This is a genomic window from Rosenbergiella nectarea (assembly GCF_900111105.1).
GTDB lineage: Bacteria > Pseudomonadota > Gammaproteobacteria > Enterobacterales > Enterobacteriaceae > Rosenbergiella > Rosenbergiella nectarea.
The window spans coordinates 92,228-207,570 of sequence record NZ_FOGC01000005.1; the positions used below are offsets into that span (position 1 = coordinate 92,228).

115 protein-coding genes, 2 tRNA genes and 2 pseudogenes (2 of these 119 running past the window's edge) are annotated in these 115,343 nt (G+C 47.6%); 72 read left to right on the plus strand and 47 right to left on the minus strand.

The window, feature by feature from the left end:
• Positions 1–198, minus strand: a pseudogene (locus BMX14_RS07640) (MBL fold metallo-hydrolase) (it extends 635 nt beyond the left edge of the window).
• A gap of 560 nt (positions 199–758) precedes the next feature.
• Here BMX14_RS07640 and phoH point away from each other — a divergent pair.
• The 4 genes and pseudogenes from phoH to BMX14_RS07655 all read left to right on the plus strand — a co-directional run bounded on the left by phoH (position 759) and on the right by BMX14_RS07655 (position 3,146).
• Complete coding sequence (gene phoH / locus BMX14_RS07645) at positions 759–1,547, plus strand: phosphate starvation-inducible protein PhoH (protein WP_092675051.1); 789 nt, start codon at positions 759–761, stop codon at positions 1,545–1,547.
• 60 nt (positions 1,548–1,607) lie between these two features.
• The gene (locus BMX14_RS07650; protein ID WP_092675054.1) at positions 1,608–1,937 is read left to right on the plus strand and encodes a hypothetical protein; all 330 of its coding nucleotides are present in this window, start codon (positions 1,608–1,610) and stop codon (positions 1,935–1,937) included.
• Positions 1,938–1,952: 15 nt separating this feature from the next.
• Positions 1,953–2,087: a hypothetical protein gene (locus tag BMX14_RS17025; RefSeq protein WP_268993443.1), complete on the plus strand. Its 135-nt coding sequence runs from the start codon at positions 1,953–1,955 to the stop codon at positions 2,085–2,087.
• 73 nt (positions 2,088–2,160) lie between these two features.
• Positions 2,161–3,146, plus strand: a pseudogene (locus BMX14_RS07655) (NAD(P)H-dependent flavin oxidoreductase).
• A 5-nt stretch (positions 3,147–3,151) separates the two neighbouring features.
• On the opposite strand, the gene umuC reads toward BMX14_RS07655, so the two are convergent.
• The 4 genes from umuC to msrA all read right to left on the minus strand — a co-directional run bounded on the left by umuC (position 3,152) and on the right by msrA (position 5,832).
• On the minus strand, positions 3,152–4,414 hold the full coding sequence (umuC, locus tag BMX14_RS07660; RefSeq protein ID WP_092675057.1) for a translesion error-prone DNA polymerase V subunit UmuC: 1,263 nt from the start codon (positions 4,412–4,414) through the stop codon (positions 3,152–3,154).
• Positions 4,414–4,836 (minus strand): translesion error-prone DNA polymerase V autoproteolytic subunit, encoded by a 423-nt coding sequence (gene umuD / locus BMX14_RS07665; RefSeq protein WP_092675060.1) that lies wholly within the window; start codon positions 4,834–4,836, stop codon positions 4,414–4,416. The genes umuC and umuD overlap by 1 nt, the downstream gene beginning before the upstream one ends.
• Positions 4,837–5,072: 236 nt before the next feature.
• Positions 5,073–5,160, minus strand: a tRNA-Ser gene (locus tag BMX14_RS07670).
• A gap of 138 nt (positions 5,161–5,298) precedes the next feature.
• Complete coding sequence (gene msrA / locus BMX14_RS07675; RefSeq protein ID WP_092675063.1) at positions 5,299–5,832, minus strand: peptide-methionine (S)-S-oxide reductase MsrA; 534 nt, start codon at positions 5,830–5,832, stop codon at positions 5,299–5,301.
• A 279-nt stretch (positions 5,833–6,111) separates the two neighbouring features.
• On the opposite strand from msrA, the gene otsB reads away from it, so the two are divergent.
• From otsB to BMX14_RS16570, 19 genes are all read left to right on the plus strand, one after another.
• Positions 6,112–6,876 carry a trehalose-phosphatase gene (gene otsB / locus BMX14_RS07680; protein ID WP_092675066.1) on the plus strand — a complete coding sequence of 255 codons (765 nt, stop codon included), beginning with the start codon at positions 6,112–6,114 and terminating at the stop codon, positions 6,874–6,876.
• A 1-nt stretch (position 6,877) separates the two neighbouring features.
• Positions 6,878–8,257, plus strand: coding sequence for an alpha,alpha-trehalose-phosphate synthase (gene otsA, locus BMX14_RS07685; RefSeq protein ID WP_092675069.1), 1,380 nt, complete (start codon positions 6,878–6,880; stop codon positions 8,255–8,257).
• A gap of 578 nt (positions 8,258–8,835) precedes the next feature.
• The gene (gene flhD, locus BMX14_RS07690; RefSeq protein ID WP_092675072.1) at positions 8,836–9,174 is read left to right on the plus strand and encodes a flagellar transcriptional regulator FlhD; all 339 of its coding nucleotides are present in this window, start codon (positions 8,836–8,838) and stop codon (positions 9,172–9,174) included.
• Between the two features lie 10 nt (positions 9,175–9,184).
• Positions 9,185–9,769 carry a flagellar transcriptional regulator FlhC gene (flhC, locus tag BMX14_RS07695; protein WP_092675075.1) on the plus strand — a complete coding sequence of 195 codons (585 nt, stop codon included), beginning with the start codon at positions 9,185–9,187 and terminating at the stop codon, positions 9,767–9,769.
• A gap of 86 nt (positions 9,770–9,855) precedes the next feature.
• On the plus strand, positions 9,856–10,743 hold the full coding sequence (gene motA / locus BMX14_RS07700) for a flagellar motor stator protein MotA (RefSeq protein ID WP_092675078.1): 888 nt from the start codon (positions 9,856–9,858) through the stop codon (positions 10,741–10,743).
• Positions 10,740–11,684: a flagellar motor protein MotB gene (motB, locus tag BMX14_RS07705; RefSeq protein WP_092675082.1), complete on the plus strand. Its 945-nt coding sequence runs from the start codon at positions 10,740–10,742 to the stop codon at positions 11,682–11,684. Before motA ends, motB begins: the two co-directional genes overlap by 4 nt.
• 3 nt (positions 11,685–11,687) lie before the next feature.
• Positions 11,688–13,646, plus strand: coding sequence for a chemotaxis protein CheA (gene cheA, locus BMX14_RS07710; protein ID WP_092675086.1), 1,959 nt, complete (start codon positions 11,688–11,690; stop codon positions 13,644–13,646).
• Between the two features lie 15 nt (positions 13,647–13,661).
• Positions 13,662–14,141: a chemotaxis protein CheW gene (gene cheW, locus BMX14_RS07715; protein WP_092675089.1), complete on the plus strand. Its 480-nt coding sequence runs from the start codon at positions 13,662–13,664 to the stop codon at positions 14,139–14,141.
• Positions 14,142–14,219: 78 nt separating this feature from the next.
• Complete coding sequence (locus BMX14_RS17105; protein WP_092675092.1) at positions 14,220–15,887, plus strand: methyl-accepting chemotaxis protein; 1,668 nt, start codon at positions 14,220–14,222, stop codon at positions 15,885–15,887.
• Between the two features lie 68 nt (positions 15,888–15,955).
• Positions 15,956–16,822, plus strand: coding sequence for a protein-glutamate O-methyltransferase CheR (cheR, locus tag BMX14_RS07725; protein ID WP_092675096.1), 867 nt, complete (start codon positions 15,956–15,958; stop codon positions 16,820–16,822).
• Complete coding sequence (locus BMX14_RS07730) at positions 16,819–17,868, plus strand: protein-glutamate methylesterase/protein-glutamine glutaminase (protein WP_092675098.1); 1,050 nt, start codon at positions 16,819–16,821, stop codon at positions 17,866–17,868. The genes cheR and BMX14_RS07730 overlap by 4 nt, the downstream gene beginning before the upstream one ends.
• Before the next feature lie 47 nt (positions 17,869–17,915).
• The gene (gene cheY / locus BMX14_RS07735; protein WP_092675101.1) at positions 17,916–18,305 is read left to right on the plus strand and encodes a chemotaxis response regulator CheY; all 390 of its coding nucleotides are present in this window, start codon (positions 17,916–17,918) and stop codon (positions 18,303–18,305) included.
• A 9-nt stretch (positions 18,306–18,314) separates the two neighbouring features.
• Complete coding sequence (cheZ, locus tag BMX14_RS07740) at positions 18,315–18,956, plus strand: protein phosphatase CheZ (RefSeq protein ID WP_092675105.1); 642 nt, start codon at positions 18,315–18,317, stop codon at positions 18,954–18,956.
• Positions 18,957–19,100: 144 nt separating this feature from the next.
• Positions 19,101–20,252: a flagellar biosynthesis protein FlhB gene (gene flhB / locus BMX14_RS07745; RefSeq protein ID WP_092675108.1), complete on the plus strand. Its 1,152-nt coding sequence runs from the start codon at positions 19,101–19,103 to the stop codon at positions 20,250–20,252.
• Positions 20,245–22,320: a flagellar biosynthesis protein FlhA gene (flhA, locus tag BMX14_RS07750; RefSeq protein WP_230527382.1), complete on the plus strand. Its 2,076-nt coding sequence runs from the start codon at positions 20,245–20,247 to the stop codon at positions 22,318–22,320. The genes flhB and flhA overlap by 8 nt, the downstream gene beginning before the upstream one ends.
• Before the next feature lies 1 nt (position 22,321).
• Positions 22,322–22,735, plus strand: coding sequence for a flagellar protein FlhE (locus BMX14_RS07755; protein WP_092675111.1), 414 nt, complete (start codon positions 22,322–22,324; stop codon positions 22,733–22,735).
• Between the two features lie 532 nt (positions 22,736–23,267).
• A complete protein-coding gene (locus BMX14_RS07760) occupies positions 23,268–24,257 on the plus strand; it encodes a glycosyltransferase (RefSeq protein ID WP_092675114.1) in 990 nt (329 codons plus the stop codon).
• A 1-nt stretch (position 24,258) separates the two neighbouring features.
• Complete coding sequence (locus tag BMX14_RS07765; protein ID WP_092675117.1) at positions 24,259–25,527, plus strand: O-antigen ligase family protein; 1,269 nt, start codon at positions 24,259–24,261, stop codon at positions 25,525–25,527.
• A gap of 26 nt (positions 25,528–25,553) precedes the next feature.
• The gene (locus BMX14_RS16570) at positions 25,554–25,694 is read left to right on the plus strand and encodes a hypothetical protein (RefSeq protein WP_177173113.1); all 141 of its coding nucleotides are present in this window, start codon (positions 25,554–25,556) and stop codon (positions 25,692–25,694) included.
• A 389-nt stretch (positions 25,695–26,083) separates the two neighbouring features.
• Here BMX14_RS16570 and argS read toward each other — a convergent pair whose 3' ends face one another.
• A complete protein-coding gene (gene argS / locus BMX14_RS07770) occupies positions 26,084–27,814 on the minus strand; it encodes an arginine--tRNA ligase (protein WP_092675401.1) in 1,731 nt (576 codons plus the stop codon).
• 228 nt (positions 27,815–28,042) lie between these two features.
• On the opposite strand from argS, the gene BMX14_RS07775 reads away from it, so the two are divergent.
• Positions 28,043–28,597, plus strand: coding sequence for a VOC family protein (locus tag BMX14_RS07775; protein ID WP_092675120.1), 555 nt, complete (start codon positions 28,043–28,045; stop codon positions 28,595–28,597).
• An 8-nt stretch (positions 28,598–28,605) separates the two neighbouring features.
• Here BMX14_RS07775 and BMX14_RS07780 read toward each other — a convergent pair whose 3' ends face one another.
• Complete coding sequence (locus BMX14_RS07780) at positions 28,606–29,742, minus strand: MalY/PatB family protein (RefSeq protein WP_177173114.1); 1,137 nt, start codon at positions 29,740–29,742, stop codon at positions 28,606–28,608.
• 77 nt (positions 29,743–29,819) lie between these two features.
• Between BMX14_RS07780 and cutC the strand changes: the two genes are divergently transcribed.
• The gene (gene cutC / locus BMX14_RS07785; protein ID WP_092675126.1) at positions 29,820–30,632 is read left to right on the plus strand and encodes a copper homeostasis protein CutC; all 813 of its coding nucleotides are present in this window, start codon (positions 29,820–29,822) and stop codon (positions 30,630–30,632) included.
• On the opposite strand, the gene cmoB is transcribed toward cutC, so the two are convergent.
• A complete protein-coding gene (gene cmoB, locus BMX14_RS07790; protein ID WP_092675127.1) occupies positions 30,600–31,580 on the minus strand; it encodes a tRNA 5-methoxyuridine(34)/uridine 5-oxyacetic acid(34) synthase CmoB in 981 nt (326 codons plus the stop codon). The two genes, cutC and cmoB, sit on opposite strands and share 33 nt — an antisense overlap.
• Complete coding sequence (gene cmoA / locus BMX14_RS07795) at positions 31,577–32,305, minus strand: carboxy-S-adenosyl-L-methionine synthase CmoA (protein WP_092675130.1); 729 nt, start codon at positions 32,303–32,305, stop codon at positions 31,577–31,579. The genes cmoB and cmoA overlap by 4 nt, the downstream gene beginning before the upstream one ends.
• A gap of 245 nt (positions 32,306–32,550) precedes the next feature.
• On the opposite strand from cmoA, the gene aspS reads away from it, so the two are divergent.
• The 7 genes from aspS to BMX14_RS07830 all read left to right on the plus strand — a co-directional run bounded on the left by aspS (position 32,551) and on the right by BMX14_RS07830 (position 38,663).
• Positions 32,551–34,329 carry an aspartate--tRNA ligase gene (gene aspS, locus BMX14_RS07800; RefSeq protein WP_092675133.1) on the plus strand — a complete coding sequence of 593 codons (1,779 nt, stop codon included), beginning with the start codon at positions 32,551–32,553 and terminating at the stop codon, positions 34,327–34,329.
• Positions 34,329–34,766, plus strand: a complete 438-nt coding sequence (gene nudB, locus BMX14_RS07805) for a dihydroneopterin triphosphate diphosphatase (protein ID WP_092675136.1) — start codon at positions 34,329–34,331, stop codon at positions 34,764–34,766. The genes aspS and nudB overlap by 1 nt, the downstream gene beginning before the upstream one ends.
• A 66-nt stretch (positions 34,767–34,832) precedes the next feature.
• Positions 34,833–35,576, plus strand: coding sequence for a YebC/PmpR family DNA-binding transcriptional regulator (locus BMX14_RS07810; RefSeq protein WP_092675139.1), 744 nt, complete (start codon positions 34,833–34,835; stop codon positions 35,574–35,576).
• 29 nt (positions 35,577–35,605) lie between these two features.
• Complete coding sequence (gene ruvC / locus BMX14_RS07815) at positions 35,606–36,127, plus strand: crossover junction endodeoxyribonuclease RuvC (protein WP_092675142.1); 522 nt, start codon at positions 35,606–35,608, stop codon at positions 36,125–36,127.
• Between the two features lie 92 nt (positions 36,128–36,219).
• Positions 36,220–36,837 (plus strand): Holliday junction branch migration protein RuvA, encoded by a 618-nt coding sequence (gene ruvA / locus BMX14_RS07820; RefSeq protein ID WP_092675145.1) that lies wholly within the window; start codon positions 36,220–36,222, stop codon positions 36,835–36,837.
• A gap of 8 nt (positions 36,838–36,845) precedes the next feature.
• A complete protein-coding gene (gene ruvB, locus BMX14_RS07825; protein WP_092675148.1) occupies positions 36,846–37,859 on the plus strand; it encodes a Holliday junction branch migration DNA helicase RuvB in 1,014 nt (337 codons plus the stop codon).
• Positions 37,860–37,988: 129 nt separating this feature from the next.
• A complete protein-coding gene (locus BMX14_RS07830; RefSeq protein WP_092675151.1) occupies positions 37,989–38,663 on the plus strand; it encodes a hypothetical protein in 675 nt (224 codons plus the stop codon).
• A gap of 50 nt (positions 38,664–38,713) precedes the next feature.
• On the opposite strand, the gene znuB is transcribed toward BMX14_RS07830, so the two are convergent.
• Positions 38,714–39,499 carry a zinc ABC transporter permease subunit ZnuB gene (znuB, locus tag BMX14_RS07835; RefSeq protein ID WP_092675154.1) on the minus strand — a complete coding sequence of 262 codons (786 nt, stop codon included), beginning with the start codon at positions 39,497–39,499 and terminating at the stop codon, positions 38,714–38,716.
• Complete coding sequence (gene znuC / locus BMX14_RS07840) at positions 39,496–40,254, minus strand: zinc ABC transporter ATP-binding protein ZnuC (protein ID WP_092675156.1); 759 nt, start codon at positions 40,252–40,254, stop codon at positions 39,496–39,498. Before znuC ends, znuB begins: the two co-directional genes overlap by 4 nt.
• 81 nt (positions 40,255–40,335) lie before the next feature.
• Here znuC and znuA point away from each other — a divergent pair, with 81 nt between their 5' ends.
• From znuA to lpxM, 3 genes are all read left to right on the plus strand, one after another.
• The gene (gene znuA, locus BMX14_RS07845; protein WP_092675159.1) at positions 40,336–41,307 is read left to right on the plus strand and encodes a zinc ABC transporter substrate-binding protein ZnuA; all 972 of its coding nucleotides are present in this window, start codon (positions 40,336–40,338) and stop codon (positions 41,305–41,307) included.
• A gap of 15 nt (positions 41,308–41,322) precedes the next feature.
• On the plus strand, positions 41,323–42,645 hold the full coding sequence (gene mepM, locus BMX14_RS07850) for a murein DD-endopeptidase MepM (protein WP_092675162.1): 1,323 nt from the start codon (positions 41,323–41,325) through the stop codon (positions 42,643–42,645).
• A gap of 148 nt (positions 42,646–42,793) precedes the next feature.
• Positions 42,794–43,768 (plus strand): lauroyl-Kdo(2)-lipid IV(A) myristoyltransferase, encoded by a 975-nt coding sequence (lpxM, locus tag BMX14_RS07855; RefSeq protein ID WP_092675165.1) that lies wholly within the window; start codon positions 42,794–42,796, stop codon positions 43,766–43,768.
• Positions 43,769–43,797: 29 nt separating this feature from the next.
• Here lpxM and pyk read toward each other — a convergent pair whose 3' ends face one another.
• Positions 43,798–45,240 carry a pyruvate kinase gene (pyk, locus tag BMX14_RS07860; protein ID WP_092675168.1) on the minus strand — a complete coding sequence of 481 codons (1,443 nt, stop codon included), beginning with the start codon at positions 45,238–45,240 and terminating at the stop codon, positions 43,798–43,800.
• A gap of 281 nt (positions 45,241–45,521) precedes the next feature.
• Between pyk and zwf the strand changes: the two genes are divergently transcribed.
• On the plus strand, positions 45,522–47,009 hold the full coding sequence (gene zwf, locus BMX14_RS07865; RefSeq protein ID WP_092675171.1) for a glucose-6-phosphate dehydrogenase: 1,488 nt from the start codon (positions 45,522–45,524) through the stop codon (positions 47,007–47,009).
• A 31-nt stretch (positions 47,010–47,040) separates the two neighbouring features.
• Here the strand turns inward: zwf and purT are convergent, their stop codons facing one another.
• Complete coding sequence (purT, locus tag BMX14_RS07870; RefSeq protein WP_092675174.1) at positions 47,041–48,225, minus strand: formate-dependent phosphoribosylglycinamide formyltransferase; 1,185 nt, start codon at positions 48,223–48,225, stop codon at positions 47,041–47,043.
• 154 nt (positions 48,226–48,379) lie between these two features.
• Here purT and BMX14_RS07875 point away from each other — a divergent pair, with 154 nt between their 5' ends.
• Entirely contained in the window at positions 48,380–50,434 is a 2,055-nt protein-coding gene (locus tag BMX14_RS07875) for a S9 family peptidase (RefSeq protein WP_177173117.1), read from the plus strand.
• Here the strand turns inward: BMX14_RS07875 and BMX14_RS07880 are convergent.
• Complete coding sequence (locus BMX14_RS07880) at positions 50,424–50,657, minus strand: DNA polymerase III subunit theta (protein ID WP_092675180.1); 234 nt, start codon at positions 50,655–50,657, stop codon at positions 50,424–50,426. The genes BMX14_RS07875 and BMX14_RS07880 overlap by 11 nt on opposite strands.
• A 132-nt stretch (positions 50,658–50,789) precedes the next feature.
• Here BMX14_RS07880 and BMX14_RS07885 point away from each other — a divergent pair, with 132 nt between their 5' ends.
• Together BMX14_RS07885 and BMX14_RS07890 are read left to right on the plus strand one after the other, a co-directional pair.
• A complete protein-coding gene (locus tag BMX14_RS07885; RefSeq protein ID WP_092675183.1) occupies positions 50,790–51,131 on the plus strand; it encodes a DUF2511 domain-containing protein in 342 nt (113 codons plus the stop codon).
• Positions 51,132–51,331: 200 nt separating this feature from the next.
• Positions 51,332–51,877, plus strand: a complete 546-nt coding sequence (locus BMX14_RS07890) for a DUF1440 domain-containing protein (RefSeq protein WP_092675187.1) — start codon at positions 51,332–51,334, stop codon at positions 51,875–51,877.
• Positions 51,878–51,924: 47 nt separating this feature from the next.
• On the opposite strand, the gene BMX14_RS07895 is transcribed toward BMX14_RS07890, so the two are convergent.
• The 4 genes from BMX14_RS07895 to yebS all read right to left on the minus strand — a co-directional run bounded on the left by BMX14_RS07895 (position 51,925) and on the right by yebS (position 57,961).
• A complete protein-coding gene (locus tag BMX14_RS07895; protein WP_092675189.1) occupies positions 51,925–52,398 on the minus strand; it encodes a hypothetical protein in 474 nt (157 codons plus the stop codon).
• A 219-nt stretch (positions 52,399–52,617) separates the two neighbouring features.
• Positions 52,618–54,042, minus strand: coding sequence for a 16S rRNA (cytosine(1407)-C(5))-methyltransferase RsmF (rsmF, locus tag BMX14_RS07900; RefSeq protein ID WP_408011866.1), 1,425 nt, complete (start codon positions 54,040–54,042; stop codon positions 52,618–52,620).
• A 72-nt stretch (positions 54,043–54,114) separates the two neighbouring features.
• Complete coding sequence (locus BMX14_RS07905) at positions 54,115–56,748, minus strand: PqiB family protein (RefSeq protein WP_092675195.1); 2,634 nt, start codon at positions 56,746–56,748, stop codon at positions 54,115–54,117.
• A complete protein-coding gene (yebS, locus tag BMX14_RS07910; RefSeq protein ID WP_092675198.1) occupies positions 56,717–57,961 on the minus strand; it encodes a membrane integrity lipid transport subunit YebS in 1,245 nt (414 codons plus the stop codon). The genes BMX14_RS07905 and yebS overlap by 32 nt, the downstream gene beginning before the upstream one ends.
• A gap of 201 nt (positions 57,962–58,162) precedes the next feature.
• Here yebS and BMX14_RS07915 point away from each other — a divergent pair, with 201 nt between their 5' ends.
• The 4 genes from BMX14_RS07915 (at position 58,163) to htpX (ending at position 62,589) form a co-directional block, all read left to right on the plus strand.
• Complete coding sequence (locus BMX14_RS07915) at positions 58,163–58,678, plus strand: GAF domain-containing protein (RefSeq protein WP_092675201.1); 516 nt, start codon at positions 58,163–58,165, stop codon at positions 58,676–58,678.
• 79 nt (positions 58,679–58,757) lie between these two features.
• Entirely contained in the window at positions 58,758–59,429 is a 672-nt protein-coding gene (gene proQ, locus BMX14_RS07920; RefSeq protein ID WP_092675204.1) for an RNA chaperone ProQ, read from the plus strand.
• Between the two features lie 19 nt (positions 59,430–59,448).
• A complete protein-coding gene (prc, locus tag BMX14_RS07925; protein WP_092675206.1) occupies positions 59,449–61,494 on the plus strand; it encodes a carboxy terminal-processing peptidase in 2,046 nt (681 codons plus the stop codon).
• A 216-nt stretch (positions 61,495–61,710) separates the two neighbouring features.
• The gene (gene htpX / locus BMX14_RS07930; RefSeq protein ID WP_092675209.1) at positions 61,711–62,589 is read left to right on the plus strand and encodes a protease HtpX; all 879 of its coding nucleotides are present in this window, start codon (positions 61,711–61,713) and stop codon (positions 62,587–62,589) included.
• A gap of 7 nt (positions 62,590–62,596) precedes the next feature.
• On the opposite strand, the gene BMX14_RS17155 is transcribed toward htpX, so the two are convergent.
• On the minus strand, positions 62,597–62,821 hold the full coding sequence (locus BMX14_RS17155; RefSeq protein WP_092675212.1) for a YobH family protein: 225 nt from the start codon (positions 62,819–62,821) through the stop codon (positions 62,597–62,599).
• A 173-nt stretch (positions 62,822–62,994) separates the two neighbouring features.
• On the opposite strand from BMX14_RS17155, the gene BMX14_RS07940 reads away from it, so the two are divergent.
• The 4 genes from BMX14_RS07940 (at position 62,995) to BMX14_RS07955 (ending at position 66,542) form a co-directional block, all read left to right on the plus strand.
• The gene (locus tag BMX14_RS07940) at positions 62,995–63,285 is read left to right on the plus strand and encodes a YebO family protein (protein WP_092675214.1); all 291 of its coding nucleotides are present in this window, start codon (positions 62,995–62,997) and stop codon (positions 63,283–63,285) included.
• A gap of 335 nt (positions 63,286–63,620) precedes the next feature.
• Positions 63,621–63,830, plus strand: coding sequence for a transcription antiterminator/RNA stability regulator CspE (gene cspE / locus BMX14_RS07945; protein WP_001062678.1), 210 nt, complete (start codon positions 63,621–63,623; stop codon positions 63,828–63,830).
• A 107-nt stretch (positions 63,831–63,937) separates the two neighbouring features.
• A complete protein-coding gene (gene rlmA, locus BMX14_RS07950; protein ID WP_092675405.1) occupies positions 63,938–64,747 on the plus strand; it encodes a 23S rRNA (guanine(745)-N(1))-methyltransferase in 810 nt (269 codons plus the stop codon).
• A 226-nt stretch (positions 64,748–64,973) separates the two neighbouring features.
• Positions 64,974–66,542 carry a TerC family protein gene (locus BMX14_RS07955; RefSeq protein WP_092675216.1) on the plus strand — a complete coding sequence of 523 codons (1,569 nt, stop codon included), beginning with the start codon at positions 64,974–64,976 and terminating at the stop codon, positions 66,540–66,542.
• A gap of 42 nt (positions 66,543–66,584) precedes the next feature.
• Here the strand turns inward: BMX14_RS07955 and BMX14_RS07960 are convergent, their stop codons facing one another.
• The 3 genes from BMX14_RS07960 to pabB all read right to left on the minus strand — a co-directional run bounded on the left by BMX14_RS07960 (position 66,585) and on the right by pabB (position 70,030).
• Positions 66,585–67,949, minus strand: a complete 1,365-nt coding sequence (locus tag BMX14_RS07960; protein ID WP_092675219.1) for an L-serine ammonia-lyase — start codon at positions 67,947–67,949, stop codon at positions 66,585–66,587.
• 160 nt (positions 67,950–68,109) lie between these two features.
• On the minus strand, positions 68,110–68,664 hold the full coding sequence (locus BMX14_RS07965; RefSeq protein WP_230527384.1) for a CoA pyrophosphatase: 555 nt from the start codon (positions 68,662–68,664) through the stop codon (positions 68,110–68,112).
• Positions 68,657–70,030, minus strand: a complete 1,374-nt coding sequence (pabB, locus tag BMX14_RS07970) for an aminodeoxychorismate synthase component 1 (RefSeq protein WP_092675225.1) — start codon at positions 70,028–70,030, stop codon at positions 68,657–68,659. The genes BMX14_RS07965 and pabB overlap by 8 nt, the downstream gene beginning before the upstream one ends.
• A 17-nt stretch (positions 70,031–70,047) precedes the next feature.
• On the opposite strand from pabB, the gene BMX14_RS07975 reads away from it, so the two are divergent.
• Positions 70,048–70,230, plus strand: coding sequence for a YoaH family protein (locus tag BMX14_RS07975; protein WP_048913128.1), 183 nt, complete (start codon positions 70,048–70,050; stop codon positions 70,228–70,230).
• Between the two features lie 8 nt (positions 70,231–70,238).
• Here the strand turns inward: BMX14_RS07975 and BMX14_RS07980 are convergent, their stop codons facing one another.
• Entirely contained in the window at positions 70,239–70,583 is a 345-nt protein-coding gene (locus BMX14_RS07980) for a RidA family protein (protein WP_092675228.1), read from the minus strand.
• Positions 70,584–70,680: 97 nt separating this feature from the next.
• On the opposite strand from BMX14_RS07980, the gene BMX14_RS07985 reads away from it, so the two are divergent.
• The 5 genes from BMX14_RS07985 (at position 70,681) to rnd (ending at position 76,993) form a co-directional block, all read left to right on the plus strand.
• On the plus strand, positions 70,681–72,582 hold the full coding sequence (locus BMX14_RS07985; protein ID WP_092675231.1) for an ATP-dependent DNA helicase: 1,902 nt from the start codon (positions 70,681–70,683) through the stop codon (positions 72,580–72,582).
• Between the two features lie 59 nt (positions 72,583–72,641).
• Complete coding sequence (gene tsaB, locus BMX14_RS07990) at positions 72,642–73,370, plus strand: tRNA (adenosine(37)-N6)-threonylcarbamoyltransferase complex dimerization subunit type 1 TsaB (RefSeq protein WP_230527398.1); 729 nt, start codon at positions 72,642–72,644, stop codon at positions 73,368–73,370.
• A 63-nt stretch (positions 73,371–73,433) separates the two neighbouring features.
• Positions 73,434–74,018, plus strand: a complete 585-nt coding sequence (locus BMX14_RS07995) for a Slp family lipoprotein (protein ID WP_092675233.1) — start codon at positions 73,434–73,436, stop codon at positions 74,016–74,018.
• A gap of 144 nt (positions 74,019–74,162) precedes the next feature.
• The gene (locus tag BMX14_RS08000; protein WP_092675411.1) at positions 74,163–75,833 is read left to right on the plus strand and encodes an AMP-binding protein; all 1,671 of its coding nucleotides are present in this window, start codon (positions 74,163–74,165) and stop codon (positions 75,831–75,833) included.
• Positions 75,834–75,868: 35 nt separating this feature from the next.
• A complete protein-coding gene (gene rnd / locus BMX14_RS08005; protein ID WP_092675237.1) occupies positions 75,869–76,993 on the plus strand; it encodes a ribonuclease D in 1,125 nt (374 codons plus the stop codon).
• A gap of 38 nt (positions 76,994–77,031) precedes the next feature.
• Here rnd and minE read toward each other — a convergent pair whose 3' ends face one another.
• Genes minE through minC form a run of 3 tightly spaced genes read right to left on the minus strand, consistent with a single transcriptional unit; the run spans position 77,032 to position 78,861 of the window.
• A complete protein-coding gene (gene minE / locus BMX14_RS08010) occupies positions 77,032–77,301 on the minus strand; it encodes a cell division topological specificity factor MinE (RefSeq protein WP_062812076.1) in 270 nt (89 codons plus the stop codon).
• Between the two features lie 3 nt (positions 77,302–77,304).
• A complete protein-coding gene (gene minD, locus BMX14_RS08015) occupies positions 77,305–78,117 on the minus strand; it encodes a septum site-determining protein MinD (RefSeq protein WP_092675240.1) in 813 nt (270 codons plus the stop codon).
• A gap of 33 nt (positions 78,118–78,150) precedes the next feature.
• A complete protein-coding gene (gene minC, locus BMX14_RS08020) occupies positions 78,151–78,861 on the minus strand; it encodes a septum site-determining protein MinC (protein WP_092675243.1) in 711 nt (236 codons plus the stop codon).
• Positions 78,862–79,016: 155 nt separating this feature from the next.
• On the opposite strand from minC, the gene BMX14_RS08025 reads away from it, so the two are divergent.
• A complete protein-coding gene (locus tag BMX14_RS08025; RefSeq protein WP_092675245.1) occupies positions 79,017–79,295 on the plus strand; it encodes a YcgL domain-containing protein in 279 nt (92 codons plus the stop codon).
• 84 nt (positions 79,296–79,379) lie between these two features.
• The gene (locus BMX14_RS08030; RefSeq protein ID WP_092675248.1) at positions 79,380–79,817 is read left to right on the plus strand and encodes a YcgN family cysteine cluster protein; all 438 of its coding nucleotides are present in this window, start codon (positions 79,380–79,382) and stop codon (positions 79,815–79,817) included.
• A 39-nt stretch (positions 79,818–79,856) separates the two neighbouring features.
• Here BMX14_RS08030 and dsbB read toward each other — a convergent pair whose 3' ends face one another.
• Entirely contained in the window at positions 79,857–80,378 is a 522-nt protein-coding gene (dsbB, locus tag BMX14_RS08035) for a disulfide bond formation protein DsbB (protein WP_092675252.1), read from the minus strand.
• 457 nt (positions 80,379–80,835) lie between these two features.
• On the opposite strand from dsbB, the gene BMX14_RS08040 reads away from it, so the two are divergent.
• A complete protein-coding gene (locus tag BMX14_RS08040) occupies positions 80,836–82,131 on the plus strand; it encodes a D-amino acid dehydrogenase (RefSeq protein ID WP_092675255.1) in 1,296 nt (431 codons plus the stop codon).
• A gap of 19 nt (positions 82,132–82,150) precedes the next feature.
• A complete protein-coding gene (alr, locus tag BMX14_RS08045) occupies positions 82,151–83,227 on the plus strand; it encodes an alanine racemase (RefSeq protein WP_092675259.1) in 1,077 nt (358 codons plus the stop codon).
• A 1-nt stretch (position 83,228) separates the two neighbouring features.
• On the opposite strand, the gene BMX14_RS08050 is transcribed toward alr, so the two are convergent.
• Together BMX14_RS08050 and BMX14_RS08055 are read right to left on the minus strand one after the other, a co-directional pair.
• Complete coding sequence (locus BMX14_RS08050) at positions 83,229–84,431, minus strand: Bcr/CflA family efflux MFS transporter (protein WP_092675263.1); 1,203 nt, start codon at positions 84,429–84,431, stop codon at positions 83,229–83,231.
• Entirely contained in the window at positions 84,428–86,158 is a 1,731-nt protein-coding gene (locus tag BMX14_RS08055; RefSeq protein WP_092675266.1) for a potassium/proton antiporter, read from the minus strand. The genes BMX14_RS08050 and BMX14_RS08055 overlap by 4 nt, the downstream gene beginning before the upstream one ends.
• A 249-nt stretch (positions 86,159–86,407) precedes the next feature.
• Here BMX14_RS08055 and BMX14_RS08060 point away from each other — a divergent pair, with 249 nt between their 5' ends.
• Positions 86,408–87,160 carry a MipA/OmpV family protein gene (locus BMX14_RS08060; RefSeq protein WP_092675269.1) on the plus strand — a complete coding sequence of 251 codons (753 nt, stop codon included), beginning with the start codon at positions 86,408–86,410 and terminating at the stop codon, positions 87,158–87,160.
• Between the two features lie 38 nt (positions 87,161–87,198).
• On the opposite strand, the gene BMX14_RS08065 is transcribed toward BMX14_RS08060, so the two are convergent.
• A complete protein-coding gene (locus tag BMX14_RS08065) occupies positions 87,199–88,074 on the minus strand; it encodes a D-hexose-6-phosphate mutarotase (RefSeq protein WP_092675273.1) in 876 nt (291 codons plus the stop codon).
• 56 nt (positions 88,075–88,130) lie between these two features.
• Positions 88,131–89,129: a glyceraldehyde-3-phosphate dehydrogenase gene (gene gapA, locus BMX14_RS08070; protein ID WP_092675277.1), complete on the minus strand. Its 999-nt coding sequence runs from the start codon at positions 89,127–89,129 to the stop codon at positions 88,131–88,133.
• A 221-nt stretch (positions 89,130–89,350) separates the two neighbouring features.
• Here gapA and msrB point away from each other — a divergent pair, with 221 nt between their 5' ends.
• Complete coding sequence (msrB, locus tag BMX14_RS08075; protein WP_092675281.1) at positions 89,351–89,752, plus strand: peptide-methionine (R)-S-oxide reductase MsrB; 402 nt, start codon at positions 89,351–89,353, stop codon at positions 89,750–89,752.
• 7 nt (positions 89,753–89,759) lie between these two features.
• The gene (locus BMX14_RS08080) at positions 89,760–90,041 is read left to right on the plus strand and encodes a YeaC family protein (RefSeq protein ID WP_092675286.1); all 282 of its coding nucleotides are present in this window, start codon (positions 89,760–89,762) and stop codon (positions 90,039–90,041) included.
• Positions 90,042–90,074: 33 nt separating this feature from the next.
• Here the strand turns inward: BMX14_RS08080 and ansA are convergent, their stop codons facing one another.
• Both ansA and sppA read right to left on the minus strand, forming a co-directional pair.
• Positions 90,075–91,085 carry an asparaginase gene (ansA, locus tag BMX14_RS08085; RefSeq protein ID WP_092675289.1) on the minus strand — a complete coding sequence of 337 codons (1,011 nt, stop codon included), beginning with the start codon at positions 91,083–91,085 and terminating at the stop codon, positions 90,075–90,077.
• A 97-nt stretch (positions 91,086–91,182) separates the two neighbouring features.
• Positions 91,183–93,057 carry a signal peptide peptidase SppA gene (gene sppA, locus BMX14_RS08090; RefSeq protein WP_092675292.1) on the minus strand — a complete coding sequence of 625 codons (1,875 nt, stop codon included), beginning with the start codon at positions 93,055–93,057 and terminating at the stop codon, positions 91,183–91,185.
• 169 nt (positions 93,058–93,226) lie between these two features.
• Between sppA and BMX14_RS08095 the strand changes: the two genes are divergently transcribed.
• Complete coding sequence (locus BMX14_RS08095; RefSeq protein ID WP_092675294.1) at positions 93,227–93,778, plus strand: NAD(P)H nitroreductase; 552 nt, start codon at positions 93,227–93,229, stop codon at positions 93,776–93,778.
• 92 nt (positions 93,779–93,870) lie between these two features.
• Entirely contained in the window at positions 93,871–95,781 is a 1,911-nt protein-coding gene (locus BMX14_RS08100; RefSeq protein WP_092675298.1) for a DNA topoisomerase III, read from the plus strand.
• Here the strand turns inward: BMX14_RS08100 and xthA are convergent.
• The 4 genes from xthA to BMX14_RS08120 all read right to left on the minus strand — a co-directional run bounded on the left by xthA (position 95,778) and on the right by BMX14_RS08120 (position 98,259).
• Entirely contained in the window at positions 95,778–96,587 is an 810-nt protein-coding gene (gene xthA, locus BMX14_RS08105) for an exodeoxyribonuclease III (protein ID WP_092675300.1), read from the minus strand. The two genes, BMX14_RS08100 and xthA, sit on opposite strands and share 4 nt — an antisense overlap.
• Before the next feature lie 87 nt (positions 96,588–96,674).
• Positions 96,675–96,759, minus strand: a tRNA-Tyr gene (locus tag BMX14_RS08110).
• A gap of 141 nt (positions 96,760–96,900) precedes the next feature.
• The gene (gene purU, locus BMX14_RS08115; protein ID WP_092675305.1) at positions 96,901–97,749 is read right to left on the minus strand and encodes a formyltetrahydrofolate deformylase; all 849 of its coding nucleotides are present in this window, start codon (positions 97,747–97,749) and stop codon (positions 96,901–96,903) included.
• A 48-nt stretch (positions 97,750–97,797) separates the two neighbouring features.
• On the minus strand, positions 97,798–98,259 hold the full coding sequence (locus BMX14_RS08120; protein WP_230527386.1) for a YchJ family metal-binding protein: 462 nt from the start codon (positions 98,257–98,259) through the stop codon (positions 97,798–97,800).
• A gap of 168 nt (positions 98,260–98,427) precedes the next feature.
• Between BMX14_RS08120 and BMX14_RS08125 the strand changes: the two genes are divergently transcribed.
• The gene (locus tag BMX14_RS08125; protein ID WP_092675309.1) at positions 98,428–99,441 is read left to right on the plus strand and encodes a response regulator; all 1,014 of its coding nucleotides are present in this window, start codon (positions 98,428–98,430) and stop codon (positions 99,439–99,441) included.
• A gap of 132 nt (positions 99,442–99,573) precedes the next feature.
• The gene (gene galU, locus BMX14_RS08130) at positions 99,574–100,473 is read left to right on the plus strand and encodes a UTP--glucose-1-phosphate uridylyltransferase GalU (RefSeq protein ID WP_092675312.1); all 900 of its coding nucleotides are present in this window, start codon (positions 99,574–99,576) and stop codon (positions 100,471–100,473) included.
• 51 nt (positions 100,474–100,524) lie between these two features.
• On the opposite strand, the gene BMX14_RS08135 is transcribed toward galU, so the two are convergent.
• Positions 100,525–100,932: an H-NS family histone-like protein gene (locus BMX14_RS08135; protein WP_092675315.1), complete on the minus strand. Its 408-nt coding sequence runs from the start codon at positions 100,930–100,932 to the stop codon at positions 100,525–100,527.
• 173 nt (positions 100,933–101,105) lie between these two features.
• Here BMX14_RS08135 and BMX14_RS08140 point away from each other — a divergent pair, with 173 nt between their 5' ends.
• From BMX14_RS08140 to oppF, 6 genes are all read left to right on the plus strand, one after another.
• Entirely contained in the window at positions 101,106–101,735 is a 630-nt protein-coding gene (locus BMX14_RS08140) for a thymidine kinase (RefSeq protein WP_092675416.1), read from the plus strand.
• A gap of 531 nt (positions 101,736–102,266) precedes the next feature.
• On the plus strand, positions 102,267–103,895 hold the full coding sequence (gene oppA / locus BMX14_RS08145; RefSeq protein WP_092675318.1) for an oligopeptide ABC transporter substrate-binding protein OppA: 1,629 nt from the start codon (positions 102,267–102,269) through the stop codon (positions 103,893–103,895).
• 67 nt (positions 103,896–103,962) lie between these two features.
• Entirely contained in the window at positions 103,963–104,883 is a 921-nt protein-coding gene (oppB, locus tag BMX14_RS08150) for an oligopeptide ABC transporter permease OppB (RefSeq protein ID WP_092675320.1), read from the plus strand.
• A gap of 13 nt (positions 104,884–104,896) precedes the next feature.
• Positions 104,897–105,805 carry an oligopeptide ABC transporter permease OppC gene (gene oppC, locus BMX14_RS08155; protein ID WP_092675323.1) on the plus strand — a complete coding sequence of 303 codons (909 nt, stop codon included), beginning with the start codon at positions 104,897–104,899 and terminating at the stop codon, positions 105,803–105,805.
• A gap of 8 nt (positions 105,806–105,813) precedes the next feature.
• Positions 105,814–106,800, plus strand: a complete 987-nt coding sequence (oppD, locus tag BMX14_RS08160) for an ABC transporter ATP-binding protein (RefSeq protein WP_092675325.1) — start codon at positions 105,814–105,816, stop codon at positions 106,798–106,800.
• The gene (gene oppF, locus BMX14_RS08165) at positions 106,797–107,804 is read left to right on the plus strand and encodes a murein tripeptide/oligopeptide ABC transporter ATP binding protein OppF (RefSeq protein WP_092675328.1); all 1,008 of its coding nucleotides are present in this window, start codon (positions 106,797–106,799) and stop codon (positions 107,802–107,804) included. The genes oppD and oppF overlap by 4 nt, the downstream gene beginning before the upstream one ends.
• Positions 107,805–107,845: 41 nt before the next feature.
• On the opposite strand, the gene BMX14_RS08170 is transcribed toward oppF, so the two are convergent.
• From BMX14_RS08170 to BMX14_RS08180, 3 genes are all read right to left on the minus strand, one after another.
• Positions 107,846–108,169: an HI1450 family dsDNA-mimic protein gene (locus BMX14_RS08170; protein ID WP_092675330.1), complete on the minus strand. Its 324-nt coding sequence runs from the start codon at positions 108,167–108,169 to the stop codon at positions 107,846–107,848.
• Between the two features lie 44 nt (positions 108,170–108,213).
• Complete coding sequence (gene cls, locus BMX14_RS08175; RefSeq protein ID WP_092675333.1) at positions 108,214–109,680, minus strand: cardiolipin synthase; 1,467 nt, start codon at positions 109,678–109,680, stop codon at positions 108,214–108,216.
• A gap of 233 nt (positions 109,681–109,913) precedes the next feature.
• Positions 109,914–110,210: a YciI family protein gene (locus tag BMX14_RS08180; protein WP_092675337.1), complete on the minus strand. Its 297-nt coding sequence runs from the start codon at positions 110,208–110,210 to the stop codon at positions 109,914–109,916.
• A gap of 168 nt (positions 110,211–110,378) precedes the next feature.
• Between BMX14_RS08180 and BMX14_RS08185 the strand changes: the two genes are divergently transcribed.
• Positions 110,379–111,155, plus strand: coding sequence for an energy transducer TonB (locus tag BMX14_RS08185; protein ID WP_092675340.1), 777 nt, complete (start codon positions 110,379–110,381; stop codon positions 111,153–111,155).
• A gap of 45 nt (positions 111,156–111,200) precedes the next feature.
• Here BMX14_RS08185 and yciA read toward each other — a convergent pair whose 3' ends face one another.
• From yciA to BMX14_RS08200, 3 genes are read right to left on the minus strand one after another with little or no spacing between them, the layout of a single operon-like run.
• A complete protein-coding gene (yciA, locus tag BMX14_RS08190; RefSeq protein ID WP_092675342.1) occupies positions 111,201–111,617 on the minus strand; it encodes an acyl-CoA thioester hydrolase YciA in 417 nt (138 codons plus the stop codon).
• 37 nt (positions 111,618–111,654) lie between these two features.
• Complete coding sequence (locus tag BMX14_RS08195) at positions 111,655–112,191, minus strand: septation protein A (protein WP_092675345.1); 537 nt, start codon at positions 112,189–112,191, stop codon at positions 111,655–111,657.
• Between the two features lie 41 nt (positions 112,192–112,232).
• On the minus strand, positions 112,233–112,967 hold the full coding sequence (locus BMX14_RS08200) for a YciC family protein (protein ID WP_092675348.1): 735 nt from the start codon (positions 112,965–112,967) through the stop codon (positions 112,233–112,235).
• A 307-nt stretch (positions 112,968–113,274) separates the two neighbouring features.
• Between BMX14_RS08200 and ompW the strand changes: the two genes are divergently transcribed.
• Entirely contained in the window at positions 113,275–113,907 is a 633-nt protein-coding gene (gene ompW / locus BMX14_RS08205) for an outer membrane protein OmpW (protein WP_092675350.1), read from the plus strand.
• 42 nt (positions 113,908–113,949) lie between these two features.
• Here ompW and BMX14_RS08210 read toward each other — a convergent pair whose 3' ends face one another.
• The 3 genes from BMX14_RS08210 to trpB all read right to left on the minus strand — a co-directional run.
• Positions 113,950–114,264, minus strand: a complete 315-nt coding sequence (locus BMX14_RS08210; RefSeq protein ID WP_092675353.1) for a BON domain-containing protein — start codon at positions 114,262–114,264, stop codon at positions 113,950–113,952.
• A 109-nt stretch (positions 114,265–114,373) separates the two neighbouring features.
• The gene (gene trpA / locus BMX14_RS08215) at positions 114,374–115,192 is read right to left on the minus strand and encodes a tryptophan synthase subunit alpha (RefSeq protein WP_092675356.1); all 819 of its coding nucleotides are present in this window, start codon (positions 115,190–115,192) and stop codon (positions 114,374–114,376) included.
• Positions 115,192–115,343: the final stretch of a tryptophan synthase subunit beta gene (gene trpB, locus BMX14_RS08220; RefSeq protein ID WP_092675359.1), read on the minus strand. 1,039 nt of this gene lie beyond the right edge of the window; 152 of the gene's 1,191 nt are visible here — the last part of the coding sequence; its start codon lies off the right edge, out of view — the gene reads right to left on this strand; it ends in the stop codon at positions 115,192–115,194. The genes trpA and trpB overlap by 1 nt, the downstream gene beginning before the upstream one ends.

The following is a 115,343-nucleotide window of genomic DNA, read 5'->3' on the forward strand; positions in this document are numbered from 1 at the left end:
GAACGGTTTGTAGACTAACAGCTAGGGCTGGTGCAGCGTCCATTGGTTGCGGTGGGTCGCCACAAAATGATTCTGTTCGACCCATTCTTGGCCCTTCACCGGGATATATTGGCGTTCATCCAGACAGATTTTACAGTTGTCTAGCGGTACGGAGTCGACGCGGTAAGACGTACCACAAGCTTTGCACAGGGTTATCATCAGACTCTCCAACTGATTTAACAGAGAGAAGATTCTAACGTTATTTACGTTAATAATTTGTTGCAAAGAGCTATTTCGACGTGATGGAAATGGCTGAAAGCGTGCGAATAGTCAACCCAGTCTTCATTACGATATCGACGCTAGCATCGCTCTTCCCGTTGGATGTGTTGTGCTGTAAAGGATTATCGGGATATCACAAAAATGTCTTTTTTTTGTGATAAATGTAATAAGTGTTGATTTCTTCTATAGTAATTAGACATAGTGTCTAGGCAACATCGTTCTATCACAATAACTGTTAGGGGATCGCAAATGAGACGACCTGGGTCAGTGGATAAACGACTTCTTTCACACTGCGCTCCGCTTTTCTCTTGTACTATGCTTTTCTCCCGATTTTTTCCTCTCACCGCAATTGATAGGTCTGTGCAGCTCTCTTGCGACAATGTACGTCAACGACTTCTAATCTCAGGCAGTAAGGCTCATAAGGAAGCTAACCTCTAAAGCGTTCAACTATACGTCGCCATTGGGCAGACGGTAACTGAAACCAACAGTAAGGTGCCATCATGGGAAGACAAAAAGCAGTAGTCAAAGCACGTCGTGAAGCAAAACGGGTTCTTCGTAGTGATGCGCGTAGTCATCGTTCACGCGAAGAAGAATCGGTTTCCTCTTTGGTTCATATGAGTGGTCTTGATGCAATTGGTATGGCGCGTGATGTTCGTGACCGCCAACCTATCGTTGCACGTAATGCGTCACAAGCTCATTATTTGCAGGCGATAACCGCTAAGTCATTGATTTTCGCTACAGGTGAAGCGGGATGCGGCAAAACCTGGGTCAGTGCAGCGAAAGCCGCAGAAGCCTTAATTAACAAAGATATTGAGCGGATCATTGTGACTCGCCCTGTTTTACAAGCTGATGAAGACTTGGGTTTCCTCCCTGGCGATATTTCTGAAAAATTTGCTCCTTACTTCCGCCCGGTCTATGACGTATTGGTCAAACGCTTGGGTTCCTCCTTTATGCACTATTGTTTACGCCCTGAAATTGCGAAAGTTGAAATTGCCCCTTTCGCTTATATGCGGGGGAGAACGTTTGAGAATGCTTTCGTTATTCTTGATGAGGCACAGAACGTTACCGCCTCGCAAATGAAAATGTTTTTAACTCGGTTAGGGGAAAACGTGACAGTGATTGTTAACGGCGATATTACCCAATGTGATCTTCCCGCAGGTGTTACCTCTGGGCTTGCCGATGCTATGCAGCGTTTTTCTGACGATGAGGTGGTTGGCGTGGTACGTTTTGGCGCAGAAGACTGTGTTCGTTCAGAACTCTGTCAACGCACACTACTCGCTTATCAATAGCCTGTCGAGTAAACCGCCCAGTCGGGCGGTTTTTTTATGTGTAGTCATCGAGGGAGACAGATGACAATAAGGATCAGAAAAGCGCGCGGGGGCGAAGCTGAGGTGTGTTGGCGTATCCGAAACTTAGCGATAGTAGAGCAATGCCAGGCCTGCTACCCCTTATCCGCTATTACGGCGTGGACGCCAGAGATAATGCCCAAACATTATCGACTGGCAATATTGGAAAACCCCTTTTATGTTGCAGAAAATTCACAAGGTCAGCTTTTAGCGACTGGGTATCTGGATGGTGCGACGCAGCGCGTTGAAGCGATGTTTACCTTACCGGCAGCGATGCGAAAGGGGTCAGCCGCGCGTATCATGACCTGCATTAAGCAAGAGGCGCTAGCGTGAGGCTTAAGCGCTATTGTGCGCTCTTCTACCCTTAACGCTCAAGGGTTTTATATTAAGCAGGGGGTTCAACGGGTGCGTAATGCTACCCACTATTCACCTGCCGCCGATTATGCTTTCGACTGCGTCGAGATGGTTTACCCGTTAGAGTAACTAAGCTATGCAAGGAATCAGTATGCCGTTGCTCACCCAATTGGGAATTCGTGATCCGATTTTTTTAGCGCCAATGGCTGGCATCACCACCCCAGCATTGGCCAGTCGGGTTTCTGAAGCGGGGGGCTTGGGGCCCTAGGGCTAGGCGCCGGTGATCCTTTTCAGGCCGCGGCCGCGATCAGGGCGACACAGCAGCTAACAAGCCAACCCTTTCAGGTAAATTTCTTCTGTCACCGTTCCGCGCCGTTGGATCCGGCTAAAAGCCGAGCGTGGTGTGAGTATCTTTCAGCGCATTTTGCGCAATTTGAGCAGGCTGTTCCTGCGCAACTTCTCGCCCCTTATGCTTCCTTTACTGACTCGCCTGAGTTACTTGACGTCATCCTTGCCACCCGCCCAGCGGTAGTCAGTTTTCACTTTGGTTTGCCGCCTAAATCCATCTTGCAAATCTTACAGCGTGCGAAAATCCCTTACTGGGTGAGCGTAACGCGACTGAGTGAGGCGCTCTATGCTCAACAACAGGGGTGTTCAGCCATCATTGCGCAAGGGATTGAAGCAGGGGGGCACCGCGCGACTTTCGACCCACTTTGTGACGCGGGGTTGAGTACCCGAGAATTATTGCAGCAGTTAGCCCCACAGATCTCGTTACCTATTATCAGTGCAGGGGGCGTGATGACCGGGGGGCAAATTAATCAACTGTTAACCCAAGGGGCGAGTGCTGCACAGTTGGGGACGGCGTTTATGGCTTGCCGAGAGTCTGCCGCCAGTGATCAGCTAAGACAACGTTTATCCAAGGCGAAGAGCACGCAAATTACCGATGTGATTTCTGGGCGGCCCGCTCGCGGTGTTATGGGGCGTTGGCAGCAAGAAATTGATAGCCCGATACGCCCCCCACATGCCGGCTACCCCTATAGTTACGCACTGGCTAAGCAACTGGATAAAATCGCTTGCGCGCAAGGCGTGACAGATTATCAGGTCTGTTGGGCAGGAACGGGGGTCACGGCATTACGACCTTTAGATGCGATTCTCTTGATGCAGACCCTGATCGCTGAGCTTCAATAGCCCCCTTATTTTGCCCAGGGGAGGTCTTGGTAACGCGTGGTATAGGCGGGGGATAATTTTTCCCGCTTCATCGCCCAGGTTTTTTGAATCCCTTGCCCTGCAAACCAAATCGTTCCTTTCCCACTTTGATTGATCCCATCGACAACGTGCATTAATGCGTCGCTGTTAGCGTGGGGGGCTAGCGGATCAAAAAGATTAAGCTGCGCCACGCCTTGCTGAAAAAAATCACCTAAGATAATTCCTGCTTTCATATAGCGCGGCCCCTCGCGCCAAATCTGATCAAGTAAAGAGAGAGCGAGTTGCACGATATCGCGCGTATCTTGGGAAGGGGTAAGAAGTTGACCGGTAAGTTGATTCGCATAATAAATTTCGCCTACAGCATGCGGGCTGGTACGGATAAAGACTCCTACTTGGCGGCAATACTGTTTTTCACCGCGTAATTTTTCTGCAGCGCGTACCGCATAATTACAGACCGCTTCACGCATCTGAACGTAGTCAGTGATACGCTGAGAAAATGAGCGGGAACAGAGTATCTGCTGCTTCACTGGCGCAAACTCCTCTAGGGCCAGACAGGGCTCGCCGCGCAATTCGCGTACTGTCCGTTCAACAATTACCGAAAAAGATTTACGGATAAACTGGGTATCTTGTTTGGCAAGATCTGCGGCAGTATAAACGCCGAGCTGTTGGAGTTTTTTGCTAAGCCGACGGCCAATTCCCCAAACTTCCTCTACCGGTATCAGCGGCAGCAGTTTGTTTTGTCGCAATGGCGAGGAGAGATCAACCACACCTGCGGTTTTTACCCATTTTTTCGCTGCATAATTGGCGAGCTTCGCCAGCGTCTTAGTGGGTGCAATCCCGACACCTACCATCAGGTGTGCTTCATTTTTAATGCGCTGTCGTACCTGTTGGCCATACTGCTCCAGCGAACAATATGCCGCCATACCGGTAAGGTTGAGGAAGGCCTCATCGATTGAATAGATTTCGACATGCGGGGCCATCTCTTCCAACAGGGTCATGACGCGATGGCTCATGTCCGCATAGAGGGCGTAATTAGAGCTAAAGACCGCTATTTTTTGTGGAAAAGTTTGCTGCGTCAGCTTGAAATAGGGCTCTCCCATCCGGATATTCAGCGCTTTGGCTTCCGCGGAGCGAGCGATAACACAGCCATCATTGTTGCTTAACACGACCACCGGTTTACCGCGCAAGTCGGGTCGAAAGATCGTTTCACATGAGGCATAGAACGAGTTGACATCGACTAACGCAAACATTAGGGATTCAGCGTTTTAATAACATGCTTTACGACGCCAAAAATTTCAAATTGGTCGACATCATCGATAGGAATGGCGGCGTAGGCACTATTTAACGGCAGAAGATGGAGGGTGGGTTTTAGCATCAGTTGCTTGACGGTAAACTCTCCTGCTAAGGACGCAACAATAATATCTCCCTGCTTGGCGGTTAAGGCGCTATCGACCACCAACATATCCCCCTCACTGATACCGCCGTCAATCATCGAGTCACCGCTCACTTTAACAAAATAGGTTGCGCTAGGGTGGCTGATGAGAAGTTGGTTGAGATCGATACGTTGCTCAACGTAGTCCAGAGCAGGGGAGGGAAAGCCGCAAGGAATGCGGCTACTAAACAAAGGTAGCTCAAGGAGCGCACGAATACGTGCAGGTTGATAACATAACATTGTCGTCTCTCAGATTAATACTGTAAATATATACAGTATCGATATTTTACTGAAAGGTGCAAGTAGCAAAATAGTGTATTTTAGTAACGCTATGATTGATAGAAAGATTTAGGAAATAGGGATCGTAAAGGGAAGAAATTAAGGCAAAAAAAACCCAGTGCACAGAGCACTGGGTTTCGTCATTAGCCTGGATGAGCTAATGGGGAAAAGAGTCATAGTAACTCTTTTACAGAATATGGCGGTGAGGGAGGGATTCGAACCCTCGATACGTTGCCGTATACACACTTTCCAGGCGTGCTCCTTCAGCCACTCGGACACCTCACCAAATTGTTTGTTATGCTTTGCAGCGCTAACGGGGCGGTACTATAGGGAGTCGCCCCGCAACGGTCAAGTACTATTTCACGCTTTTTGCTTATCCGCTCAAGAGCTGAGCGACTCGGCGGGATGTCGTGCTTTTTCAGCTTAATCCTTAACCCGATCTGCAAATTTCTTACGTAACTTCTGTAGCTTAGGCGGGATCACGGCCATACAGAAACCATTGTTTGCCCCCACGCGATCCCAATAATCTTGATGATAATCTTCAGCGGGGTACCACTCTGTAAAGGTTTCAATCGAGGTTACGATGGGTTGCGAGTGATCCTGCTGGGCAAGTTCAATCGCTTGTTCAGCCGTTTGTCGTTGTGCAGCATTGAGGGGAAAAATAGCGGAACGGTACTGTGTGCCGATATCGTTACCCTGACGATTAAGCTGGGTAGGATCGTGCGTAGCAAAACTGACCGCGAGGAGATCGGCATAGCTAATCTGCTCTGGGTCAAAACCAATACGAATGGCCTCTGCATGGCCAGTTGACCCACTACAGACTTGTTCATAAGTTGGATCCGCTGACGCACCACCGGTATAACCACTTTCTACAGACGATACCCCTTTCAAGCTTTGAAAGACGGCTTCGGTACACCAAAAACAGCCGCCTGCAATTATTGCGTATTCAGTTGCCATATAGACCTCATTGTTAACGTCATTTTTCACTGCTCTAGAGTAGCGGAATGTCTTCGCGGTGACTATGAACAGATTGTGCAGTAGGGCCAGCTGTGCCGCTCAAATTAGGTAACTTTCTGATTCGCCGCGCAATCGTCGAGATTGAGTCTATACTTAGTAACATTAATGAATCACATACCATTCCTAATTGTTACATTTTTATAACCTAATGAGGGGCGCCCACATGATGCGCCAAGTATGACCCTCACCGCTACGCGCAACCAAAGAAAGCGAGTATTTATGAATGAACCGCGGCAACTATGCCGACAACACGACTACGCCTTTTTTTTCGACATCGATGGTACGCTAGCCACCCTTCAAGCCACGCCAGAAGCCGTATCTATACCGGCTTCGGTAATGACTGACCTTAAGCAATTAACCCAAGAGGTAGGGGGAGCCGTCGCCTTTGTTTCGGGTCGACCGTTGAGCCAAATTGATACGCTGACGCATCCGCTGCAAGGGGCGGCGGCGGGTATCCACGGTGCCGAGATCCGTACATTTAACGCTGAACTTACGACCACCCACGTCGACGCGCAGCAGCTGGGTGAGATAGAACAACAATTATCACGCGAAATCGCCTCGTTGTCGGGTGTCCGTTTGGAAAAGAAAGGTATCGCGTTTGCTCTACATTACCGACAAGCGCCTACCGCACAGCAGGTATTGCAACGACTGGCGGACGCTATAGTAGAGCGCTATCCCGATTTTAAAGTTCAAGCAGGGAAATGCGTGTGGGAGATCAAGCCGCGCGCCTGCGATAAGGGCAAGGCCATACACTTCCTAATGCAGACCCCTCCCTTTACGAACCGAATTCCGGTTTTTGTTGGCGACGATGTAACAGATGAAGCTGGCTTTCAGTATGTGAATCGACAACAAGGTATTTCCATCAAGATTGGTCGCGGCGAGAGCGCAGCAACCCACCGAATGAGTAATGTGACAGCGCTGTATCAGTGGCTACACGACCTAGCAAACAATAACGTAAACCTAGATGAAATGAGGAGTGTATAGTATGGGTAGATTAGTTGTTGTCTCCAACCGTATAGCACTCCCTGACAACAGTAAAAATGGGGCCGGTGGATTAGCCGTCGGATTGCTTGATGCACTCCAAGAGCAGGGGGGCCTATGGTTTGGATGGAACGGAGAAATTAGCAAGATCACGGGAGAGGAGGAGCCTCTGCAGATCGAGCAAGATAAAAATATCACCTATGCGGCCTGCTCACTGACCCAAAACGATTACGACCTTTATTATAGCCAGTTCTCAAATACCGTTATTTGGCCCGCTTTCCATTACCGTCTCGATCTTGTGGAATATCAGCGGGAGGCATGGGAAGGCTACTTGCATGTCAACCAGCTGCTAGCTGCCAAGCTCTCCCCATTACTCCAACAAAATGATGTGGTGTGGGTACATGACTATCACCTACTGCCTTTTGCTGCGGCACTGCGTGAGCAGGGTAGCCAGCATCCACTGGGATTTTTCCTGCATATTCCTTTCCCTGCACCAGAAGTCTTGATGGCGCTGCCTGACTATCAGGAAATATTACGCCTGATGACCGCCTATAATTTATTAGGCTTCCAAACCGAGCGCGATGCGAAGGCCTTTTTAGCCGCGATTGCGCATGAAACCGAATTAGTGACGGTAGAAAAGGGGGGGTACCAAGCCTATGGCAATACCTTCCACGTCCACGATTACCCCATTGGTATTGACCCCGACAGTATCCGTAAATTGGCAGAAGGCCCACTCCCGCCGAAAATGCAGGCGATTCGACAAGAGCTGGGTGATGCCAAAAATATCATCGCTTGCGAGCGCTTGGATTATTCAAAAGGGATCCCGGAGCGATTTCTCGCTTATGAAAGCTTCCTTGAAAAATACCCCGAGCATCGCGGGAATATTCGCTATACGCAAATCGCGCCGACCTCGCGTGGAGAGGTCCAAGCCTACCAAGCGATACGTCATCAGCTTGAAACGGAAACGGGAAGGATAAATGGTAAATACGGCACCATGAGCTGGACGCCTCTCTATTATTTGAATCAGCACTTCGACCGTCGTTTATTAATGAAGATCTTCCGCCTGACGGATATTGCGCTGATTACGCCGCTACGTGATGGAATGAACCTGGTGGCCAAAGAGTACTTGGCTGCACAAGACCCGACGGATCCCGGAGTACTGATTTTATCGAAATTCGCTGGAGCAGCCTGTGAGCTGACCGAAGCGTTGTTAGTGAACCCTTATGATCGCGATGAAGTCGCGAAGGCGATCTTAAATGCGACGACGATGAGCAAAGAAGAACGGATTCGGCGGCATGCCATCATGATGGATACACTCAGTCATCAGACTATTACGCGTTGGCGTGAGACATTTTTAGACGATCTATACAAAATATCACAATAAAAAATCAGGCATCTTCCTCTTCCTCCATTATGCCGGGGGGAGAGGGACAAGAATCAGTAAGTTGAAAAAATCTTAATAATTTTTATATAAAGGGATAACTATTATAACTTTTACTTTATAGTTTTAAGCGTGATGGTCTCCCCTGCTTTTTTTAAAAAAAAATAGAATTTCAATAATTCAATACTTAATGAATAAACTAGAAATGCAAAAGTTATTCAGTTCATGCGATTGGATGATTAATCTTGGTTTCTTACCGAATTTAAATCAATTCCACATAAAACGTAGAATTATATATATGCAAGCTAATTTAATGTTACCCCTCTATAAATGATCAGTTATTTTTTACTTATCATTTATTTTCCAAATACGTTTTAACGTTGAGGTTTGTTCAAAAACTTTAATGTCACTCATTACCTATATGATCTAAATCAATATGAAACTTAAATGTTTAATAATGTGTATTGTGAAATTATTAATAACAAGGTAACTTCTAATAATATTATGAAGACTAATAACAAAGTTCTTTATACTACATAGTCCGTGCTCGATTTATAACCAAATGATTAATTGAGGTGTTTGTGGATAATTCAGATGTCGTTAAACAAATCTATGGAATTAATTTATCATATCTTCTTCTGGCACAAAGGATGCTAAAGGAAGATAAATATGCAGCATTTTATCGACTAGGTATGGAAGAGAGTTTAGCTGAAAAAATAATGGAATTAAGTCTTCATGAATTAGTGAAGCTCGCAGAAACGAATCAACTTATTTGTAAATTACGATTTGAAAAAACAGAGGTGATTGAAAAATTAACGCAAGATTCACGGGTGGATGACCTGCAGCAAATTCATACGGGCATCATGTTAGCCAGTAATTTATTACAAGCTCGTCTCGACAGTAAACGACTAAGACAATAGTGGGGCAGTCATGAAAGAGAAAAGCGTGTTAAGAGAGGGTCACGATATCCGTGTCGCCATGGACCTGATTAGGTTGGGAGCGAGATTACAGCTTCTAGAAAATGAAACCGTGTTAAGTCGAGGCCGTTTAATTCGGCTATACAAGGAGATTAAGGGATCTCCACCGCCTAAAGGGATGCTACCCTTCTCAACAGACTGGTTTATGACGTGGGAGCATAATATTCACGCGACAGTCTTTTATCATGCATGGCAATTTCTAAGAAAGACGACAGAGAAGACTGATGTTGATTGCCTCATCCTTGCCTACCGCCTCTATCTAGAGCAATGCCCTGCCGAGAAGGAAGGTAACGAACCGCTACTGGGGCTAACACGCGCATGGACACTCATCCGTTTTGCTGAGAGTGGCATGATTGAACTCTCGGCCTGTCGACAGTGTCAGGGGCAGTTTATTAATCACGCACATCAGCCAAAAGGAAGCTTTGTGTGCAGTCTATGCCAACCGCCTTCAAGGGCAATAAAAAAACGTAAACTTTATTATTCAGAGGCCGATAAAGGGTATGAAGAGAATAAAGGGTTACGCTATGGAATATTATGAATAATTAAATTTACATTTCAAGAATATATCTATCAGTAACTCCTTTATTTAAAAATACCAGGGATTTACCTTGTTAGGGAGCGACTGTGTTTATAATTATTGGCTATATTATAGTGACTGCATCGATTCTCGGTGGCTACGCGATGGTAGGTGGCCATATGGGAGCATTATATCAACCCTCAGAATTAGTGATAATTGGCGGTGCGGGAGTTGGGGCTTTATTTGTTGGTAACAACGGTAAAGCCTTAAAAAAGACACTTACCTCAATACCTATCTTATTTCGTGGCTCTAACTACACTAAGCAGCATTATCTTTCATTGATGAGTCTGTTATTCAATATAATGTCTAAATCGAGGCAGCAGGGGCTGTTATCAATTGAAAAAGATATTGAAGATCCTAGTGCGAGTGAACTGTTTAATCAATATCCGAAGCTGACAGCCGATCCTTTACTGATGCATTTTTTAACCGACTATCTGCGGCTAATGATTAGCGGCAATATGAGCGCCTTAGAAATTGAATCGCTGATGGATGAGGAAATTGAAACCTGTGAGCATGAGAGCGATATCCCCGCACAAAGTATTGCGGCAGTCGGCGATGCCTTACCCGCTTTTGGTATTGTTGCCGCAGTCATGGGGGTCGTGCATGCTCTCGCTTCAGCCGATAGACCGCCAGCAGAGCTGGGCGAACTTATCGCCCATGCGATGGTGGGGACCTTTTTGGGGATATTACTTTCTTACGGCTTTGTTTCTCCACTCGCGACCGTGTTACGACAGAAATCAGCAGAAAAAATCAAAATGTTGCAGTGTATCAAAGTGACATTATTGGCCAATCTGCATGGTTATGCACCGCAAGTGGCGGTGGAATTTGGCCGTAAAGTCCTTTACACCACTGAACGTCCGGCTTTCACCGAGCTAGAAGATTTTGTGCGTAACAACAAACCTGGTACCCGTAGCGCGGAGGCCAGCGAAGAATGAAGGATTCTAGGCCTCCGATTATCGTCATCAAAAAGAAGAAAAAGCATGCACGGCATGAAAGTCATGGCGCGTGGAAGATTGCCTACGCTGACTTTATGACCGCCATGATGGCTTTCTTTATGGTGATGTGGTTGATCTCCATTGCCGACCCACAGAAATTAGAATCGTTAGCCGACTATTTTCGCATGCCCTTGCGGGTCGCGCTCTCACCGGGAAAACATCAAAGTGATGCGACGACAATTATTCCGGGTGGTGAAGCAGGACAAAAAACCGACTCTATCGAAAGTTTACCCAACCCGTCGATCAGTCATAAGGATAAAGACCCCGACCGTAAAGCATTACAAGGGATTAAAAATAAAATTGAACAATTGCTGATTACTGATCCGCGACTGAAGTCCTTACGTCCTCATCTGTTTCTCACCATGATTAATCGAGGATTGCGGATACAAATCGTGGATAGTCAGCAACGGCCAATGTTCCTGAAAGGCAGTGCCAGTATCCAGCCCTACATGGCAGAAATCCTGCATGCCTTGGCGCCTATCCTCAACGATGTTCCGAATAAGATGAGTATTGCGGGTCATACCGATAACTCGCCGTATGCGACTGGAGATCATGGTTTTAGTAACTGGGAATTGTCGACACAGCGGGCCAACTCGTCGCGACGTGAACTAGTGAAAGCCGGATTAGTTGAAGGAAAAGTGCTGAGAATTATCGGGATGTCAGACACCATGAATATGAAAGGTGTCGCCTCCGATGCCCCGGAAAACCGCCGTATTAGTTTGTTGGTCTTAACCCATGAAGCCGAAAACGAAGTGGAAAAGGAGAACCATGAAGGTCAAGCATTGGTGATCACTGCCGCGGGTGAACTGCAGCGCGCGGTGGCGCCGCAGAGTACGGAACAGGATAAAAAAGACCCACAGCCGACGGAGAGGAAAGAGTAAAGAATGGATATCTCTGATTTTTCTCAAACATTTTTTGATGAAGCAGATGAATTATTGGCTGATATGGAGCAGCACTTGCTGGCACTCGATCCATCCAATCCTGATTCAGAACAACTGAACGCAATATTTCGGGCTGCGCATTCCATCAAGGGAGGCGCGGGAACCTTTGGCTTTAGCATTCTGCAAGAAACCACACATATTTTGGAAAACATTCTTGATAATGCGCGACGAGGCGAATTGTCACTAACCAGTCAGCTTATTGATCTCTTTCTGGAAACCAAAGATATCATGCAAGACCAACTCAATGCTTATAAAAGCTCTGCACAACCTGATGAAGAAACCTTTCAGCATATTTGTGAAATGTTACGCAAGATTGCGTTAAATCAGCCACCCAAAGCCGAGGAAGAAACCGCAGTCAGCGAGGGGGGAGAAGCCGAATATTCCCCACAGGCCGAGCAGACAGTACGGATAAAACTGTCGCGTCTGAAGAGCACAGAAATTGAGCTGCTACTCCAAGAAATTAATCATCTTGGAACGGTAACGTTACTCGAGCAGGATGCGCAGAGCTTGGATCTACAGGTGAATGGCGTCAGTCGTGAGGCGTTGATCGCCGTGCTCTGCTTTATTATCAATGAAGATCAGATTAGCTTTCCCGAAATAGAAACCTCGCAATCGCTGCCAAGTGAGGAGACGAGTACCAAAACGGTGTCGCCACCGCCACCGCAAGCGCCTCTGCCAGCCAATAAACCTGCCGTGGCGGCGACGAAAGCACCCGACAGCGGCAGTATTCGAGTCGCGGTGGAGAAGGTGGATCAGCTGATCAACTTGGTCGGAGAGTTAGTGATTACCCAATCAATGTTGCTGCAGCACGTTTCACAATTAGAACCGACGCTACATGGTGCGTTATTCAATACGGTTAACCAACTTGAGCGTAACGCCCGTGATTTACAAGAGTCGGTAATGTCGATACGGATGATGCCGATGGAATATGTCTTCAGCCGTTTTCCTCGGCTGGTTAGAGACTTGGCGGCAAAGCTCGGTAAGAAAGTGGAGCTGACGTTACAAGGAGGCTCGACGGAATTAGATAAGAGCTTGATTGAGCGAATTATCGATCCATTGACCCATCTGGTACGCAATAGCCTGGATCATGGCGTGGAATCGGCAGAAAAACGCTGTGCAGCGGGAAAATCGGCGGAAGGGAATCTTGTCCTGTCGGCAGAACATCGCGGTGGCAGTATCTGTATCGAGGTGACCGATGACGGTGCCGGGTTGGATCTAGAAAGAATTTATCAAAAAGCGCTAAGTTCAGGTATTGCCGTACACGACTCGATGAGCCCAGAAGAAATTGCGCAACTTATTTTTGCTCCGGGTTTTTCGACTGCAGAACAAGTCACTGATGTCTCAGGTCGTGGTGTCGGGATGGATGTGGTCAAACGTAATATCCAAGACATGGGGGGACATGTTGAAATCGCGACCCAACCAGGTAAAGGGACCACTATCCGTATTTTATTGCCCCTGACGTTGGCCATTTTAGACGGTATGTCAGTGAAAAGTGGTAATGAAGTCTTCATTGTGCCGGTCAATGCCGTGATGGAATCATTACAGCCTCGTAAGACCGAATTAAAATATTTGGCAGGCGGTGAGCGTGTATTGGAAGTACGGGGGGAATATCTTCCTCTTATTTCACTCGCGAAAATATTCGATATTAATGATGCCCGTGAAGATCCGACGGAGGGCATTGTCATTATTTTACAAAATGCAGGTAAACGCTTTGCATTATTGGTCGATTATTTAATGGGACAGCATCAAGTTGTCGTGAAAAACTTAGAAAGTAATTATCGCCGGGTACAGGGTATTTCTGCCGCGACGATTATGGGTGATGGCAGTGTTGCCTTTATTGTTGACGTCCCAGTGTTGCAAGCGGTCAATCGTGAAAAGATTTCATCACAGAGCGAAAATTAATTCTCAGGGATAGCTATGGAAAGTAAAAATGAAGAGATCCAGAGCCAAGAGTATCTTATTTTTACCTTGGGTAAGGAAGAGTATGGAATTGATATATTAAAGGTTCAAGAAATTTGTGGCTATGACCACGTTACGCGAATAGCTAACACGCCTAAATTTATTAAAGGGGTCACCAATTTACGTGGCGTAATTGTCCCGATTATTGATCTAAGAATTAAGTTCGCCCAAGAAAATATCGCCTATAACGATAACACTGTAGTAATCGTTCTGAACTTAGCTGAACGAATTGTCGGTATTGTGGTTGATGGGGTATCCGATGTTCTGGCGTTGACGCCTGAAGATATCCGGGCTGCACCGGAATTCAGTGTCACGCTGTCAACGGAGTATCTCACTGGGCTTGGCGCGCAGGGTGAAAGAATGTTGATTTTGGTTGATATTCAAAAATTACTGAATAGTGAAGAGATGGCCTTAGTCGATCGACTGCACGCGGGTTAAAGAGTATTCGTCGCGATTATAAAGAAAAGGATGAAATTACCGATAAGGTAATTCTATACAAGGACAATAGGGGACCCTATGTTACGCAAGCTTAAAGTTGTCACGAGTTTATTATTAATTCTTTGTATTATGGGTGTGCTACAGATTGTCAGTAGTGCCCTGTTTTTAGAAATGTCGAAAGGCAATCAAACTATCTTTGCTCAGAACCAAAAATTGAGAGTACAACAGCAGAGTATTTCTGATGCGACCTCCTTCTTGTTAGAGGCAAGATCAAACATTAACTTTGGTATGATCTATTCGTTGCAAAGTGCTAAAGAAGATGGCTTCGATGAAAAGATTAAAAAGTTTTTAATTAGTGCGGAGGAGAATATTCAGCAAGCAGACGATGAGTATAAAATATTCTGGAATACCTTCAGCGATAAAGAAAGAGAAGATGCTAAGCTCGATGCAATGGGGCGGGCATTTATTGATTATCGTAACGGACTGAATACGTTATTAGCGTTACTGCGTGAAGGGAAAGTCAAAGAATTTATGACGACCCCAGTCATGGATAAGCAAAAAACGTTCGATAGTAAAATGAACCAATGGTATAGCAAAAACGAGAAACAGGTTGAGATTGGTATCGACCACAGTCGTCAGCAATATGATCATGCATTGATTTTAACCGGTGTATTTATTGCGATTACCTTATTTGTGATCTTCCTTGCTTGGGTGGGAATTCATCGCATATTACTAAAACCGTTACACGCATGTATCCACCATATTCAAAATGTCGCACGCGGCGATCTCACTCAATCGATAGAGGTCATCAGTAAAAATGAGATGGGGGACTTACTCACGACGGTAAGGCATATGCAGGATGAGTTAAAACACACCGTCGGGTTGGTGAGGGATAGTTCAGAGTCGATTTTCAGTGGTGCCAGCGAAATAGCAAATGGCAGTAACGACTTGTCAGCCCGGACCGAGCAACAAGCGGCTTCTCTAGAAGAGACCGCCTCCAGTATGGAGCAGCTGACTGCGACCGTAAAACAGAATGCTGAGAACGCGCGTCAAGCTTCGCAACTCGCCCTTAATGCTTCAGAAACAGCGCGTCATGGTGGCAATGTTGTCGATAACGTGGTGACCACCATGAAAGATATTGCCGACAGTTCTAAGAAAATTTCTGATATCACTAGCGTGATCGATGGAATTGCTTTCCAAACCAATATTCTGGCCCTTAATGCGGCTGTCGAAGCTGCCCGCGCGGGTGAGCAGGGACGCGGATTTGCCGTGGTAGCAGGAGAGGTGCGTAACCTCGCACAACGCAGTGCCCAAGCGGCAAAAGAGATCAAAATTTTGATTGAGGACTCGGTTAACCGCATCGATTCAGGCTCACAATTGGTAGAAAACGCTGGGGTCACCATGGGCGAAATCGTCAATGCCGTTACGCGAGTCACCGATATTATGGGTGAGATTGCTTCAGCATCTGAAGAGCAAAGTCGCGGTATCGATCTGGTGAGTACCGCGGTCACGGAGATGGACCAAGTGACTCAGCAAAATGCCACATTAGTGGAAGAGTCTGCAACGGCGGCGGCAACCTTAGAAGAGCAAGCAGGACTACTCAAACAAGCGGTAGCGGTTTTCCGTGTCGGCCATGCATCTTCCTCTTCACCGCTCAGTCACGCCACACCGAAACACTCCTCGCCGACGCCTAACGCCAGCGGCTCGGGGCAAATGTCAAATAATAACGATTGGGAAACATTTTAATTCATACACTCAAGGGGGAGGGCACCTTCGGGGATCCTCCCCCCCTTGAGTCAATAAGCGAAGGGATCATGCATAAACAACTCCCCAATACCCCGTCTACTTCCACTGTGGCGCAAAGTGGGCGTTATGAATTATCGGCACAAGATTTTCAGAAAATATCGGCGTTAATTTATCAACGGGCAGGGATTGTACTGGCTGCCCATAAACAGGAAATGGTCTATAACCGCCTGTTAAGACGCGTCAGGGCGCTTAATCTGGCCAATTTTAGTCAATATATTCAATATTTAGAGAAAAATCCGCAGAGCAGTGAATGGCAAGAATTTACCAATGCCTTAACCACTAATCTTACGGCGTTTTTTCGTGAGGCACACCATTTTCCGATTTTAGCTCAGCATGCTCGGCAACATAAAGGCTGCTTTACGCTGTGGTGCTGTGCGGCATCTACCGGCGAAGAGCCTTGGTCACTGGCGATCACTTTAGCGGAATCGTTAGGGTTAGGACCTGGTCGCTTTCAAATCTATGCCAGCGATATTGATACGCAGGTATTGGCGAAAGGGAAGCAGGGGATCTATCGACAAGAGAATCTGTCGATGTTAACCCCCGAGCAGTTGCAACGCTACTTTTTGAAAGGCACCGGCGAACATAGTGGACTGGTTAGGGTAAGACCCGAACTGGCCGCGACCGTACAATTTTATCCGCTCAATTTATTATCGCCCGAGTGGAAGCTGAAAGAGAAAGTCGATGCAATATTCTGCCGTAATGTGATGATTTATTTCGATAAAAAAACACAACAGACCATTTTAAGCCGGATGGCGAATGTCCTTCAGCCTGATGGGTTACTGTTCGCTGGCCATTCAGAAAATTTAAGTCAAATAAGTACTGACTTTTTACTGCAGGGTCAAACTGTTTACCGACTTGCGGAGAGGAAAAAATGAGCAAGATAAGCGTGCTGTGTGTTGATGACTCTGCATTGATACGGCAGCTGATGACGGAAATTGTTAACAGTCAAAAAGATATGTTTATGGTCGCCACGGCACCCGACCCGTTAGTTGCCCGCGAGTTAATCAAACACCATAACCCGACGGTGTTAACGTTGGATGTAGAAATGCCCAAAATGGATGGTCTAGATTTCCTGGAAAAGTTGATGCGCTTAAGACCTATGCCAGTGGTAATGATTTCATCCTTAACGGATCGGGGGTCTGAAGTCACGTTGCGTGCGCTCGAGCTGGGGGCTGTCGATTTTGTCACCAAACCTCAAATCGGTATTCGTGATGGCATTATGCAATATGGCGAAAAAATCTGTGAAAAAATCAGATCTGCCGCGCAGGCGCGTCTGCCTAATCCTGCGCAACGCACCGCGGTAAAACCTGTGTCGCTCAAGACGCTGATCGGCAGTGAAAAAGTGATTGCGATCGGTGCCTCCACCGGGGGGACCGAGGCGATTCGGCAAGTACTCGAGCCGCTTCCTCCAGCCTGTCCAGCCGTTCTGATCACCCAACATATGCCCGCCGGTTTTACCCACTCTTTTGCTGAGCGGCTGAACCGACTCTGCCAGATCACGGTGAAAGAGGCTGAACAGGGCGAACGTGTCCTTCCTGGCCATGCCTATATCGCGCCAGGCGATAAGCATATGGAGTTAGCGCGGTCAGGAGCCAATTACCAAATTCGCTTACTTGAAACCCCACCCGTCAATCGCCACCGACCTGCGGTAGATGTGCTGTTTAACTCTGTTGCACAGTGTGCAGGACGTAATGCGGTCGGCGTCTTATTGACCGGGATGGGCAACGACGGGGCGGTGGGTTTATTAGAAATGAAAAAGGCTGGCAGTTGGACCATTGCCCAAAATGAAGCCAGCTGTGTGGTTTACGGCATGCCCCGCGAGGCTATCTTACTTAATGCGGCATCTGAAGTTACCCACCTTGATGATATTAGTCAGCATATGGTTAGCCGACTCGCTTCCGGGCAAGCCATACGTATTTAAGGTCAGTCGAGTCATCGGGACACATTAACGGAAATAAGGAAAGGATCATGGCAGATAAGTCTCTTAATTTTTTAGTCGTAGACGACTTCACGACAATGCGTCGCATTGTGCGAAATTTATTAAAAGAGCTTGGTTTTACTAATGTCGACGAAGCCGAAGATGGGCAAGATGCGTTAAATAAGCTGCAAGCTGGCAAGTTTGACTTTGTCATTTCGGATTGGAATATGCCAAATATGGACGGTTTGGCCCTGTTGAAGACGTTACGGGCAGAGGAGCGTTTTGCCAATTTACCGATTTTGATGGTCACGGCAGAGGCAAAAAAAGAAAATATCATTGCGGCGGCACAAGCAGGGGCAAGTGGTTACGTAGTCAAGCCTTTTACTGCTGCGATATTAGAAGAAAAACTGAATAAAATATTCGAAAAATACGGAATGTAAGGAGTTCCTATGAGCCATTCCTTACCCCCTAGCGATAACGATCCCATGTCAGATATTATCGTTCGTTTAGGGGCGCTGACACGGATGTTACGGGACAGTTTGCAGGAGTTAGGTCTTGAGCAGGCCATCGCCGACGCTGCGGACGCCATTCCTGATGCGCGAGGTCGATTAACCTATGTGGTCGAGATGACTACGCAGGCAGCGAATCGAGTGCTGACCTGCGTTGAGCAAGCGCAACCCGAACAAGATCAGCTAAAACAACAGGCCGAGGCATTACAAACGCGTTGGGATCAGTGGTTTGAAGAACCGAAAAGCTTTGACGAAGCCAAGGCGTTGGTCATGGCGACACGGGAACACCTCGCCAGCATTCCAGTCATTACAGGGAAAACTAACCAGCTATTACTGGAAATCATGATGGCGCAGGATTTCCAGGATCTCACCGGGCAAGTGATCAAAAAAATGATGCACGTCGTTGAGCAAATCGAAACCCAGCTGTTAATGGTATTGCTCGATAATATCCCTGATAACGCACGAGTCAGTCCAACCCAGAAAAATAGTCTATTAAATGGTCCGCAGATTGATACCACCGCCAGTGGGGTGATTGCCGACCAGTCACAAGTGGATGACTTATTAGACAGCCTCGGATTTTAAGCCAAGGCAGGGAACTGTCTGGCGAGTAGCGTTTAAGAGGTGCTTATTATTAGCGTAATAAGCACCTCTTCTCTTCTCTGCTTCGTCAATAGCCTTGTTCGGGCTCTGGCACTCTACGGGTAATTATCCAATGAGGAAGCAGCGGTGTCTGAAGAAGATAAAGACGATAAAACCGAAGAGCCCAGTAGTCGTCGCATCGAGAAGGCGCGGGAGGAGGGTGATATTCCCCGTTCGCGGGAGTTGACCTCGATGCTGTTATTACTGAGCGGCCTGTTAGCACTCACCCTTTGCTTACCTATGAGCTGGCAAGGCATGGTGCATATCGTGCGGTACAGTTGGCAGTTTGATCTTAGCCATCTTAATGCCCATGAGTGGGGCCCCTATAGTCTTGATATTATTCCCCTGAGCCTGCGATTGTTTCTCCCTTTTGGTCTGAGCCTATGGGGAGTCGCGATCGTCGCTAACCTGATTATTGGTGGAATCAACCTCAGTCCTAAAGCCTTACAAGTCAAATTCTCTCGCCTTAATCCGCTGTCGGGAATGAAAAAATTTTACAGTGCGCAGACAGGCGCTGAATTACTGAAATCATGTCTAAAAGCCTGCATCGTGATTGCAATCCTACTCGCGGTATTGTGGGCCAAGCAACGCGAAATCCTCGGTCTTATTCACCAACCGCTAGGGCCAGCCTTAACAGAAGGAACTTACGGCTTAGTCAAACTTTGGCTATGGGTGGTGATGGGGATGATCCCGATGGTAGCGTTCGATGTGTTTTGGCAGATCTACAGCTACCACAAGAAACTACGGATGACGCGTCAAGAGATCCGCGATGAGCATAAACAGCAGGAAGGCGATCCACACCTCAAGGGACGTATTCGTCAACAAATGCGTGCCGCCGCTCGCCAACGAATGATGGCGAATGTGCCACGCGCCGATGTGATCTTAACCAACCCCACTCACTTTGCCATCGCACTGCTCTATCAAGAAGGCAAGATGCACGCGCCGCAAGTCGTGGCCAAAGGGCGCGGACAGGTGGCGGCAAAAATACGCGCGTTGGCGAGCGAACACCACATTCCTACCCTTGAAGCCCCGCCTTTGGCTCGGGCTTTATGGCGACATACCGAAGTGGGTGAACCCATTCCTGGAGCACTCTATACCGCTGTGGCTGAGGTACTGGCATGGGTATGGCAGGTCCGCCGTTGGCGGAAAGTGGGGGGACAAAAACCTGAGAAGCCCCAGCAATTAGTGGTACCGGCTGAGATGACTTTTGACTTAGAGAATGATGATGATGATGAATAAGTTGTATGCGCGATTACGTTTACCGACCCGTTGGAACGAGGTGGATTGGCAGATCTTAGCCGGCCCTATCTTAATTTTACTGATTTTGGCGATGATGGTTCTGCCGCTGCCCGCGATACTGTTGGATCTGTTTTTCACTTTCAATATCGCCTTATCGATTATGGTCTTACTGGTCGCGATGTTCACGCGTCGGACGTTAGAGTTTGCCGCCTTTCCCACTATTTTGCTCTTTGCCACGCTACTGCGATTAGCCCTCAATATTGCCTCAACACGGATCATTCTATTAGAAGGTCACACCGGCGGCGCGGCGGCCGGCCAGGTGATTGAGGCGTTTGGCCATTTCTTGGTAGGCGGCAACTTTGCGATCGGTATCGTGGTCTTCATCATTCTCATCGTGATCAACTTTATGGTGATTACCAAGGGGGCCGGACGTATTGCTGAAGTCGGTGCACGCTTCGTTCTGGATGGAATGCCGGGTAAACAGATGGCTATCGATGCAGATCTTAACGCGGGGATCATTGGTGAAGACCAGGCAAAGCAACGTCGCCAAGAGGTGACTCAAGAGGCTGATTTTTATGGTTCGATGGACGGTGCCAGTAAATTTGTGCGTGGCGATGCCATCGCTGGCATCATCATTATGGTGATAAACGTCGTGGGTGGCCTGTTGGTGGGCGTGGTGCAGCATGGCCTATCCGTCAGTCAAGCAGCCGAAACTTATACCTTATTGACCATCGGTGACGGGCTAGTGGCACAAATACCTGCGCTAGTGATCTCGACTGCCGCAGGGGTCATTGTGACGCGCGTCAGTAATGATAGTAACGTCAGCGAGCAGATGGTCAGTCAGTTATTCAGTCGACCGCAAGTCATGGTACTGAGTGCCGGCGTAATTGGTCTGCTCGGGTTGGTCCCTGGGATGCCTAATGGCATTTTTCTGGTGTTTGCGGCGTTGTTACTCGGGCTAGCATGGTGGTTAAAAGGTAATGAAGCCAGCGTTGAAACCGCTACGCTATCGCCAACCGATCCGCAGCAAGCGCAGCCTATCGAGGCGAGCTGGCAGGATGTGGTAATCGAAGACGCGCTTGCCATGGAAGTGGGCTACCGACTGATACCGCTGGTGGATGAAGCGCAACAAGGGGAGTTACCGGGTAGGATCCGGGGCATTCGCAAAAAATTTGCGACCAGCATGGGATTTTTGCCCCCGGGTATTTTTATATCAGATAACTTATCGCTAGCACCTGCCCATTATCGTATTTTATTAAAGGGAGTCACCATTGGGATGGGGGATGTCTGGCCAGGGCGTTGGTTAGCCATTAACCCAGGTAGCGCGCGTGCCGATTTACCGGGTGAATCCACCCGAGATCCGGCCTTCGGTTTACCGGCGGTATGGATTGACGGTGCGCTAAAAGAACAGGCGCAAACGCTAGGTTTTACCGTTGTGGAGGCGAGTACCGTGATCGCCACGCATCTTAATCATCTATTGAGTCAGCATGCTAGCGAATTATTTGGACGCCTAGAGGCGCAACAATTAATCGACCATGTCGCGAAGACTTTACCCGCACTAACCGATGGCATTATTCCTGACCTCTTATCGTTAACGACGGTACATAAGGTGCTGCAGAATTTGTTACGAGAACAGGTCTCGATTCGTGATATGCGGACTATTCTGGAAACCCTGACTGAGCATGCCAGCACCACTCAAAATAGTCTGGAGTTAACCAGCGTGGTGCGGGTCGCCCTTGGCCGAGCGATCACCCAGCAATGGTTCCAAGACGATGAGATGATTCAAGTGATCGGCCTATCCCCTGCACTGGAAGGATTATTACAGCAAGTAATGCGTAATGGGGGGGGGCTAGAGCCGGGACTGGCTGAGCAATTGGTGAGCCAAGCCGGTGAAGCGATCGCCCATCAAGAGTCGCTGGGGGTTACACCTGTCTTGTTGGTCGATAGCGCGTTACGACTCCTATTGGCACGGTATCTCCGCCGCCATTATCGGCAATTAGTGGTAATGTCGACGGTGGAATTGGTCAGTGAGAGACCAATACGCCAAACGGCTACGCTGGGGGATTGAGATGTGGCGGTGGTTAACACTGTGTCTACTCTTTGCGTTGACTAGCGGGGAGGGCAGAGCCACCATGGCCAGTGCCTCGCTAAGTCAACCCGGACAACGGCTGATGCAAAAAGGGCAGTGGTATAGCTTTCACTTAGGACAGCTGCCGAAGGATTATATCGGAACAATTCGTTCGCTAAGCTGGCAGATTAACAGTGCGGTAGCATGGCCCAAACCACCGACAATTTTTCTCTGCCTCAACCAATACTGTCAACGACTTGATACCGTTGCTGGACGCAGTATGCGTTTCGCAGGCCTAGCGAGTCGAGGCGAGTGGCAGTTCAAAATTCAACTTCCTGGCTACGGAGCGCAGCAACCCCCTATTCCGGTGCTCAATATTAATTTGACCGTAAACAGTCATATTGAAAATGAGTAAGGGGACAGAGGTAAGGGATGTGCTGGCAAAAATCTGAGGGATGGGTGCGGCCTTAGGGAAATCGTCAAAGATGTGACTGCTCCCCGCCCTAAAGGGCGAGGATTGCCAATTCACAGAGTCCAACTTTAGCCGCACTAAGCGCTTCGGGAATTACAGACTCTCCAAGGGCTAACACCGCTAGACTAGCGGCTTTTATATTATTAGCAGCATTAATAATTAGATGAACCGATAAAGGGCATCTTTCACTGGATGTATTATTTAATGGACATCCCCCATAAGCCTTCTTTGCTATCGCCGAAGTATTACCCCCTCACTTTGGTAAGAAAGGGTTAATTAATTCTGGATAGGTAAAGGCAATTCAGTAGGGTGTGATCATAATATTCAAAATTAATATTAGGCTGATAATTATTCGTACCGATGTATATAAATGGCAAGTTTTGTATAAATATTGCGCTTAACGAAATCCTTATAGCCCCTTACGAAAAAATAATATAAGATTACTCTTTTTTTGCTGACTACTCAGGGGGAGTCAATGTTTTTTGGTCAGGATTTAGTGAAAAGCAAGGTCGAATTTTCATCACTCGATGACAACGAGGAGTTGAATATCGCTTATGGCGCAGATGATAAGTTTATGTTTGGTGCTGGCGTATCAATCGAATCAGTAATTATCAATAACAAAAATAGAAAACTAAAATTTCATATATTTACTGATGATATTTCCGCCGAAAACGCAGAGCGCTTGTCACTGATTTGTAAAAATCATAAAACCGCGATATACATCTACAATGTCAACGCTGAATCGATCAAAACGCTGCCATCAAACAAAGCGTGGAATCACGCAATCTACTTTCGCTTGATGATTGCCGACTACTTCCACCGCAAGGCCAATAGAGTGCTATATCTTGACTCAGATGTGTTCTGTAGCGGGGATATCGGTGACCTAATCGACTTGGACATCAGTGGCCATACGGTTGCCGCAGTAAACGATCCGAGCACCAAACACATTATCAAAACAGACGAATTATTCTGTACTACGTTTGCGGAAAAGGGCTATTTCAATTCGGGCGTGATGCTTATAAATATCGATGAGTGGAATAAGTGCAGCATCACAGAGAAATCAATGAAAATTCTTATAAATGATTGCGCGCTTAATGCTCTTACCTATTATGACCAAGATGCTATCAACGTAGCGACTTGCGGAAGTGTATTATTTATAGATAATACTTTCAATTATATCATTGACCTTAATTACAAATATAAATGTGATGAAAATTTAGCCCATAAGCAAGCATCGTTATTTCATTTTGTCGGGCTAACTAAACCCTGGCACGAATGGTCAGAATTCTATGATGAATGCAAGCCTTTTAGGGTGGCGAAATTATCCTCTCCTTGGTGTGATGAACCGTTAATGTCTCCTTGCACAAAACATAACTATAAATATGCTGCGAAACATTACAAGTTCAATGGTCGATATTTTAGGGCATTGTGTAATTACATGAAGTATAAAACGCTGAGTGGATAAGATGAGTAAGCGTGAATTTTTTTATGGTATTAGCATGCTGCTATTGCCTATTATCGCTTTTCTGGCGCCTACAGAATGGATAATGGGACGAAATGCAATGTTTCTCGCATTATTCATACTCACTATACAGTTTGTCGTGTGTCGGGAAAGTGGCTACCCGCTTAACAAGACATGGGTACTGATTGCGGCGACGGTCGGCTGCATCTCACTTTGCCAGCTAGGGTGGGTCGTCCACTTCGGGGATAAGAGCGTAACAGGGTTGTTGGCCAATACCCAATACGCTAAAACTTACAAATTCTTGATGCCTTTTTCTTTGTTAGTTTTCCTCACTAGTGCCATCCCTAACAAAGTTATTTATCGTTTCCGTTTCGCGCTGTTAGGGATGATCTGCCTAGCTTTTGGCGTCGGGGCGGGTGAGGGGATCTATACCTACTTTAGTGAAAGCAGCGCACGGGCTAATATTGGCGGTATATCGACGACGGCGGCCTATCTCGCCACGATTCAAGGGCTGCTGTGTATCTATGCAATCAATACAATCGCGGTACGCTATAAGCGATGTTTAATGGCTCTGGTGAGTATAGTAACCTTCACCATTATCGTTATGACAGGTACGCGCAGCGCAACGCTATTATTCCCAATAATCTTGCTATTTATGATCTTAAAAAGCATGGCGTTAAAGGACGTTATCAAGATCGTCCCAGCCTTCATCGCGCTGCTAACTGTTCCTGTAATCGCTTCGCATCAAATAAGAGATAGATTCGTTGAGGCATATCATGAGATTAGCCATGAAAGCACGAATAATAGTACCTCTATTGGATCACGGTTTAGCATGTGGAATTCTGGTCTGTCGACGTCCAGTAAGCACCTGTTGGGGCAGAGTGCCGAATCCCGATTTAACGACATAACGCAGTATATTAACGCTAACGAAAAGGGCAATGCTGAAGCGCTGCGTAACATTCCTTATCACCTGCATAATGAACTGATAGATATCGCTTCGCTACAAGGTATCATTCCGGCTGCCTTTATGCTGACGTTTTATGCGCTCACGATCATGGCCTTTAGAAAGCAGGGTAGAACGGACTTGGCGGCTTTTACGTTTACTTTGCCAATAGTTGTCTTTGGTATCGGGGATGTGTTGATGATATACCCAAAAGCGATATTCTGTGTGTTCGCAGCGTTGTGCCTATACAGCTTGCTTATTAGGATAGATAGCGAAGTCAGCACCCAGGCTGAGAATTCATCCAAAGCAGTGACCCCCGAAGTTTATTAACCGACAATAAGCAGGGTTATATCTCGATGGCTAGGCAAAATATTCATCTGAATTTAGGCTGTTTTTTGGATGCCGTAGCACAGCTATTCTTGCCGCAATGCAGCGGAATGTTGATTGTAGCCGCCTATACTGCCAGTAAGCGAGGATGTAACGAAGGGATAAAATAGTCAAGGATGTTCCCAGTACTCCATGCCATGTAGTCACAAACGCTGAAGAGGGGCTTTAGGCGATACGCGCAGTAAAAAAAGCTTCAAGCCTCGACCCGGGAATAGTGGATTTTTCGCAGTGATACCTCGTAGTGGGTACTCCTAGCATGGTAATTACGTTGTCGTAAAAAGTGCTGAGGGGAAGAACAGAAAAGAATTGCTGAAATATTCCATTCTTACAAAGAAAGGTCTCGCTATCATTGTAAATGTCTGGTTATGCGTAACGGAGAGGTAGCGTTTACTTTATTGAGTGCCCCCTAAAACCCCGCCCTGTAGGGCGGGAGTAAGTCTACATCATAGCGTTAGCACAACACTATCGTGGGACGTCCGACAAGATCCTGTTTACTTTCTTACATCCGCTCGACGGTCCCAATACCGAGAAGATCTAAGCCACTCTTAATCGTTCTAGCGGTTAGCGCGGCGAGTTTTAGGCGCGATTGACGGCTACTCTCATCCTGTGCGGTTAACACTGGGCAGTGCTCATAGAAACTTGAGAACAGCACGGCAACGTCGTATAAGTAAGCACAGAGCACATGGGGTGTCCCTTCACGGGCCACTTGCTGTAAGGTCTCTTCGAATTGCAGTAAACGGGTCGCTAAAGCGGCTTCACGTGATTCTGTCAGGACAAGCGGTCCTTGTAGCGATTGCTCATCGATACCTGCCTTGCGGAAGATAGACAATACACGCGTGTAAGCATATTGCAGATAGGGTGCGGTGTTGCCTTCAAAAGAGAGCATATTGTCCCAATCGAACACATAATCCGTGGTACGGTTTTTAGAGAGGTCAGCATATTTTACTGCACCAATACCAATAACTTCTGCGAGACGATTTAACGTCTGCGCGTCCATCTCAGGATTTTTCTCTTTCACCAAGGTTAATGCACGCTCGTGCGCCTCATCCAGCAGGTCTACCAGACGAATTGTCCCGCCTGCGCGAGTTTTGAATGGACGACCGTCTTTCCCTAACATCATACCGAACATATGGTGCTCTAAGGGTACCGACTCAGGCACATAGCCTGCTTTACGGACAATGGTCCAGGCTTGCATGAGATGCTGATGCTGGCGAGAATCGATATAGTAAATGACCCGTTCCGCTTTTAAGGTTTCATAACGGTACTTCGCGCAAGCAATATCCGTCGTCGTATAGAGGTAACCGCCATCTTTCTTCTGGATAATAACGCCCATTGGTTCACCTTCTTTATTGGTGAACTCATCAAGGAACACTACGGTCGCGCCTTCGCTTTCAACCGCTAAGCCTTTCTGTTTGAGATCGGCGACAATGCTGGGCAACATGCTGTTATATAGGCTCTCACCCATTACGTTTTCAGCGGATAAGCTTACGTTTAGGCGGTCGTAATTACGTTGGTTCTGTTCCATGGTGATATCGACCAACTTGCGCCACATTTTTAGGCAGTACTCATCACCACTTTGTAGTTTGACGACATAACTGCGCGCGCGCACCGCAAAGTCTTCATCTTCGTCGTAGGCAATTTTCGCTGCACGATAGAATGCCTCGAAATCTTGTAGCGCAATTTCGGCGGAGTGATCCGCTTGCTGCTGTTCAAGATAGGCAATCAACATACCAAATTGGGTGCCCCAGTCGCCGAGGTGGTTGGCGCGAATAACGTTATGGCCAAGTTTCTCGAGAGTCCGGACGGTTGCATCACCGATAATGGTTGAGCGTAAGTGTCCGACATGCATCTCTTTCGCGACATTCGGCGCGGAGTAATCGACGACAATGGTCTGCGGCGTAACAGGAGCAAGATTGAGGTGCTCAGAGCTTAGCGCTTGTTCAACCTCGGTGGCGAGCCACTGTGGGTCAAGGAAGATGTTGATAAAACCTGGGCCGGCGATGTCGATTTTGTGAGCAATGCCGCTCAGTGAAAGGTGTTCAACGACCTTTTCGGCGAGTTGTCGGGGAGGCATACCCAGTCGTTTCGCGGCACCCATAATACCATTGACTTGGTAATCACCAAATTGTGGCTTCGCGGATTGACGGATGAGGGGTTCGCTATCGGCGGGAGCGCCGGCAGCCACCATAGCCTGACTAACTTTGTCGCAGAGAAGAGCCTGAATATTCACCGGTATACCTTTATCAATTGAGTGCATGGCAAGCCATACAGCACAGGATGTCGAAACATCGAAACGTAATAAGTTTAATGGTCGAGCAGTATACGTAAAAAAGCCTAGGGCGTCAGCCACCATCTTCATTTGTCGTGCAGAGGGGTTGAAATTAATCCCTTTGCGACTTTACAGCCAGTGTGCGGGGCGCGAAAATAACAGAACCGATATTAATCACAGCAGGGCATTATGCATCCACTCTTTATCTCTCTTCCTGAGTTAGCCGACGACCTCTCCCAGTTTGAACAGAAATTATCTTCTTTTACGCAGCAACTGGGGCTTAACTTGAGTGAGTTAACCCTTGACCATATTTCGTTACGTTGTCACCAAGACCGGACGGCAGAACGCTGGGCGATGGCCTTATCACAACACGGCCATTGTTTTTCGGAGGCGGTCATTGGCGGGCGACCTATCCACCTCTATCGACTGGTAGAACCTTTAGTGCTGCTGAATCACCCTATTGCGATTGTCGAGCTGCCTTGGCCAGGCGAAAAACGTTACCGTCATGAAGGATGGGAGCATGTTGAAGTGGTATTGCCGGGAGCGCCGGAACAGATTGGCCAACGAGCCATGGCGTTAATCGATGACCGCGGCTTAGTCATGCCCGGTATCAGTGTTAAAACACGCCGCCCGGAGGCGAAAGCCGGGGCACTGGATAACACGACCTTGGCAGTCACTAATGGCGAGATTACGCTGAAATTTCATACTTATCCCATCGATGAAGTGGTCGCCAGCGAACAGTAAAAGATGACTTAGGCCTGTTCAACGGCGTTGCACAGGCGGGTCAAGGCTTCATCAAGCCGCGAGCGACAACATCCAAAATTGAGCCGTACTGCTTGGGGATCGCCGTATGCCGCGCCCGCAGTCAGTCCTAAGCCATGCTGTTCCATCCAGTGGTGGGGATCGGCTTGCTGTAATCCTGAGGCATCAATCCACGCCAAGAACCCGGCATCGGGAACGACCATTCGTAAGGCCGGCAACTGGAGTAATGACTCAGCCAAATGATCACGATTTCCCCGTAAGTAGTGACGCTGGGCGACTAACCACGCCTCGCTCTGTTGCCACGCAGCACAGGTCGCCACAAGCCCGAGACTATTTGGAACGGCCATACGCTGCGCCACTGCACGGCGAACGCGTTCACGGAGCGGGTTATTGGGGATAATGGCGACGGCACAGCCCAACCCCGCAAGATTAAACGCCTTAGCGGCGGAGAGTAAGGTGATCGAACGTTGTGCACTATCCGCCGACAGCGAGGCGAAGGGAATATGTCTACGTTCCGGATCAAGCAATAAATCCGCATGGATCTCATCGCTACAGACCCAGAGGTCATAATGTTCGGCATACTCTGCGAGATGGTGTAAGGCCTCGCGGGAATAACTTTTCCCACCTGGGTTGTGGGGATTACAGATAAACAGCAAGCGCTCTTGCGGTGTTAGAGCCGGAAGGGGGGCATACAGGAAATCGGGCTGATCAAATAACGGATAAGGGATCAACCGTTGCGCTCGCTGGGCATTGTGGGCACTTTGCGTAAAAGGAGGATAGATCGGCGTGTGGCAAAGGGAGCTTTGGTCGGCCGAGAGGAGGCACTCTTGTAATAAACTAAAAACGGGTTTTATTCCGGAAAGGGGAAGAACCCAGTCCGGGTCGATTGTCCAATGGTACTGCTTTTCAACCCACTGTGCCGCGGCCTTTGCCAGTGCACCTTGATCATCGGCATAACCAAATACCCCCTGTTCAACCCGCTCAGATAATGCTTGTTGAATGGCGGGTGCCGCGCGAAAGTCAGTATCCGCTATCCACATCGGAATGATATCTTGATCTCGATATTTGAGCCATTTTTCACTGTCAGTGTGATATCGCTCGACTCTTTCATCAAAATTAAATGACATCTGTACTCCAGGCGGGTATGAAGGAAGAGGCGCTATGCACAGTAGCATATCCATTAGGTCTGACAAAGGAATCGACTATGCCGACTTTAGAAATATGCTGTTATGGCTTAGATTGCGCACTTGCCGCTTCGCAGGCAGGGGCTGATCGCATTGAACTCTGTGCCGCGCCACAAGAAGGTGGGCTCACTACTTCGCTTGGCGTATTGCGTGAAGCCCGCTCACAAATTCATATCCCCGTCCATCCTATTGTACGGCCTCGAAGCGGTGACTTTTGCTATAGCGAGCAGGAGTTCAAGATCATGTTGTCAGATATCGCGCAGATCCGTGATATGGGCTTCCCCGGTGTCGTCACGGGGATCCTCTCTCCAGAAGGCCTGCTCGATAAAACGAGAATGGTAAAGATAATGGCTGTTGCAAAAGGGATGGCGGTGACTTTCCACCGTGCATTCGATCTCTGCAGCAATCCTTATCGAACCTATCACGAATTGGCCGAACTGAATGTGGCGCGAATATTAACCTCCGGACAGCAACAGTCAGCTGAGGCGGGTCTTAGTCTATTACAAGAGCTTAACGCGCTAGGATCTGGCCCGATCATTATGGTTGGCGCCGGTGTTCGCTTAGCCAATTTACCAAAGTTTCTCGAAGCGGGAATTCAAGAAGTTCATAGCTCCGCCAGTCGATTGGTACCTTCTGCGATGCGTTATTGTAAGGCGGGAGTCTCGATGTGTTCAGATAAAACAACGGACGAATATTTACGCACCGAGGTCGATCCCGCCGTGGTGGAGGCGATGCAAACGCTGATTCGCTTGCAAGGTGATGTGCCGCCACTTACGGCAGCAGAACATCACTCTAGCCGCTTAAACTACCTCACCAGGCTTACGGGCAATTAAGACTGCACGTAATGGCGCATGGTAACCTTCAACCGTTTTATGCGGATCGTTAGGGTCTAAAAACTCGGCTAACGATTCACTGGTCATCCACGATGTACGTCGCTGCTCAGTCACCGGCGTCACGGCTTGATCAACGATCCGTACATCGACAAAGCCCGTTTTCTCTAACCAACTTTTGAGCGCGAGGGCGGAAGGAAGGAAATAAACATTACGCATCTGGGCATAACGCTCACCGGGTACCAAGACTTGGTGTTCATCCCCCTCAGTGACCAGAGTTTCAAGGATAAGCTCTCCACCATTAACCAACTGATTTTTCAACTGAAGTAAATGATCTAAGGGCGATCGACGATGGTAGAGCACGCCCATCGAAAAGACGGTATCGAAGGCTTCGGAGGTCGGTAGCTGCTCAATTCCCAGCGGTAACAGATGGGCTTGCTGTGAGTTACCCAATAATTTACGTACCGCCTCAAACTGGCATAAAAACAGTTGCATGGGGTCGATGCCGACGACCATTTTTGCGCCTTGGCCAATCATTCGCCACATATGATAGCCGCTGCCGCAGCCGACATCGAGGACTAAGCGACCTTGAAGGGGGCTGATATGAGGCAAAACGCGATCCCATTTCCAATCAGACCGCCACTCGGTATCAATATGAGTGCCATAAAGATGATAAGGCCCTTTCCGCCACGGCATGAGTTGGCGGAGCAGTGACTCGATCCCTTGACGCTGACGCGGCGTCAGATCGGGATGTTCGGCGTAAACCTGATCGGCGAGGTCGAGTGAGCGGGGCGTTAGGGCCGGTAGGTATTGGATGGCTTTATGCCACTGGCGGAAGTGTCCATGTAAGTTTTCCCGCTGCCATTGTGCAAGCTGCCCAGGGATAACCTCTAACCATGAAGAGAGCGGACCTGTTGCGATCTGCTGGTAAAAATTTCCAAAATCTATCATTTGATGGCCACTAACGATCCAAAATTAAAACATTGAAACCACAGTTCAGCATGTTTGAAGCCGACAGCCTGTAATCGTTGTTGATGGGTGCTCACGCTATCCGTCAGCATGACGTTTTCGAGCATGCTGCGTTTTTGGCTAATTTCAAGTTCGCTATAACCATTGGCGCGTTTGAAATCCAAATGCATATCGAACAGTAACTCGCCCATTGCTTGGTCGGCAAAGCTGAACTTCTCAGAAAGGACTAATGCACCGCCTGGACGTAGACCCTGCCAAATTTTCGCGAGCAAGGCTTCGCGGTCTTCAGGGGGAATAAATTGCAGAGTAAAGTTCAAGACCACCAGTGAAGCGTTAGTAATCTCGATATTCTGAATATCAGCCTCGATAACCTGTACTGGCGTTTGCGCACGAAAGGCGTCAATGTGGCGACGACAGCGCTCGACCATGGCAGGGGAGTTATCCACCGCGAGTATTTCACAACCGCCGGCCGTGATATTACGACGTACCGATAGGGTTGCTGCACCGAGCGAGCAGCCAAGATCGTAGACGCGGCTATTTTCCGTGACATAACGACCCGCTAACATCCCAATCATAGAGATAATATTCGAGTACCCGGGTACTGAGCGCTGGATCATATCGGGGAAGACTTCAGCTACTCGTTCATCAAAAGTCCAATCGCCTAATTTATCAATTGGCGCGGAAAATAAACTATCGCGGTGAGACATAACGGCGTTCGCTAACCTTGCAAAAAAAAGTATTGTCGCAGAAACCACTCATCGGCGCATCTATAAGACTAATTTTTAGCGATTTTCGACAAGCAAAAATGTTAATTGCGCAGATATCGAGCGCTATTACACTCATAGGCTTATCCTTGACATTATTTTTCAGTATAATGAGAGCCATTTTGCAGCAATATCGCCAGGTGGCGGCAGCTTACGTTAAATGCCTTCCGGGCCCAAAAGGATAATCAATGCGTACACTTTATTGCGGACAACTTAATGTGTCCCACATCGGTCAACAAGTGACTCTCAGCGGTTGGGTGAATCGTCGTCGCGACCTCGGGAGCTTAATTTTCATCGATATGCGTGATCGCGAAGGGATTGTACAGGTCTTTTTTGATCCGGATGAGCAGAAGGTGTTTGAACGCGCCTCAGAATTACGTAATGAATTCTGTATTCAAGTAGTAGGTAAAGTGCGCGCGCGTGATGAGCGCAATAAAAATGCTGAAATGGCAACAGGTGAAGTTGAAGTTTACGCCACTGAGTTGACCATTATTAACCGTTCAGAGCCTCTTCCGCTGGACAGCAATCATGTTAACAGTGAAGAGGCACGGCTGAAATATCGCTATTTAGACTTGCGTCGCCCGGAAGTGGCCTCACGCTTTAAAACTCGCGCCAAAATCACGGCTTTCGTTCGTCGCTTTATGGAAGAGAATGAGTTTCTGGATATCGAAACGCCAATGCTCACTAAAGCGACCCCAGAAGGTGCGCGCGATTATCTAGTGCCCAGCCGCGTGCATAAAGGCGAATTTTACGCCTTACCTCAATCGCCACAGTTGTTTAAACAGCTGCTGATGGTATCTGGCTTTGATCGCTATTATCAAATTGTAAAATGTTTCCGTGACGAAGATTTACGGGCAGATCGTCAGCCAGAATTCACGCAGATTGATGTTGAAACCTCTTTTATGACCGCGCCGCAAGTCCGTGAGGTGATGGAACGTCTTATTCGTGAACTATGGATCGCTATCAAAGGTGTCGATCTGGGCGAGTTCCCGCAAATGACGTGGGCAGAGGCGATGCGTCGTTTTGGTTCTGACAAGCCTGATTTACGTAACCCGATGGAACTGGTTGACGTTGCAGATTTATTGGCGAAGGTTGAGTTCCAAGTCTTCTCCGGCCCAGCAAACGATGCCAAAGGACGAGTCGCGGTGTTACGCGTTCCAGGTGGTGCGCAACTCACTCGTAAACAGATTGATGATTACACCAAATTTGTTGGGTTATACGGTGCCAAGGGCATGGCATGGATGAAAGTCAACCAACGCAATGCCGGTCTTGAAGGGATCCAAAGCCCCGTAGCTAAATTCTTAACTGCTGAGATTATTGAGCAATTGCTTGAGAGAACGGCGGCAGAGTCAGGTGATATTCTGTTATTTGGTGCTGACCAGGCTAATGTGGTGGCTGACGCCATGGGGGCATTACGACTTAAAATTGGTCGCGATTTAGCCTTGACCGATGAAAACTGCTGGGCGCCACTCTGGGTCGTTGATTTCCCAATGTTTGAACAAGACGGTGAAGGGCGTTTAGCCGCCATGCACCACCCGTTCACCGCGCCACGTGATTTAACGCCGACAGAACTGAGCCAAGCGCCAAGTGACGCGATTGCCAATGCCTACGATATGGTGATTAACGGCTATGAAGTGGGTGGTGGATCAGTGCGTATCCATACTAGCGCCATGCAACAGGCCGTGTTTAGTATTCTTGGGATCAGTGCTGATGAGCAACAAGAGAAGTTTGGCTTCTTACTGGATGCACTAAAATACGGTGCGCCACCACACGCGGGATTAGCCTTTGGTTTAGACCGTCTGACGATGTTATTAACGGGTACTGACAATATTCGCGATGTGATTGCCTTCCCGAAAACTACCGCGGCAGCCTGTTTGATGACGGATGCACCCAGCGAGGCAAATCCGAATGCCCTGCACGAACTGGCATTACAGGTCGTGAAGAAAGTTAAGACTGAGTCAGCATAATGATCTATAAGCATCCCGTTTCGGTTTTGGTCGTGATCTACGCAAGAAATACGAAGCGGGTGCTGATGTTACAGCGACAGGACGATGAACAGTTTTGGCAATCCGTTACGGGCAGTCTGGAAAGCGGCGAGCTGCCAAAACAGGCGGCCTTGCGTGAAGTGCAGGAGGAGACAGGATTTGTTTATACTCCTCCGCGAGACGTGCTAACTGATTGTCTTACACAAATTAGTTTTGAAATTTTTGAACAATATCGTCACCGTTATGCTCCGGGGGTGACCCATAACCAAGAACATTGGTTTACGTTGGGTGTTGAGTCCGAGAGGGTTCCTAGTTTGACCGAGCATACGGCGGCGCAGTGGCTCCCTTGGCAACAGGCCGCGGCGTTAACCAAATCTTGGAGTAATCGCCAAGCGATTGAACGCCTCTTTGCCGAGTAATAATTCGATTGGAATACGTCTTATGACGCGTTCCGTTTACCGTTATTTGTTTGAGAGAATAAGATTATGGCTGGACACAGTAAATGGGCGAATACCAAGCACCGTAAAGCGGCACAAGACGCGAAGCGCGGCAAAATTTTTACCAAAATCATTCGTGAGTTGGTTACCGCGGCAAAACTCGGCGGTGGCGATCCAAGCTCTAACCCTCGCTTACGTGCCGCAATGGATAAAGCCCTATCCAACAATATGACGCGTGACACGATGGACCGCGCGATCGCTCGCGGTGTTGGCGGTGATGATAACTCCAATATGGAAACCATCGTCTATGAGGGCTATGGCCCAGGCGGGAGTGCCATTATGATCGAATGTCTGAGCGACAACCGCAACCGTACCGTTTCAGAAGTGCGTCATGCCTTTACTAAAACCGGTGGTAACTTGGGCACTGACGGTTCTGTTGCGTACCTGTTCAGCCGTAAAGGGGTCATCGCTTATGCGCCAGGTCAAGACGAAGACGCTTTGATGGAAGCTGCTTTAGAAGCGGGTGCTGAGGATGTGGTGAGCTATGATGATGGCGCAATCGATGTGTTTACCGCATGGGAAGAGTTAGGCGCGGTAAAAGATGCCTTGATCGCGGCGGGTCTAACGCCAGACGAAGCTGAAGTGACGATGATCCCTTCGACCAAAGCTGAGATGGATAGCGAGACGGCACCAAAATTATTACGCTTGATCGATATGCTCGAAGATTGTGACGATGTTCAGGAAGTTTACCATAACGGTGAGATTTCCGACGAAGTGGCTGAGAGCCTGTAAGTGCTGTTCACGCGACTACTTGGCCAATTATGGCCATAATCCTTGGTATCGACCCTGGATCGCGGGTAACCGGATATGGGGTCATACGTCAAGTAGGTCGTCAATTGACCTACTTGGGGAGTGGCTGTATCCGTACCAACACGCCTGCCTTACCTGAACGTTTGCGGCTGATTTACGCCGGAGTCACTGAGATTATCACGCAATTTTCGCCTGACTACTTTGCCATCGAGCAAGTGTTTATGGCAAAAAACGCCGATTCTGCTTTGAAGCTCGGCCAAGCGCGTGGGGCGGCTATCGTGGCGGCGGTGAATCAAACACTACCGGTTTTCGAATATGCTGCTCGGCAAGTCAAGCAAACCGTCACGGGTACTGGCGCGGCAGACAAAGCGCAAGTGCAACATATGGTGCGGACGTTACTAAAACTCCCCGCCAATCCCCAAGCCGATGCCGCCGATGCCTTAGCCATTGCGATCACCCATTGTCACATCAGCCAAAACGCGCTGAGTATTTCTGATAAACCACTCGTCCTGACCCGAGGGCGATTGCGTTAGCTTCCGGATTGTAGGCTGGATATTCATCCAGCCTTTTTTATGGTATAAACGCATCATTAATCCTCGCGAACACATAGAAAAAAGGTAATTGTATGATCGGACGTCTGAATGGAGTCATCATAGAGAAGCAACCGCCATTGGTATTGCTTGAGGTCGGGGGCGTGGGGTATGAAGTCCATATGCCGATGACCTGTTTCTACGAGCTGCCTGAGAAAGATCACTCCGCCATCATTTTTACCCATTTTGTGGTACGGGAAGATGCACAACTGTTATTCGGCTTTAATCATAAACAAGAACGCACGCTTTTTCGTGAATTGATTAAGGTGAACGGTGTCGGGCCGAAACTCGCTCTCGCCATCCTTTCCGGTATGTCAGCGCAGCAGTTTGTGAATGCGGTTGAACATCAAGAAATTGCGGCATTGGTGAAACTGCCTGGGGTGGGTAAGAAAACCGCCGAGCGGCTGGTGGTCGAGATGAAGGATCGGTTTAAAGGGATGCACGGGGATCTGTTTAATACAGAAAGCGAGTTTACTCTCACTGCACCGGCGACCGATCCGTCAGCGACCAATGATGCGGAAGCCGAAGCGGTCGCTGCGTTAGTTGCTTTAGGCTATAAACCGCAAGAAGCCTCCAAAATGGTGAGTAAAATTGCCAAGACTGGGGCCGACAGTGAAACCTTGATCAGAGACGCCTTACGTGCGTCGCTATAAGGAACAGTATGATTGATGCGGACCGCCTAGTCTCTGCGGAAGTGACTGTAGATGAAGAGCGCTTTGACCGAGCCTTACGCCCCCGTTTACTGGATGAATATGTCGGGCAACCGCATGTTCGAGAGCAGATGGAAATCTTTATTCGTGCGGCGAAAATGCGTGGCGATGCTCTGGATCACTTGTTGATTTTTGGTCCCCCCGGTTTAGGTAAGACGACGTTAGCCAATATTGTGGCAAACGAGATGGGCGTAAATTTACGCACCACCTCCGGCCCGGTACTGGAGAAAGCGGGCGATCTTGCGGCAATGTTGACCAACCTCGAGCCGCACGATGTGCTGTTTATCGATGAGATCCACCGTCTCTCTCCGGTTGTGGAAGAAGTGCTTTATCCTGCGATGGAAGATTATCAGTTGGATATCATGATCGGAGAAGGCCCGGCAGCACGTTCCATTAAAATTGATTTACCCCCCTTTACACTGATTGGTGCGACCACTCGTGCGGGATCATTGACTTCGCCACTGCGTGACCGTTTCGGTATCGTCCAACGCTTAGAGTTCTACCAAGTGGCTGATCTACAGTCCATCGTTAAACGCGCAGCGGAGTGCTTAGGGCTGACACTTAGCCAAGAAGGCGCGCTGGAAATTGCGCGCCGTTCCCGCGGGACACCGAGGATTGCTAACCGATTATTGCGACGTGTACGTGACTTTGCTGAAGTAAAGGCAGCAGGCGACATGAGCGGTGAGGTGACCGCGAGTGCACTTGACCTCCTCAACGTCGACAGCGAAGGCTTTGACTATATGGATCGTAAACTACTGCTGGCGATTATTGATAAGTTCAGTGGTGGACCGGTTGGATTAGATAACCTTGCGGCCGCGATCGGTGAAGAGCGAGAGACTATTGAAGACGTCATCGAACCTTATTTGATTCAACAGGGCTTTATCCAGCGCACGCCAAGGGGAAGATTGGCGACCCAGCACGCCTATCAACATTTTAATCTGCTCGACCAATACAAATACGTCTGAAACTTACACTCCCACAGCTCAATAGTTCGAGGAATGCCAACTTTTGGCATTTCTCTGCTTATTCTTCCCTTCATCCTTCACTTATACTCGCGAGTCACCCATAGGAAATCGTATAAAGATAGGGATATTATGAAGAATTACTATGTATTGAGTTGCCTGACTACAGTAGCGCTCCTCTCAGGATGCGCATCAGTAAAACCTTCAGTGATTAAGGCCACGAATAATAGTTCGATAGGGGTTTTGTATCAGGCTGCGCCAAAAGAGTTTAATGACGCGGAGGTGTATTCTGACCCTTATTTGCGAGAAGTGACGCCTGTTCATAGTGCCACAGGCATTGGGCTGGCGGTATTATCTGCTGCACTGGGGAGCTTTAATAGTTCGAGTTTTGATAAAGAGGTTTATAAGGGAAACCTCATTAAGACGTTAAAAAATCCAACGCTTGATTATTTTAAGCCTAAAGCGAATCAGGTACTCAAGGCGTGGTTAGACAATAATGGTGCAGGCTATGCCTACCAACAACCTTTAAATATTGGTTATTCGACGTGGACACTGATTTATAAAAATCTCAATAGCACTGACTCCCTATATGAGTTGAAATATAAGGTCTCCTTTTATAAAAAACCAGAGAAGGGATCGATCTTTAGTGGTTGGACTAAGCAAGCCTGTTCACCCGCCCCAGTGGAGGCCAATTTAGACGACTGGCGAAACAATAACTATGCCAAAGTGAAAGTGGAAACCCAGCATCTAATGGACCAGTGTCTGCAACAATTTGAGCAACAGCTTCCGGTACTCTTGAAGAAATAGCAGCGTCTGCTGAATAGCGATGATGCCTCGGTCACACCGAGGCATAAGGGCTAATGTGACATCTTCTTTAAACCACTGAGTATAAACAGGGCGCTGGCCGTAAGGACAACCGACGGGCCGGCAGGGGTATCGTAATAAGCGGAGAAGGTCAGTCCGCCGGTGACCGCCACCATGCCGATTAGGGTCGCGAAAATCGCCATCTGCTCGGGGGAGCGCGCAAAGCGGCGAGCGGTGGCTGCAGGGATGATCAGTAACGAGGTAATAATCAGCGCACCGACGAATTTCATGGATACACCAATGGTTAGGGCGGTAACCAGCATCAATAACATTCTGGTACGCGCTAAATTGACGCCATCCACTTGGGCCAGCTCGGGACTGACGGTCATTGATAGCAGTGCGCGCCATTGCGAGATGATAACGGCCAGTACAATCACCACGCCACCTGCCATTAGGGCTAGGTCTGCGGGCATCACTGATAGAAGGTCACCGAACAGATAGGCCATTAAATCCACGCGGACATTATGCATCAAACTCACGACGACTAATCCAAGAGAGAGGGCACTGTGTGCCATGATTCCCAATAACGTATCGATCGCTAAGTGAGGGCGATGCTCTAGCACGACCAAGAGAATAGCGAGGATCAGCGTTACGGCAATCACTGCATACCATGGATTAACATTTAATAATAGCCCAATGGCGACGCCTAATAAAGACGCATGGGCGAGAGTATCGCCGAAATAGGACATTTTACGCCAGACAACAAAAGATCCCAGCGGGCCAGCGGTGAGGGTGAGTAATATCCCTCCCAACCAGCCTGGCAGTAACAATTCAATCATGAGATCTCATTCTCCTTACGTAATACTATCCGTCCCTTGAGATCATGACGGTGATTGTGATGATGCCGATAAATAGCCAATTGTTGGGACGCGCGTGGACCAAACATTGCGGTAAATTCAGGGTGTTGCGAGACGACTTCGGGTGGGCCTGAACAGCAAACATGATGATTGAGGCAGAGCACGTCATCGGTTTTGGCCATCACTAAATGGAGATCATGGGACACCATGAGGACAGCGCAATGCAGTTCATGGCGTAGCTGGTTAATGAGATCGTATAACGCCACCTGACCATTGACGTCGACACCCTGGGTAGGTTCGTCGAGCACTAATAATTCGGGCTTACCCAGCAATGCTCGGGCCAATAGTACACGTTGCATCTCTCCGCCAGAGAGTTTTTGCATCGTCGACAGGCGAAGGTGCCCGGCGTTCACACGTTGTAACGCGGCGTGAATATCTGCATTTTTAGACTGACGGGCTAGCCGTAAAAAGCGATCAACCGTTAGGGGGAGAGTGATATCTAAGTGTAATTTTTGCGGAACATAGCCAATACGCAACCCCGATTTTTTATCTACGGTGCCGCGGGTCGGCGTAATAAGCCCAAGAATCAGTCGCACTAGGGTCGATTTCCCTGCACCGTTAGGGCCAAGCAACGTTAATATCCTGCCCGGTTGCAAACTTAAGGCGATATTTTGCAGGACCTGTTTTTGCCCGAACGCAACATCGATATTTTCTAAAGTAACTAAGTTCGATGACATGGTTAATCAGTTTTCATTTCAAAACGAGATGTTATATTATCACAACTCCATTTAAGGTTAATAGCTGAGACACCAGTAATCATGAAAAGAAAAAAACATTTACCTAAACTCGCCTTGGGTTTATCTATCATGTTGGGAATGAATGGCTTAGCGCAAGCCGATGTGGTGACATCCATTAAACCACTGGGTTTTATTGCTGCTGCGATTGCTGATGGCGTAACGCCTGTTACGGTGGTACTCCCCGATGGTGCTTCGGAACACGATTACGCGTTACGGCCTTCCGACGTTCGTCGGATAAAAAACGCAGACCTATTGGTATGGGTAGGCCCTGAAATGGAATCCTTTATTACACGTAGTGCTTCACAGCTAGCGGCGAATAAAAACCTTGAACTATCAGCTTTACCCGTGATTCAATCTCATTTGGTCGGTGAAGTAGAAGATGATCACGATCATTCTTCGTCGCCTACGAATACACTACAATCTGTAAAATCTTCTGATGGGGAAATGTCTGATAGTCATTCTCATCGAGGAACTTATAATTTGCATATCTGGTTGTCTCCAGAAATCGCTTTGATGAGTGCCACGGCTATCCATGATCGATTGGTCCAATCGATGCCCGCACAAAAAACAAAATTAGACAGCAATCTGTCAAAATTTAAAGTCAGTTTAAAAGATGCCGATGAACATATTCGTCAGCAGCTGAATGCAGTGAAGGATAAGCGGTATTATGTTTTTCATGACGCTTACACCTATTTTGAGCAGCACTACGGCCTATCGCCACTAGGGTATTTCACGGTGAATCCTGAAATTCAGCCGGGTGCACAGAAGTTAAACGAAATAAGAACACAGTTGACTGAGCATAAAGCGCAATGCGTTTTTGCTGAGCCACAATTCAGACCAGCCGTCATCGATGCGGTTTCTCGAGGAACAAAAGTGCAGAAGGGCACTTTAGATCCCCTGGGAAGCAATATCAGCTTATCGCAGGACAGTTATGTGAAATTCCTCTCACAATTGTCGAGCCAGTATGTGAGCTGTCTGAAACCAATGAACTAATGAGGAAATTATACAGTGCAACAGATTGCTCGTTCTGTCGCTCTCGCGCTTAACACATTACCCAAACCCCATCGTGTTATGTTGGGGTCATTGACCGCTATGACTCTTGCGGTTGCCATTTGGCAGCCGCTCATTACTCACCACGACCAGAATAAAGAGACCTTAGTTCGTAAGATTGAACTAGAAGCTAGCCAACACCTAACCGGAACAGACGCTTCCGAACCTGATGACCAAACCACACCTTTACCTGATGACGATCTGCCTGCCGATCAAAAAGAGACAGAAAGTACGCAATACGCAAAAGAATATACAGTTTCATCGGGCGATACGCTTAGCAGTGTGCTAAATCAGTATGGCATCGATCTTTCTAATATCAATGCCCTGGTGGGAAGTGATGGCGCGCTGCGTAATCTTAATGTTGGGCAAAGCCTTAATTGGCAAGTCACTGCTGACGGGGAATTAGATACTTTAGATTGGGAAATCTCACGTCGTGAAACACGCCACTATACTCGTAGACCAAATGGTACTTACAGTATGGAGCGTCAATTACAGCAGGGCGAGTGGCAAGATAATAGATTGGCTGGAACCGTAAAAGGAAGTTTTGCGAGCAGTGCACAGCAGGCTGGACTGTCTGCTAGTGAGATTGCCTCGGTCATCAAAGCTCTGCAATGGCAGATGGATTTTCGTAAACTGCGTAGTGGTGATCAATTTAGTACTATTTTCTCGCGCGAAGTACTGGCAGGTAAGCGTATGCAAAGCCAGCTTCAAGCCGTGCGCGTTCGCTCAGCTGGCAAGGATTACTATGCTTTTCGTGCGGAAGATGGCAAGTTTTATGACCAGAATGCCTCTGGCCTCGCAAAAGGATTTTTACGTTTCCCTACGGCTAAAACGTATCGAGTATCATCGAATTTTAACCCACGGCGTCAGAATCCTGTTACTGGGCGAATTACTCCGCACCGTGGCGTTGACTTTGCTGTGCCAATCGGTACGCCGGTTTTAGCGACAGGAGACGGCGAGGTCGTCGTGGCTAACGCAAAAGGCGGCGCAGCGGGAAAATATGTTGCCATTCGCCATGGTCGACAATACATGACGCGCTATATGCACCTCAGCCGTCTGCTGGTTAAACCGGGACAGAAAGTCAAAAGAGGGGACCGTATCGCATTATCAGGTAATACTGGTCGCTCAACCGGTCCACATTTGCATTTTGAAATCTGGATTAACAATCAAGCGGTTAATCCGCTCACGGCAAAACTGCCGCGGATGGAAGGTCTCACGGGTAAAGAACGCAAGACCTATCTTGCGCAGGTTAAAGCGTGGCAGAGCCAACTGACCTTTTAAGGTGAGTCAACGCCTACAGGGCCGTGCATCATGCATGGCCTTTTTTTCGGGAACACGGTTGTGCCTGTATCCGTGGTTCCGCGCAAAAGTCTATTGCAAAACTCTTCTCCATCACTATCATTAGCCACTTCTTATAAGAGGCGAGTGCATGACTAACGAGAAACGTAACCCTTCAGAGTTTATTCCTGTCTTCAAGCGTTCCTTCCTTAAACCGCAGTTTTGGGGGAAATGGTTAGCCATTGGCGTGGCAGGAGGGTTGGCGTATGTACCAGCCAGCCTGCGTGATCCGCTATTAGGAAAACTTGGAAAATGGGTCGGTCAGCGAGCGAAGGGAGCCAGACGTCGCGCGCAAATTAATCTTCACTACTGTTTTCCTGATCTTTCCGTAGCGGAACGTGAAAACATTATTGATGAAATGTTTGCTACCGCACCGCAATCGATGGTGTTAATGGCCGAGTTAGCGCTACGTGATCCGCAACGAGTTCGGCAAAAGATTGTTTGGCACGGTAAAGATATTATCGAGTGCTATCAACAATCAGGACAAAATGTTATTTTTCTAGTGCCTCATGGTTGGGCGGTCGATATTCCGGCGATGCTGCTGGCGTCGGAAGGTCAAAAAATGGCGGCAATGTTCCATAATCAAAAAGATCCGCTGATGGATTACATTTGGAACCGACTACGTCGTCGTTTTGGTGGCCGCATGCATGCTCGCAACGATGGTATTAAACCTTTCATTGCCTCCGTCAGACAAGGTTATTGGGGCTATTATTTACCTGACCAAGACCATGGGCCTGAACACAGCGAATTTGTGGATTTCTTTGCCACCTATAAGGCGACATTACCGGCGATTGGGCGGCTAATGAAAGTGTGCCGTGCGAAGGTCGTACCATTGTTTCCTGTCTATGACAGTCGTCGGCATCAGCTCGAAATTTTTGTACGTCCGGCAATGGATGACCTCGACAATGCTGATGACAAAACCCTTGCGCGGCGGATGAACGAAGAGGTTGAGTTTTTTGTCGGGCCGAACCCAGAACAATATACATGGATCCTTGAGTTACTTAAAACGCGCCAAGCAGGTGAAGAAAAGCCTTATCGCCGTAAAGACCTCTTTCCCTACAAATAAAAAAACAGCCGAGTAAGCGGCTGTATCGGTTATTCAACGGTAATGACGCGCTGCGTGTTGGTGGTACCCGTAGCGCCCATTACATCGCCTTGGGTGACAATGACTAAATCCCCCCCGTGCAGATATCCTTTGGTTTTAAGAAGTCTCACCGCGTCGTGCACCGCCAATAAGCCATCGGTATAACCGGAAATCGCGACTGGGGTGACGCCACGATAGAGCGCCGTACTATTGAGGGTTGCCTCATGTCGCGAGAGCGCAAAGATAGGCAGGCCGGAAGTGATCCGCGAAGTCATTAATGCGGTGCGACCAGATTCTGTCATGGTGATGATGGCAGTTACCCCCTTAAGGTGGTTGGCTGCGTACATGGCAGACATTGCGATAGCCTCTTCGATATTGTCGAATTGAATGTCTAAACGGTGACGAGAGACATTCACCTTAGGAATTTTTTCTGCTCCAAGACAGACATTCGCCATGGCGAGCACAGTTTCTGCAGGATATTGACCCGCAGCCGTTTCAGCAGAAAGCATGACCGCATCCGTACCATCTAATACAGCATTGGCAACGTCCATCACCTCAGCCCGAGTTGGCATGGGGTTAGTGATCATCGACTCCATCATTTGTGTTGCGGTGATACTGGCACGATTCAACTGACGAGCGCGGCTGATTAAGTTTTTTTGTATACCCACTAGTTCAGGATCGCCAATTTCAACGCCGAGATCGCCTCGAGCGACCATGACGACATCGCTGGCTAGGATAATATCGTCCATAGCGGCTTGTGTGGCGACGGCTTCAGCGCGCTCCACTTTTGCCACAATTTTCGCCTGGCACCCGGCTTCTTCGGCTAAACGCCGTGCATAGCGTAAGTCATCACCACAGCGCGGGAAGGAGACGGCAAGGTAGTCGACCCCTATTTTTGCAGCCGTAATGATATCCGCTTTATCTTTATCGGTAAGGGCTTGAGCAGAGAGACCACCCCCCTGTTTGTTAATCCCCTTGTTGTTCGATAGAGGACCGCCTACTGTGACCTCGGTTAAGATATTATCCCCTTCAACTGCAGTGACGCGGAGTTGCACGCGGCCATCGTCGAGTAACAGAATATCGCCAGCGCTAACATCCTGAGGAAGTGCCTTATAATCGATCCCCACCTGTTGGTGGGTTCCTTCACCTTTGGGTAAGGTGGCATTTAAGGTGAAGGGGTCACCGACATTCAGAAAGATCTTACCTTCTCGGAAAGTGGAGATGCGAATTTTAGGCCCTTGCAAATCCCCTAGAATTGCTACATGACGGCCCAGTTTATTCGCAATCGCTCTAACATTGTTCGCGCGGGCGAGGTGATCATCAGCAGAACCGTGAGAAAAGTTAAGTCGTACAACATTGGCCCCCGCGGCAATCACTTTTTCGAGATTATTATCGCGGTCAGTGGCAGGGCCTAAAGTAGTAACAATTTTCGTTCGTCTAAGGCGTGGGGACATGGACAACTCCAGTAAGATCATCAGTGAAGAGAAAACCCAGTGGTTGAGGATGGGTATTACACTCAATATCGCAGAAAACGATAAATGCTCGCAATGGTTTTAGGGTACAACTTTAGCTACCCGTTTAACAACCGATTAACGTCTCGGCGGTAGTCGACAATGATTTCACACAGCAAACTATTTACCTCACTACTGTAATCGCAGTAAAGTGGGCAACAATATGAATCTAATGAACTCCTTAGCGGGTTTTCGCTAATTTACGTTAGAACGAGGAGAATAAAATGGCGTCAACGCAAACAGTCCAGGCTTGCGATCTGGTAATTTTTGGAGCCAAGGGTGATCTGGCACGCCGTAAGCTATTACCTTCGTTATACCAATTGGAAAAAGCCGGCCAAATCAATGATGAAACGAAAATTATTGGTGTAGGTCGTGCAGACTGGGACAAGGCGACCTATACCCAAGAGGTCGATAAAGCGCTTAAAACCTTTATGAAAGAGGAGATCGATCAAGCGATCTGGGCAAAACTCAGCGCACGCTTAGACTTTTGCAATCTAGATGTCAATGAATCGGCGCATTTCACAAAGTTAGGCAAGCTGCTGGATCAGAAAAATCGCGTGACCGTTAACTACTTTGCGATGCCACCGAGCACATTTGGGGCGATCTGTAAGGGATTGGGCCAAGCGAAATTAAATGCTAAGCCTGCCCGGGTGGTGATGGAAAAACCCTTAGGGACGTCTCTCGAAACGTCTCAAGAGATCAATGATAGCGTTGGTGAGTTCTTTGATGAAAGCCAAGTGTTCCGTATTGACCACTATCTGGGTAAAGAAACGGTACTTAATCTATTGGCCCTGCGTTTCGCGAACTCTATCTTCGTGAACAACTGGGATAACAAAACCATTGATCATGTGCAAATCACTGTTGCCGAAGAAGTCGGGATAGAAGGGCGTTGGGGTTATTTTGATCAGGCTGGTCAGATGCGCGATATGGTTCAAAACCACCTGCTGCAGGTGTTGACGATGATTGCGATGTCGCCGCCATCCGATTTAACCGCAGCCAGCATTCGTGATGAAAAAATCAAAGTGTTGCGCTCATTACGTAAAATTGATCACACTAATGTGCGGGAGAAAACCGTCCGTGGCCAATATACGGCTGGCTTTGTGCAAGGCAAAAAGGTACCGGGTTATCTTGATGAAGAAGGGGCGAACAAAACTAGTTCGACAGAAACCTTTGTTGCTATCCGCGTAGATATCGATAACTGGCGTTGGGCGGGGGTACCTTTCTACCTACGTACCGGTAAACGTTTACCCGCGAAATGCTCTGAGGTTGTTGTCTATTTCAAAAACCCAGAAATGAATCTGTTTAAAGAGTCTTACACTCAACTCCCGCAGAACAAGTTGACGATTCGCTTACAGCCCGATGAAGGCGTCGATATTGAGATCCTGAACAAGGTTCCGGGTTTAGACCATAAGCATAAGTTACAAACGACTAAATTAGACTTAAGTTTCTCCGAAACTTTCAACGAAAGTCATTTAGCCGATGCCTATGAACGCTTGTTGTTGGAATCAATGCGTGGGATCCAGGCCTTGTTTGTTCACCGTGATGAAGTTGAAGCGGCATGGACATGGGTTGACTCGATCATTGAAGCATGGGAGAAGGATGGTGAATCGGCCAAGCCTTATCAAGCAGGTACTTGGGGCCCAGTTGCCTCCGTCGCGATGATCACCCGTGATGGACGGTCGTGGAACGAGTCTGAAACCCCATTAGAGTAACGAATAACTGCCAGCTAGACTGGCGGTTTTTTTATTTGCTGTCTGAGACATCAATCGATTCAACGCTTGCTAACGCCGCTGAGACTGCTTGCTCTACGGTTTCGCCTATCGCTAATGCCACGCCTAACCGTCTGCGTCCCGCAATACTGGGTTTAGCAAACAGTCTGACTTGTTTACCCGCCGCTAAAGCCTTTTCAAGCCCCACAAAACTAATCGCCTCACTGTGTAGCGTTGGCAAAATAACCGCGGAGGCAGCAGGTCCATATTGACGAATATGACCGATGGGTAATCCTAAGAAAGCGCGAACGTGTAGGGCAAATTCAGAGAGATCTTGGGAGATAAGGGTGACCAGCCCCGTATCATGCGGACGAGGAGAAACCTCACTAAAGACAACGTCATCACCCCGCACGAAGAGTTCGACACCAAATAGACCAAATCCTGAGAGGGCGGTAACGACTTGCCGGGCGATATCTTGAGCACGGACCAATGCAATCTCGCTCATCTGTTGCGGCTGCCATGACTCACGGTAATCACCCGCTTCCTGACGATGGCCAATGGGCGTGCAGAAATGAATCCCATCGACGGCACTAATAGTGAGTAGGGTAATTTCGAAGTCGAAGTCGACTAATCCTTCTACGATTACCCGACCTGCGCCAGCACGTCCACCCTGTTGGGCATAATCCCACGCTGCGTCACACTCATCGCGGTGACGAAGCAGACTTTGCCCTTTACCCGAAGAACTCATCACGGGTTTGACGAAGCATGGGAAGCCTATGGCCTCGACAGCTTCTAAAAATTCCTGTTGCTGGCTAGCAAAACGGTAGCGAGAGGTCGGAAGGGCCAACTGCTCAGCGGCTAATTGACGAATACCTTCACGATTCATCGTGAGTTGTGTTGCCCGAGCGCACGGCACCACGGTTAAGCCTGTCGCCTCTAACTCTATGAGTGTCCCAGTCGCAATAGCCTCGATTTCCGGTACGATAAAATCCGGCTGTTCTAGAGCGATCACCGACTTCAAGGCATCACCATTCAACATATCGATGACATACGCACGATGAGCAACGTGCATTGCTGGCGCGTTTTCATACCGATCTACGCCAATAACTTCAATGCCTAACCGCTGACATTCGATGGCCACTTCTTTCCCCAACTCACCACAACCCAACAACATCACTTTGGTTGCATTCTCTCGTAACGCGGTACCGAACTTTCGCATAACACTTTCCTAAACTAAAAAAATAATTGCTGATTAGTCTAAACGAAAACGTTTGCGTTGGCACGTTCAACGAGGAATGCTGGAAAGTAGGTAAGGACAAGTGAAACATGCGATACTGAGGGTATCACTCTATTAATCGGTATCTAACGCCATGATGACTCCTCCACAAGCCCGTCGAATCCCTTCCATTCATCAGATGCACGGTGAAACACGAGAAGATAACTTTGCATGGTTGCGAGATGATGAGCGCGCGGATCCAGATGTCATTAATTATTTGACGGCTGAAAATCAGTGGTGTGAACAACAATTGGCTCCACTAGCCAGCATTGAGGCAACGCTATATCAGGAAATGACGGCGAGAATTCCCGGAAATGATCATTCGGTACCTTTTTTGAAGGCGGGGCATTGGTATCAACAGCGTTACCAGCAGGGGGATGACTATCCCCATTGGGTGTGGCGCAAGGATGTCGACGAGGCGCCGTGGCAAACCTTGCTTGATTGTAACCAGCGTGCGCATAACGCGGAGTATTACGAACTGGGTGCATTAGAGATCACGGCAGATCACCGGTATATGGCAGTGACTGAAGATTATCTGTCTCGGCGGGAATATGTGTTACGTATTCAACGGTTAACCGATCAAACCTGGCTTGATACGGTAATCGAAGGGATCTCACCCTCAATTGTGTGGGCCAATGATGGACAGACACTGTTTTATATCAAGCAAGATCCCCAGACGTTGTTACCTTGGCAGGTGTGGCGACATAAATTAGGAACGGATCCGCTAGACGATTGTTTAGTCTATGAGGAACAAGACGATAGCTATTACGTCAGCTTAACGGGCAGTAGTTCCGAGCAACGGCTTTTTATTCTGCTAGAGAGTTCGACGACAAGTGAAGTGTGGTCAATCGATGCCGACAAGCCGCACTTACCTCCGCGTTGTATTGTGCCTAGACGCGAAAATCACGAATATAGTATCGATCACTTTCAAGACCATTATTTTATTCGCTCCAACCGAGAGGGGATCAATTTCGGGCTCTACCGTTGTGGCGAAACTGAGACATCGGAGCACAGCTGGCAGCAATTTATCGCGGTATCAGAAGAACGTATACTGGAAGATTTTCAGCTATTCAACGAGTGGCTCGTCACCGAAGAACGCCAACAGGGTAAAATGATTCTCTGCCAATATTCTCTCGCTGATGGGCAGCGGTTAGAATTGCCTAAGCAGGCGGAAAATGGCGTGGTGTGGATTGGACATAACCCCGACGCCAATAGTTCTCGCTTACGTTTTGGTTACAGCAGCTTTACCACACCGACCACTACCTATGAATGGGATTTGACTACACACCAGTTGACATGCTTAAAGCAAGTCCATATCCCGCTCTATGAAGAGAGTGATTACGAGAGCGACTGGCGGTGGTTGACCATGCGTGATGGCGTTCAGGTCCCCGTCTCCCTCGTTTGGCGTAAGGACTGCTTACAACCTGGCAAAAATCCACTGCTGGTTTATGGCTATGGCGCATACGGGGCCGCGCTAGAGGCTGACTTTGGCTTCACCCGACAAAGTTTACTCGATCGAGGATTTATCTACGCCATGGTGCATGTGCGAGGTGGGGGGGAGTTGGGCCGAGCATGGTACGACGCCGGACGGCTTGGTCACAAAATGAATAGCTTCTACGATTTTATCGATGCCACACAACATTTGTTGGCGCAGGGGATGGGCGATCCGCAACGTTGCTATGCCATGGGAGGGAGTGCCGGTGGCTTACTGGTGGCTGCGGTCAGTAATATCGCTCCCACCTTGTTTCACGGCATTCTTGCACAGGTGCCTTTCGTCGACGTGGTGAGCACAATGTTAGATGAATCGATCCCACTCACAACGGGTGAGTATGAGGAGTGGGGCAATCCTAATTCTCAGGCGGATTACCAAACTATTATGGCTTATAGCCCTTACGATAATGTACGTGAACAGGACTATCCCCACCTGTTTGTGACGACAGGCTTACATGATTCACAAGTCCAGTATTGGGAGCCCGCAAAATGGGTGGCTAAGCTCAGAGAATTGAAAACCGATGATCATCAACTCCTGCTCTATACCGATCTTGATGCAGGACATGGGGGGAAATCCGGGCGCTATCAAGCCTATGTCGATATCGCTCGGGAGTGCGCTTTCTTGATAGGCTTAGCCAATGGGTCTTGGCCTAAGTCTTGAGCTTAGGCTCATAGGGTAAGCGTGACAACGTCACAGAAAGCTGGCGATAGGTCGTCAGCTTTTCTTGAAAGTGCGCGCGTAATGACTCGGGTTGTTCGTTTTCAATATGAATCGGAATAACGGGCATATTGTAACGTTCTTTAAAGGCGACTCCAGCTGCCGCTAACTCGGTATTAAGTTGATCTTTAGCTTCCGCACTGAGCTCAGCGAGATTGTATGTCATGATAATGTGCTCCTTCTAGGCAGGTAAGCGTTCAAAATATCGCTTTCTTCTGCCACTTAAATACGTCATTTGCTACACTGTGCGTTAAGTCACATGGCTGTTTTATTATCACGAATTTAAGGCACTATTCCAATGAAAAAACTCTTATCCGTACTATTACTTACTCTCGTGAGTGGACAATCTTTTGCTTCTGAAGTCATTACGGTGAGTCGGCGTGAAATTGGTAAGCAACAGTGGCCGCTTACTCGAGAAGAGATTATGCTACGTTGTGATAAGGATGGCGGCCTGTTTGCAATCAATGACAGTACGCTAATGCAATATCCGCTGAATGCTATCGCGCAACAGAATGTCGATGAGAAGAAAAGCCAAGGTCAACCTATTACCTTAATTCAAGCCGATGACCCACAACAGCCGGGTAAGAAAATGGATCTCTCCCCCTTGACGTCTCGTGCGCAAGCCTTGTGTGGGCAGTGATTATTATCCGACTTAATAAGCAAGCATAGCAATACAGTCTAAAATTTAAGGGAGACCGATTAGGGTCTCCTTATCTCTCCTATTACGTTGATCTTGCGCAATATATCGTTAGTTAAATCTCTCGCCTCAACGTCCAACCCCGTAGAATTAGCCGCTGCAAGCAAACTTTTCTTATGCTTGCGTGACACAAGGGGATTGGTATGCATTCTAAAATTAATGGTAAAATTATTATCTGGGCCACGCTGTTAGCAGGATTTATGAGTTCTTTAGTGAAATGGGGCTCCGAGGTGAATATGCCTCCCCGCATGGCGGGCGAAATTTCTCCTCCGGGTGCCCATATTGATGCCTGGCTGGGGTGGGCAGGTATCAATCAACATTCGCTGGATTATCTTTATCAAGGAAATTCAGTATTGGGGGCGGTTACCCTCTACCATTGGCTATTTAGCTTTATATTCGCCTTTGTCTATGTCGCTGGCGCCTATTACTGGCCAAAGATCCGTATGGGTTATGGTGTCGTTTATGGCGTAGTCATTACCGTTGTGATGCACGGTTTTCTGATCCCAGCACTAGGATTTCGTAATCCTGTTTATGATGAGGGCCAAACGGGGTGGTTATGGGATCTCAATGGTTATGAGCTGTGGAGTGAAATCATTGGCCATATTTGCTGGTCAGTGAGTATTGAGTTTAGCCTGATTGCCGTATTAGCGCTCTTCGCTAAGCCAATCAAGGGCACTTGGCGTCGATAAGGGTACGCGACACCGAATCATTACGCGGTTCGGTGTCGGAAATAAACCTATGGCTTGGCCGGTGCGTTGGCCGCTGGCGGGGCGCTCTCTTCGAGTTTTTCACCGTTCTTTTCTTTCTCTTTAATCTCTTTATTCACCCAAGCCCGATCGTCGTCAGTGAGTTCTGAAGCATGAGTATTACTACTACTTAGTAACCAGTAGAGCATAGCCAGTTGTGTCAGTCGCACACCGCTATTGCCACGTGTATTAATAGCGTTTTTAAGTCGTTGCGACGGGGCCTGTTGGCTTAAGGATCGGTATTGTTCTGCACCCGGGATCCCTTGTTTACCCGAGGCGGCAGCGTTCTGTTGTGCCGTCGGAGCTGGAGTCGCGGTTGGAGTGGGCTTTTGCTGCACGGGACGTTTAAACATCTTCGACGAACCAAAGCCCCTTGACGAGAACGAACGCGCCTCGCTAAAGGTGGAAACGGTCATTAATAGAGCAGGCAGTAAAATCAGAAAAGGTCGGGCAATTTTTTTCATTATAGTTCCCAGAGGGTAAATAAAATAATCAACAAGGCCGGTAAGAGGCCCTAAAGGGTAAGGGCTGGGGGATTATAACAAGATAGTGGTGAGCGATCGGGTGTGCCAGTGTAAAGAATCAAAAGTATCCTCAAGGCTAAGTGGATAAGCTGACAAAACTTTAATTGTATTGACATACCTTATCCCCTCTCATGACTTAGCCGTCAGAGGGGGCCGCATTTAATTAAAGAGTGGACCGTTACGGACCAGTTCTCTGGGTAAGCTATTTTTAATACGCTGGTTAATAATTTTTACCAGTCCTAACACTTGTTGCTGATAACTCACCAAACATTCGCCTTTAGGTAACGGCGTATCCGGATAGATATCTCGGCCTCGATACCATTCAGCGGCTTGCTCGGCTGTGAGTTCGACAGTCGTTGCCATGGGGGTGGCGAGAGCGGTTATCGCTTCATGGTGCCAGCGATACCCCTTGTTATGAATTTCCGCTAATCGAAAGCCGAGACGTGAGAATTTAACCTTACCCATTAGCGATTCAACAGGCTTAGGGAATAGCCAGAGTTCTTTATCCCGTTGCCAGAGGCTGAGTGAACTCTCCCATTGGATACCGATAGACGCTGCTTGCTCAATAACCGTTTGCTGCGTTTTAGCTAAAACCGGTTGGAAGGGAAGTTTACCCACTTTAAAACCGGGGTGAGGAAGAGGATCTACGCCGCGTGTTTTACGCAGGCTTGCCACGAAGAATCCCTCGCTATCAAAGCGTTGCGGAAAGACATGAAGATAACCTTCTGGCGTTACTACGTGTTCTGCGCCAGGGAAAAGAGAGGCTAAAGATTCGACCTCGATTGCGTCAGGAAAAGCAGTCGACAGTGACGCAATCACCTGTTGGTTTTCAATGGTGTTAAGGGTGCAGGTTGAGTAGATCAGTCGGCCCCCCGGTTTCAGGGCATGAAAAGCACTGACTAAGAGTTCACGCTGAGTCTGGGCAATCTCTTCGGTACTCTCAAGGCTCCAATGAGTAAAGGCTTGCGGGTCTTTACGGATCACGCCTTCCCCTGAGCAGGGCGCATCTAACAATATTGCATCGAACTGTTCTGGTAGGGCTGCACCAAAGACGCGCGCATCAAAATGGGTAAGCGCGGTGTTGACCACGCCACAGCGACTAATGTTAGCATGCAACACTTTGACGCGACTGGCAGCATATTCATTCGCGACAATAAGCCCTTGGTTAGCCATTTTAGCGGCAATTTGAGTCGTTTTAGAGCCCGGTGCTGAGGCCATGTCCATCAAGCAGAGAGGGGTTTCCTCCGCCGCAAAGAGGGCTTGCACGGGTAACATCGAGCTAGGCTCTTGAATATAGAATAAGCCGCTGAGATGCTCTGCGTAGCTCCCTAAGGGGATCTGCTCATCGTTAAGCTGAACCCAATAACCTTCTTCGCACCAAGGGACAGGGGTGAGCTGCCATGGATAGTCGGTAGTTAAGGCTAGAAAATCCGTGACACTGATTTTTAAAGTATTCACCCGTATGGCACGCCGAAGAGGGCGTTGACTGATCGCGAGAAATGCTGCGAAATCGTCATCGTTGGGAAGAGCCTGACGCATGAGTTCAAGAAATTGGGCGGGAAAATCGATAGCTTCAGTACTCACAATGGGATCCATAGCGGTCAAAAGCCTAGTGTAGCATGAACACGGGCAGGAATTCTGCCCGTGTAGGAGGGATTATTCTTGGCGAGGGATAGCCGTTCCCCACTTCTGCCAACCGTCTGGCGCCTCATCGCGCAATAGGAAGTGTTTATTCGATTCAGCTTCAGGCGCTAGTGGCACCGTGGGTGGCGTCGCAAATTGAATACCTCCGCGAATAAATTGCTGGAAGGTTCCGGTTTTGACGACACCGCCTGTCAGGCCAAAATCAAGAGAGTAACCTGATGCCAACCAAAACACCGAGTTATTACGGACCAGATGTTGATAACGTGTACTAATACGCATCGCGATCTGTACTCGGTCAGCTAAGTTTCCTAGAGAGGTACCGGTAACGGTGCCGACTTCTACCCCGCGATAGAGGACCGGTGTTCCCACAGTAAGGGTGCCAGCATCTGGCGCATCGACATAGACGTTCAGACCATCTAAGTAGCGTGAATCGGTAATGGTATCCTCTTGCAGCTCAAAGCTGCGCCGTACGCTCCCTGTCCCGGGATCGACGTTGACATAAGGCTGTAACAGTGACTCTAAGTGGTTGACACCATTCGAAGAGATTTCCGGTGATACCACAGAGAATTGGCTACCGCTGCGGGCAAAATGTTGATCATACTCAGGGTAAAGTACCGCTTTGGCCTCAACCTGATGTAAGTTCTGGCTGAGTGACAGGCTCTCGACTTGGCCGACATTAATACCCAAATATTTGATGGGCATCCCTGTAGCCAATTTACTGCCATCAAAGGTATGGAAGACAATTTGACTACCCACCGCATTGGCAGCATTACGACTTACAAACAGCTCGCGATATTTACCTTGATGTTTAGTGACCCCAGAAAGGCTATCGAAGCTGATTGCGCCTTTTAATGCCCGATTCAACGGAGTGGCCTGGACCGTGATACCGTTGGAATTAAACTGAACTCGAGCGCCGCCCTCCGCCCAGAACACGCTTGAGTCAGTGATCAACTTTCGGTATTTCGGCGCAATATGCACCGATACGATAAAATTGTCAGCGTTCGGGGTGATATCGACGATCTCCCCCACTTGGTAACGACGATAAAGCACGACGCTGCCTGCTTGAATATCCGGTAGGCTTGAGGCTTTAAGTTTTAACGTGACCGAGGGTTTATCCCCTTGCGTTTTATCTTTAGCCGCATCGTCGTCAGCGTAAAGGGGATAATGTGCGCTCGGTTGGCCTTTCTCACCGGTATTCACTCGAATACCGCCTTGTATCCATTGTTGTGGTGGCGCGCCCACCAACTTTAGGCCATCGAGTCCCATGCGAATGCGGATCTGGCTATCGGCGATGAACTGGCTATCGGCATGAATAAAATGGCGATATTGTGGTTCGACCGAAACTTGGAATACGACCCCTCGGTCGGTCAGGGTGCGTTGCGCAACTTTGCCGATTGGCACTCCATTGAGGATTAGGGGTTGACCTGCGTCGATGCCATAACTTTCAGGCGCAGTCAATTCAATGGTGAGGCTATTAGGAACTTGTAGCAGTGATTGACTCGCAGGCAGTACGGTGAACTCTGTCGCCGCTTCGCCTTCCCCCGGGATCAATTGCAACACAGTACCCGTCAGTAACGAGCCGACCGAGAGGTTACCGCCTTGTAAGCTAGGTTGGCGCATCTCGATACGTGTCCCTGTACGCATCAACCCGACAACACTCGGATCGACCGTCAGTTCTCCCGTAATATGGTGTTGATCGGTCAGACTGATGTGGGTAAGCGTACCGACTTGTAAGCCTTGGTACATTAACGCGGTTGAACCTGCCGTAAGGGTATCAGCACTGGGTAACTTTAACGTAAAATTAACGCCACGCTTGCTTTCCGCAAGATTAGGAAAGAGTTCATAACGCGCCTGATTCTGTGCAGATTCTGAGTCTTGAGGAGAATCAAAGGCAATTGCCCCATTGATTAACGCTGGAACGCTGGTCAGGTTAACATTCACTCCCGACGCGCCTAACGTCGCTTGTAGCCCTGAAACGTTCCAAAATCGGCTATTTTTCTTAACGAGCTGCGTGTAACGTCTTTCGATCAACACATCAATTAGCACGCCTTTGCCTTGAGGGGAAAAACTGTAATCATACACGCGACCTACGGGGACTTTTTGATAATAAACCTGAGATCCTGTGTTAAGCGAGCCTAAATCATTCGCGTGAAGTTGAATAATCAGTCCACCGTTATTGACGATATTTTTGGGCTGACTATCAGATGCAGTGAAACTGTCTGTTGCAGCGCCATCACCTGGCATCATACCGATATAATTACCGCCGACGAGAGCATCCAATCCTGAGACGCCAGCCAGCGAAGCCTGTGGGGTGACTAACCAAAATTTCGTATTGGCCCGCAAGGCATCTTTCATACTACTTTTGATGCTCGCTTTGATTTTGATCACGCGATAGTTATCTGTCAGGACAATATCTTGAACCGTACCGATCTCAACGCCCTGATAGCGGATAGGGGTACGGCCAGGCACAATACCATCTGCAGTGTGGAAATTTATGGTGATTGTTGTTCCACTTTCTTGATAGTTCTTCCATAGGAGCCACCCGGTAATCAGCAGTGCCACGATGGGGAGAAACCAAAAAGGGGAAAGACGGCGCTTTTTTTTAACCGTAGCGCTAATCGGTGTATTCGGCATTTCCTGTTGCATGGGCATCCCAGAGTAAGCGGCTATCGAGCCATTCTACGGATAGAATGGTAAGAAAAACAGCGGAACCAAAATAAAGCGCGGCCGGTCCCATTGTAAAAGCGAGAAGTTGGTCACGATCGACCAATGACATCGTTAGCGAAATCACAAAGAGATCGAGCATAGACCATCTCCCAATCCATCTCACAGCCCTCAGTAATCGTACCCGTGTTTTTAGGCCTTGTGCACAACGCATATGAATACTAATCAGGAGCGCTAACAAAATAATCACTTTACTGATCGGGACCAAGATACTTGCTGTGAAGACCACCATCGCCACAGGGATATTCCCGCTGGCAAGTGAAACGATTCCGGAGAAAATAGTGTCATCCTGGCGGGCACCGTTCAGATAAATTATTGAAATCGGTAATAGATTGGCCGGAAAGAGAAAAATGATTGAACTGATCAATGCGGCCCAGGCTTTCTGTAAGCTATAAGGAATGCGTGGCGTCAATGTGACATAACAACGAGGACAACGCCCACGCTCATCACTCTGACCACTGTAATGACAATGGATACAGCATTTTACCTCTTCTGGCTTTAGCGCTTGCCGGGGTTGCGGATAATATTTCTGCCACAGACTTTGTACATCAAGATGAATAATTAACAAGAGATAGAATAGGGTAAGGCTGATAAAAGCGAGTAGGCCGTAGCCTGCAAACAGGTCTGCGTAATCCTTCACTTTAATGGCGGCAACGACTACCCCAATCAAGTAGATATCGAACATAATCCACTCTTTAAGCTTATCCAACACTAATAGTACTGGGCGCAAGTTCATCCCCAACGGTTTACCTACTGCGAGATAAACCAGACAAAGGGCCAGTGCCAGTGGGGTACCAATAACGCAAAAACAGACCATCGCGGCAGTAATGATGTCACCTTGATCAACCATCTGCATCACTCCCGCCAGCATACTGGCGCTGATGGTCATGCCGAGTAGACGGATTTCGATTAGAGGTAGTGTCCAAGCAAGGGGCATTAGGCAAAGCATTAAACAGGCCAGACAGCATAATCTGGAGAAGGACCAGTCTCTGCCTGTCGCCACTTTCACTCGGCACCGAGGACAGTAAGCGACTTCACCTATCTTCAAAATGGGTCGGTGATAAACATGGTCACATTCTACACAGCGCTTGAGGTCAGTGTAGGTTTCAGGTGGACTGATAGCGGTTATTTTCATCGCGCGTTATCAGTAATTATCGTTACGAAGCATAAAATTTTCATTGTTAGGTAATTAGGTCTGCTATAGTCGTTGAAAGCGTAATGTATCAGAAGTTCCCTGAATAAGAATATAAGCATAGTTGAGCGTCATGCGATGTCTATTTCTTTCACTCATTCAAGGTCTATTCGCGATTATTCACTGTCACTTTATGGTTGGAAAATGAGTAAGCCAGAATTTTATCAAGATATGTCCCGAGACCTCAGCGCCCTCAACAGCGGTGAGCGAGCATTTTTGCCGATTCTCGCGAATTGTAGTGCGTTACTTTTCGAAAGAATGGCGGGGCTAAATTGGGTGGGGTTTTACCTGCTCAGTGAGAGAGACACGTTAGTGCTCGGACCCTTTCAAGGTAAATTGGCCTGCGTTCGTATCCCGGTTGGAAAAGGGGTATGTGGCACGGCAGTCGCAACGGGGGACGTTCAACGGGTAGCCGATGTTCATCAATTTAGTGGTCATATCGCTTGCGATTCAGCCAGTAACAGTGAAATAGTCTTACCGCTGCGCTGTGAAGGGAAAATTATCGGTGTATTGGATATCGATAGCCCACATTTTTCGCATTTTGATCATGAAGATGAAGCGGGTCTTGAATCTGTAGTGAATACTCTTGAGACCTTACTTTCAGCCACTGAAATTTCTCTTTTTTTACAACAATTAAAAGGTAATTTCGATGAGGCATAGCAATTAGCGCTGTAGTCATTATAATGTCGCTTGTTCATGCCTGCGTTGGTCGGCAAAACCGTTGTAATCAGGAAATTTCATGGAAAATCAACCTAAGTTGAGTAGTAGTAAAGAAGTCATTGCATACCTTTCGCAGCAATTTCCAAGCTGTTTTATTGCAGAAGGTGAAGCTAAGCCGTTAAAAATCGGTATTTTTCAGGATTTAGTCGAGCGTATTCCTGCTGAGATGAACCTGAGTAAAACTCAGCTTCGTTCAGCGCTGCGTGTCTACACTTCGAGCTGGCGTTATCTCTACGGGATTAAAGCTGGTGCGACCCGTGTTGATCTTGACGGTAATGCATGTGGAACGCTCGAAGAGCAACATGTTGAACACGCTCGTCAGCAGCTTGAAGAAGCCAAAGCTCGTGTTGCGGCGCACCGTGCGAAACAACGTAGTGAAGCTAAAGCTGATGACGCAGGTAAGGCGGAACGCCGCCCACGTAAACCAACAGCCCGTAAACCTGTTGCACAGAATACGTCCGCGACGGAAAATAAACCTCGCAAGCCTAAGAAAGACTCGCGTCAATCACCCCCTGCTGAGGGCAAACCAGTGACTGATATTTCAGTGCTGAAAGTCGGTCAACCCATTCGCGTTAAAGCAGGTATGAGTGCCGTCGACGCTACTGTGCTTGAAATCTCTAAAGAGGGAGTTCGAGTTCAATTAGCGTCAGGACTGGCAATGATTGTACGCCCAGAACATTTGCAGTTCTGAAACGGAGAGTGACCCAGGCATGAACACCAGTTTTAAAGTAAGTTTACTTGTCGCCACTCTGTTTATGGGGCAAGCGTTTGCTGCTGATCCTATTACTCGTCAAGATCAGATCCCACAATTACAAGAGCAACCGCAACAAGTTACGGTAAGTCAGCGTGTCACGGCACGCTTTACTCAGTCGCATTATCGGCAAATCACTTTAGATACCGCGTTCTCAAGTAAAATATTTGACCGTTATCTGAATATGATTGACTACAGCCATAATATTTTACTGAGTAGCGATATTGCTCAATTTGCTGGCAAAAAGTCGCAAGTCGGCCAAGAACTGGAGTCTGGGAATCTCGACACGTTTTATCAGTTATTTAACGTGTCCCAGCGTCGCCGCTTCGAACGTTTACAGTATGCGCTGAGCGCATTAGCTAAACCGATGAATTTCACCTCTCATGATTCTATTAATTTGGACCGGAGCAAAGCACCGTGGCCAACGTCGACAGACGAGCTCAATAAATTGTGGGACGCTAAAGTTACCTATGACGAGCTTACGTTGAAGCTCGCTGGGAAAAATGAACAAGAGGTCCGTGATACGTTAACACGACGCTATAATGCAGCGTTACGTCGCGTATCACAAACCACCAGCGAAGATGTGTTTCAAACGGTCATGAATGCGTTTGCGCATGAGATCGATCCCCATACAAATTATCTTTCACCCCGTAATACTGAACAATTTAATACCGAAATGAGCTTATCCTTAGAAGGGATCGGGGCGGTATTACAGATGGATGACGATTACGCGATGATTAACTCGATGGTTGCAGGCGGCCCTGCGGCGCGCAGTAAGGCATTGAGCATCGGTGATAAAATCATCGGTGTCGGGCAAGTGGGGCAACCCATCGAAGATGTCGTCGGTTGGCGTCTTGATGATGTGGTTGAAAAAATTAAAGGGCCTAAGGGAAGTAAAGTTCGTTTAGAGATCCAGCCTGCGGCTAAGGGCAGTAAAACACGCATCATCACACTGACTCGAGCGCGGATCCGTTTAGAGGATCGTGCCGTGCAGGGTTCTGTTCATCAAGTCGGTAAAAATAAAGTTGGCGTACTGGATATTCCTGGTTTCTACGTCGGCCTGACTGATGATGTCAAAGTACAGTTACAAAAACTCCAAAAACAGCATGTCGATAGTATTGTCATTGACTTGCGGACTAACGGTGGTGGAGCATTAACTGAAGCGGTATCGCTCTCAGGTCTCTTTATCCCGTCAGGTCCCGTGGTACAAGTTCGCGATAACACCGGTAATATTCATCAGGACAGCGATGATGATGGGGTGGTTTATTACAATGGCCCATTAGTCGTGCTAGTGGATAGATTCAGTGCTTCTGCCTCTGAAATTTTCTCGGCTGCAATGCAAGATTATGGCAGAGCCTTGATTGTCGGTGAGCCTACTTTTGGTAAAGGGACGGTTCAACAATACCGTTCTTTAAATCGTATTTACGATCAAATGCTCCGTCCAGACTGGCCTGCATTAGGATCAGTACAATATACCATCCAGAAATTTTATCGCATCAACGGTGGTAGTACACAGCGTAAAGGTGTCACGCCGGATATCTTGATGCCGACGGGCGTAGAGGCTATCAAAACTGGCGAGAAATACGAAGATAACGCACTGCCTTGGGATAGCATAAAAGCGGCCAATTATTCACCAATGGCTGACTTACAGCCCTATTTGGCCAAGCTACGTCAAGAGCATGAAACGCGTATTGCCAACGATCGTGAGTTCCAATATATCATTAAAGATATTCAACGCTTTGATGCGATGAAAGATAAAATGGATATTGTGTCGCTCAACCTGGCGGAACGTCAAAAAGAGAACAATGAAGAGGACAAACTTCGCTTAGAACGTATTAACGCACGTTTTCAAGCGGAAGGAAAAAAACCTCTTGCTTCGTTAGATGCTCTACCAAAAGACTATAAGGAGCCAGATCCTTATCTTGATGAGAGTGTGGCGATCGCTAACGATCTCGCCAGTGTGGAAAGTAAAAATCCGCCTGCATCAACGGCTACGAAGAAGTAATTCATGCTATTAAGATAAACCCGCCCCGGCGGGTTTTTTTATACTTATGACTTTACATGTCAGTTAAATCAGACAAACTGTGAGAAGTGTATGACAAAATGTAAAGTTATGTCTTTTCAGTGGGATATAACTCCTCACCTCTTGAAAACTCTTGGCAACAGCCTAGGATAGTGCCAAATAAGTTCAGGTTCTGTTTTCAAGGAAATATAAACGTCTATGATGCGTATCGTGTTGTTCCTCTGTACTAACCTCGCCGTTATGGCGGTGTTCGGTATCATTCTAAGCTTAACCGGCATTCGCTCGGCCAGTATTCCAGGCTTACTGATTATGGCGGCTTTATTTGGCTTTGGCGGCTCTTTTATTTCGTTATTGATGTCTAAATGGATGGCATTACGTTCGGTGGGCGGCGAAGTGATTGAGCAGCCACGTAATGAAACCGAAAGATGGTTAATGCAGGTGGTGACTCAACAATCTCAACAAGTTGGGATTACAACGCCGCAGGTTGCTATTTATCATGCACCCGATATCAATGCTTTTGCGACGGGAGCAAGAAAAAATGCCTCCTTGGTGGCCGTGTCAACGGGGCTCCTACAAAATATGAACCGCGATGAAGCTGAGGCCGTAATCGCCCACGAGATCAGCCACGTTGCCAATGGTGACATGGTGACCATGACCCTTATTCAAGGGGTGGTAAACACCTTTGTTATCTTTATCTCTCGGATCATTGCGCAGGTCGCCTCCGGCTTTTTAAGTTCAGATCGCGAAGAGGAGGGGAGTAACGGTAATCCTCTGGTCTATTTTGCTGTGGCCACCGTCTTAGAACTCGTGTTCGGTATCCTCGCTAGCATCATTACTATGTGGTTTTCACGTCATCGTGAATTTCATGCCGATGCGGGGTCAGCCAAGTTGGTGGGGCGTGAAAAGATGATTGCGGCACTGGAACGATTAAAAACCAGTTACGAGCCTCAGGAGCCTGGCACAATGGCAGCGTTTTGTATTAACGGTAAGCAAAAAAGCTTGAGCGATCTCTTTATGTCGCATCCACCGCTCGATAAACGTATTGAGGCGCTGCGCCAAGGCCAATATATCAAATAATCAGGTCTCATATTTCCCTACTATCATTCGTTTTTCTTAGCAGGGGGCAGCGTTCAGGCGCTGTCTCCGAAGCGTAAAGATAGTCCGCATTGATTAATCCTCTGCCGGTTAAGTATTCACAGCGTAGATTAAATCCCGTCTTATCTGCTTCCCGGTAAGTCAAAATCCCATAATCCGACACCATCATTATCGCCCAACTCCCGATTACAACGATTAACAGTCGCGTTAACATTTTTGTCGATTTCCTGTAGGTAATATTGAGCTAGGGAAGTAGCATGCCCTTGTGCGTGCTAATAATCGATAAGAGATAACCGAAAGAATCAGTCCCAATAATCCTGATGACCAAGCAGAGCAGAGCGAGTAGAATGAAGACAATCTTAATGAGTATTGGTATTAGGTCGAAAAATGAATGAATTGGTCGCTGGCGGCGGGAGCTATATGTTACCTGCATTATTCGGTATTGCTGTGGTATTTTTCTGTGTAGTGGTATTTATTTCAATGCGCAGAGCAGTAAGAGCTAATGATCAGATCTTATTATTGGAAGCTTCACTGCGTGAACAGCGTAAACAAACCAAAATTTTACAGCAGTTAGTTGAATTAAGCTGCGAACCTGAGGTTGTTGAACCTAGAGTCGAAAGCGTTAACGAGCAACCGACTGAAGAGCCTTCACATTTAACGTTTAGAGCCGAACGCTAGGTATTAAGCAAGCGTTTGCTGAGTCGATAGAAGCGAAGGACTGTGCACTTTTTATCATCACTGATGAATCGTAAAATTAACGATAAATATTTAAAATGCTTATCATTAAATTTTAGGAAAAAAGCCCTTGCCATTAATAAAGTTATATGTGATAACAATTATTAGGATAAACGAGAACAGCCCGATGTTGTAAAGTTTTTGGTAAACCAGTTACGAGTCAGTTAAGGTTATTTGGTCTTGTCTGTTGCCATTTAAGAACACCACTTCATACACTATTTCTCGATTTTCTGTGTTAACTGCCTCTGGGCAACTATTATTTTAAAGGAATTGGTAAAATGGCAAAGATTAAAGGTCAGGTTAAGTGGTTTAACGAATCTAAAGGTTTTGGTTTCATCACTCCTGCAGACGGTAGCAAAGACGTATTCGTACACTTCTCTGCAATCCAAGGTAATGGTTTCAAAACTCTGGCTGAAGGCCAAAACGTTGAGTTTGAAATTCAAGATGGACAAAAAGGTCCAGCAGCAGTAAACGTCACTGCTATCTAATTCTCGGTTTACCGAAGCAATCATTAATCCCCGCACTTGCGGGGATTTTTCTTTGGTTTATTGCTTGAAACCGGTAAACTGCGCGGCTCAGATTACGCTTGGAGCCAATTTTGTATATTTGTCCATTATGCCACTCCCCCTTAACCGCAGAGTTACAGGGTTATGTTTGTGAGAATAGTCATCGGTTTGACCGGGCAAAAGAGGGATATGTCAACTTATTGCCAGTCCAACATAAAGGATCCAAAGATCCAGGCGATAGCCCCGAAATGATACAAGCGCGCCGGCAATTTCTAGATGAAGGGCACTATCAACCATTGCGTGACCATGTTGCTGATGTGTTGGATGAATACTTACCTGTCTCCTCGCCACCCACCATCGTTGACCTCGGCTGTGGTGAAGGTTATTACACTTCTGCATGGATGAAGAGTGATCGCGAGGTGTATGGTGTTGATGTCTCGAAATTTGCGATAAAATCAGCCGCTAAGCGTTACCCACAGATTCAGTTTAGTGTAGCCTCCGGCTACCGGCTCCCGTTTGCTTCTGCATCGCTGTCTGCGATCATCCGGATTTATGCGCCGAGCAAAGGTGATGAACTAAGAAGGGCCTTATGTCCTGGCGGTATTTTAGTTACGGTTACCCCTGCAGCACGCCATCTATACCAATTTAAATCATTAATCTACCAAGACGTACAACTGCACGAAGAGAAAGAAGAGGCCCTTGAAGGGTTTGAATATTTACTCGAGAAAAGGTTGCACTACCCTTTAACGCTTTCGGCTTCCAGCGCAACACAATTACTGCAGATGACCCCTTTTGCTTGGCGAACTCGCGAGGAGGTTTGGCAAACACTGGCTCAATGCGAGAGTTTTTCGTGTGAAACAGATTTTAAAATTACGGTGTGGCGGAGAACTGATGAGTAATGAAATTCGTTAATATGTAAATGTAAGCAAACATTTTGACGAATAGATTGCACCTGATAAAGTACAGTTTATTACTACAACTAGGAGTATAGGGTTAATCCCACATTATGGATCGTCACCGAGGTCTTTTTCTATTTCCCACACCGCAGTCATCACTCTGCATTCACATTTTATCTTATCAAGAGCCTAATACTCTTCTGGTTACGACAAGCGAGAGGAACGCCTAATGGAATTTTTGCTGGATCCATCGATACTGGTTGGTTTGCTAGCCTTAATCGTATTAGAGATTGTCTTAGGCATTGATAACTTAGTCTTTGTGGCAATTTTATCGGACAAGTTGCCGCCTGCACAGCGTGACAAGGCGCGTATCATCGGGCTGAGCTTAGCCTTGATCATGCGCTTACTGCTGCTCTCAGTGATGTCTTGGTTAGTTACATTAACTAAACCACTCTTCCACATCGCGCAATTTGCGTTCTCTGCGCGGGATTTAATCATGCTAGTGGGAGGGATATTCTTACTCTTTAAAGCCACCACAGAACTGCATGAACGGTTAGAAAGTTCCGGTGAAGTAGAGCAAGAAAGCAAAGGTTATGCAGGGTTCTGGACGGTAGTTATCCAAATAGTGATCCTTGATGCGGTCTTCTCCTTAGATGCCGTGGTGACAGCGGTGGGGATGGTGAGTCATCTATGGGTAATGATGACAGCGGTCATTATTGCGATGATCTTGATGTTAATCGCCTCAAAACCCCTGACACGATTCGTTAATGCCCATCCAACAGTGGTGGTACTCTGCCTTAGCTTTTTATTGATGATTGGCTTAAGCTTAGTGGCAGAAGGATTTGGTTTCCATATTCCTAAAGGCTATCTGTACGCAGCCATTGGCTTCTCGATTATTATCGAATTTTTCAATCAAGTTGCACGCCGCAATTTTCTTAAATCCGAAGCAAGGCGTCCTATGCGTGAGCGGACTGCGGATGCCATTTTACGATTAATGGGAAGCCGCTATCGTACGGCTAGCCAGGAAGTGGCAGGACAAGCGACGGAAGAGAATGCGCATGCCTCACGTACGTTTAAAGATGAAGAGCGCTTTATGATCAATGGGGTGCTTACCCTGGCATCCCGTTCTATTCGTAGTCTCATGACACCGCGTAATCAGATTTCATGGGTGGATGCCGAGGCTTCGGTCGATGATATTCGCGTACAGTTATTAGACACGCCCCATAGTCTTTTCCCTGTGGCGCGCGGTGAGCTAGATGAAATTGTCGGTGTCGTTCGAGCGAAAGAGCTATTGATTGCGCTTGACCATGAGCTCGATGTTGCGACCTTCGCCTCACGCACGCCAGCGATGATCGTTCCAGAAACGTTGGACCCAATCAACCTGTTAGCGGTGCTACGTCGCGCTAAAGGCAGTATCGTGATGGTGACCAATGAATTCGGAGTCGTTCAAGGCTTGATCACGCCACTCGACGTTCTCGAAGCCATTGCAGGAGAGTTTCCGGACGAAGATGAAACCCCAGACATCGTTGCCGAAGGTAATGATTGGTTGGTGAAGGGCGGTACCGACCTCCACTCCTTAGAACAACATCTCAACGTTTATGATCTCGTTGACGCGTCGCATTCACATGCCTCGCTTGCCGGATTATTAATTGGCCAAGCTGGGCAATTACCGGTAGAGGGTGAGGTGATCAGCATCGGTGAGCTGGACTTCACGATATTGAAGGTAAAAGACTACCGCGTTGAGCTAGTGAGAGTCAGCAAGCGGGACTCTGAGACTGAGAGCGAAGAGACTTTCTAAAAGGGTGATGACAAAGAGGCCGATGGGTTCGGCCTCTTATTTCTAGTCACATTGTACTTTTATCGCTAATCCACCCCGAGAGGTTTCTCGGTATTTAGCATTCATATCTTTGCCTGTTTCATACATCGTCTCAATCACTTTATCCAGCGAGACCCGAGCCTGGCTGGTACGACGCAGCGCCATCCTGGCGGCATTAATCGCTTTAACCGCCGCAATGGCATTGCGCTCGATACAGGGTACCTGAACTTGCCCTGCGACCGGGTCACAGGTTAAGCCCAAATTATGTTCCATACCAATTTCAGCGGCCACACAGACCTGCTCTGGGCTTGCGCCTAATAGTTCGGCTAGTCCTGCCGCCGCCATTGAACAAGCCACGCCAACTTCACCCTGACAACCGACCTCCGCACCGGAAATCGAGGCATTCATTTTATAGAGGATCCCGATGGCACCAGAAGCTAAGAAGTAATGCCGGGCAATATCTGGCGTCACAGGCTCAACAAATTGATCGTAATAAGCCAGCACAGCTGGGACGATACCACACGCGCCATTAGTGGGCGCAGTCACCACGCGTCCACCCGCTGCATTCTCTTCATTGACGGCCAAGGCGAACATATTGACCCAGTCAATGACATTCATCGGGTCGTTATTATGGCGATGGTTAGCAACCAATAGGCGACGAAGTGGCGCGGCTCTGCGCGGCACTCTTAATGGTCCGGGTAATACGCCTTCCGTATTCAAGCCTCGATCTATACAGGCTTGCATCGCGCCCCAGATAGACGAAAAATAGTCGCTAATTTCTTGATGCGTATGTAACGCTAACTCGTTTTTCATGACTAAACCGGATAAAGAAAGGCCGGTTTGATGACAAGCATCTAACATCTCTAAGGCGGAATGGAAAGGATAGGGGACAGTGACCGTGTTCAATACTGGCTGGCCAAACTGTGACTCTTCCACGATAAAGCCACCTCCGATTGAATAGAAGGTCTGAGAAACCAACGCCTTATCTTCTTGCCAAGCCGTGAAAGTTAGGCCATTTTCATGTAACGAGAGCGCTGTTGAATGAAATAACAGATCTGTCTGTTCATCGAACACTATCTCATGCTCACCGAGTGCCAAAAGTAACCGTCGGCGAGCGCGCGCATCGGCGAGAAAGGTCGGAATAGTGTCGATATTGACCGTGTCCGGCGATTCGCCCGCTAATCCCATAATAATCGCGATATCGGTATGGTGACCTCGTCCCGTTAAAGAGAGAGAACCGTAAATATCAACGGTCACCCGTGTTATATCGGTTAATAGCTGTTGGGCACTTAACATGTCGACAAAAAGCTTTCCGGCTTTCATTGGACCGACTGTATGAGAGCTAGACGGGCCAATACCGATTTTAAACATATCAAAAACACTAATCACGTGGCGTTACCTTGCGTCGACGAAAGCTAAATACCCTGCAATCAGGGCTAAACAGCAATAATTATACCATTGCCAGAGTAAAAAGAGAGTGAAACGCCTCGCACTCGCAAAAATATCATTAATATTTATCTTTTTTTAGGCGAAGCAGTAAAGGGGCAAGCTAAGAAGGAAGATGAAGAAGAATCGTTGCCGTCATTCCCCAGATTAGGTGTGACCCGTAAGGAAGAAAATGCACCTGCCGTTGTGCGTGGGGCTGACCGACCGGCAAGGAGGCATAGTTATTTGTTTCAACGAGGTACTCAAGGGGGACTTCAAAGACTTCGGCCACTTCATCGCTATTAGGATTGAGGGGAAAACCTGGCTGTACTAGGGCGAGGAAAGGCTTCACGCTGTGTCCGCTACGGCTATTAACCGTCGGTAACTCACCAATTTTTTGGATAAATTGTGGAGGAATACCCACCTCCTCGTACGTTTCACGCAGCGCGGTCTCATACAAAGAACTATCAGTCTGGTCACGTTTCCCCCCAGGAAAAGCGACTTGTCCTGGATGATGACGCAGTTGGTGACTGCGTTGAGTAAACAGCAAGGTTGGAGTGTGTGGATGGTTAATGATAGGCACTAATACTGCCGCTGAATGTGAAGTAATATTAACATATTCATTTACCAGCGGGGTCAGTAAGTATTGGCTTAAGAAGCGAGACAATCGATCATTCATTTTCATTACCCAACGCTGAGAGAAGGGGCAGTATTTTGCTGACCTTGTGGAAGGTTTCCTGATATTCCTCCTGCCAATGACTGTCAGCCACAATCCCCCCTCCTGCTGAACAGTAGAGCTGTTGGTTTTCTGCCACTAAGGTCCGGATCGTAATACTGGTGTCCATGTTTCCGCAGCGGCTGATATAGCCAATGCTACCACACCATGCATTACGCCGATGAGGCTCGAGTTCGTCTATGATCGCCATTGCCCTAATCTTGGGTGCTCCGGTAATGGATCCGCCGGGAAAGCAGGCTCGTAATAATTCTGTGGCAGGGACGGTGTCGGGCAGGATCCCCGTTACCGTACTGACTAAGTGATGCACGGCGGGAAAAAATTCAATTGCGAAGAGTGAAGGAACCTCAACGCTTCCCGGTAACGCAATACGTCCTATATCGTTGCGTAATAGATCGACAATCATAAGATTCTCGGCACGATTCTTGGTTGATTGAGCCAACCACTGTTGTTGGGCGCGATCGCGCTGAGGATCGGGGTCACGAGGAACAGTCCCTTTAATCGGTTTAGTCTCAATCCGGCTGCCCACAACGTTGATAAACCGCTCGGGCGATAGAGAAATAAGGGTCGATTTGGGTAAACGGACGAAAGCACTGAAAGGTGCACGGTTAGCTTTGCTGAGCGCCTGATAAGCCTGCCATTCGCAGCCTTGATAGCAAGCCCTAAAGCGTTGCGCTAAATTTACCTGATAGCAATCTCCCGCCAGGATATAGGCTTGAACCTGTTCAAATTTCTGCCGGTAAAGTGACGCATCCATATTGCTTTGCCAGTCACTGGTCAATGTAAAAGGCACGGTCGGGCTGGGCACTTGTGCAGTGAGCCAAGCGAGCCGTTGTTGTGCGTCAGTAAGGCTCACCAAGGTTAAGCTTTGCGCATGGTGATCGGCGATTAGCGCCCAATCATAAATACCCACAGCCATATCAGGGCAATTCAGGTCGGAATGGGCTTGCGAAGGCAGGGTTTCAAAGCGCCGGCCGAGATCGTAGCCCCACAGACCAAGGGCACCGCCGCAGAAAGGCAGGCTTTGACGAGGGACCTCAGGTAAGCGAGTTAACGCTTGCTCAACCAGGGACAAAGGATCTGCCAGAGAACTGCGCGCGTTTCCGTCTTCTTCAATGAGTGTCTCTTGCCCCCACGTAGAGAGCGTGACTAAAGGATCGGCGGTGAGGATATCAAACTGAGCACCGGCGTGAGGCGATTGGGCTGAGCTGAGTAGCATGGCCCAAGGTAACTGCGCGAGGTTGGAAAACCATGTCTCCGCGGCGGCTTGATGATAAGATAGCGAGATACATTCAGGTGATTTAAGCGTCATGACTCAAGAGGTTCTTAATGTTCAACGGATTACCGGCATTATCGCATCAACAACAGCAACAAGCGGTCGAGCGAATTCAGCAATTAATGTCTGAAGGCTTATCGAGTGGTCAAGCGATTTCTCAAGTTGCACAAGAAATTCGTGAAAATTATCAAGGCGAGCCACAACTTGCTCGCTTTGAAGAAGATGATGATGAATAAGGCTTACGCTATAGGGCTGCGATAATTTTTATTTCAACTTTATAACGGGGATCCACCAGTCCAGCCAATACAGTACAACGTACTGGGGCATTGCCGGGCGAGACCCACGCATCCCACGCTTGGTTCATCACTGCAAAATCAGCATGGTCAGTGAGAAAAATTGTCGCGTCGAGGACTTTTGATTTATCACTGCCAACGCGCGCCAAGATTCGGTCGATAACCGCTAATGCATTTTCAGTTTGAGCAAACGCATCAGCGTCAAGATTTTCCGGTACACTGGTGTAATATACAGTTTGGTTATAGATCACGGCTTCGGACATACGATGTTCAGGATCTAGGCGTTGAATAGTCATGAGAGTCTCCTTTTTTGGGGTCAGCCTGACATAAGCGAGAAAAAATGTCATCTCTAATCCTCAATCCCATCAGGACAACCTCGTCGAAGGAGCTAGTTTGACCGACGATTTTTCACAAGAGGGTAATTTAGCGCAGGCTATCCCCGGTTTTCGTGCTCGCCGTGCGCAGCAAATTATGGCTAAGGCGATCAGTGAGGCCGTTAACGATACCTCGACGTTATTAGTCGAAGCCGGTACCGGTACAGGGAAAACCTATGCGTATTTGGTGCCAGCCTTACGTTCGGGTAAAAAGGCCATTATTTCAACGGGGTCACGGGCGCTTCAGGATCAACTTTATCATCGCGATCTGCCGACTATCGTTAATGCGCTGAAGTTTCGCGGAAAAACCGCCATCCTTAAAGGGCGCAGTAACTACCTCTGTTTAGAGCGGCTGGACGCTCAAAATAGCGCAGGGGGCGATCTGCCGGTTCAGCAACTTTCCGAACTCGTCAATGTACGTGCATGGGCCAGTATGACGCAAGAAGGTGACACCAGCCAATGTGCGGCGGTTCCCGAAGATAGTCCATTATGGCCCTTAGTCACCAGTACTAACGATAATTGTTTAGGTAGCGATTGCCCGCAATATGAGCAGTGCTATGTGGTAAAGGCACGTAAGCGCGCGCTCGATGCTGATATCGTTGTGGTAAACCACCATCTATTTTTAGCGGATCTGGTGGTCAAAGAAGGTGGGTTTGGCGAACTGATCCCAGAGGCTGATGTCATGGTATTTGATGAAGCCCATCAGTTACCTGATATTGCCAGTCAGTACTTCGGACAGCAGCTTACTAGCCGACAATTGCAGGATTTGGCCCGCGATATCACCATCGCATACCGTACAGAAGTGCGTGAGGTCACTCAGCTACAAAAGGCGGCAGATCGTTTGGCGCAAGCCACTCAAGACTTTCGACTCGTTTTGGGAGAGCCGGGGTTTAGGGGGAATCTTCGTGCGTTAATGTCTGATCCGTCGCAACAGCGTATGTTGCGGCTACTCGATGATGCATTAGAGCTATGTTATGACGTCAGCAAACTGAACCTTGGGCGTAGTGCGTTGCTTGATGCGGCTTTTGACCGAGCTGGGCAGTATCGTAATCGTCTAAAACGGTTAAATAACACGCAGGAGCCGGGTTTTAGCTACTGGTATGAGTGCAGTCGTTACCACTTTACGTTAGCCTTAACACCCTTGAGCGTAGCCGAACGTTTCCAAGAGGTTATTAAGGCTCGTAAGACCAGTTGGGTATTTACTTCGGCGACACTTGCCGTGAACGGTGAAATGAATCACTTCGCGGAACGGCTAGGCGTGCAACAAGCAAAACAACTTATGTTGGAAAGTCCCTTCGATTACGCGCGACAAACTTTATTGTGCGTACCTCGTTACTTGGCAGAAACCCGTCAATCACGCAGTGCCCAGCAATTAGTATCGCGCTTAACACCGCTGATTGAAGCCAATGATGGGCGATGCTTCTTTCTTTGTACTTCTTACCAAATGATGCGTGAGCTGGCAGCTCTTTTCCGCGAAACCATAAAACGCCCGGTACTGCTGCAGGGCGAAACCAGTAAAGGCCAGTTACTCGAACAATTTCTTGCCGCCGGTAATGCCTTGTTGATTGCGACCAGTAGTTTTTGGGAAGGGGTGGATGTACGGGGAGAGGCGCTCTCGATGGTGATTATCGATAAGTTACCCTTTGCTTCGCCTGAAGATCCCTTATTAAAGGCGAGAATGGAAGATGCACAGCTTAAAGGCAGTGACCCGTTCTATCAGGTACAGCTGCCCGATGCCGTCATCGCTTTGAAACAGGGAGTGGGTCGCTTGATCCGCGATGAACAGGATAGAGGGGTGTTGGTGATCTGCGATAGTCGTTTGGTCACGCGCCCCTACGGTGAAATTTTTGTGAAGAGTCTGCCGGATTGCCCACGTACGCGAGATCTCGATGTGGTGCTCAATTTTATTAAGCAGCAGTAAGCTGACTTTCACTCTACGCCAACTCTGTGTACACTTGCCGCCAAGAAACACGGTATATGATGAAGACAAATTTGATGACTGATTACTCGCTCGACACTCGACTCTTAGCCTTGGATACGGCCACTGAAGCCTGCTCGGTCGCCTTATTAGATCAGGGGCAGATCGATGCTCAATTTGCGCTAACGCCCCGGGAACATACGCAGCGTATTTTACCCATGGTTGAACAATCGCTACGGGACCACCAACTCACTTTGCAGCAGCTTAATGCTCTGGTCTGTTGCCTAGGTCCGGGCAGCTTCACAGGCGTGCGGATTGGAATCGGAATTGCCCAAGGTTTAGCCTACGGTGCACAACTGTCGCTAATCGGTATCTCGAGTCTCGAGGCTCTCGCTGAAGGGGCTTGGCGTATGCATCAGGCAGAGAAAGTCTTGGTCGCGATTGATGCGCGAATGGGGGAAGTCTACTGGGCTATCTACCAGCGGGATGGACAAGGGATTTGGCAGGGCAAAGAGAGCGAACAGGTACTTTCGCCTCAAGCAGCGGTGGAGAAAATGCAGACCCTTTCCGGTGAATGGATGACCGCGGGGACCGGGTGGCAGGCTTATCCTGAACTGCTCAATGGACATGCGCTGACGTTGCAGCAAGGTGAGAGTCTCTTACCTCAGGCTGAAGATATGCTACCCTTAGCCTATCGTGAGTTGCAGGCGGGTAACCTTATTCACCCAGCGGAGATTGAGCCAATCTACCTACGTAATGAAGTGACGTGGAAAAAGTTACCTGGGCGTTGATTTCTTCTGGAAACTATTTAGCCATCAATCTGTCTATTGTCTCAGTCTGATTGGGAGTGCGTTATGAAATATTATCACCGTGCTGTTTTGGCGTGTCTTCTGCCCTTGGTTTTCCTTACGGGTTGTGTCTCCATTCCGAAAGCGATCCAAGGAAATGCTCCGTTACCACAACAAGATTTTACCCGTGTGATGAATGCACCAAGCTTGTATGTTGGGCAGGAATCACGCTTCGGCGGTAAAGTCGTCAAGGTGACGAATCATGATAACGTCACCCGGGTCGAGTTGATGGTGCAACCGCTTGACGATGGCGCTCGGCCTATACTGGGTGCCGCGTCCTTGGGGCGTTTATATGCCGATATCCCAAGTTTTGTCGATCCGGCAGAACTCACTCATCAATACGTCACCGTGCTAGGGAATATTCAGCGTGTGACACCGGGTAAAATCGGTGACCAGAACTATACGTTTTTAATTATAAGTGTGACAGGTTATCAACGCTGGCACCTTACTCAACAAGTGATGTCACCGCCAATGCCGATGGATCCCTGGCTATGGTATGGCCCTCGTTATGGTCGGCGTGGTTTTATTGATCCATGGTGGGGTTACGCTATGCAGGGGCCAATGCCTGTGCAAACTTTTCTATCAGAATAGAATATACAGCGTCAGCCGGTCGCCGAAGGTGACCGGTTTTTTTTATGGATGAATGGTTAGGCCTGAATTAATTAGCAACGTGCTTAACAATAAGGAGTTTACCCTTTTATGAATAGTCAGCAGTCTGCAGCATTAAGTCGAGGAATGGCTTCACCTCGAGGCGTTTCTCGACTTAATGCTGAAAATTCTTTTACTCAGCGTTACGACTCACTACTGGATATGTTCGAAACATCGGTTGCGCGTTATCCCGATAACGTCGCATTTTCGAACCTTGGGGCTTCGTTGAGCTATCGCGAGCTGGATAAGCGGAGCAGGGCGCTAGCCGCCTATTTCCAACATGAGTTGGGGATTACCAACGGTCAGCGAATCGGCCTAATGTTACCTAATTGCTTACAATATCCTGTCGCGTTATTCGCCATTATTCGTTGTGGCGCCATCGTGGTGAATATTAATCCTCTCTATACCGCTCGTGAACTGCGTCATCAACTTAAGGATAGCGGGATCGATACCCTGATTATTCTCAGTAATTTTGCGCACACGGTACAGCGGGTGATTACAGACATCCCGGTTAATCATTTGATTGTCAGTGAACTTGGCGATGAGCACCCACCACTCCGCCGCAAAGTGATTCACTTCACGCTGCACTATATCAAGAAGAAGGTGCCGAAGTGGCAGATCACTCATCAGCCTTATCGTGACTGTATGAAAAAAGGCCAAGACCTGCCTTATCGACGCCCGGAGCTTAGACCCGACGATGTTGCGCTCCTACAATATACCGGGGGCACGACTGGCGTCGCCAAAGGGGCGATGCTTACCCACGCAAATTTATTGGCCAATATTGAGCAAATTAAAGCGGTATATGGCGACTTATTGGTACCAGGCCAAGAGAAAATTGTCAGTGCGTTGCCGCTGTATCATATCTTTGCGTTGATGATTAATTGTTTATTATTTGTCGAGCAAGGGGCAAGCAATCTGTTGATCACTAACCCTCTTGATATGGATAGTTGGGTCGCATCGCTGAAAAAGGTCAACTTTTCGGTGATCTCTGGCGTCAATACGCTTTATGCGCGATTAGTCAACCATCCAGGCTTTCGTCAGTTGGATTTCTCTGCTCTGAAAATCAGTGTGGCCGGAGGAATGCCGATTCAACGTCAAGTGGCGACAGAGTGGGAGGATTTGACAGGTACCCCGATAATTGAAGGGTATGGGTTGACAGAATGCTCGCCTCTCGTCGCGGTCAATCCCTTAACGATAAGACAACACACCGGCACCATTGGCTTACCTATTGCTTCGACAGAAATTGTCTTACTCGATGAAAAGCTTTCCCCCGTGCCGGTAGGGCAACCCGGGGAACTCTGTGTGAAAGGGCCGCAAGTGATGAAAGGCTATTGGCAACACTCGGAGGAGACATCATTGGTCTTCGATACCGAGGGCTGGTTTCATACAGGTGATATCGCCATGATTACCGAGCAAGGACTACTGAAACTGGTGGACCGAAAAAAAGATATTATTATTGTGTCGGGATTTAACGTTTACCCGAGTGAAATCGAAACAGTACTCAATGAACATCCACATATTAGCGAAGCGGTTGCGGTGGGTCTTGCGAGTGATACAAGTGGCGAAGCGGTGAAGGTTTTTGTGGTGCGTAAAGAGCCAAGCTTGACTGAAACGCAAATTATTGTGTATTGCCGTGAGCAGCTAACGGGTTATAAAGTCCCTAAAATTATTGAATTTCGCGATGCGTTACCTAAGAACCCATTAGGTAAGGTCTTACGCCATGCACTGACTACAGTCACGCAACCTGAGCAATCATAGCCAGCGACTGTAGAACCCTGATACAGAGAGAAACTATGCTAAGTTATCGTTTTATAGAGACCGATCGACAATTAATTGACTGTTGCAAAGAGGCACGGCAAGTCGAAGCGGTCGCTTTGGACACTGAATTTGTGCGGACACGCACTTATTTCCCGTTATTGGGGTTGATTCAGCTTTACGATGGTCAGCATGTTAGCCTGATAGATCCGTTAAAGATTACTGATTGGCAACCCTTTGTGGAGATGCTGACAGATAAAAATGTGGTCAAATATCTCCACGCTGGCGGGGAAGATCTCGAGGTATTTTTAAACCGCTTTGACGTAGTACCGACACCTATGCTCGACACACAAATAATGGCAGCCTTCCTAGGTAGGCCCTCATCATGGGGATTTGCGGCGATGGTTGCGCAGTTTACCGGGATCCAACTGGATAAAAGTGAGTCAAGAACGGATTGGTTAGCCCGTCCATTAACCGAGAAGCAGTGCCAATATGCGGCGGCGGACGTAGAGTATTTACTCCCAATTGCCGAAAAGCTTCATCAACAAGCTGTGGTAGAAGAGCAACTCGCCTATATTGAAAGCGAGTGCGCATTACAAATTTTTAGACGTCAAATAGTCATTGACCCAGGCTTGGCATATTTAGATATTTCACAAGCTTGGCAATTAACGCCTCGGCAGCTAGCAATACTGCAAGGTTTAGCTGAATGGCGTTTACACTATGCGCGGCAGCATAATATGGCGGTGAACTTCGTGGTTAAAGAAGAGCTACTGTGGAAGACGGCACGCTACAGTCCATCCTCCTTAGCCGAGCTACGGGAGCTAGGGGCGATAGGCCCTGAAATCCGTTTCCATGGCGAGACACTGTTGGCTTTGGTCAGACAAGGCGAAGCAGTCAGCGCGGATGCATTACCTCGTCCAGTCAAAAATATTATCGATATACCCAATTATCGTCAGTTGTTTGCACAGTTAAAAGAGGCGGTGAAGCAGGTCAGTGCCAGCAGCGGGTATAGCCAAGAGATGTTAGCTTCACGCCGTCAGCTTAACCAACTGATTAGCGCACATTGGAAGTTGAAGGCTAGGGAAACTCAACCTGAGTTACTTTATGGATGGCGTGGGGAGTTATTGGCGAATTCCCTCAATGAGATATTAGCGCAATACTAAGTTAAGAAGAGCGGTAAAAAACCGCTCATTCTTAGCCGTTACTTTTCAGCTTCTTCCGCTTCAGGTAAGGTCACATTAAGCTCGAGAATGGAGATATCTTCTCCTTTCTGATCAAGTTGTACCGTTACCATATCAGGATCTATTTTTACGTACTTACAAATAACTTCTAAAATATCGCGCTTCAACTGAGGGAGATAATGCGGTTCGCTATCCCCACGGCGACGTTCAGCAACGATGATTTGTAAGCGTTCTTTCGCGATGTTCGCGGTATTTTTTTTTCGGGATAAAAAGAAATCTAACAGCGCCATGGTTTATCCCCCAAACAGGCGTTTTAGGAAACCCTTCTTCTCTTCTTCAATAAAGCGGAAGGGGCGTTCTTCGCCGAGCAAGCGTTCGACCGTATCACTGTATGCACGACCCGCATCAGATTCTTCATCAAGAATGACCGGCTCACCTTGGTTAGAGGCGCGCAGTACAGATTGGTCTTCAGGGATCACACCGACCAGAGGGATATGTAAAATCTCTAATACATCTTCCATGCTTAACATGTCACCGCGGTTAACTCGGCCCGCGTTATAGCGGGTTAATAAAAGATGTTCTTTAACTGGTGTCTCACCCTTTTCAGCGCGACGAGACTTGGAGGCAATAATACCAAGGATACGGTCTGAGTCACGTACAGAAGAGACTTCAGGGTTGGTCGTAATAATGGCTTCATCAGCGAAGTACAATGCCATTAACGCCCCAGTTTCAATCCCAGCCGGGGAATCACACACGATAAAATCAAAGTTCATTTTCTTTAATTCATTCAGAACTTTCTCTACGCCTTCATAGTTCAAGGCATCTTTATCGCGCGTTTGAGACGCGGGAAGGATATACAATGTTTCAGTACGCTTATCTTTGATCAACGCTTGATTCAAGGAGGCGTCACCCTGAATAACATTAACGAAATCATAGACCACACGACGTTCACAGCCCATGATGAGGTCAAGATTACGCAGGCCAATATCAAAATCGATAACGACTGTTTTTTTTCCTTTACGGGCGAGGCCCGTTGCGATGGCTGCGCTAGACGTGGTCTTGCCAACGCCCCCTTTACCTGATGTAACTACAATTATGCGTGCCATATTTCTTGATTTCCTTAACTTAAGAAAAGGGGTCTAATTTAGAGATTCAATAGCCAGTGTACCGTCACGTAAGGCTAAACGAGCTGCTTTGGTAAAAAATTCACTAGGAATTTGATCCATAATCCAATATTCACCCGCAATGGAAACGAGTTCCGCCGCGAGATGAGTACAAAAAATTTGTGCTTGCGTATCGCCACTCGCGCCAGCCAGCGCACGTCCTCGCATATTGCCATAGATATGGATGTTGCCATCCGCGACCAGTTCAGCCCCGGCGCTAACACTACTGGTAACAATGAGGTCAGCATTACGCGCATAAATCTGTTGGCCTGAACGAATAGGGGTGTCAACAACACGAGTGCGCAAGGTTTTGTCGTCTTCTTGAGCTTTGATCGGCTCAACAGGCTCTGGATTAGCAGGTGGGGCTTTCTGAACAGCCACTTTACCTTCATTCAGTAAAGGTGTTCCTAGCGAAGCAATTTGAGCCTTAAGCTGTTCGTCTTTGCATCCGCTAATCCCGACAATCTTTAATCCCGATTGTGAAACGGCCTCATGCATACTTTTCCAATCAACAGTGCTGTTTAACGATGCAACGTTAATCACCACAGGCGCATTCGCCAAAAAAGCAGGCGCTTGGGCAATTTTTTCCTGAAGCGCTTTTAACACCACGTCAGGCTGTGAATGATTTATATGGACAACAGAAAGTGTGAAGTTGCTGCCTTTGAGTTCAATGGGCGTCTGTGACATCTATACTTATTCAGTCCTGTGATTTTTTATACACCTTACCTGACTTTACGAAAGAGTAAAGTCCTGCATAAGGCTAATATTTTGTTAACCCTAAGCATGTTATAATCCTCGTATTCATCAGGCAAGCAACCGAGTTACATTATTCGGAGAAATTTATGATTTGTGCAATATATCGTAGTTCTTTACGGGACCAGACCTATTTGTATCTGGGTAAAAAAGATGATTTTAGCTGTGTCCCTGACGCGTTAATGAAAGGTTTTGGAAAACCACTGTTATCGATGGTCATTTCGTTAGAAGGCAGAGACCGCCTAGCTTCAGCGGATTTACGCAAAGTAAAGCAACAGCTTGCAGACCAAGGCTACTACTTGCAGATCCCGCCACCGGTTGAGAATCTGCTCACCCAACATTTAGCGACCGAATCGAAGGCTGGCTAAGATTCGTCTGTAAATGTCGTATTACCCATTTTGATGGGTAATGACTGATATAAGTGATGTGAACCTGTAATTTTGGATTGATTTATGACAATGCTTCCTTTTTGGCAAACAAAAAGTCTTGAGCAAATGAGTGATAGTGAGTGGGAGTCGGTTTGTGACGGTTGTGGTCAATGTTGCTTGAATAAGCTACAGGATGCCGACACCGATGAAATCTACTTCACCAATGTCGCGTGTAACCTTCTTAATATTAAAACCTGCCAATGTCGTCATTATGATAATCGCTTTGCCTACGAGCCAGATTGTATAAAATTGACGCGAGACAATCTGCCTACCTTCTCGTGGTTACCGAGAACCTGTAGTTATCGTCTATTAGCGGAAGGCCAGGACTTACCGGCTTGGCATCCACTGAAAGTAGGCTCCGCGAAAGCCATGCATGCGCAGCGAATTTCGGTCAGACATATCGCTGTGAGGGAAAGTGAGGTTAGGAATTGGGAGGATCATATTATTCCTAACCCGGAATAAATCCACTGGCCACGGAATATTCACTGTGGCCGTGTTATTTTATGGACGATTTTTTTTAGGGCAGGGCAGCTGTACTGCGAGGACCAGCAATCCTATCACAAACAATACGCCGCTTATTCCGACCAGCCACTGCGGCATTGTCATTGATAACCATTCCCAACCTTTATCGGTACAATTTCCCGTCGGCGTGAAAATGGCAGGGAACCAATGATTTAAGGGTAGCCATTGCGGAAATCTTGGTAAAAAATCACATGTCGCAAAGAGTGGCGGATGCAGTTGTAGCTGAGTTTGGTCCCAGGCTAAGGCAAAGGTTTTCGCTGCAGCAATCAACCAACCGAGAATAGCGATAAAACGTAAAGGCGTCTTCGGCGCAATGGCGCCAATCAATGCGGCTACGAGCAGCCCTGCCAGCGCTGCCCGTTGATAGACACAAAGCACACAAGGTTTCTGCCCTAAGAAGAATTGGAAACCTAACGCGGTGAGCTCCAACACTAATACCCCAGCAGCCAGTAATAACCATGCGCCTCTGTGTTGGGAGAAGAGTTTTAATTTCCGTAACATAACGTTCCTGTAGTCGAAAAGGGAAATACCGCCGAAGATAGTAGCAAAGAAAGCGATGGGATCCTATTAGTCATCTTTGTCGCATCGTATCCTTAGGCAGTCGTACCTAACGCTATGGCTACACCTCTTGCCTGAATACATCCGCACTCCCTTTTCATTAAATACTAGTGATAAATACTGATTTATTAAAAATATGTAGAACTTAAATCTATTCTTCTTCTTAAGTTAAATGCCAAATTTAATATAATTTCCAGTCTACAAAATAACCACTTTGACATTTCCACAGTATTTTCATTCGAAAAGTAAGCATAAAAAACTATGTTTTTAAATATGCGTTTTAATTATTGTATTTTTCTCTAAAAATAACGTCAAATAATGGGATGAATAACTCTGCGCCCTGTAGGCCATTTCACTAGATGGCGGCGTGTTTTTAGGTTTAATGTTCTGTGAGGGTTTTATGCGTGTGCTGATTATCGGTGGTGGTGTGGTAGGCGTGACAAGCGCTTGGTATCTCGCCGCAGCGGGCCATGATGTTACAGTGTTAGAAAAACAGTCTGGGGTGGCAATGGAGACTAGCGCGGGGAATGCTGGTCAAATTTCCCCCGGTTACGCAGCGCCTTGGGCGGCCCCTGGCATTCCGCTTAAAGCGATAAAATGGATGTTTCAGAAACATGCCCCCTTAGCGATTCGGCCAGATGGCAGTCGTTTCCAACTTTCATGGATGTGGTCGATGCTACAAAACTGTACCTTAGATCATTATCAAGAAAATAAAGCCAGGATGGTAAGGATCGCCGAATACAGCCGCGACTGTTTACGAGCGTTACGTCAAGAGACAGGCATCCTTTATGAAGGGCGGCAAGGTGGAACACTCCAGCTTTTCCGAACTGCACAACAATTCGATAATGCTGCCAAAGATATCGCGGTTCTTAAAGAGGCGGGCGTGCCTTTTAATTTACTTGAATCGCGCCTTCTTACGTCCGTTGAACCTGGGCTGGCAAACAGTCTTGATAAATTAACGGGCGGATTACAGCTACCGAATGATGAGACGGGCGACTGTAAGCTGTTCACGCAACGTTTAGCACAGCTTGCTGAACAAGCGGACGTTAAGTTTCTGTTTAATCAAGATGTTGAACGCTTAAGGGTGGACAACAACCGTATTACTTCGGTGGTGGCTAATGGTCACACGCTACATGCCGATGCCATGTTAGTGACGGCGGGTAGTTGGTCCACGTCATTACTTAAGGGACTCGTCGATATTCCAGTCTATCCACTGAAAGGTTATTCCATTACCTTACCGATCACGGACGAGACCCGCGCCCCAGTTTCGACAGTACTCGATGAAACCTATAAAGTGGCCGTCACACGTTTTGATCAGCGTATTCGCGTGGGGGGAATGGCAGAGATTGTTGGTTTTAACAGCGAACTCCCCGCGGCACGACGAGAAACACTGGAGATGGTGGTCAATGATCTCTATCCTAATTCAGCCTCCCTGGCTGAAGCCCATTATTGGACAGGGTTACGACCGATGACCCCAGACGGTACACCTATTGTGGGCAGGACTCCGATAAGTAATCTCTATCTGAATACCGGCCATGGCACGTTAGGATGGACGATGGCATGTGGTTCTGGCCGATTGATTGCCGATATTATCTCTGGCCGTACCCCGGATATTGCTGCAGATGATTTATCCGTTTATCGTTATCTACCTGGTTTTGAAGCACGAAAGTTACATTTACAGTCCCAGAGCGGCTGAGTTGAGGAGCAAGCTAACGATGTCTAGGCCGATAAGGGCAACTATCAATACTACCGCATTGAGCCATAATCTACGCACGATTACCGCGCTAGCCCCAGCAGCGAAGGTGTGGAGTGTGGTCAAAGCGAATGCCTATGGCCATGGCCTTGCGCGCTGCTATCAAGCATTAGCCTCGACGGATGGGTATGCATTGCTCAACTACGAAGAAGCTATTCTGCTCAGAGAGGCGGGAGTGGCACAGCCAATCTTGTTGTTAGAAGGTTTCTTCAAACCTAATGATTTAGCATTGATTGAAGCTTACCAGCTTACCGTGGCGGTACACAGTGATTGGCAACTGCGAGCCTTAGCCGACTACCCGGCGAAAAAGCCAATAGCCGTTTATTTAAAAATCAATAATGGCATGAACCGGTTAGGCTTTTCGCCTGATAAGGTTCGGACTGTATGGCAGACTCTGAAAACACTGCCTGCGGTGGGAGATATCACGCTAATGTCACACTTTGCGCGAGCAGATGAAGGCCCTGCCTTCATTCGAGAACCCTTACAGCGTTTAGAACAGGCGACGGCTACTCTTCAAGCACCACGTTGCTACGCCAACTCGGCAGCAAGCTTGTGGTATCCCGAGACCCACCATCAATGGATCCGGCCGGGCGTGGTACTGTACGGCGCTTCACCGACGGGGTGCGCCATCGATATTGAGCCTTTCGATCTTCGTCCAGTCATGACGTTGAGTAGCGAAATCATTGCTATTCAACAGGTTGCTGCAGGAGAGGGGATTGGCTACGGTCACCGTTATACCACTACGACCGCCCAGCGTATCGGTATCATTGCCTGTGGCTATGCGGATGGCTATCCTCGACATGCGCCTTCCGGCACACCCGTCTGGGTAGCCGGAAAACGGTGCAAAACTGTCGGAACCGTATCGATGGACATGCTTATGGTTGATCTTACCGACTGCCCCGACGCGACCATTGGTAGCGTTGTAGAGTTATGGGGAGCACAATTGCCTGTCGATACTATTGCACAAGCGGCTGGAACGGTAGGTTATGAGTTATTAACCTCGGTCACTCAGCGCGTCCCCTTCACGGTAATCTCTTAGCCTAGTTGAGTGAGGTGAGTGATCCTTTGATTTTTAAACTGGTCAACCAAGCGATAGTGGCCAGCATCCCACCCAATAACATCATAATGGCGAGTGCAACGTAGGGGGATAGCGGTAATAGTAATACCACTAAGCTCCCTCCTGCACCACCAGCCATCTGAATAAAGCCTAATAGCGCTGACGCGACCCCCGCATTGTGTTGAAAAGGGGATAGGGCGTAACTGGTCGCCGGACCCATAATAAACGCTAGACCGGCCACGGATATTGCCACGGGGATCATATAGCTCAACCAGTGCGCAAGAATGGCTGGGGCCAACAAGTAAGGCTCAGAGAAAAGGATGACTCCTGCAATGAGCATCGATAATGCCCCGAGAAGTAAACAGAATGGTCGGCCGCATTTTGGGATAATACGATTGGCTAACGCACTGACGGCCATTATCCATAAGCCGTTTACCCCGAAAATAACCGAGAAGCTGAAAGGAGATAAGGCGTCCTGTGCCATTAACACCGTAGGGGCTAACGAGACGTAGGTCAATACCATTCCTAGCGCACTGGCGATGGAAAAGGTAAATGCCAGAAACGCCGGTTGCTTTATAATCGATGCATAGGTACGGGCGGGGAAGATGGCACTGCGATGGGTTGAGTCAGGACGCGTCTCGGGCAGCCACTTATAGACGATGATCATCAATAATAAGCCATACAAAAATAGAAAGCCGAATGGCGCACGCCACCCCCAATAATGCGCTAGCACCCCGCCGAGCAGGGGTGCCAGTGCGGGAACGATATTTAACGAACCATTCAGAAAGCTGTAAGCGCGCGCGGCATCGTCACCTTCAAGCCTATCCCGCACGCCACTAAAAGCCACCACGGCGGTGCAACACACTGCCATACCTTGAATAATACGCGCGGTGAGAAATATCGGCCAGTTAATGGCTAAGGCTGCAAGGGCGCTACCCAGTAGATAGAGCCCCAGCCCGAACAGGGCGATAGGCTTGCGCCCGTAATTATCGACTAAAGGCCCGGAAACTAATTGCCCAATCCCCATGACCAACAAAAATAATGGGATGGTTAATTGTATGTGGCTGACCGGTGTCTGTAATCCTGACGCTATGTAAGGAAGCGTAGGCAGGAAGAGATCTATTCCTAACGGCGAAAGTAAAACTAAAGCTAATAATAGGGCAATAAAATAGCGTGGCGAGATCATGACTCTTCTTCTTCCAATATACGTAAACCGACACGTGAAATAGTGTCATCATCTTTTTCTGCAACAGTCAGAAGTAGCTCAGACCATTGCAAGGCATCACCCACCACCGTATTACGGCCTAATTTTTCAACCATTAATTGGGACAAATTTTTATCCTGAACGTCTGCGCGAGTTAATGTCAATCCGTAAACCGAAGCAACCTGTTCTAAAGACGCTTGACCATCCAGGATAAAGTCACCGAAGAAACGTTGGTCGAGATCAACCGGAGGTGTTTGACTGAACATGTTCCCTAGCGCGGATAAATCACGTTCGCGGCCAATAACACATAAAATATCATTTTCGCGCAGACGAGTGGAGCCGCGAGGATGCATTAATACATTATCTCGAAATAGAGCCGTAATTCGGGTGTGTTCTGGCATTTTGAGTTCTCTCAGCGGCGCATTAATACACCAATTTTCAGAGCCTAATTGGTAAACATATTGCTCCCACGGGCTATCAGGATGAATATCCAAGCTATTGCGTTGGAACGGATAGACAGTACGCGGCACGATCACTTTAGCAAATTTTGCCGCAAAGGATAACGTACTTCCTTGCAGCAGCAGGGATACCATCACCACAAAGAAAGCAATGTTGAAATAGAGTGAGGCGTTGTTCAGACCCGCCATCATCGGGAACACTGCAAGAATGATGGGGACCGCACCTCGCAACCCGACCCAGCTGATGAAGAACCGCTCACGCAAACTAAAACTCTTGAAGGGAAGTAGACCGGCGAATACTGAAAGGGGCCGGGCGACAAAAATGAGCCATAACGAGAGCAGTAAGGCTGGTAGCGCAATTTTCCAGAGGTCGCTCGGGACCACCAAGAGTCCCAATACAATGAACATCCCAATTTGGCTAAGCCAGGCTAAGCCATCAAAAATTTGGGTGATCCCTGTACGGTTACGAATACCGCTATTTCCTAGCCAACAGCCCGTTAAATAGACTGCAAGAATACCACTGCCCCCCAGTAGAGTGGTCAGGGCGAAAACCAGAATACCGCTGCTAACGGCTAGCAGGGGATAAAGTCCTGCTGGCAGGGATATGTGGTTGATAAGCCGCTGTAAGGTGAATCCGCCCAGCAGACCGATGATAATGCCTAAACCAAATTCACGCACCAAGTGGATAATAAAACTCGAATCAATACCGTGGTGGTGCTGCGGGATCATTTCGATTAACGTGACGGTTAAGAAGACCGCCATCGGGTCGTTGCTGCCAGATTCAATTTCTAGGGTCGAACTTACCCGTTGGTTTAAGCCTTTATCACCGATCAAAGAAAAAACGGCCGCGGCATCGGTTGAACCAATAATGGCACCGATTAAAAACCCTTGCATTAAATCGAGATGAAAGAGGTAGGCGGCAAGAAGGCCTGTTAACCCAGCGGTGATGAGCACACCGACTGTCGCTAGGGATAATGAGGGCCAAATGGCGATACGAATCGAACTAATACTGGTACGCATCCCGCCATCGAGCAAAATGACGGCTAAGGCGAGGTTTGAAACGAGATAGGCGACAGGATAATTATTGAAAACAATCCCACCGATACCTTGTTCGCCGGCGAGCATTCCTAAAACGAGAAAGATGACTAGGATAGGAATGCCTAACTTAGACGAAAAGGAACTCAGTAAAATACTGGCGGTGACGAGTACCGAGCCGATAATAAACAAACTATTGATTGTATTTGAATCCATTTTGGCCCATTCCTAACACCCGCTGAAGTTATCAGAGTATTACATATTTTGGGCCATCTGTGTGCCCCTTATTGGCGGCGCCGAGAATAAGAAAAATCCTATTTTATAGGGTTTTTTCATAACATCAGAATAAATAACTAGTTTTAATACTAATAAGCCTTTTATTATCAATATTTGACAAGAATAATTCGCTAAAATCATTTTTCTTAGTGCGTAATCTTAGGAAGTAAGTTAATTCAGGATGTGAACATGTTAAAAAAACAGTTTGTTTTAGCCGCCTCGTTGGCTGGCGCGAGCCTTTTATTTTCGCAAAATCTTTTCGCTCAACCTCTCTCAGTCGGTGTCGCTGCGGTGTGGTCTGAATCGCCTTATTACAATACCAAAAACCGGACTGTCCCCTTACCGCTAATTAATTATCAAGATGAGAACGTCTTTTTCCATGGTCTAGAGGCTGGATACTACCTCTATCATGGAAATGCCGACCAATTCTCGATTATTGCTAACACGACTGGACAATATTTTAACCCACATCGTGCGCACCATAGCGCAATGAGAGGTCTTGATAAGCGTCATCTAACGATGATGATGGGCGGAGAGTGGACGCATGTTGCCACGTGGGGGGTAGTGAAAACGGCGTTGACTGGCGATGTACTTAACGAAAGTAATGGTTTGGTATGGGACACTAACTACCATTATCCATTACAATTTGGCGCACTGTCTCTGATCCCTGGAGCGGGCGTAACGTGGCAGAGCGCTAACCAAACTGATTACTACTATGGAGTTTCAGGTAAGGAATCGCGTCGCACAGGGATTGACCGTTACAAAGCTGACGACAGTTGGTCCCCTTATGTGGATATCAGTGCGACCTACCAGTTGACTCGCGATTGGACAGTCGTTGCTGGCGCTCGCTACACCCATTTCGACAACGAAATCAAGCATAGCTCAATGGTCGATAAGTCAGGACAAACTACCGTATGGACGGGTGTTAACTACCAATTCTAATTCGGTACTCTCCCAAAGTTGGCTTTGGGAGAGTGTTATTAAAATGGTTGTGGAGTAATAGTTACCGTCAATTCTGCTGGAGAAGTGTCAGTTGTTATAAATGGCTGGCCTATCCGTGCAGTTTCCACACAGACCATCGTCTTATAGCCCTCATCGCTCATGTCGGCCATCGATTGAGAGAGGGCTGCTCCGGGATTCCAAGTGACAACGTCACTATATCCTTGGTGCTGAATCTTTATTGCGCGTTTTAGCTGAGGATCTTTAAGAATTGATTCGGCGGTAGGATGCGTAAAGATACGATCGACCTCGCCATGATAGGTCTGTTCACCCTGTTGTGAACCTAGCGCGTTACCCTTCACTTTATCGATGTAGCGATCGCCCAAGCCGCTTACCCTTACCGTCTCACTATCACCGACATTGAAATAACTATGCAAGGCGGCGGTCGACTCGACGTTACCTGCAATCCTTAGGGTAATCTGACAAGATTCGCCGCTTAATACGGCCGCTAACGTTAGGTCAAAATCATGGGGCCAGAGTGCATGCGTTTGCGCTGAGTGAGTTAACTGCATCGACACCTCTACCTGCTGTGTAGATTCTTGGCAATCGCCCAACTGCCACTCTGAGGTTCGAGCAAAACCATGAGAAGGCTTACCCGCGGGACCAAACCAAGGCCAGCAAATAGGAATGCCGCCACGAATGGCCTTTCCTTGCGAGAATTCTGTGCGATCGCTTAACCAGATAACAGCAGGCTGGTTTACCGGCTGCCATGCTATCAATTGCCCGCCTTGCAATGAGAAGGCCGCGCGGAAGCCGGGATGCTCAATAATAAGCAGTGTTAACTCACCTTGTTGACGAAGAGAGCAGAAGGGGGAGAGTTGCTCAACAACAGGAAGTGTAAAGAGGGATGACTGCATAATTATCTCCTAAAAAAAAAGGCGACCGAAGTCGCCTTATTCACAATGTGAACGAATTATTTGCCTGCAACCAGCGCAACTAAATCGAGAACTTTGTGAGAGTAACCTGTTTCATTGTCATACCATGAAACCAGTTTAACGAAATTATCGTTCAGTGCGATACCCGCTTTCGCGTCGAATACCGACGTTAAGGTTTCGCCGTTGAAATCAGTCGAAACAACGTCATCTTCAGTGAAGCCTAAAACGCCTTTCATTGCGCCTTCTGAAGCCGCTTTGATCGCCTGGCAGATTTCTGCGTAAGACGCTTTTTTCTCTAAACGCACGGTCAGATCGACAACCGATACGTTAGGGGTTGGGACACGGAAAGCCATACCCGTCAGTTTACCATTTAACTCTGGTAACACTTTACCTACTGCTTTCGCCGCACCGGTAGAAGAAGGGATGATATTTTGGCTTGCACCACGTCCACCACGCCAGTCTTTGTGAGAAGGGCCATCAACTGTTTTTTGTGTTGCGGTGGTTGCGTGGACAGTGGTCATCAGACCTTCGATGATACCGAAGTTGTCGTTGATCACTTTCGCTAACGGTGCTAAACAGTTAGTGGTGCACGATGCGTTAGAAACGATATCTTGACCAGCATATTTGTCGAAGTTTGCACCACGAACAAACATTGGCGTTTCATCCTTAGATGGGCCAGTCAGTACGACTTTTTTAGCGCCAGCAGTGATGTGTTTACGCGCTGTTTCGTCAGTCAGGAAGATACCCGTTGCTTCAGCAACCACATCTACCCCTACTTCGTTCCACTTCAGGTTAGCTGGATCTTTTTCGCTGGTTACACGGATTTTTTTACCGTTTACAATCAGCGCGCCATCTTGCACTTCAACGGTACCGTCAAAACGACCGTGGGTTGAGTCATACTTCAGCATGTAAGCCATATATTCTGCGTCTAACAGATCGTTAATCGCGACGATTTCGATGTCTGAACGTTGTTGTGCAGCACGAAACACAATGCGACCGATACGGCCAAAACCGTTGATACCTACTTTGATAGTCATATATTCCACCAGCTATTTGATAGTGAATAAAAGGTTGGCAGTAAAATTACAAAAACCGCCTCATACGTCAAGCTTAATCGTGTCAATTACTGTGGGAAATCAATTATGAAGTCTTTACAAAAAAGCGTTCAGCTTAGGCTTGGTCCTAATGTTCGAAAAAAAACGCTAATTTGTTATGCATTTGTTATAATGTAATCTTGGACTGTTTAGTGGAATGTATTATGAGCAACGAGCCATCATCTTTGTCTTCTCTCAACGAAATGCAGCGCTATGTTACGCAGGAGAGAGGAACAGAACCCCCTTTTAGCGGAGCATTACTGCATAATCAGCAAGAAGGTTATTACCATTGTATTGTCTGTCACTCGCCTTTATTTTACTCTGACACCAAATACGATTCCGGTTGTGGCTGGCCGAGTTTTTATCAACCCGTTTCGGATGATGCCATCCGTTACTTGGAGGATAATAGCCATAACATGCACCGTATCGAAATTCGATGTGGTCAATGCGAGGCTCACTTAGGCCATGTTTTTCCTGATGGACCTCAGCCAAGTGGTGAACGCTACTGTGTAAACTCCGCATCATTAAACTTTACCGATGCAGCGGGGAGTCAAACGAAAGGATGAGGCCGAGATGAGTGCTGATTTACAGCGTGTGTTAGCGGAGATGACACCAGAAGTTTATCAACGTCTGGTGACTGCCACCGAGACGGGGAAATGGCCGGATGGTGTGGCATTAACACCGAATCAAAAAGAGCATACTTTGCAGCTTGTCCTACTGTGGCAGGCGCGCCATAACGATAATCCCCAGCATATGTCGGTTGCGAAAGGTGGAGAAATGGTGATGAAAAGTAAGCGGCAACTTAAAGAAGATTTCGGTATTGTTGACGATGTCACCCGTATTAGCCTCGATTAAAAAATAAGGGTGCTCCGCGGCACCCTGATTCGTTTACTCGCTCAGTTCACCGCGCAGATTACGTTGCATTAATTGACGGATCGCTTCGGCAGGCAATTGTTGAGAAAGCAAATAGTGTAACTTGGTCAATGCGGCTTCAACGGTTAAATCGCTACCGCTGATGACGCCTGCTTGCTCTAAAGCATTCCCGGTGGCGTAGCCTCCCATATTCACTTTCCCGGACATGCATTGTGTCAAATTCACCACAACAATCCCCCGCTGGTAAGCTTCGGCTAATACCGCGATGAATGCCGCAGATTGAGGCGCATTGCCCACACCATAGGAACGCAGAATTAACGCTTTTACCGGTTGGCGTAGGAAGTTACTGACGACATCGGGAGAAATCCCCGGATAGATAGTGACTACTCCAATCGGTTGTGGCGTGATGGGGTGAACAATCAGCTCACCTTGCTTAACCGGTGCCGGGGAAGTGTTGAGTTTTTTGATATGAATACCGGCCTCGAGGAGTGGCGAAAGATTCGGCGAGGCAAAAGCATTAAAGCCATCCGCATGGGCTTTGGTCGTCCGGTTACCTCGGAATAATGTGTTATTAAAGAAAAGTCCCACCTCGTTTATCGGATAATTTGCGGCGACATACAACGCATTGAGCAAGTTTTGCTGCCCATCAGAGCGTAATTCTGCAAGGGGAATTTGTGACCCTGTCACAATAACGGGTTTGCTAAGATTCTCAAGCATAAAAGAGAGCGCCGACGCGGTAAACGCCATGGTGTCTGTGCCATGAAGGATAACAAAGCCATCGTACTCATCATAATGTTCACAAATATCCTCAGCAATGACTTGCCAATCTGCCGGCGTCATATCGGAAGAGTCCATTAACGGCGTGTACTCATGAATAGTGAATGCAGGCATTTCATGACGATGGAACTCAGGCATCAGTTCCAGTTGCTGTTGTAAATGGCCAGAGACCGGAATATAACCGTGCGCGGAACGCTGCATACCAATCGTTCCGCCTGTATAGGCAACATAAATATTTTTTTTCTGCATAACGGACACCGAGTAGCGGGATAAAGTAAAAAATAATGCTGGAGTATAGAAACTTCATCGGAAGAAATACAGCCCGACGGATGTCGGGCTGAGAGGGTCAATTGACCACACCACAGTTTACGCACCAGGCGTAACGGTTTTGCGGATCACCTTGCTGATTGAACAGCCCAGGCTGCTGTTGTGCTTTACTCATTACTTCTGACAGCGGAGTAGGCAACCAGGCTTTTACTTGGTCAGGAAGTCGAGCTGAAGCCGAGGCTTGCATCTGCGAGAATAAGGTATCCATCCAAGAAGGGTCTTGTTGTACCCACTTTAAGGAAACCTTTTGCAGATGAGCTAAGGATTGAGCCTTATTGACCGCATCATCAAAGTCGCCTAAAGCGTCGACCAGACCATTTTGTTTAGCATCCTCCCCCGTCCAAACGTGGCCTTGGCCGATTTCATTAATCTGCTCTGGGGTTTTATGACGTGATTGGGCAACCAAATCGATGAAGTTACGATAACCGTTCTCAATCGTTAATTGCATTAATTGTGTCACTTGATCAGGTAAGGCCTTGGTCATCGAGATATCGGCTAAAGGCGAGGTTGACACGCCATCGGTATGGACACCGACAGAACTCAGCGTATTCTCGACAGTATTGATCACACCAAAGATACCGATAGAGCCGGTCAGCGTCGTCGGGCTGGCGATAATGTAGTCGGCAGGGGTGGAGATCCAATACCCCCCCGATGCGGCTAGGCCACCCATTGAGACCACGATAGGCTTACCTGCTTTTTTCGCTGCCATCAACTCTTCGCGAATTTGTTCGGACGCCGTGACACTACCGCCTGGGCTGTTGACTCGCAGAATAATGACTTTAATCGCGGGATCGAGACGAGCCTCCCGGATCTGTTGCGCGGTCGTCTCGCCGCCGACATTTCCATCACTCGCAGGTCCATCCATGATCGCGCCATTCGCCACAATGACCGCAACATTAGGTTTGTCATTATTCGCTTTCGCTTTCGCTGGCGCTGAATAATCATAAATACTGACCTGCTTAAAGGACTTTTGCTGAGTATCCCAACCGAACTTTTTACTCAATTCCTGTTCTACGTCTGCACGGCTTTTTAGTCCATCGACCATACGCGCTTCCAACGCATACTTGGCCATGTCGCCACCGTTAGCTTTCAGTGCAGCAATGATCGCGTCTGCCCCAGGGAAGAGTTGCTGAGGTGTCAGGTGGCGATTAGCCGATACAGTACTGAGATAGCTTTGCCACAATTGCGTAATCCAACGCGTATCGGCATCGCGGGCAGCAGGAGACATATCATCGCGTAGGAAGGGTTCGACGGCAGATTTATATGTCCCGACGCGGAACACGTGTGAGGAGACCTTAAGCTTGTCTAACAGGGCTTTAAAATAGAGATTATTGGTTGCCATACCATGCAGATCCACGGCTCCCTGCGGCGAGAGGTATAAATGGTTGGCATAGCTCGCCAGATAGTATTGGGCTTGGGTATAATTATCTCCATAAGCGTAGATCGGCTTACCGGAAGCACTAAATTCCTTTAAGGCTTTCCCCACATAGTTCAATGCCGGTTGGTCGCCACCTGCGAAATTGTGCAGATCGAGGACTATCCCCGTAATTGACTTGTCGTTTTTCGCTTGGCGAATACTATCGACCAATTCGAACAGCGCATTCTCTTGACGAAGTTTACTATTCGCCCCCAGAAATTCTTGCCCCAGAAGCTTAGTGATTTTTTTATCTTGCGACGGCTGTTCCACTATAACGCCATCCAGGTTTAACACTAAGGCTTGCGTCGTATTCACTGTACGGGTCGGTGTTGAGTCGTGAGAAAACAGTCCCCATATCGCAATCCCACATAACATCAGGACAAGTAAGAAAAGGTTAAGGATACACTCTCTTACGAAATTGATAATACGCCATAGGCCACTCAAAACCCTGACGATAATCCGCCACGCAGTGCGCATAAATTCTCCATTTATTTATAAAATCTAATACTTACACGGTCCAATGAAAAAACTTGTCATCTATCCTAATTAGACCAGGGTGAAAAGTCAGCAGTTAATCATCAAATACTGTTAGAAAGCCTACTGATATGTCAGACTTCAATAAACCACCACCGTTAAGGGGAATAGTATGGATTCATTAGAGTTACTCTTACAGCGCCGTTCGGTCTCTCGATTGACCTCTCCTGCACCAGAGGGTGAAGTGCTCGAGGCTATATTACAAGCCGGAGCGCGCGCGCCGGATCATGGTGGGCTAAAACCTTGGCATTTTACGTTGATCCACGGTTCGGGATTAGAGCGTTTCAGTGCATTACTTCGTAAAGTGTCGATTGATGACCAGCTTGATGAGAAAGCCATCGATAAAGCCACCCAAGCGCCATTTCGTGCACCCTTGATTATTACTGTGGTTGCTCGTTGCCAAGCACATCATAAAGTGCCTGAATGGGAACAGGTGGTGAGCGCAGGCTGTAGTGTAATGGCAATGCAAATGGCCGCCCAAGCACAAGGGTTTAATGGGATTTGGCGTTCAGGTGCATGGACCGATCATCCGACAGTGCGCCAAGCCTTCAATTGCCAGTCCCATGACAAGATAGTCGGCTTCCTATACCTTGGCACACCTCAGTTTGCCGCGGTATCACCCGTACAACCTATCGATCTTGGCCCTTATGTCAGCGAATTCTGACAGTAAATTGTTATCAAATCGGTAATAGTAGCGTGTTGATTGTCTGCTAAACGATCACTCTTTTTTACCAAGATTAAGGAATATCTTTTTCTATGCGAGTGTTTATTGCGGAAAAACCCAGTCTTGCCCGCGCCATTGCCGATGTTCTTCCAAAGCCTCACCGCCGTGGAGATGGCTATATCCAATGTGGTTCGCAAGATATTGTCACCTGGTGCGTTGGGCACCTCCTCGAACAGGCACAACCCGATCACTATGATCCTCGCTATGCGCGTTGGGCGCTCGCGGATTTGCCGATCATTCCCGAAAAATGGCAGCTGACGCCCCGTAACGATGTTAAAAAACAACTCACTACCATAGGGAAACTCTTGGCCGAAGCCACACAAGTTGTGCATGCTGGAGACCCCGACCGCGAGGGGCAGTTATTGGTCGATGAGGTCATCGATTACTTGGGATTACCCGCAGATAAACGACAACAGGTACAACGCTGCTTAATTAACGACCTTAATCCACAGGCGGTGGAGCGGGCCATAAAGCAGTTAAGAAGTAACAGTGAATTCGCGCCACTCTGTATCTCCGCACTGGCGAGAGCGCGTGCCGATTGGCTTTATGGGATTAATATGACGCGTGCTTATACCTTGTTTGGACGACAAGCAGGATTTGATGGTGTGCTATCGGTCGGAAGAGTCCAAACCCCTGTGCTCGGGCTGGTGGTACGGCGTGATGAAGAAATCGCGCATTTTATTGCCAAAGATTTTTTCGAGGTGAAAGCGTTTGTCTTGGCAGATAACCAACCTTTTACGGCGACTTGGGTGCCTAGTGACGCTTGCGAAGGTTGGCAGGACGAAGAAGGGCGGTTACTTAATCAGAGCCTAGCTGAACATGTGGTGGCACGGATAACGCAACAACCGGCTAAGGTGACACACTATCAAAATAAAACGGAAAGTGAGACCGCGCCTTTGCCTTTCTCGCTGTCAAGCTTACAAATTGAGGCGGCGAGGCGATTTAATCTGGGTGCGCAACAAGTGTTAGATATTTGTCAAAAACTCTATGAAACGCATAAGTTAATTACTTATCCTCGTTCGGACTGCCGTTATCTCCCCGAAGAGCATTTTGTTGGGCGTCAATCGGTGATTGATGCGCTGCAAACTCATCTTCCAGACTATCAATCCCTACCCGATGAGATCGATCTCAGTCGACGTAATCGCTGTTGGGATGACAAAAAGGTCGACGCACACCATGCCATAATCCCCACCGCTAAACGAAACGCCGTTAAGCTCACTGAACATGAAAAGAATGTCTATGGACTGATTGCCCGACAATATTTGATGCAATTTGCGGAGGATGCGCAATACCGTAAATGTGTGATTGAGCTTGAGATAGCAGGGGGAAAATTCGTGGCTAAAGCGCGCTTTCTCTCCAGTGCAGGTTGGCGTGTACTGCTCGGGGCAAAAGAACGTGACGAAGAAAACGATGGGGCAGTTTTGCCGGTGGTCGCGAAAGGGGACATATTACATTGTGAAGGTGGGGAGGTTGTTGCGAAAAAGACCCAACCACCCAGACATTTCACTGATGCGACATTGCTATCTGCCATGACGGGAATCGCGCGCTTCGTACAAGATAAAGCACTGAAAAAAGTGCTTAGAGAAACCGATGGGTTGGGGACTGAAGCGACGCGAGCAGGGATCATTGAGTTATTATTCAAACGCGGCTTCTTAGAAAAAAAAGGACGTTACATTCACTCTACAGTCGTTGGCCGAGGACTCATTCATGCATTACCTCAACCCTCTGCGGCGCCGGATATGACCGCCCAGTGGGAATCGACGCTAACCCGTATCAGTGAGAAGCAATATCGTTACCAAGACTTTATGCAGCCGTTGGTAGACACTTTACATCAATTGATTGGCCATGCTCGGCAAACGCCGCCAACACGGGTATTGCGGGAGTTAGCCAAACACTCTCCCGCCAAACCCGCCTATAAAAAGCGGGTAGCGAAGAAAGCTTAGAGATCGAACTCTGACCATACCGGTGCATGGTCAGAGGGTTTTTCCATTGAACGCAGTGGGTAATCAATCCCACTGGCAATAAGACGTGCATCTAACGGAGCACTCGCAAGTAATAAATCGATGCGTAAGCCGCGATTATCATCAAAGCCCTTCGAGCGGTAGTCAAACCATGAAAATTGGTCGTTAACCTCAGGGTTGATTCGACGCCAGGTATCCGTTAATCCCCAACCTAACAGAGTCTCCATCCATTCGCGTTCTTCAGGCAAAAATGAGCATTTACCGGTTTTTAACCAGCGCTTACGGTTAACTTCTCCGATACCAATATCGTCATCCGTCACACTAATATTGACATCTCCCATGACTAATACGAACTGTTCGGGACTGAGTTGCGTTTGCAGATGTTGTGTGAGATCAGCGTAAAATTTTTGCTTCGCAGGGAATTTAGTGGGATGGTCGCGACTTTCACCTTGTGGAAAGTAGCCATTTATTACCGTAACACTTTCACCGGATGGGGTAGGGATCTCGGCCATAATAATACGACGTTGCGCTTCATCGTCGTCAGTCATAAAGCCTTTTTGTACGGCGAGAGGTTCAACCTTCGTCATCAGTGCCACACCGTAGTGACCTTTTTGACCATGATAGAAGACGTGATACCCTAGCGATTCAACGTCTGCGAGGGGGAACATATCATCGTGAACTTTAGTTTCTTGAAGGCCAATCACATCAGGCTGATGTTGCTCAACTAATGCAGCAAGTTGGTGTGGGCGGGCACGAAGGCCATTAATATTGAACGAGACAAATTTCACGTCGACATCCTAATTCATTCAGTTTCCGTTATGGTAACGAGATTTGAAGGGAATGTCATGGATGAGATAGGCAGAAAAACTAACAAGTGGTGGTGGGAGAAGGATTCGAACCTTCGAAGTCTGTGACGGCAGATTTACAGTCTGCTCCCTTTGGCCGCTCGGGAACCCCACCTATTACTAAGCCACACCCCTTGTGTGGGTGTGGCGGCATAATACCAAACTGGGTTAACGAGTAAAGCAATAATCAACAGGATTGAATCGGTTGCTTTGTTTTTGTGCGAAAGCTGAATCAATTCTACTCAACGGAGGTTTTCTACAAAATTATTGTACGATTTCCATAAACAAATACACGTTGAGCTAATACTTTATCCACGGCACGACTGAGCACATTCTTCTCGACGTCACGTCCAGCACGGATCATCTCTTCTGCGGTATAGCTGTGATCGATATTGATCACATCTTGCATGATGATTGGACCTTCATCCAAATTATCATTAACGTAATGCGCGGTCGCCCCAATCAGTTTAACGCCACGTTCATAGGCTTGATGATAAGGCCGTGCCCCGATGAAAGCGGGTAGAAATGAGTGGTGAATATTAATAATTTGGTTAGGGAAGCGTTTAACAAACTCAGGTGTCAATACCCGCATATATTTAGCCAACACCACGTAGTCAGGCTGGTATTGCTCGATACAGTCGGCCATTTGGGTATCGTGCGCTTCACGCGTTAGGTCATCATGACTAATGTGGATAAAAGGGATATCGAAACGTTCAACCAACGATTTCAAGGTATCATGGTTGCCGATTACGGCAGCAATCTCCACATCTAATCCGCCAAAGGCGCTTTTCATTAAGAGATCGCCTAAACAGTGCGCTTCTCGGGTGACCATAATGACGATACGACGACGTCCCGCAGCATGAAGCTCACGGAGTGAACCACTCGGCAACGCACTATCGAGATCCACTAATAGTGTCGAATCGTTGAAAATCCCCTCTAATTCGGTACGCATGAAGAAACGCCCCGTGCGGTGATCAACGAATTCATTATTCTGTACGATATTCAATTCATGCTTGTAACAAATGTTAGTAATTTTAGCGATCAATCCCTTTGCATCGGGACAGATAGTACGGAGAATTTTACGTTCGATATTTTTCGCTGACATTAACGCTGATCCTGTGTTGCATCGTATTGCTGTGGCGCTGAACAAACGTTAGCGTGCACAGCATTTTTTAAATTTTTTTTGTGAGCCGCATGGACAAGTCTCATTACGGCCCGGTATTTTATGAACCCCGTCAATATAATACCAGTGATTATTTTCGCGAACAAAACGCGAGGTTTCGTAAATCCAACCGGGCTGTTGGTCACTGGTGTACCGTGCGAAGAAGGTGACGTAAGCTTCATCTACTGCACGTCCAGCATGAGTCTCACAAATCGTCAAGCCTTGCCACTGCGTATCTACACTATCTTGTTCTAATAATTGCGCTAACTCTGCATGCTGGCTGGAAGTATGCCACGTCTTAACTATGTAGGGAAAAGCGTGCAGCGCATAGGCGGTATAACGTGAGCGCATTAAGTGCTCAGCAGTCAACGCCTGAGAGTTACCCTGAATTAATGGGTAGCAACATCTTTCTAAGGGGGATAGGCTTCCACATGGACACGGTTCAGGCTGCACAATATCTTCTCTTATTAAAGGGTGGATGATGTTTAAAAGTCTTATTTCACTATTATTGAGCACCGGGTCAGGAAAGTTCAGCTATACTCACTTTTAATATCCAAAGCCGAGTAAGCCTTTTGTCTTAAAAGCCTGACCGGTCGGTAGTATAAATGAAAGTGTAGGTAGATGAGTGTGGAAAATTTTTTAACCGATAAAATTGTGGTGATCATCGATAACGATCCCGTCTGTGACGCGGTACTGGCTGAATTCTTAAACTATGCCGGTGCAAAAGTGATACAAACCGATAGCGGCGAAGAGGGGGTAGACCTTGTTGAACAACATGATGTCACACTCGTTATTTGCGGTCTTAATCTACTCGATGTTCCAGCGGTTCCCCTTATCAAACAGATTCATGCTGCGACGATTCAAACACCAATCATTGCCTTAACGGATACGCACGATGTCAATCTCGTTGCTGCAGTGATGCGGGCAGGCGTTTACGATGTTATTTTGAAGCCGTTAACCGACGTCTCTGCATTAAAAACCTTACTGGTTGAAGCCATTTATCCCGATATGTTTAGTTCTACGGTCGATCAAAGTGATAAGTTACAGGAAGAATGGAACCACCTTGTCTCCTATCCAGAAGAGTCCATCGTCTTACTCAGAAATTTACAACCTCCAGCGCATTCGAACGTCGCGGGATGCCAGGTTGGCTATCGTCAACTTAATACAAGTGAGAATAATGGGTTAATCATCGATATTGCAGAGCTATCGGATCACGAATTTGGGTTTTATATTTTTGACGCCGAGTGGGTCGGTCAGTATGGTGCGGTCGCAGCGCTTTTATTGAGAGCCTTCTTCAATGATCTTTTAAAAAAACATATCGCTTCCCAGCCCGATAATCTCCCAGCGCTCACTTCAGTGCTACATGATTTACAATCACTTTTAAAAAAATCAGGGTTAAACGGAGAATACCCAGTAGTGGTCGGGTATTTTAATCGCCTTAGAGGGCATCTTTTAGTCGTCAATAGTGGGTTATCGTGTGTCATTCACCATGGTCAACACCATACCTCTCTCATTAAAGATGTGGCACTAGGACGTTATTTCCACGATTCCACCCAGGAACAGCGCTTGTTGTTACACAGCGGAGAGTGTGAAGTATGGAATGGCCCACGCAAGTTATGGTTGCGTTTTCATTAAATAAAGTGATGAACCGTTTGAATATTTAAACTATTTCCATTTTTTCTAGATAATTCTTACTAATTGTTGTGATATTATTTAATCTCTTTAAAGGATATTTTGGTAACTCGCCAAATTAACGAGGTTTGTTTGATGTCTGCTCACGTTTCTAAAATTAGAAAAGCCGTTATTCCTGTTGCAGGATTAGGTACTAGAATGTTACCTGCGACGAAAGCTATCCCGAAAGAGATGTTACCCCTAGTTGATAAACCTTTAATTCAATATGTGGTTAACGAGTGTATTGCTGCGGGCATCAATGAAATAGTGTTAGTGACGCACTCTTCCAAAAACTCCATCGAAAACCATTTCGATACCAGCTTTGAATTAGAAGCAATGCTTGAAAAACGTGTTAAGCGTCAGCTTTTAGATGAAATTCAAAGTATTTGTCCTCCACACGTCACCATCATGCAAGTCCGTCAGGGTGAGGCTAAAGGGTTGGGTCACGCGATAATGTGCGCACATCCAGTGGTGGGCGATGAGCCATTCGCGGTAATCTTGCCTGACGTGATTATTGACGAATACGAATCCAACCCTAATAAAGACAACCTCGCAGAGATGTTAACGCGTTTCGAAGCAACAGGACGCAGCCAGATCATGGTCGAACCCGTCGAGGATGTCACTGCCTACGGCGTCGTAGACTGCCAAGGTGCGACCTTACAACCCGGTGATAGCGCGCCGATGGTTGGTGTGGTTGAGAAACCTAAGGCATCAGAATCACCGTCGAATTTAGCGGTGGTTGGCCGTTACGTACTGTCTGCGGATATCTGGCCTTTACTGGCGAAAACCCCGGCCGGCGCTGGCGGTGAAATTCAGCTGACTGACTCCATTGCAATGATGATGGAAAAAGAGACTGTTGAAGCGTATCACCTAAAAGGTGTCAGCCACGACTGTGGTAATAAACTAGGTTACATGCAGGCTTTCGTCGAGTATGGCGTGCGTCACCCTGTTTTAGGTGAAGACTTCAAGGCTTGGTTAGCGGAAAACGTTAAGTAGTTCAATGTTTTCTGAGTTATTGAAAAACCGCCAATTCTGTGGCGGTTTTTTTTAATTCTTAATCAGGAATTTATCTAAAGTATCGCCTTGATCGAGGGCCTTCTGAATAAAGGAAGGTGTTCGCCCTTGTCCGGTCCAGGTGTGATGAGTCCCCGATGAATCAGTATATTCGTATTTCGCCGATCGTTTTTCACGCATAGGTTTGGTCGATTTTACCGGCACTTCCTGCTGTACTAATTCGCTGATATCAATTCCTTCAGACAGCATCATTTCGCGGATTTTATCAACTCTTTTAGCGTGCTCAGCGTCTTGAGCGCCTTTAAATGCCTGTTCCTCACGACGTTCTTCAACGATTGCCGTAAGTTTATCCACTATATCGCAGAGCGTTTCTAAAGAAAAATTACGAGCCTCAGCACGTAAAAAACGATAATTGTTTAAAGCGAGAAGCTGATCACTCATAAGAGATCCTCATGGCACTATTTATATAAGTAATTTTAATAATATTACCTAGGGTTACCTGATTGCAACTTGTTCCCGACGCGACAGCATTTATTAGCCTTGCCGATTTAGCTAACGTGAGTCTAGATGGGGATGGTATGATCACGCTTTCAATTATCGATGAGAAATATTTTGTGGCACAGCTCTACTTTTACTATTCTGCGATGAACGCAGGAAAATCGACGTCTCTTTTGCAGTCCTCTTACAATTACCATGAGAGAGGGATGCACACGCTGATTTTCACTGCAGAGATTGATGATCGATATGGTAAGGGGCGAGTCGCGTCGAGAATAGGCTTATCCAGCAGTGCCGAACTGTTTAGTCAACACACTGATCTCTTCCGTGAGATCAAACACGCTAATGATGCGCAAGAGCTCCATTGTATTCTGCTTGACGAGTCGCAGTTTTTAACGCGAGAGCAGGTGAAACAATTAACTTATGTCACTGACCATTTGAATATCCCGGTATTATGCTATGGCCTGCGCACTGACTTTAGGGGCGAGTTATTTGAAGGAAGTTTATATTTACTCGCCTGGGCAGATAAGCTTATAGAATTAAAAACCGTGTGTCATTGCGGACGTAAGGCTAATATGGTGTTGCGGTTGGATGCGGAAGGACGTCCCTTTCATGATGGCGCTCAAGTGGTTATTGGTGGCAACGATAAATATATCTCAGTATGCAGAAAACATTATTGGCAGGCGATTGAACAAGACTGTCAACACGCCATTTTCGGTCAAGGTGCAAAAAATTCTTCAGATCGTTAACACCGCTTTAACCAGATCGATGCAACGCGACCTTTAGCTGCACTTTAGTAGTGCTCAACAGTTATTTAATCATTAATTAGCACCAATTTAGTGCATCGCTTTACAGTGAATCACCTTTCTGGTGCGTAAATTCATTTTGTTAATAATAGGGTCGTTTATATCCACGATCCTGATACATTTTTTCCTGTTAATTCAAACACTCTAGTAAACTATAGAGCTGTTTTCCGCTATCTCGACATCATAAGAAAATACTAATCTTTGGCATAAAAATTGCTTTCAGATATTTATAGGGAAAAAACCCTATCATGTAGTCGATGCTTTTATAAGAAAAAGTATTAATAGTGAACAATCGGGTGATTATCAGTGAGATTTATCACATAGCGTTCACAACAGACTATCAATTTGACCCATTAATGCGTAAAAAATTGTCAAGTGTCTGTAATGCTAATGAAAGAAGTCCGTAATTGGACAGACAGGATTCGCCGTCGGGGAAAACCCTATAACAATAATGAAAGTGTGTGGAGTCATAATATGAAATTGACTAAAAACGTGATCGCTACAGCCGTGTTGTTGGCGTTATCTACTGGTCAAGCGGCAGTCGCCGCACAAGTTCCAGCAGGGGTACAACTCGCCGACAACCAGACACTGGTCAAGGGCAATGGTGGGGAAGTACAGTCACTCGACCCGCATAAGATCGAAGGTGTCCCTGAAAGTAATGTCAGCCACGACCTGTTCGAAGGGTTAGCCATCTCCAATAACCAAGGACAAGTGATCCCGGGCGTGGCAGAGAGTTGGGAACAAAAGGATAATAAAGTGTGGACCTTCCACTTGCGAAACGATGCTAAGTGGTCGAACGGTGAACCCGTTACTGCACAAGACTTTGTCTACAGCTGGCAACGTTTAGCCGAGCCGAAAACCGCTTCGCCTTATGCGAGTTTCTTACAATATGGTCATGTCGATAATATCGATGCGATCATCGCCGGTAAATTATCGCCGGAAAAACTAGGCGTGAAGGCATTAGACGCGCACACGCTGCAGGTTACCCTCTCGGAAGCGATCCCTTATTTCTATAAATTAACAATTTATGCGGCGATGTCCCCAGTCTACGCGCCAGCGATCAAAGCTTACGGCGACCAATGGACATCTCCTGCTCACTGGGTGAGTAATGGGGCATACAGCTTAGCCAGCCATACGGTAAATGAAAGTATCGTGGTCGTCCGTAATAAACATTATTGGGATAATGCGCATACGGTGATTAATAAAGTGACCTTCTTACCGATCTCATCAGAAGTCACGGACGTAAACCGTTATTTCTCTGATAACGGCAGTGATATGACGTATAACAACTTACCGATTGAGCTGTTCAAAAAGTTACAGAAAAACAATCCTAAAGAGCTCCACGTCGATCCCTACCTCTGCACTTACTATTACGAAGTCAATAATAAGAAAGCACCTTTTAATGATGTCAAAGTCAGAACGGCTCTTAAGCTAGGAGTAGATCGCGACATTATCGTTAATAAAGTGTTAGCACAGGGCCAAACACCGGCTTATAGCTTTACCAATCCGGCTACCGATGGGATTCAAATCGATAAGCCAGAGTGGTTCTCTTGGAGCCAAGAGAAACGTAATGAAGAAGCCAAAAAGCTATTACAAGAGGCGGGATATGGTCCTAACCATCCTCTACAATTTTCACTACTGTATAACACTTCCGATCTGCATAAAAAACTCGCCATTGCGGCGGCAGCAATCTGGAAGAAAAATATTGGTGTCAACGTGACACTGGTGAACCAAGAGTGGAAAACTTACATTGATTCTCGTCACCAAGGGAGTTTTGATGTTGCGCGTGCGGGCTGGTGTGCGGACTATAATGAACCGAGTTCATTCCTCAATTCGATGCTATCCAATAGTTCAAATAATACCTCATTCTTTAAAGATGCCAACTTTGATAACGAGATTGCCAAGAGCGTTAAAGCGTCAGATGAGGCCGGCAGAAGTGCTGCATATCGTCAAGCTGAGAAAATATTGGATCAACAATCGGCGGATATCCCCGTGTTCTATTATGCTAACACGCGTTTAGTTAAACCTTATGTCGGGGGCTACACCGGCAAAGATCCTCTCGATAATGTTTATGATAAAGACCTCTATATTATTAAGCACTAATTTTACAGGCACTCCCGGCGTAAAAGCGCCGGGTTAACTCGTTTACGTAAGCCTGATAGGTGAAGCAATGTTGACATTTATTTTCCGTCGGTGTGTTGAAGCCATTCCGACCCTGTTTATTCTTATTACGATCTCTTTCTTTATGATGCGTTTGGCACCCGGTAGTCCCTTTACCAGTGAACGCAGCCTATCTCCGGAAGTGATGGCAAATATTGAAGCCAAATATCATCTGAATGAGCCCATCGGCCAGCAATACTTCAATTATCTTGTCCAACTCGCCCATGGCGACTTCGGTCCCTCATTTAAATACAAAGACTACTCCGTTAACTATTTAGTGGGCCAAGCTTTCCCTGTCTCGGCCAAACTTGGGCTGATCGCCTTTATCTTTGCGTTGGTGGTAGGGGTGAGTGCCGGGATTTTTGCCGCGTTAAAACAAAATAGTTGGCTGGATTATACCGTGATGGGCATCGCCATGACGGGGGTCGTGATACCGAGCTTTGTGGTCGCGCCCTTACTGGTGATGCTGTTTGCCATATCCTTAAAATGGCTTCCGGGCGGTGGCTGGAACGGTGGTCAGTGGCAGTATGTGTTATTACCCATGCTGGCACTCTCACTGGCCTATATCGCCAGTATTGCGCGGATTATGCGCGGTTCGATGATCGAGGTCATGCACTCTAACTATATTCGTACCGCGAGGGCGAAAGGTCTCCCTGTTTACCGAATCGTCATTTGTCATGCCTTACGTCCGGCGTTATTACCGGTTATCTCCTATATGGGACCCGCCTTTGTTGGCATCATTACAGGGTCAATGGTGATTGAGTCAATCTTTGGTCTTCCCGGTATTGGACAGCTTTTTGTTAATGGGGCGTTGAATCGCGACTACTCATTGGTCATGAGCTTGACGATTTTAGTCGGTGTATTAACCATAGTTTTTAATGCGATTGTCGACGTGCTGTATGCCGTTATCGATCCTAAAATTCGTTATTAAGCTGGAGACCCGCATGTTAGCAAGTAAAAAAAAGAGTCAGGCGGTCGAAGCTTTTACTGAGCAACTCGATATTGAAGGGCGTAGTTTATGGCAAGATGCTCGTCGACGTTTTATTCATAACCGTGCAGCGCTAATCAGTTTGATTGTGTTGCTGTGTATCGTCATGTTCGTTATATTCGCGCCACTGTTATCCTCCTTTGCCTACGACGATACCGATTGGTCGATGATGTCAGCCGCACCCGATATGGCGTCTAAACACTACTTTGGTACCGACTCATCAGGTCGTGATTTATTGGTCCGCGTCGCGATTGGTGGCAGGATTTCATTAATGGTCGGCGTCGCGTCGGCAATCATCGCGGTAATCGTTGGGACCTTTTACGGTTCGTTAGCCGGTTATCTCGGTGGAAAAGTCGATGCCGTAATGATGCGTATCTTGGAGATCCTTAATTCCTTTCCTTTTATGTTCTTTGTTATTTTGCTGGTCACCTTTTTTGGTCGCAATATTCTCCTGATCTTTGTTGCGATAGGGATGGTGTCGTGGCTCGATATGGCGCGGATTGTACGCGGACAAACCCTAGGACTTAAGCGCAAAGAGTTTATCGAAGCCGCACAAGTCGGTGGGGTATCCACTGTAAAGATTGTGATCCGTCACATTGTGCCAAACGTATTGGGTGTCGTGGTGGTGTACGCTTCGTTATTGGTGCCGAGTATGATTTTATTCGAATCCTTTCTAAGCTTTCTAGGCCTAGGTACCCAAGAGCCGCTAAGTAGTTGGGGAGCGTTACTCAGTGATGGGGCCAACTCGATGGAAGTTTCTCCTTGGTTGCTGCTGTTCCCGGCGGGATTCTTAGTTGTCACACTGTTTTGTTTTAACTTTATCGGCGATGGCTTACGCGATGCGCTTGATCCTAAAGACCGCTAGGAGGGACGATGACTTCATTAACACAGCACCCATTACTGCTTGATGTCAAAGATTTACGCGTCACTTTTAGTACGCATGATGGCGATGTCACTGCCGTCAATGATCTGAATTTCTCCCTTAAGCCGGGAGAAACACTTGGCATAGTCGGCGAATCAGGTTCCGGAAAGTCACAAACTGCTTTTGCACTGATGGGATTATTGGCAAAGAATGGTCGTATTGGCGGGTCTGCCCGCTTCAATGGCCAAGAGATCCTCAATCTTCCTGAAGCCCAGTTAAATCGACTACGCGCTGAAGAAGTGGCAATGATTTTCCAAGATCCGATGACCTCTCTGAATCCTTACATGAAAGTGGGTGACCAACTTATCGAAGTGCTTCGGCTTCATAAAGGAATGAGTAAGAAAGAGGCATTTAAGCACTCTCTACAGATGTTAGACGCAGTCAAAATGCCGGAAGCGCAGAAGAGGATGGCCATGTATCCGCATGAGTTCTCGGGGGGTATGCGTCAACGGGTGATGATCGCCATGGCGCTGCTTTGCCAGCCAAAGTTATTAATTGCTGATGAGCCGACTACCGCACTGGATGTGACCGTTCAAGCGCAGATCATGACGTTATTGAACGAGCTTAAACACGAGTTTAATACCGCTATTATCATGATTACCCATGATTTAGGGGTAGTCGCCGGGATCTGCGACAAAGTCTTGGTCATGTATGCTGGTCGGACAATGGAGTATGGCAGCGCGCGAGATATCTTTTATCAACCCGTGCATCCGTATTCACAAGGTTTACTCAGTGCCGTACCTCGCTTAGACAGTGATGAAGATAGCTTACTGACCATACCAGGTAATCCCCCGAATTTATTACGTCTTCCCAGTGGTTGTCCTTTCCAACCACGATGTGCATATGCTACCGAGATCTGCAGCCAATCGCCGCAACTCGAGACTTTTGCAGCAGGGCGTCTACGCGCTTGCCACCACCCTCTGGAGGTCGCACGATGAACGATATCGCGCTAAAAGATAGAAAAGTTTTACTCGAGATTGCTGACTTACGTGTCCATTTTGATATCAAAGAGGGTAAGCAGTGGTTTTGGCAACCGAAGAAGAGCTTAAAGGCGGTCGATGGCGTAAGTTTACGGCTCTACGAGGGAGAAACCTTAGGCGTGGTCGGTGAGTCCGGTTGCGGTAAATCGACACTCGCCCGCGCGATTATTGGTTTGGTTAAAGCAAAGGGCGGACGTGTCACGTGGTTGGGGCGCGATCTGTTAGGGCAAGATGATAAAGCTTGGCGGGACGCTCGTACCGATATCCAAATGATTTTCCAAGACCCGCTTGCTTCACTGAATCCGCGCATGACAGTGGGCGATATTATTGCGGAGCCGTTAAAAACCTATTATCCAAAGATGGCGAAGCGTGAAGTCAGCGAGAAAGTTCGAGCGATGATGATGAAGGTAGGGCTGCTGCCTAATCTGATTAACCGTTATCCTCATGAGTTTTCTGGCGGGCAATGCCAGCGTATTGGCATTGCACGAGCACTGATCTTGGAGCCGAAATTAGTGATTTGTGATGAACCGGTCTCTGCACTGGACGTTTCAATCCAAGCTCAAGTGGTGAATTTGCTGCAGAAACTGCAACGGGAAATGGGGCTGTCGCTTATTTTTATCGCGCATGATTTAGCGGTGGTAAAACATATTTCTGACCGGGTGTTGGTGATGTACTTGGGGCATGCGGTAGAGTTGGGCACTTACGATCAAGTCTATCACCAACCGCTACATCCTTACACGCAAGCCTTGATGTCGGCCGTCCCAATTCCTGACCCGGATAAAGAGCTCACTAAACAGGTGCAGTTACTTGAGGGAGAACTTCCTTCGCCAATCGATCCGCCCTCTGGCTGTGTCTTCCGCACTCGCTGTCCGCAAGCGGTGGCGGAGTGTGCTAAGACTAAACCGGTACTAGAAGGTAACTTCAGTCATGCTGTGTCGTGTTTGAAAGTCGACCCACTTTAACTCAAAACACCCTCGTGTAAGCGAGGGCGTTTAAGTGCGACTTACTCTCGCCACAAGATGTGGCAGAGTTTATGGTCTTTTTCTCTGCACAGTAGGATACGAGCAAAAATATCGGTAACAGGGGCGTCTTCATCTTCTCCCAATCCAATCACCACTTCAGCGAAGAAGTCTGGATTCAAGTCAAAATCAACATGCTCTTCCCAATCTGCCGAGGGGTCGTGAAGTTCTGCACCGCCTCGCGATTCAAACTGCAGATTGAAAAGAATCGTGTCTGCAGGGTCTAAATTATCGGCGGCCAGCTCCAAGAAAATATCATAGGCTTGTTCAAGTGTTTCATCTTCGGTAAGGCGATTAGTTAAGTCCATAAGTAACCTAGTTATCTTCAATGGGGAATGCGAATTAGGCTGTTTTACAATAACGGACTTAAGAAGTAAAACAATCGTTCAGCAATTCGTTTCCAGTAAGCGCGGTGTAACCACTTTTCTCTGGATAAGAGGGTCGAACGGGCGATATAGTCACGCTGGACACAATCTAGATCATTACCGAAGTCGGCATCGTCGATGACTAAGGTAATTTCAAAATTCAACCACAAGCTGCGCATATCCAAGTTAACGGTACCAATAAGGCTGAGTTCACCGTCTATCAATACGCTTTTGGTGTGCAGGAGATCCTCTTCAAAGAGATAGATATTGACCCCTGCATCGAGTAACTCCGTAAAAAAGGCCCGGCTTGCCCAGCCAACCAGTAAAGAGTCATTCTTTCTTGGCACAATTAAACTGACGTCAACGCCACGCAGAGCGGCAGTACAGATGGCGTGTAATAGATCATCGCTAGGAACAAAATAAGGGGTGGTCATTATCAAGCTTTTGCGGGAGGCATAGATGGCGGTCAACAACGCTTGATGAATAAGATCCTCAGGAAACCCTGGGCCGGAAGCAATAACATGAATCGTGTGCCCAGAAGACTGTTCGAATGGCATACTGACACGTTCTGGTAACGGAGGAAGGACTCTTTCACCCGTTTCAATCTCCCAGTCGCAAGAGTAAACAATCCCCAACGTTGTGGCAACCGGTCCTTCCATGCGAGCCATTAAGTCGACCCATTGGCCGACCCCCGCATCTTGCTTGAAGAAACGTGGGTCCACCATATTCATACTGCCAGTGTAGGCAATAGCATTATCGATGAGAACGATTTTTCTGTGCTGGCGTAAGTCTAAGCGACGAAGAAAAAAACGGAAAATATTGACAGGGAGTGCCTGAACGACTTCGATTCCTGCATGACGCATTCTTTCAGGCCAAGTACTCTTGAAAAACTGACGGCTACCGGCACAGTCAAGCAGTACGCGGCAGGTGACACCGCGACGGGCAGCACTGATCAGGGCATTGGCAACATTATCGCTTTTTCCTCCAGGTTGCCAAATATAGAAAACCATCTCAATGGTGTGATGAGCAAGGTTAATATCACGAATTAGCGCAGTCATGACATCTTGTGCGCTGGTGAGAAGTTGCAACTGATTACCTTTGACCCCAGGAATACCTTGGCGGTTTTCACAAAGATTGAACAGGCTGCTGGCAACATCGCTGGTGTGCGTCGCAAATATATGCTGGCAACTTTTCAAGTCTTGAAGCCATTGCGCAGTGGCTGGCCACATACTGCGCGCGCGCTCTGCGCGACGCCTGCCAAGGTATAATTCACCAAAGGCGATATAGGCAATCACCCCTAATAGAGGGAGGAAAAAGATGATGAGCAACCAGACCATGGAGGAAGAGACCGTTCGGCGCTTTACCAGGATTCTGATGGTAACAGTAGCAATTAATAGCCAGTAGCCAAAGAGAATGACACCATTTACTACGCCATAAAAAGTCGCTGAGGTCATAGGCTGAATCGAATTCCCAAATGAAGTTGAGTGTAGTGTACGTGGTGTATAAGGAATGTAAACCAATTCCGGATTTTTACAATCAACCCGAATTATGCAAAGAAAGCGCTATGAAAAGGGGGATTTACCGTGAGATGAAGGCTGCAATAGGTGACCGAATGAGGAATACTGTGGTGTGAAGGATAAGCGGAGAGGGTAGTCGTTCGTCTCCGCTATAAAGGAGCGTTAATGCATTAAAAAACGCGTTTAAACGGTCGTACAGTAACGGTTTGGTAAATACCTGCCGCAACGTAAGGATCGTCATTAGCCCACGTTTGTGCCTCGTCTAAAGATGAAAATTCGGCAATAATCACGGAGCCTGAAAAGCCAGCATGACCAGGCTCTTCACTATCGGCGATCGGCATGGGACCTGCGGTCAGGAGACGGTCTTCATCTTTTAAAATCTGTAAGCGAGCCAGATGGGCTGCTCGCACACTAAGACGCTTTTCTAATGAATCTTTATTATCTTCCGCGTAAATGACGTAAAGCACAGGAATACCTTTGTAGGTAGGGTAAAAGATGAAAGTTACTGCAATATGACGCAGGGTGCAATTAAAAAGCAGAGGAGATTAAATTTCTTTAGCTGTAATGAAAACAGCATTGAAACTGATTGCTATTTGCATTTAGAATGGCGGTAATACATTGAGCGAAAGAATACTATGAGCAGTCTAACCGAAGAGTTACCTAAACGTGGATCGATTGCGACAATCGTCTCTATTGCATTGCATGGTGCAGTGATTGCAGGATTGCTGTACGCCTCGATGAACCGTGAATTTCAGCTCCCCCCGCCACAGCAGGCAATTAACGTCTCCTTGGTGTCGCCTGAAGTTCAACCTGAGCTTGCCGCGAAAAGTGCCCCTACGGCCCCACAACCGATGACGACTGCGGAACAAACACCGACGCCACAAGTCGAGCAGCCTCCAGTCGAACAGAAAGTTGAAATACCTGTAGAAAAGCCTAAGCCTAAGCCGGTGAAGAAAGTGCTCCCTAAGCCGGTCCAGCACGAAAAACCCAAACCAGTGGTGCACAAGCCGGTGGAAAAGCCGGTCGAACATAAAGCGCCACCTGCACAAGACAATCCGTTTAATCAACAGAATACCCAGCCCCAAACACGTGCACAAACCGCCCCACAAAAATCGACTGACCAGCATAAAAGCGTGTCAGACGGTAAGCCACAACGTTTAGCGACGGTTAATCCCGCGTATCCCGCGCGCGCCTTGGCGTTGCACGTAGAAGGTCGAGTTCGGGTTAAGTTTGATGTTGATGCCAGTGGCGCAGTCGATAATATTGAGATTGTCTCGGCTGAGCCAAGAGGGATGTTTGATCGAGAAGTCAGAAATGCAATCAAACGCTGGCGTTATGCACCCGGTCATCCCGCACAAGGCCAAGCGTTCAATATTATCTTTAGAATTGACGGTAGTTCGTCAATCGAGTGATGAGAGAAAGCGTGAAGGTGACTTCACGCTTTCGTTTGGGCAGGCTTAGCGAGGGAGCCCTTGCGCATGCTCGGGAAGCGAACGTGGCTTACCTTGTTCATCGACCGCTACATAGATAAAGACAGCCTCAGTCGTACAATAACGTTGTCCAATCGGCTCAGAAGACACCTTCTTAATCCATACTTCTACATTAATCGTGATTGAACTATTACCTGTTTTAATACAGCTAGCATAACAGCTGACGACATCCCCTACAGCGACCGGCTTAAGGAAGGTCATACCATCGACACGCACGGTCACAACGCGGCCTTCCGCAATCTCCTTTGCCAGTATCGCTCCCCCCATATCCATCTGTGACATGACCCAACCGCCAAAAATATCGCCATTGGCGTTGGTATCGGCTGGCATGGCTAGGGTACGTAATACCATCTCACCTTGCGGACTTCGTGTAACATCGCTCATGACATTGCTCCACACTAAAGTTATTTATAATTTATTGTTATTTATCGGTCTGTGGCATATGACGCCAAATAAAAAGCCCATTCACTAAGGTGAAAACAACCGTCAGGAGAGTTAATCCAAACATTTTAAAGTTAACCCATACCGGTTCGGGTTGCCAGAAAGCGACATAGACATTCAGTAAACCACAGAAGATGAAAAACACAACCCAAGCATAAGTCAGTTTACGCCAAAGGCTATCGGGGAGTTGAACCTCTTTCCCTAACATCGACTGGATAATGGGTTTCTTCATAAAAAACTGGCTATAAAGTAGGGCTAATGCAAAGAAGCCATAAATAGCCGTCACTTTCCATTTAATAAACTCGTTATTATGGAAAATAAGCGTCAGTGAACCGAAAAGCGTCACTAAGATAAATGTGACCCACGTCATTTTCTCGATTTTACGATAGATAAACCAGGTTGCGATCAGCGCTAGCGCCGAAGCGATAATCAACGCTCCTGAAGCCACGAAGATATCGTAAAGCTTATAACAGATATAAAAAGCGACTAAAGGTAAGAAATCGAGCAACTGTTTCATTTTAATGTCCTAAAGCAGCCTAATCCAAGGCTGCAAGGTGATTAACGGATCTGTGCGGTAATGCGATAGAGGTAGACCAATAATAAGGCTGATGCTAAGTGAGCGACTACGTTACTAATCAGCAAAATAAGGCTGTTAGGCATCAATCCGAAGCTACCAAAGATGAAGGCCAGCGCCATTCTTACGACAAACCATGCGATAACCGCGGGCGCGATAAGACGGATATTTTTCCATACCAATGGCACACTTTGCTTCATGGTTTTCAGTAATCCACGATCATTTTCGAGCAGGAGTACTGGTGATAAGGAGAATAACACCATTAAAACGACCCCGGGCACAATCAACACATAAAATCCGAGTTGTACGAGGGTGGTTAATAAAAAGGTCTGAATGAGCAGTCGGGGCCAAACCGGCGCACTGGCTCCGATAGCGCGAATTGCGCTAGTGGCTTGCCCTTGTGCCGTCGCGGATAAATATTTTAATACACCCCCTACCAATAAGGTATTTCCAATTAAGGCAGAAAAGGTCATTACGGCCGAGATGTGCATCAACACGCTGCGTTGATCGTCGCTCATGTCTTTAATGAGTGCAAAGAGTGAGTCGGAACTTTCGCCATTTTGTAAAAAGTCACTCAATGGGTCTGTCGACGGTAGAAATGTCTTGAGTAACAATACTGTAACAAAGGCTGAGAGCAGTGAGATCAATAGCAACGGCTTGAAATGCTGCTTAAACTGCTGGGCAGCGTCACGGTAAGATTGATTGGCCGTGAGGGGCATGGAAACTCCTTGATGTATAGGGAAAACTTGCGCTAATTGTACATGGTTAAGTTGGCAACTGGCACAGGACTTACATAACTTTCTATTATATCGGTTTATTAGCGTTATTGGGTAACACCGTCACTGATACTTATCTCTATCAAAAACGAAAAACCTAATCTAATTTGATCTCGATCAAGGCTTTGTTTTATATAGAATAATTGCTTCATTATTCACATGAATTCTAGCGATAAACGCGACAGAATAGGCACAATAATTATAGGTGTTTACGTTTCGTCACTTTTTATTGATAAGTTCAGGAGTTTTTATGAAAGCGCGTAAAATTGTTTTAGCGATGGCTCTCGTCTTCCCAGCGATGGTTTCTGCGCATCAAGCGGGTGATTTTTTCATTCGTGGTGGGGCAGCGTTAGTCCGTCCAACAGGGAATTCCGATAATGTGTTGGGTTTAGGATCCTTCAACGTTAGCAACAATACTCAGTTAGGGTTGACGTTTACCTATATGGCAACCGATCATATTGGTGTGGAGCTACTCGCCGCGACGCCATTCAGACATAAAGTGGGTCTGCGCTCCACGGGTAATATTGCCACGGTGCATCAGCTCCCCCCAACCCTGATGGCGCAATATTACTTCATGGATAATAGCGCTAAGTTCCAGCCATACGTTGGGGCAGGCATTAACTATACGACTTTCTTCGATAATAAATTCAATAATACCGGCCGCCAAGCGGGTCTGTCGGACTTACGTCTTAAGGATTCATGGGGCTATGCGGCACAAGCGGGGATGGACTACCAGTTAAACGATCACTGGATGCTGAATGCTTCGGTCTGGTATATGGACATCAAAACGAAAGTACGCTTTAAAGCGGCTGGAGAATCACACTCAATCGATACCAAAATCAACCCAGTGGTCTTCTTCTTAGGAGCAGGTTATCGTTTCTAAACTTAGAAGAAAAGGCCGTGTTAACGGCCTTTAAACGATGGTTTACTTGATTTGCATACCATTCACTACCGAGCGAACGCCCGGTACGGTACGGGTCACATCCACCGCTTTTTGCGCTGCGTGAGCAGAAGTGACAAAACCGCTTAATTGTACACGTCCTTTGAAGGTTTCAACGTTAATTTCCGTAGAACGTAAATCCTTCTCACCTAATAGCTTCGCTTTCACTTTAGTGGTCACCACGGTGTCGTCAATATAGCCACCGGTACCTTCGTGTTTTGGCGTTGGCGCACAACCGGCCAAGGATAATCCTAGTACGGTCGCTAATAAACCAGTTGTCACTATTTTTGCAAACTTCATTCGCTGCCTCCCTGTTGAATCTTGATTGGATAGTGATCAGTCGATCAGCTCAAATTTAGCCTATTAATGAGAAATCTACTAATTTTTCTATGCGAAATCTTAATCTGAATCACTGCTTAGGCGACTTGTGGGTAGCGGCTTTCAGCTCGGCAACAAAATGCGTTAACGTTTCGAGTAAACGTACGGGATCTTCGGCATACTGCTCAATAATCTTCACTGTGGCAGAACCGGCTATCGCGCCAGCCGCGCCTGAATCGATCGCTGCACGTACTTGCTCCGGTTGCGAAATACCAAACCCTTGAATTGCAGGCGGCGCACCGTACTGGCTAAGCTTTTCAACCAAATGCTTAAGGGAGGTGGTGGCACGATTTTCAGCACCGGTGACACCCGCACGAGAGAGAAGGTAAGTGTAACCCTGTCCCCATTGGCCAATGGATTCAATTAATGTATCGTCGGCATTCGGTGGACAGATAAAGATCGGCGCAATCCCATGGCGCGTTGCCGCCTGACGAAAAGGCAAGGACTCTTCGATAGGCACATCGGCAATCAGGACTGAGTCGACACCGGCTTGCGCGCAGCGTTGATAGAATTCATCAATTCCTTGGCTGAAGACTAAGTTTGCATACATTAATAACCCGATGGGAAGATCAGGATATTTGCAACGAACAGTCTGTAAAATATCGAAACATTTCTGAGTGGTGATCCCACCAGCAAAAGCGCGCAGTGTTGCGCTCTGTATCGTCGGACCGTCGGCCAAAGGGTCAGAGAAGGGGATGCCCAACTCTAAGGCATCCGCGCCACCGGCAACCAAGGCATCAATGATTTGCAATGAGAGTTCAGGCGTTGGGTCTCCTAAGGTCACAAACGGGACGAAGGCCCCCTGTTGTTGCTCAGCTAAACGGGAAAAAAGTGTTGCGTAACGGTCCATTAGATTTCTCCCCGCTGTTGTAGGATATCGTGAACAGTAAATATATCTTTATCACCACGTCCGGATAGGTTGACCACTAAAAGTTGGTCTTTCTCTGGCGCTGTTTTGGCCATTTTTATTGCATGAGCCAGCGCATGTGAGGATTCCAATG

Coding starts and splice junctions, on each gene's coding strand:
- BMX14_RS08055 (WP_092675266.1), bottom strand. CDS start 86,158: ATGGATTCAAATACAATCAATAGTTTGTTTATTATCGGCTCGGTACTC.
- BMX14_RS07955 (WP_092675216.1), top strand. CDS start 64,974: ATGGAATTTTTGCTGGATCCATCGATACTGGTTGGTTTGCTAGCCTTA.
- BMX14_RS08135 (WP_092675315.1), bottom strand. CDS start 100,932: ATGAGTGATCAGCTTCTCGCTTTAAACAATTATCGTTTTTTACGTGCT.
- BMX14_RS07810 (WP_092675139.1), top strand. CDS start 34,833: ATGGCTGGACACAGTAAATGGGCGAATACCAAGCACCGTAAAGCGGCA.
- prc (WP_092675206.1), top strand. CDS start 59,449: ATGAACACCAGTTTTAAAGTAAGTTTACTTGTCGCCACTCTGTTTATG.
- BMX14_RS07995 (WP_092675233.1), top strand. CDS start 73,434: ATGAAATATTATCACCGTGCTGTTTTGGCGTGTCTTCTGCCCTTGGTT.
- galU (WP_092675312.1), top strand. CDS start 99,574: ATGTCTGCTCACGTTTCTAAAATTAGAAAAGCCGTTATTCCTGTTGCA.
- znuB (WP_092675154.1), bottom strand. CDS start 39,499: ATGATTGAATTGTTACTGCCAGGCTGGTTGGGAGGGATATTACTCACC.
- htpX (WP_092675209.1), top strand. CDS start 61,711: ATGATGCGTATCGTGTTGTTCCTCTGTACTAACCTCGCCGTTATGGCG.
- cls (WP_092675333.1), bottom strand. CDS start 109,680: ATGACCTCAGCGACTTTTTATGGCGTAGTAAATGGTGTCATTCTCTTT.
- sppA (WP_092675292.1), bottom strand. CDS start 93,057: ATGCGCACTGCGTGGCGGATTATCGTCAGGGTTTTGAGTGGCCTATGG.
- BMX14_RS07890 (WP_092675187.1), top strand. CDS start 51,332: ATGCATTCTAAAATTAATGGTAAAATTATTATCTGGGCCACGCTGTTA.
- yebS (WP_092675198.1), bottom strand. CDS start 57,961: ATGAAAATAACCGCTATCAGTCCACCTGAAACCTACACTGACCTCAAG.
- umuD (WP_092675060.1), bottom strand. CDS start 4,836: ATGTTATGTTATCAACCTGCACGTATTCGTGCGCTCCTTGAGCTACCT.
- oppB (WP_092675320.1), top strand. CDS start 103,963: ATGTTGACATTTATTTTCCGTCGGTGTGTTGAAGCCATTCCGACCCTG.
- BMX14_RS07940 (WP_092675214.1), top strand. CDS start 62,995: ATGAATGAATTGGTCGCTGGCGGCGGGAGCTATATGTTACCTGCATTA.
- proQ (WP_092675204.1), top strand. CDS start 58,758: ATGGAAAATCAACCTAAGTTGAGTAGTAGTAAAGAAGTCATTGCATAC.
- BMX14_RS07880 (WP_092675180.1), bottom strand. CDS start 50,657: ATGACATACAATCTCGCTGAGCTCAGTGCGGAAGCTAAAGATCAACTT.
- zwf (WP_092675171.1), top strand. CDS start 45,522: ATGGCGTCAACGCAAACAGTCCAGGCTTGCGATCTGGTAATTTTTGGA.
- oppA (WP_092675318.1), top strand. CDS start 102,267: ATGAAATTGACTAAAAACGTGATCGCTACAGCCGTGTTGTTGGCGTTA.
- BMX14_RS08025 (WP_092675245.1), top strand. CDS start 79,017: ATGATTTGTGCAATATATCGTAGTTCTTTACGGGACCAGACCTATTTG.
- lpxM (WP_092675165.1), top strand. CDS start 42,794: ATGACTAACGAGAAACGTAACCCTTCAGAGTTTATTCCTGTCTTCAAG.
- BMX14_RS08195 (WP_092675345.1), bottom strand. CDS start 112,191: ATGAAACAGTTGCTCGATTTCTTACCTTTAGTCGCTTTTTATATCTGT.
- cspE (WP_001062678.1), top strand. CDS start 63,621: ATGGCAAAGATTAAAGGTCAGGTTAAGTGGTTTAACGAATCTAAAGGT.
- BMX14_RS07830 (WP_092675151.1), top strand. CDS start 37,989: ATGAAGAATTACTATGTATTGAGTTGCCTGACTACAGTAGCGCTCCTC.
- dsbB (WP_092675252.1), bottom strand. CDS start 80,378: ATGTTACGGAAATTAAAACTCTTCTCCCAACACAGAGGCGCATGGTTA.
- BMX14_RS08200 (WP_092675348.1), bottom strand. CDS start 112,967: ATGCCCCTCACGGCCAATCAATCTTACCGTGACGCTGCCCAGCAGTTT.
- msrA (WP_092675063.1), bottom strand. CDS start 5,832: ATGGCAACTGAATACGCAATAATTGCAGGCGGCTGTTTTTGGTGTACC.
- BMX14_RS08030 (WP_092675248.1), top strand. CDS start 79,380: ATGACAATGCTTCCTTTTTGGCAAACAAAAAGTCTTGAGCAAATGAGT.
- BMX14_RS17155 (WP_092675212.1), bottom strand. CDS start 62,821: ATGTTAACGCGACTGTTAATCGTTGTAATCGGGAGTTGGGCGATAATG.
- BMX14_RS08050 (WP_092675263.1), bottom strand. CDS start 84,431: ATGATCTCGCCACGCTATTTTATTGCCCTATTATTAGCTTTAGTTTTA.
- otsB (WP_092675066.1), top strand. CDS start 6,112: ATGAATGAACCGCGGCAACTATGCCGACAACACGACTACGCCTTTTTT.
- ruvC (WP_092675142.1), top strand. CDS start 35,606: ATGGCCATAATCCTTGGTATCGACCCTGGATCGCGGGTAACCGGATAT.
- BMX14_RS07980 (WP_092675228.1), bottom strand. CDS start 70,583: ATGACTATTCAACGCCTAGATCCTGAACATCGTATGTCCGAAGCCGTG.
- BMX14_RS07650 (WP_092675054.1), top strand. CDS start 1,608: ATGACAATAAGGATCAGAAAAGCGCGCGGGGGCGAAGCTGAGGTGTGT.
- oppC (WP_092675323.1), top strand. CDS start 104,897: ATGTTAGCAAGTAAAAAAAAGAGTCAGGCGGTCGAAGCTTTTACTGAG.
- tsaB (WP_230527398.1), top strand. CDS start 72,642: ATGAAGACAAATTTGATGACTGATTACTCGCTCGACACTCGACTCTTA.
- cheZ (WP_092675105.1), top strand. CDS start 18,315: ATGAGCCATTCCTTACCCCCTAGCGATAACGATCCCATGTCAGATATT.
- cmoB (WP_092675127.1), bottom strand. CDS start 31,580: ATGATAGATTTTGGAAATTTTTACCAGCAGATCGCAACAGGTCCGCTC.
- BMX14_RS07885 (WP_092675183.1), top strand. CDS start 50,790: ATGAAAAAACTCTTATCCGTACTATTACTTACTCTCGTGAGTGGACAA.
- BMX14_RS07775 (WP_092675120.1), top strand. CDS start 28,043: ATGCATCCACTCTTTATCTCTCTTCCTGAGTTAGCCGACGACCTCTCC.
- alr (WP_092675259.1), top strand. CDS start 82,151: ATGTCTAGGCCGATAAGGGCAACTATCAATACTACCGCATTGAGCCAT.
- oppF (WP_092675328.1), top strand. CDS start 106,797: ATGAACGATATCGCGCTAAAAGATAGAAAAGTTTTACTCGAGATTGCT.
- znuC (WP_092675156.1), bottom strand. CDS start 40,254: ATGTCATCGAACTTAGTTACTTTAGAAAATATCGATGTTGCGTTCGGG.
- minC (WP_092675243.1), bottom strand. CDS start 78,861: ATGTCACAGACGCCCATTGAACTCAAAGGCAGCAACTTCACACTTTCT.
- umuC (WP_092675057.1), bottom strand. CDS start 4,414: ATGTTTGCGTTAGTCGATGTCAACTCGTTCTATGCCTCATGTGAAACG.
- cheW (WP_092675089.1), top strand. CDS start 13,662: ATGGAAAGTAAAAATGAAGAGATCCAGAGCCAAGAGTATCTTATTTTT.
- purU (WP_092675305.1), bottom strand. CDS start 97,749: ATGTCAGCGAAAAATATCGAACGTAAAATTCTCCGTACTATCTGTCCC.
- BMX14_RS08210 (WP_092675353.1), bottom strand. CDS start 114,264: ATGAAGTTTGCAAAAATAGTGACAACTGGTTTATTAGCGACCGTACTA.
- BMX14_RS08170 (WP_092675330.1), bottom strand. CDS start 108,169: ATGGACTTAACTAATCGCCTTACCGAAGATGAAACACTTGAACAAGCC.
- pabB (WP_092675225.1), bottom strand. CDS start 70,030: ATGACGCTTAAATCACCTGAATGTATCTCGCTATCTTATCATCAAGCC.
- ruvA (WP_092675145.1), top strand. CDS start 36,220: ATGATCGGACGTCTGAATGGAGTCATCATAGAGAAGCAACCGCCATTG.
- znuA (WP_092675159.1), top strand. CDS start 40,336: ATGAAAAGAAAAAAACATTTACCTAAACTCGCCTTGGGTTTATCTATC.
- ruvB (WP_092675148.1), top strand. CDS start 36,846: ATGATTGATGCGGACCGCCTAGTCTCTGCGGAAGTGACTGTAGATGAA.
- flhA (WP_230527382.1), top strand. CDS start 20,245: ATGAATAAGTTGTATGCGCGATTACGTTTACCGACCCGTTGGAACGAG.
- flhC (WP_092675075.1), top strand. CDS start 9,185: ATGAAAGAGAAAAGCGTGTTAAGAGAGGGTCACGATATCCGTGTCGCC.
- BMX14_RS07780 (WP_177173114.1), bottom strand. CDS start 29,742: ATGTCATTTAATTTTGATGAAAGAGTCGAGCGATATCACACTGACAGT.
- cutC (WP_092675126.1), top strand. CDS start 29,820: ATGCCGACTTTAGAAATATGCTGTTATGGCTTAGATTGCGCACTTGCC.
- ansA (WP_092675289.1), bottom strand. CDS start 91,085: ATGCAGAAAAAAAATATTTATGTTGCCTATACAGGCGGAACGATTGGT.
- msrB (WP_092675281.1), top strand. CDS start 89,351: ATGAGCAACGAGCCATCATCTTTGTCTTCTCTCAACGAAATGCAGCGC.
- BMX14_RS07965 (WP_230527384.1), bottom strand. CDS start 68,664: ATGAATGATCGATTGTCTCGCTTCTTAAGCCAATACTTACTGACCCCG.
- BMX14_RS08080 (WP_092675286.1), top strand. CDS start 89,760: ATGAGTGCTGATTTACAGCGTGTGTTAGCGGAGATGACACCAGAAGTT.
- cheR (WP_092675096.1), top strand. CDS start 15,956: ATGCATAAACAACTCCCCAATACCCCGTCTACTTCCACTGTGGCGCAA.
- nudB (WP_092675136.1), top strand. CDS start 34,329: ATGATCTATAAGCATCCCGTTTCGGTTTTGGTCGTGATCTACGCAAGA.
- BMX14_RS08065 (WP_092675273.1), bottom strand. CDS start 88,074: ATGCAGTCATCCCTCTTTACACTTCCTGTTGTTGAGCAACTCTCCCCC.
- purT (WP_092675174.1), bottom strand. CDS start 48,225: ATGCGAAAGTTCGGTACCGCGTTACGAGAGAATGCAACCAAAGTGATG.
- BMX14_RS07905 (WP_092675195.1), bottom strand. CDS start 56,748: ATGCAACAGGAAATGCCGAATACACCGATTAGCGCTACGGTTAAAAAA.
- gapA (WP_092675277.1), bottom strand. CDS start 89,129: ATGACTATCAAAGTAGGTATCAACGGTTTTGGCCGTATCGGTCGCATT.
- minD (WP_092675240.1), bottom strand. CDS start 78,117: ATGGCACGCATAATTGTAGTTACATCAGGTAAAGGGGGCGTTGGCAAG.
- aspS (WP_092675133.1), top strand. CDS start 32,551: ATGCGTACACTTTATTGCGGACAACTTAATGTGTCCCACATCGGTCAA.
- minE (WP_062812076.1), bottom strand. CDS start 77,301: ATGGCGCTGTTAGATTTCTTTTTATCCCGAAAAAAAAATACCGCGAAC.
- cmoA (WP_092675130.1), bottom strand. CDS start 32,305: ATGTCTCACCGCGATAGTTTATTTTCCGCGCCAATTGATAAATTAGGC.
- BMX14_RS08100 (WP_092675298.1), top strand. CDS start 93,871: ATGCGAGTGTTTATTGCGGAAAAACCCAGTCTTGCCCGCGCCATTGCC.
- BMX14_RS08060 (WP_092675269.1), top strand. CDS start 86,408: ATGTTAAAAAAACAGTTTGTTTTAGCCGCCTCGTTGGCTGGCGCGAGC.
- BMX14_RS07895 (WP_092675189.1), bottom strand. CDS start 52,398: ATGAAAAAAATTGCCCGACCTTTTCTGATTTTACTGCCTGCTCTATTA.
- BMX14_RS07875 (WP_177173117.1), top strand. CDS start 48,380: ATGACTCCTCCACAAGCCCGTCGAATCCCTTCCATTCATCAGATGCAC.
- phoH (WP_092675051.1), top strand. CDS start 759: ATGGGAAGACAAAAAGCAGTAGTCAAAGCACGTCGTGAAGCAAAACGG.
- BMX14_RS08125 (WP_092675309.1), top strand. CDS start 98,428: ATGAGTGTGGAAAATTTTTTAACCGATAAAATTGTGGTGATCATCGAT.
- rnd (WP_092675237.1), top strand. CDS start 75,869: ATGCTAAGTTATCGTTTTATAGAGACCGATCGACAATTAATTGACTGT.
- motB (WP_092675082.1), top strand. CDS start 10,740: ATGAAGGATTCTAGGCCTCCGATTATCGTCATCAAAAAGAAGAAAAAG.
- yciA (WP_092675342.1), bottom strand. CDS start 111,617: ATGAGCGATGTTACACGAAGTCCGCAAGGTGAGATGGTATTACGTACC.
- BMX14_RS07915 (WP_092675201.1), top strand. CDS start 58,163: ATGAGTAAGCCAGAATTTTATCAAGATATGTCCCGAGACCTCAGCGCC.
- BMX14_RS08185 (WP_092675340.1), top strand. CDS start 110,379: ATGAGCAGTCTAACCGAAGAGTTACCTAAACGTGGATCGATTGCGACA.
- BMX14_RS17105 (WP_092675092.1), top strand. CDS start 14,220: ATGTTACGCAAGCTTAAAGTTGTCACGAGTTTATTATTAATTCTTTGT.
- ompW (WP_092675350.1), top strand. CDS start 113,275: ATGAAAGCGCGTAAAATTGTTTTAGCGATGGCTCTCGTCTTCCCAGCG.
- BMX14_RS07755 (WP_092675111.1), top strand. CDS start 22,322: ATGTGGCGGTGGTTAACACTGTGTCTACTCTTTGCGTTGACTAGCGGG.
- oppD (WP_092675325.1), top strand. CDS start 105,814: ATGACTTCATTAACACAGCACCCATTACTGCTTGATGTCAAAGATTTA.
- pyk (WP_092675168.1), bottom strand. CDS start 45,240: ATGTCCCCACGCCTTAGACGAACGAAAATTGTTACTACTTTAGGCCCT.
- BMX14_RS07730 (WP_092675098.1), top strand. CDS start 16,819: ATGAGCAAGATAAGCGTGCTGTGTGTTGATGACTCTGCATTGATACGG.
- BMX14_RS07760 (WP_092675114.1), top strand. CDS start 23,268: ATGTTTTTTGGTCAGGATTTAGTGAAAAGCAAGGTCGAATTTTCATCA.
- BMX14_RS07975 (WP_048913128.1), top strand. CDS start 70,048: ATGTTCAACGGATTACCGGCATTATCGCATCAACAACAGCAACAAGCG.
- BMX14_RS08040 (WP_092675255.1), top strand. CDS start 80,836: ATGCGTGTGCTGATTATCGGTGGTGGTGTGGTAGGCGTGACAAGCGCT.
- cheY (WP_092675101.1), top strand. CDS start 17,916: ATGGCAGATAAGTCTCTTAATTTTTTAGTCGTAGACGACTTCACGACA.
- cheA (WP_092675086.1), top strand. CDS start 11,688: ATGGATATCTCTGATTTTTCTCAAACATTTTTTGATGAAGCAGATGAA.
- BMX14_RS08000 (WP_092675411.1), top strand. CDS start 74,163: ATGGCTTCACCTCGAGGCGTTTCTCGACTTAATGCTGAAAATTCTTTT.
- trpA (WP_092675356.1), bottom strand. CDS start 115,192: ATGGACCGTTACGCAACACTTTTTTCCCGTTTAGCTGAGCAACAACAG.
- BMX14_RS08095 (WP_092675294.1), top strand. CDS start 93,227: ATGGATTCATTAGAGTTACTCTTACAGCGCCGTTCGGTCTCTCGATTG.
- otsA (WP_092675069.1), top strand. CDS start 6,878: ATGGGTAGATTAGTTGTTGTCTCCAACCGTATAGCACTCCCTGACAAC.
- BMX14_RS07765 (WP_092675117.1), top strand. CDS start 24,259: ATGAGTAAGCGTGAATTTTTTTATGGTATTAGCATGCTGCTATTGCCT.
- BMX14_RS16570 (WP_177173113.1), top strand. CDS start 25,554: ATGGCTAGGCAAAATATTCATCTGAATTTAGGCTGTTTTTTGGATGCC.